The organism is Mesorhizobium sp. YC-39 (assembly GCF_025753795.1).
Classification (GTDB): Bacteria; Pseudomonadota; Alphaproteobacteria; order Rhizobiales; family Rhizobiaceae; genus Mesorhizobium.
Map to the genome: position 1 here is coordinate 1 of NZ_JAOWPS010000012.1, position 92,230 is coordinate 92,230.

81 protein-coding genes and 12 pseudogenes are annotated in these 92,230 nt (G+C 59.2%); 47 read left to right on the plus strand and 46 right to left on the minus strand.

Annotated features, from left to right (window positions below; translation table 11 throughout):
• From OHD62_RS32735 to OHD62_RS32745, 3 genes are all read right to left on the minus strand, one after another.
• The coding region (locus OHD62_RS32735) for an FAD-dependent oxidoreductase (protein ID WP_263791550.1) at positions 1–406 on the minus strand (406 nt) is incomplete at its 3' end.
• Positions 403–1,377, minus strand: a complete 975-nt coding sequence (gene nadA / locus OHD62_RS32740) for a quinolinate synthase NadA (protein ID WP_263791551.1) — start codon at positions 1,375–1,377, stop codon at positions 403–405. The genes nadA and OHD62_RS32735, both read right to left, overlap by 4 nt.
• Before the next feature lie 62 nt (positions 1,378–1,439).
• Entirely contained in the window at positions 1,440–2,402 is a 963-nt protein-coding gene (locus tag OHD62_RS32745; protein WP_263791552.1) for an NUDIX hydrolase, read from the minus strand.
• Between the two features lie 315 nt (positions 2,403–2,717).
• Between OHD62_RS32745 and doeA the strand changes: the two genes are divergently transcribed.
• The 24 genes and pseudogenes from doeA (at position 2,718) to OHD62_RS32860 (ending at position 31,222) form a co-directional block, all read left to right on the plus strand.
• Positions 2,718–3,899, plus strand: coding sequence for an ectoine hydrolase DoeA (gene doeA, locus OHD62_RS32750; RefSeq protein WP_263791554.1), 1,182 nt, complete (start codon positions 2,718–2,720; stop codon positions 3,897–3,899).
• Positions 3,900–3,969: 70 nt separating this feature from the next.
• Positions 3,970–5,133, plus strand: a complete 1,164-nt coding sequence (gene argE / locus OHD62_RS32755) for an acetylornithine deacetylase (RefSeq protein WP_263791556.1) — start codon at positions 3,970–3,972, stop codon at positions 5,131–5,133.
• Positions 5,134–5,461: 328 nt separating this feature from the next.
• Positions 5,462–6,634 carry a M20 aminoacylase family protein gene (locus OHD62_RS32760; protein ID WP_263791558.1) on the plus strand — a complete coding sequence of 391 codons (1,173 nt, stop codon included), beginning with the start codon at positions 5,462–5,464 and terminating at the stop codon, positions 6,632–6,634.
• A gap of 172 nt (positions 6,635–6,806) precedes the next feature.
• Positions 6,807–8,051 (plus strand): M24 family metallopeptidase, encoded by a 1,245-nt coding sequence (locus tag OHD62_RS32765; protein ID WP_263791559.1) that lies wholly within the window; start codon positions 6,807–6,809, stop codon positions 8,049–8,051.
• Positions 8,052–8,453: 402 nt separating this feature from the next.
• Positions 8,454–9,710: a sarcosine oxidase subunit beta family protein gene (locus OHD62_RS32770; protein ID WP_263791561.1), complete on the plus strand. Its 1,257-nt coding sequence runs from the start codon at positions 8,454–8,456 to the stop codon at positions 9,708–9,710.
• Positions 9,711–9,725: 15 nt separating this feature from the next.
• A complete protein-coding gene (locus OHD62_RS32775; RefSeq protein WP_263791564.1) occupies positions 9,726–9,992 on the plus strand; it encodes a sarcosine oxidase subunit delta in 267 nt (88 codons plus the stop codon).
• The gene (locus OHD62_RS32780) at positions 9,989–13,030 is read left to right on the plus strand and encodes a sarcosine oxidase subunit alpha family protein (RefSeq protein ID WP_263791566.1); all 3,042 of its coding nucleotides are present in this window, start codon (positions 9,989–9,991) and stop codon (positions 13,028–13,030) included. The genes OHD62_RS32775 and OHD62_RS32780 overlap by 4 nt, the downstream gene beginning before the upstream one ends.
• Positions 13,023–13,529: a sarcosine oxidase subunit gamma gene (locus OHD62_RS32785; RefSeq protein ID WP_263791568.1), complete on the plus strand. Its 507-nt coding sequence runs from the start codon at positions 13,023–13,025 to the stop codon at positions 13,527–13,529. The genes OHD62_RS32780 and OHD62_RS32785 overlap by 8 nt, the downstream gene beginning before the upstream one ends.
• A gap of 98 nt (positions 13,530–13,627) precedes the next feature.
• On the plus strand, positions 13,628–13,804 hold the full coding sequence (locus tag OHD62_RS32790; protein WP_263791570.1) for a hypothetical protein: 177 nt from the start codon (positions 13,628–13,630) through the stop codon (positions 13,802–13,804).
• A 170-nt stretch (positions 13,805–13,974) separates the two neighbouring features.
• Positions 13,975–14,823 (plus strand): ectoine/hydroxyectoine ABC transporter substrate-binding protein EhuB, encoded by an 849-nt coding sequence (gene ehuB, locus OHD62_RS32795; RefSeq protein ID WP_263791572.1) that lies wholly within the window; start codon positions 13,975–13,977, stop codon positions 14,821–14,823.
• A gap of 51 nt (positions 14,824–14,874) precedes the next feature.
• Complete coding sequence (gene ehuC, locus OHD62_RS32800; RefSeq protein WP_263791573.1) at positions 14,875–15,540, plus strand: ectoine/hydroxyectoine ABC transporter permease subunit EhuC; 666 nt, start codon at positions 14,875–14,877, stop codon at positions 15,538–15,540.
• Between the two features lie 2 nt (positions 15,541–15,542).
• Positions 15,543–16,205 carry an ectoine/hydroxyectoine ABC transporter permease subunit EhuD gene (gene ehuD / locus OHD62_RS32805; RefSeq protein ID WP_263791575.1) on the plus strand — a complete coding sequence of 221 codons (663 nt, stop codon included), beginning with the start codon at positions 15,543–15,545 and terminating at the stop codon, positions 16,203–16,205.
• A 23-nt stretch (positions 16,206–16,228) separates the two neighbouring features.
• Positions 16,229–17,020, plus strand: a complete 792-nt coding sequence (ehuA, locus tag OHD62_RS32810; RefSeq protein WP_318528732.1) for an ectoine/hydroxyectoine ABC transporter ATP-binding protein EhuA — start codon at positions 16,229–16,231, stop codon at positions 17,018–17,020.
• Between the two features lie 569 nt (positions 17,021–17,589).
• Positions 17,590–18,996 carry an amidase family protein gene (locus OHD62_RS32815; RefSeq protein WP_263791578.1) on the plus strand — a complete coding sequence of 469 codons (1,407 nt, stop codon included), beginning with the start codon at positions 17,590–17,592 and terminating at the stop codon, positions 18,994–18,996.
• Positions 18,997–19,288: 292 nt separating this feature from the next.
• On the plus strand, positions 19,289–20,545 hold the full coding sequence (locus OHD62_RS32820) for a methylaspartate ammonia-lyase (RefSeq protein ID WP_263791579.1): 1,257 nt from the start codon (positions 19,289–19,291) through the stop codon (positions 20,543–20,545).
• Between the two features lie 265 nt (positions 20,546–20,810).
• Positions 20,811–20,936, plus strand: a pseudogene (locus OHD62_RS35825) (PGF-CTERM sorting domain-containing protein); the annotation flags it as partial.
• Positions 20,937–21,289: 353 nt separating this feature from the next.
• Positions 21,290–22,543 (plus strand): methylaspartate ammonia-lyase, encoded by a 1,254-nt coding sequence (locus OHD62_RS32825; RefSeq protein WP_263791669.1) that lies wholly within the window; start codon positions 21,290–21,292, stop codon positions 22,541–22,543.
• Between the two features lie 12 nt (positions 22,544–22,555).
• A complete protein-coding gene (locus OHD62_RS32830; RefSeq protein ID WP_263791581.1) occupies positions 22,556–23,689 on the plus strand; it encodes a CaiB/BaiF CoA transferase family protein in 1,134 nt (377 codons plus the stop codon).
• Between the two features lie 121 nt (positions 23,690–23,810).
• A complete protein-coding gene (locus OHD62_RS32835) occupies positions 23,811–24,707 on the plus strand; it encodes an HpcH/HpaI aldolase/citrate lyase family protein (RefSeq protein ID WP_263791583.1) in 897 nt (298 codons plus the stop codon).
• 130 nt (positions 24,708–24,837) lie between these two features.
• On the plus strand, positions 24,838–25,764 hold the full coding sequence (locus tag OHD62_RS32840) for a LysR family transcriptional regulator (protein ID WP_263791671.1): 927 nt from the start codon (positions 24,838–24,840) through the stop codon (positions 25,762–25,764).
• A gap of 201 nt (positions 25,765–25,965) precedes the next feature.
• On the plus strand, positions 25,966–27,393 hold the full coding sequence (locus OHD62_RS32845; RefSeq protein ID WP_263791585.1) for an NAD-dependent succinate-semialdehyde dehydrogenase: 1,428 nt from the start codon (positions 25,966–25,968) through the stop codon (positions 27,391–27,393).
• Between the two features lie 6 nt (positions 27,394–27,399).
• Positions 27,400–28,944 (plus strand): fumarate hydratase, encoded by a 1,545-nt coding sequence (locus tag OHD62_RS32850; RefSeq protein WP_263791586.1) that lies wholly within the window; start codon positions 27,400–27,402, stop codon positions 28,942–28,944.
• A gap of 207 nt (positions 28,945–29,151) precedes the next feature.
• On the plus strand, positions 29,152–29,649 hold the full coding sequence (locus OHD62_RS32855) for an Lrp/AsnC family transcriptional regulator (protein WP_318528673.1): 498 nt from the start codon (positions 29,152–29,154) through the stop codon (positions 29,647–29,649).
• A gap of 166 nt (positions 29,650–29,815) precedes the next feature.
• Positions 29,816–31,222 (plus strand): aminotransferase, encoded by a 1,407-nt coding sequence (locus OHD62_RS32860; RefSeq protein WP_263791589.1) that lies wholly within the window; start codon positions 29,816–29,818, stop codon positions 31,220–31,222.
• A gap of 436 nt (positions 31,223–31,658) precedes the next feature.
• On the opposite strand, the gene OHD62_RS32865 is transcribed toward OHD62_RS32860, so the two are convergent.
• Positions 31,659–34,634 carry a Tn3 family transposase gene (locus tag OHD62_RS32865; RefSeq protein WP_263791591.1) on the minus strand — a complete coding sequence of 992 codons (2,976 nt, stop codon included), beginning with the start codon at positions 34,632–34,634 and terminating at the stop codon, positions 31,659–31,661.
• 530 nt (positions 34,635–35,164) lie between these two features.
• On the opposite strand from OHD62_RS32865, the gene OHD62_RS32870 reads away from it, so the two are divergent.
• The 3 genes and pseudogenes from OHD62_RS32870 (at position 35,165) to OHD62_RS32875 (ending at position 37,112) form a co-directional block, all read left to right on the plus strand.
• Entirely contained in the window at positions 35,165–35,590 is a 426-nt protein-coding gene (locus tag OHD62_RS32870) for a hypothetical protein (RefSeq protein WP_263791593.1), read from the plus strand.
• A gap of 101 nt (positions 35,591–35,691) precedes the next feature.
• Positions 35,692–36,114: pseudogene (locus OHD62_RS35830) on the plus strand (UvrD-helicase domain-containing protein); the annotation flags it as partial.
• A 353-nt stretch (positions 36,115–36,467) separates the two neighbouring features.
• Positions 36,468–37,112, plus strand: coding sequence for an ATP-binding domain-containing protein (locus tag OHD62_RS32875; protein ID WP_263791595.1), 645 nt, complete (start codon positions 36,468–36,470; stop codon positions 37,110–37,112).
• 62 nt (positions 37,113–37,174) lie between these two features.
• Here OHD62_RS32875 and OHD62_RS32880 read toward each other — a convergent pair whose 3' ends face one another.
• From OHD62_RS32880 to OHD62_RS32890, 3 genes are all read right to left on the minus strand, one after another.
• A complete protein-coding gene (locus tag OHD62_RS32880; RefSeq protein WP_263791597.1) occupies positions 37,175–38,827 on the minus strand; it encodes a hypothetical protein in 1,653 nt (550 codons plus the stop codon).
• A 193-nt stretch (positions 38,828–39,020) separates the two neighbouring features.
• The gene (locus OHD62_RS32885) at positions 39,021–39,884 is read right to left on the minus strand and encodes a DUF3800 domain-containing protein (protein WP_263791598.1); all 864 of its coding nucleotides are present in this window, start codon (positions 39,882–39,884) and stop codon (positions 39,021–39,023) included.
• Positions 39,885–39,930: 46 nt separating this feature from the next.
• A complete protein-coding gene (locus OHD62_RS32890) occupies positions 39,931–40,440 on the minus strand; it encodes a helix-turn-helix domain-containing protein (RefSeq protein ID WP_263791600.1) in 510 nt (169 codons plus the stop codon).
• Between the two features lie 229 nt (positions 40,441–40,669).
• On the opposite strand from OHD62_RS32890, the gene OHD62_RS32895 reads away from it, so the two are divergent.
• Complete coding sequence (locus OHD62_RS32895) at positions 40,670–40,822, plus strand: hypothetical protein (RefSeq protein WP_263791601.1); 153 nt, start codon at positions 40,670–40,672, stop codon at positions 40,820–40,822.
• 251 nt (positions 40,823–41,073) lie between these two features.
• Entirely contained in the window at positions 41,074–41,856 is a 783-nt protein-coding gene (locus tag OHD62_RS32900) for a YkgJ family cysteine cluster protein (protein WP_263791603.1), read from the plus strand.
• Between the two features lie 629 nt (positions 41,857–42,485).
• Here the strand turns inward: OHD62_RS32900 and OHD62_RS32905 are convergent.
• A pseudogene (locus OHD62_RS32905) lies at positions 42,486–42,641 on the minus strand (IS256 family transposase); the annotation flags it as partial.
• Positions 42,642–43,531: 890 nt separating this feature from the next.
• Between OHD62_RS32905 and OHD62_RS32910 the strand changes: the two are divergent.
• Positions 43,532–44,011: pseudogene (locus OHD62_RS32910) on the plus strand (IS6 family transposase); the annotation flags it as partial.
• A 112-nt stretch (positions 44,012–44,123) separates the two neighbouring features.
• The gene (locus tag OHD62_RS32915) at positions 44,124–45,044 is read left to right on the plus strand and encodes an omptin family outer membrane protease (RefSeq protein WP_263791605.1); all 921 of its coding nucleotides are present in this window, start codon (positions 44,124–44,126) and stop codon (positions 45,042–45,044) included.
• Between the two features lie 538 nt (positions 45,045–45,582).
• Here OHD62_RS32915 and OHD62_RS32920 read toward each other — a convergent pair.
• Positions 45,583–45,961: pseudogene (locus tag OHD62_RS32920) on the minus strand (IS6 family transposase); the annotation flags it as partial.
• 244 nt (positions 45,962–46,205) lie between these two features.
• On the opposite strand from OHD62_RS32920, the gene OHD62_RS32925 reads away from it, so the two are divergent.
• On the plus strand, positions 46,206–47,381 hold the full coding sequence (locus OHD62_RS32925) for a cytochrome P450 (RefSeq protein ID WP_263791608.1): 1,176 nt from the start codon (positions 46,206–46,208) through the stop codon (positions 47,379–47,381).
• A gap of 194 nt (positions 47,382–47,575) precedes the next feature.
• Here the strand turns inward: OHD62_RS32925 and OHD62_RS32930 are convergent.
• Positions 47,576–48,264 (minus strand): IS6 family transposase gene (locus OHD62_RS32930; RefSeq protein WP_263791609.1). Its coding sequence is split into 2 segments (ribosomal slippage): positions 47,576–47,961 and positions 47,961–48,264, totalling 690 coding nucleotides; the frame shifts between segments, so codons are not numbered across the junction.
• Between the two features lie 84 nt (positions 48,265–48,348).
• On the opposite strand from OHD62_RS32930, the pseudogene OHD62_RS32935 reads away from it, so the two are divergent.
• A pseudogene (locus OHD62_RS32935) lies at positions 48,349–48,464 on the plus strand (IS6 family transposase); the annotation flags it as partial.
• A gap of 132 nt (positions 48,465–48,596) precedes the next feature.
• Here OHD62_RS32935 and OHD62_RS32940 read toward each other — a convergent pair.
• Positions 48,597–49,034, minus strand: a complete 438-nt coding sequence (locus tag OHD62_RS32940) for a VirK family protein (protein WP_263791610.1) — start codon at positions 49,032–49,034, stop codon at positions 48,597–48,599.
• A gap of 47 nt (positions 49,035–49,081) precedes the next feature.
• Positions 49,082–49,693, minus strand: a complete 612-nt coding sequence (locus OHD62_RS32945) for a hypothetical protein (RefSeq protein ID WP_263791612.1) — start codon at positions 49,691–49,693, stop codon at positions 49,082–49,084.
• Between the two features lie 65 nt (positions 49,694–49,758).
• On the opposite strand from OHD62_RS32945, the gene OHD62_RS32950 reads away from it, so the two are divergent.
• Positions 49,759–49,953 (plus strand): hypothetical protein, encoded by a 195-nt coding sequence (locus OHD62_RS32950; RefSeq protein ID WP_263791614.1) that lies wholly within the window; start codon positions 49,759–49,761, stop codon positions 49,951–49,953.
• A gap of 169 nt (positions 49,954–50,122) precedes the next feature.
• Here OHD62_RS32950 and OHD62_RS32955 read toward each other — a convergent pair whose 3' ends face one another.
• The 3 genes and pseudogenes from OHD62_RS32955 to OHD62_RS32965 form a co-directional block, all read right to left on the minus strand.
• Complete coding sequence (locus OHD62_RS32955) at positions 50,123–51,265, minus strand: hypothetical protein (protein WP_263791615.1); 1,143 nt, start codon at positions 51,263–51,265, stop codon at positions 50,123–50,125.
• A gap of 2 nt (positions 51,266–51,267) precedes the next feature.
• Complete coding sequence (locus tag OHD62_RS32960; protein ID WP_263791617.1) at positions 51,268–51,894, minus strand: hypothetical protein; 627 nt, start codon at positions 51,892–51,894, stop codon at positions 51,268–51,270.
• A 694-nt stretch (positions 51,895–52,588) separates the two neighbouring features.
• Positions 52,589–52,866, minus strand: a pseudogene (locus OHD62_RS32965) (DNA -binding domain-containing protein).
• Positions 52,867–53,123: 257 nt separating this feature from the next.
• Here OHD62_RS32965 and OHD62_RS32970 point away from each other — a divergent pair.
• Both OHD62_RS32970 and OHD62_RS32975 read left to right on the plus strand, forming a co-directional pair.
• Positions 53,124–53,669 (plus strand): recombinase family protein, encoded by a 546-nt coding sequence (locus OHD62_RS32970; protein ID WP_263791619.1) that lies wholly within the window; start codon positions 53,124–53,126, stop codon positions 53,667–53,669.
• A 198-nt stretch (positions 53,670–53,867) separates the two neighbouring features.
• Positions 53,868–54,107, plus strand: a complete 240-nt coding sequence (locus tag OHD62_RS32975; RefSeq protein WP_263791622.1) for a hypothetical protein — start codon at positions 53,868–53,870, stop codon at positions 54,105–54,107.
• Between the two features lie 81 nt (positions 54,108–54,188).
• On the opposite strand, the gene OHD62_RS32980 is transcribed toward OHD62_RS32975, so the two are convergent.
• From OHD62_RS32980 to OHD62_RS33045, 14 genes are all read right to left on the minus strand, one after another.
• Positions 54,189–54,680 (minus strand): hypothetical protein, encoded by a 492-nt coding sequence (locus tag OHD62_RS32980; protein WP_263791625.1) that lies wholly within the window; start codon positions 54,678–54,680, stop codon positions 54,189–54,191.
• A gap of 40 nt (positions 54,681–54,720) precedes the next feature.
• On the minus strand, positions 54,721–54,897 hold the full coding sequence (locus OHD62_RS32985; protein WP_412177450.1) for a hypothetical protein: 177 nt from the start codon (positions 54,895–54,897) through the stop codon (positions 54,721–54,723).
• Positions 54,898–54,947: 50 nt separating this feature from the next.
• Positions 54,948–55,523, minus strand: coding sequence for a hypothetical protein (locus tag OHD62_RS32990; RefSeq protein ID WP_263791627.1), 576 nt, complete (start codon positions 55,521–55,523; stop codon positions 54,948–54,950).
• Between the two features lie 142 nt (positions 55,524–55,665).
• Complete coding sequence (locus OHD62_RS32995; protein WP_263791629.1) at positions 55,666–56,061, minus strand: hypothetical protein; 396 nt, start codon at positions 56,059–56,061, stop codon at positions 55,666–55,668.
• An 82-nt stretch (positions 56,062–56,143) separates the two neighbouring features.
• Positions 56,144–56,533: a hypothetical protein gene (locus OHD62_RS33000; protein ID WP_263791632.1), complete on the minus strand. Its 390-nt coding sequence runs from the start codon at positions 56,531–56,533 to the stop codon at positions 56,144–56,146.
• Between the two features lie 94 nt (positions 56,534–56,627).
• Entirely contained in the window at positions 56,628–57,713 is a 1,086-nt protein-coding gene (gene fni / locus OHD62_RS33005; protein ID WP_263791634.1) for a type 2 isopentenyl-diphosphate Delta-isomerase, read from the minus strand.
• 85 nt (positions 57,714–57,798) lie between these two features.
• Positions 57,799–58,701: a terpene synthase family protein gene (locus tag OHD62_RS33010; RefSeq protein WP_263791637.1), complete on the minus strand. Its 903-nt coding sequence runs from the start codon at positions 58,699–58,701 to the stop codon at positions 57,799–57,801.
• A complete protein-coding gene (locus OHD62_RS33015; protein WP_263791638.1) occupies positions 58,698–60,248 on the minus strand; it encodes a hypothetical protein in 1,551 nt (516 codons plus the stop codon). The genes OHD62_RS33010 and OHD62_RS33015 overlap by 4 nt, the downstream gene beginning before the upstream one ends.
• A 308-nt stretch (positions 60,249–60,556) precedes the next feature.
• Positions 60,557–61,555, minus strand: coding sequence for a polyprenyl synthetase family protein (locus OHD62_RS33020; RefSeq protein WP_263791675.1), 999 nt, complete (start codon positions 61,553–61,555; stop codon positions 60,557–60,559).
• A gap of 147 nt (positions 61,556–61,702) precedes the next feature.
• Positions 61,703–63,046: a cytochrome P450 gene (locus OHD62_RS33025; protein WP_263791639.1), complete on the minus strand. Its 1,344-nt coding sequence runs from the start codon at positions 63,044–63,046 to the stop codon at positions 61,703–61,705.
• A gap of 9 nt (positions 63,047–63,055) precedes the next feature.
• On the minus strand, positions 63,056–63,901 hold the full coding sequence (locus OHD62_RS33030; protein WP_263791677.1) for an SDR family oxidoreductase: 846 nt from the start codon (positions 63,899–63,901) through the stop codon (positions 63,056–63,058).
• A complete protein-coding gene (locus tag OHD62_RS33035) occupies positions 63,888–64,196 on the minus strand; it encodes a ferredoxin (protein ID WP_006204698.1) in 309 nt (102 codons plus the stop codon). Before OHD62_RS33035 ends, OHD62_RS33030 begins: the two co-directional genes overlap by 14 nt.
• 1 nt (position 64,197) lies before the next feature.
• Entirely contained in the window at positions 64,198–65,487 is a 1,290-nt protein-coding gene (locus tag OHD62_RS33040; RefSeq protein ID WP_263791640.1) for a cytochrome P450, read from the minus strand.
• Positions 65,488–65,581: 94 nt separating this feature from the next.
• A complete protein-coding gene (locus OHD62_RS33045; RefSeq protein WP_263791641.1) occupies positions 65,582–66,784 on the minus strand; it encodes a cytochrome P450 in 1,203 nt (400 codons plus the stop codon).
• Positions 66,785–67,495: 711 nt separating this feature from the next.
• On the opposite strand from OHD62_RS33045, the pseudogene OHD62_RS33050 reads away from it, so the two are divergent.
• A pseudogene (locus tag OHD62_RS33050) lies at positions 67,496–67,919 on the plus strand (IS6 family transposase); the annotation flags it as partial.
• 281 nt (positions 67,920–68,200) lie between these two features.
• Here OHD62_RS33050 and OHD62_RS33055 read toward each other — a convergent pair.
• The 3 genes from OHD62_RS33055 to OHD62_RS33065 all read right to left on the minus strand — a co-directional run bounded on the left by OHD62_RS33055 (position 68,201) and on the right by OHD62_RS33065 (position 70,763).
• Positions 68,201–68,443: a hypothetical protein gene (locus OHD62_RS33055; RefSeq protein ID WP_006204694.1), complete on the minus strand. Its 243-nt coding sequence runs from the start codon at positions 68,441–68,443 to the stop codon at positions 68,201–68,203.
• 159 nt (positions 68,444–68,602) lie between these two features.
• Complete coding sequence (locus tag OHD62_RS33060) at positions 68,603–68,806, minus strand: hypothetical protein (protein ID WP_006204693.1); 204 nt, start codon at positions 68,804–68,806, stop codon at positions 68,603–68,605.
• Between the two features lie 64 nt (positions 68,807–68,870).
• Positions 68,871–70,763: an amino acid adenylation domain-containing protein gene (locus OHD62_RS33065; protein WP_263791647.1), complete on the minus strand. Its 1,893-nt coding sequence runs from the start codon at positions 70,761–70,763 to the stop codon at positions 68,871–68,873.
• Positions 70,764–70,936: 173 nt separating this feature from the next.
• Between OHD62_RS33065 and OHD62_RS33070 the strand changes: the two genes are divergently transcribed.
• Both OHD62_RS33070 and OHD62_RS35640 read left to right on the plus strand, forming a co-directional pair.
• Positions 70,937–71,287, plus strand: coding sequence for a hypothetical protein (locus tag OHD62_RS33070; RefSeq protein ID WP_263791649.1), 351 nt, complete (start codon positions 70,937–70,939; stop codon positions 71,285–71,287).
• 89 nt (positions 71,288–71,376) lie between these two features.
• Entirely contained in the window at positions 71,377–71,667 is a 291-nt protein-coding gene (locus OHD62_RS35640) for a DUF1403 family protein (RefSeq protein WP_050900817.1), read from the plus strand.
• A 616-nt stretch (positions 71,668–72,283) separates the two neighbouring features.
• Here OHD62_RS35640 and OHD62_RS33080 read toward each other — a convergent pair.
• Entirely contained in the window at positions 72,284–72,598 is a 315-nt protein-coding gene (locus tag OHD62_RS33080; RefSeq protein WP_006204690.1) for a hypothetical protein, read from the minus strand.
• Between the two features lie 315 nt (positions 72,599–72,913).
• Entirely contained in the window at positions 72,914–73,720 is an 807-nt protein-coding gene (locus OHD62_RS33085) for a cyclase family protein (protein ID WP_006204689.1), read from the minus strand.
• 544 nt (positions 73,721–74,264) lie between these two features.
• On the opposite strand from OHD62_RS33085, the pseudogene OHD62_RS33090 reads away from it, so the two are divergent.
• The 4 genes and pseudogenes from OHD62_RS33090 to OHD62_RS33105 form a co-directional block, all read left to right on the plus strand.
• A pseudogene (locus OHD62_RS33090) lies at positions 74,265–74,402 on the plus strand (hypothetical protein); the annotation flags it as partial.
• Positions 74,341–75,065, plus strand: a pseudogene (locus OHD62_RS33095) (alpha/beta-hydrolase family protein). The pseudogenes OHD62_RS33090 and OHD62_RS33095, both read left to right, overlap by 62 nt.
• A gap of 386 nt (positions 75,066–75,451) precedes the next feature.
• Positions 75,452–77,017 carry an asparagine synthase-related protein gene (locus OHD62_RS33100; RefSeq protein WP_006204684.1) on the plus strand — a complete coding sequence of 522 codons (1,566 nt, stop codon included), beginning with the start codon at positions 75,452–75,454 and terminating at the stop codon, positions 77,015–77,017.
• Positions 77,018–77,157: 140 nt separating this feature from the next.
• A complete protein-coding gene (locus OHD62_RS33105) occupies positions 77,158–77,976 on the plus strand; it encodes a phosphotransferase enzyme family protein (protein ID WP_167361638.1) in 819 nt (272 codons plus the stop codon).
• A gap of 446 nt (positions 77,977–78,422) precedes the next feature.
• On the opposite strand, the gene OHD62_RS33110 is transcribed toward OHD62_RS33105, so the two are convergent.
• From OHD62_RS33110 to OHD62_RS33145, 11 genes and pseudogenes are all read right to left on the minus strand, one after another.
• Positions 78,423–79,733 (minus strand): HlyD family type I secretion periplasmic adaptor subunit, encoded by a 1,311-nt coding sequence (locus OHD62_RS33110; protein WP_006205563.1) that lies wholly within the window; start codon positions 79,731–79,733, stop codon positions 78,423–78,425.
• Positions 79,730–81,490 (minus strand): type I secretion system permease/ATPase, encoded by a 1,761-nt coding sequence (locus tag OHD62_RS33115; RefSeq protein ID WP_006205562.1) that lies wholly within the window; start codon positions 81,488–81,490, stop codon positions 79,730–79,732. The genes OHD62_RS33110 and OHD62_RS33115 overlap by 4 nt, the downstream gene beginning before the upstream one ends.
• 64 nt (positions 81,491–81,554) lie before the next feature.
• A complete protein-coding gene (locus OHD62_RS33120) occupies positions 81,555–82,307 on the minus strand; it encodes a carbonic anhydrase (protein WP_263791656.1) in 753 nt (250 codons plus the stop codon).
• A 105-nt stretch (positions 82,308–82,412) separates the two neighbouring features.
• Positions 82,413–82,985: a transposase gene (locus OHD62_RS35835; protein WP_139032256.1), complete on the minus strand. Its 573-nt coding sequence runs from the start codon at positions 82,983–82,985 to the stop codon at positions 82,413–82,415.
• Positions 82,937–83,122: pseudogene (locus tag OHD62_RS35840) on the minus strand (transposase); the annotation flags it as partial. The pseudogene OHD62_RS35840 and the gene OHD62_RS35835, both read right to left, overlap by 49 nt.
• A 104-nt stretch (positions 83,123–83,226) precedes the next feature.
• A complete protein-coding gene (locus tag OHD62_RS35650) occupies positions 83,227–84,060 on the minus strand; it encodes a YopJ family acetyltransferase (protein WP_006205559.1) in 834 nt (277 codons plus the stop codon).
• A gap of 479 nt (positions 84,061–84,539) precedes the next feature.
• A complete protein-coding gene (locus OHD62_RS33135; RefSeq protein ID WP_006205558.1) occupies positions 84,540–85,034 on the minus strand; it encodes a hemolysin-type calcium-binding protein in 495 nt (164 codons plus the stop codon).
• 489 nt (positions 85,035–85,523) lie between these two features.
• Positions 85,524–86,081 carry a carbamoyltransferase C-terminal domain-containing protein gene (locus OHD62_RS35845; RefSeq protein WP_412177451.1) on the minus strand — a complete coding sequence of 186 codons (558 nt, stop codon included), beginning with the start codon at positions 86,079–86,081 and terminating at the stop codon, positions 85,524–85,526.
• The gene (locus OHD62_RS35850) at positions 85,997–86,305 is read right to left on the minus strand and encodes a carbamoyltransferase C-terminal domain-containing protein (protein ID WP_412177252.1); all 309 of its coding nucleotides are present in this window, start codon (positions 86,303–86,305) and stop codon (positions 85,997–85,999) included. Before OHD62_RS35850 ends, OHD62_RS35845 begins: the two co-directional genes overlap by 85 nt.
• Positions 86,208–86,474 (minus strand): carbamoyltransferase N-terminal domain-containing protein, encoded by a 267-nt coding sequence (locus OHD62_RS35855; RefSeq protein WP_412177452.1) that lies wholly within the window; start codon positions 86,472–86,474, stop codon positions 86,208–86,210. Before OHD62_RS35855 ends, OHD62_RS35850 begins: the two co-directional genes overlap by 98 nt.
• Before the next feature lie 582 nt (positions 86,475–87,056).
• Complete coding sequence (locus tag OHD62_RS33145; RefSeq protein ID WP_156788644.1) at positions 87,057–87,230, minus strand: hypothetical protein; 174 nt, start codon at positions 87,228–87,230, stop codon at positions 87,057–87,059.
• Between the two features lie 2,139 nt (positions 87,231–89,369).
• On the opposite strand from OHD62_RS33145, the gene OHD62_RS33150 reads away from it, so the two are divergent.
• Together OHD62_RS33150 and OHD62_RS33155 are read left to right on the plus strand one after the other, a co-directional pair.
• Positions 89,370–89,726, plus strand: coding sequence for a hypothetical protein (locus OHD62_RS33150; RefSeq protein ID WP_040583823.1), 357 nt, complete (start codon positions 89,370–89,372; stop codon positions 89,724–89,726).
• Positions 89,727–91,088: 1,362 nt separating this feature from the next.
• Entirely contained in the window at positions 91,089–91,268 is a 180-nt protein-coding gene (locus OHD62_RS33155; protein ID WP_081482321.1) for a Ulp1 family isopeptidase, read from the plus strand.
• Between the two features lie 271 nt (positions 91,269–91,539).
• Here the strand turns inward: OHD62_RS33155 and OHD62_RS33160 are convergent.
• A pseudogene (locus OHD62_RS33160) lies at positions 91,540–91,629 on the minus strand (AAA family ATPase); the annotation flags it as partial.
• 245 nt (positions 91,630–91,874) lie between these two features.
• On the opposite strand from OHD62_RS33160, the gene OHD62_RS33165 reads away from it, so the two are divergent.
• Complete coding sequence (locus OHD62_RS33165) at positions 91,875–92,024, plus strand: hypothetical protein (protein WP_006206560.1); 150 nt, start codon at positions 91,875–91,877, stop codon at positions 92,022–92,024.
• Positions 91,951–92,230: hypothetical protein (locus OHD62_RS33170; protein WP_263791683.1), on the plus strand; the 280-nt coding region annotated here is incomplete at its 3' end. The genes OHD62_RS33165 and OHD62_RS33170, both read left to right, overlap by 74 nt.

Consider the following 92,230-nt stretch of genomic DNA (forward strand, 5'->3'; position numbering starts at 1 on the left):
GTCCGGTGCCGTCGCCACCGGCATGAACGATGCGCCGTCGGCAGTGCGCAGCCTCCAGTCCAAGGCGCAAAGACCTTTCCGGCGTGTAGTCGAAACGGACCCCAAAACCCTCCAGCGTTTCGATCGCGCCGGGCGCCGCGTGCAGGATTCGGCTTGCCATTTCCGCGTCACACAGCCCATCGCCAGCGGCGAGTGTATCGGCCAGGTGCAGTGCCGGATTGTCGTCATCGGCGAGGCTGGCAGCCAGGCCGCCCTGTGCCCGCATACTAGACGTGTCCGTTCCGAGTGGCGTCCTCGACAGAAGAAGCACCGGCTCAGGCGCCATATAAAGCGCAGTCATCAGCCCGGCGATGCCGCCGCCGATGATGATGGGTCTGCCAAAAAAGCTACGGACGTCCGCGTTCATACGGCCAGCATCCGCTCGACAGCTAGCCGCGCCCGGCTGGCGATCTCAGGATCGATGCTCACAACATGCCGATTTTGCTCGAGAGCCACGCGGATGTTGGTGAGCGTGATCCGCTTCATGTGTGGACACAAATTGCAGGGGCGGATGAATTCGATCTCGGGATGCTGGAGCGCGACATTGTCGCTCATCGAACATTCCGTCATCAGCACGACGCGTGGCGGTTTTTGCCTTTCGACATAGTCGGACATGGCAGCAGTTGAACCGGAAAAATCGGCCTCTGCGACCACGTCGGGCGGGCATTCGGGATGCGCGAGCACGATCACACCGGGATGGCTTTCGCGCAACTCTCGGATGTCGGCCGGTGTGAAGCGCTCATGCACCTCGCAGTGGCCTTTCCAGGCGATGATCTCAACCTCGGTCTGGGCGGCGATGTTCTGGGCCAGATATTCGTCCGGCAGCATGATGACACGCGGAACGCCAAGGGACTCCACCACGGCCTTCGCATTGCCGGAGGTGCAGCATATATCGGACTCGGCTTTCACCTCGGCCGATGTGTTGACATAGGTGACGACCGGCACGCCGGGATAGCGTTGCCGCAGCAGCCGGATATCCTCGGCGGTGATCGAGTCGGCCAGCGAACAGCCTGCGCGCAAATCGGGAATGAGCACCGTCTTTCGCGGATTGAGCAGCTTCGCCGTCTCGGCCATGAAATGCACGCCGGCAAGCACGATCACATCCGCTTCGGTCGACATCGCCTTGCGGGCAAGCGCGAGGCTGTCGCCGACGATATCCGCGACACAGTGAAAGATGTCCGGCGTCTGGTAGTTATGCGCCAGGATGACGGCGTTTCGCCGCCGCTTCAGATCAAGGATGGCATCGATATCGCCGGCAAACGCCGGCCACTCGATCGGGGGAATGACGCGCCGGACGCGGTCGTACAAAGATGCGCTCGAAGGCAGGATGGCGCTCATCGAGCCTCCGGTTATAGTCTATAAGAATATAAGGTATATATCCTTTGTGACTATAAGGGATGTCAAGCCCGCATAAGCGGCAATTTTGTCCCAGCAACCGGCCTCTCATCGAGAATGTCGTGCCGGAAGCGGTAGAGCTGTGCTGGCCGGCCTCCGGTCTCGGTGGTCGTCTCCCCGGTTTTTTCGACCAGCTCCTGCTGTTCGATGAGCCGGCGAAAGTTTGGTTTGTTGATGAGCCTGCCCGAGAGTGCTTCCACGGTTCGCTGCAGCTGCAGGAGTGTAAAGAGTGGCGGCACCAGTTCGAACACGACGGGCCGGTATTTGATTTTGGAGCGCAGCCGCGCAATAGCCGTTGCCAGGATACGGCGATGATCGGCGATCATGGATTTGCCTGGCACCGCGGTGTATGCGGCTGAATGTCCGCCGCGTACCGCTTCCTCCACCAGCATTGCCTCGTAGAGAAGTTCGTAGCGCTGCAGCGCGAACTCTTCGTTCCATGACCGGTCGTCGAAGCCGAAGGCGATAGCCGTGCGCCGCCAGCGATCGAGCCGGATGGCGGTGTCGTCAGCGCTATCCGCCCATTTCCTCAAGCGCGGTCGCAGATCTTCCAGCACCGCCGCCGGCGCGCCGGAGCGGTGATCCTCCCATGGAAAATAGTCGTACCAGCTTGCCCAGGATCGCTTGGCCGCGGCGCCGGCGTCTTCGATCTGCGTAAGCGCGAGATAGCTGATCGAAATTATGCGCTCCTCGGCCCCAATCCGGTCGCGATCGGCGAAGGTGTAAAGCTGTTCGATGTAGCCGAGCGGGTGGCCGGTCTGTTGTTCGACCCATCCCCTGAGGCCGGACTGCAGCGAACGGTGAGCTAGTTCGAACGGACCTGACGGCAGGGCATTTGCCTGCGGGATGGTGAGAACGCAGGGGACGCTGTTATTCATGGCGACGACGACGGCTATCAGGTCCGCCTTGACGTTGTTGCCCTTGCCTCCAGATCTGCGTTGCCTGGTCGGCTTTTCCTGCTGGTCCATGATCCCTGGCTGCGCTGAGTTCCCCTGCGTAAGCAGCTGAACCGATTTAGATCGGTTTTCTACGATAATTGTTAGTGCGTCAACACCACGGAATGGAACCTGCCGAATGAGCACCGCTCAACGTGGTGACAATGGAGCGTAGGGCGGTGCGCGGGGACTCGAACGCGCCTAAAAACGCTTTTGAAACCGCAGCATCTGAATGCCAGATGGCTCAAATCTACAAACAGAATTTGACGCTCACAACGCTCGCGGGGATCGTGCCGCGGCATGCTCTCGCTTTCCGAGTGAGCAAGCGAAAACCCCGAAAGGGAAGCTATGCAGACGAAAACTCTGAATTTCAGCTTGGACGAGTATGCGGAACGGCTGCGCAAAACCAGAGCGGCCATGGAGAAACGCGGCATCGACACTCTCATCATTAGCGATCCGGCCAATATGCATTGGTTGACCGGTTATGACGGCTGGTCGTTTTATGTTCATCAGGCCGTCGTCGTACCGCCGTCAGGTGATCCGATTTGGTTCGGTCGTGGCATCGACGCAGCCGGCGCAATGAGGACGTGCTACTTCGGGAACGAAAATATCGCCTCCTATCCAGATCACTATGTCCATTCGCCTGAGCGCCATCCCATGGAATTGCTTGGCAAGCTGCTGGTTGAGCGCAAACTGGGCAAGGGTGTCATAGGCATCGAAAAGGATGCCTACTGGTTCTCGGCTGCGGCTTACGAGACGCTTATGGCCGGCCTGCCCAACGCCAGGTTCACCGATGCGACCGTTCTCGTGAATTGGGAAAGGCTTGTGAAAAGCCCGGCGGAGATCGCTTTCATGCGAAAAGCCGCTCGCATCATCGAGCTGATGCACAAGCGCATCTACGAAAAGGTCGAGCCGGGTATGCGCAAGTGTGACTTGGCGGCCGAGATCTATGATGCAGCTATTCGCGGCACGTCCGAGTTCGGCGGAGATTACCCGGCGCTTGTGCCACTGCTCCCGTCGGGAGCCGACGCCGCTGCTTGCCATCTGACTTGGGACGACCGGCCGATGCGCAACAACGAGGGCACTTTTTTCGAGATCGCCGGCGTCTATCGGCGCTACCATTGTCCGATGTCGCGGACGGTCTATCTGGGCAAACCAAGCCAGACGTTCTTGAACGCCGAGAAGATGACGTTAGAGGGAATGGAGGCGGGTTTGGCCGTCGCTAAACCAGGGGCCGCCGCAGAGGACATAGCGATCGCGTTCTGTGATGTGCTTGAACGCTACGGTATCAGAAAGGAAAACCGCGTCGGCTATTCGGTCGGGTGCGCCTATCCGCCGGACTGGGGTGAGCACGCGATGAGTCTGCGTCGTGGCGACAAGACCGAGCTTCAGCCCGGGATAACATTCCATTTTATGACCGGTCTGTGGATGGAGGACTGGGGCTTTGAGATGACCGAGACCGTTCTCATTACCGAGACCGGAATGGAGTGCTTGGCCAACGTCCCGCGGCAACTGTTCGTGAAAAACTAAGCGCGGCGAGATGAGGGCGTAGCACTGGTGCTTTTGCTCTGGCGGCTGCTACGGGCACATGGAGAATGAAATGTCAGCGGCGCTGATCGAAGACGCAAAACACATACTTGAAAAACTGGTCGCCTTCCCGACCGTCTCCCACGAGTCGAACCTTGCCTTGGTGGACTATATGGCAGATTTCCTCCGCCAGCTTGGGGCAAGGGTGTTTCTCCAGCACAATGAAGACGGCCGAAAGGCCAATCTGTTCGCCACATTGGGTCCTCAAAAGGATGGGGGTATCGTTCTATCCGGGCACTCGGATGTCGTCCCGGTGGAAGGGCAGGACTGGTCCAGCGATCCTTTTATGATGCTGGAGAGCGACGGGCGGCTATACGGCCGCGGCACGTGCGATATGAAAGGCTTTCTCGCCTGCTGCCTTGCCATTGCTCCGGAGGCGGCGGAACTCACTCTCAAGCGACCGCTGCATTTTGCGTTTACCTACGATGAAGAGGTAGGTTGCTTTGGCGCCCAGGCGTTGATGAGCGAACTGGCCCGTCGCAATATCAGGCCCGCAGCCGCAGTCATTGGCGAGCCGACGTTGATGCAGGTCGTCGAGGGGCACAAGGGATGCTATGAATACACGACCAACTTTGTAGGCCTTGAGGGCCATGGGTCCCGACCAGATCTCGGTGTCAATGCCATTCAGTACGCGGCAAGGTTCATAACGCATCTCATGGAGCTCGGCGAAGAACTTAAGGGGCGGGCGATGGCAGGAAGTCGCTTTGACCCGCCCTGGGCGACAATTCAGGTCGGACGAATTTCCGGTGGCGCGGGCCGTAACATTATTGCGGGCCATTGCTCGGTAGAATGGGAGATGCGCCCGGTTCAGCCTTCTGACTCCTCGTTTGTGAAGCAGAGCCTCGAAGTTTTTATCAACCGGGAACTCTTACCCTCAATGAAGGCGGTATCACCGACTGCAGCTGTCGAAACGATTGTAGTGGGTGAAGTCGAAGGGCTCCAGGTCGTCGCACAGTCGGAGGCGCGAGACATTGCCTTCGAAACAACCGGCGCCAATGGTGCTGACGTCGTCGCCTTCGGTACCGAAGCGGGGCTTTTTCAGGAAGCCGGCATTTCCGCCATCATCTGTGGGCCAGGTTCAATCGAGCAGGCCCACAAGCCGAATGAATTTGTCGAGGTCGATCAGCTGAAGAGTTGCTTGAAGATGCTTGCACGACTGCAATCAAAACTCGTTTAACTACTCATCGCTGCCGGCAAAAAGGATTGTCGAACTAGGCGCTCATCATTGCATCGCCGCACGCTTCGCGTCATTCGCACAATCGCTGTTGGAAGCTGGGTTCAGGCTGCGCCAACCCATCGGAACTCATGGGTCAGATGAGAGCGATCCCTCCGAGCGACGATGGGAGATCACCGCCCTGTGCCCGCTGACATTAAATGATCTGATTTCTAGATCGTGCCCATCTACACATGGCATTTGACGCTTCGTTTGCGCAGGAATAGCGGGATGAACCTAGATCGTTCGGGGTCGATTAGCACCATGCGTGCCGTAGATCAGGAGGTATCCCATGCCCGTTATCAACCGTGTGGCGGATTTGCATGCTGATATCATAGCTTGGCGGCGGGACCTGCATCGGCATCCAGAGCTTCTTTATGATGTCCATCGAACCTCGGCTTTTGTCGCGGCTCGCTTGCGTGAATTTGGCTGTGATGAAGTTGTCGAAGGCATCGGGCGTACAGGCGTTGTGGGCGTCATCAAAGGGCGTTTGCAGACAGAGTCCAGTCCATACCTATCGATTGGATTGAGGGCCGATATGGATGCGCTGCCCATTCTAGAGGCTACAGGCTTGCCCTATGCGTCACAGACTCCCGGTAGAATGCACGCGTGCGGCCATGACGGCCATACGGCTATGTTACTGGGTGCTGCCAGCTACCTCGCAGAAACACGAAATTTCCGTGGCAACGCCGTATTGATTTTCCAACCCGCTGAAGAAGAGGAAGCTGGCGCTGCTGCTATGATCAGGGACGGCTTGATGGAACGCTTCGATGTATCCGAAGTGTTCGGCATGCACAATTGGCCGGGTCTTGCATTGGGATCATTCAGCATTCGGCCAGGTGCCATGATGGCGGCTTACAATGTCGTGGAGATAAACATTGAGGGGCGGGGAGGTCACGCATCTGCGCCGCACGACTGCATTGATCCGGTTCTGGTCGGCGCTCAGCTTGTAACAGCCGTCCAGCAAATTGTATCGCGGAACGTGGATCCCTTGGAAGCAGCGGGAGTCACGATATCCGAATTTCACGCCGGCTCAACGCCAGGTGTGATCCCACAATCAGCTGTTTTGCGTGGAACGATCCGCTCGCTTTCAGTCGCGGTGCACGACCTGATCAAGGCTCGATTAAGCGAAATTGTTGCTGGCACGGCGAAGATGAGCGGCGCCCATATCGAGCTTTCATTTATTGGTGGTGCCCCGCTGACGTTTAACCACTCTGATCAGACCGAGACAGCGCTTACGGTCGCAAAGGATTTGGTCGGGGAAGCCAATGTCCATTCTAATCGACCTATCATGGCGGCTGAAGACTTCGGTTACATGTTGGAAGCACGTCCAGGGGCTTATATACTTTGCGGAAATGGCGATAGCGCGGGTTTGCATCATCCCGCTTATGACTTCAATGACGAGGCTATTCCCTACGGAACTTCCTACTGGATCAAGCTTGTCGAGACCAAGCTCGCGCCATGAAGCGATCAGGCGACGTGTCGAAGCTTAGCGGCTCAGACGAAACCAAGCGTATGGCGACCGATCTCAACGCTAGATGGGCCCTATATCGACACTGCATTTGACCGATCAAACGATGCCCACGCATATTCGTCCAGAGCCAGCGCGAACGCATGGGCAACCTCGGGGCAAACAGATGGTCCTTTATCCGCCTATGAGCGTGTTTGTACGAACCAAAAACCAGTCGCCCGAGGGCGACTCTGCGAATAAATCCACTCAAATCGGGGAATACGGGATGAATCACTACGCTACTTCGGCCAGTCTTGAACATGAACGCCGACTAAACGACGTCAGGCAGGTTTGTCGAGACCGAAAAATTGACGTAGCTGTATTCACCAGCCCGGAGAATATCTGCTATATTACGGGTCTTGATTATGAAGGATATTTCGCTCTTCATGCTCTGCTTGTATCGCCAAATGGGAAATCAATTCTATTTGCTCGCTATATCGAGGCGCCTACAGTTGCTCGGCAGACGTCAGGCGTTGAATTTGCCGGATACACCGACGCTGATGACGTTGCCGCACTGATAACGGCTAAAATAGTCTCGCTCGCCGGGGAAGGCGCGCGCGTTGCGCTTCAGCGAAACAGTGCCTCTACGGTTAGGATAGATGCCCCTCTGCACTCATATCTTCCTAAAGCCGATATCATTGATGCATCGGGTATAGTCGAGAGCCTGCGAGACGTAAAATCGCCTTTCGAAATAGAGCAGATAAAGCGCGCCGCAGAAATTTCAGATCTCATGGTTTCCACCGGTCTGCGTGAAGCGGGTAAGGGGGTAGTCGAAAACATTGTTGCTGCCAAGATTTACGGTGCGATGATCGCAGCGGGAGGTCAATGTCCGGGCTTTCCACCATTCGTCAGATCCGGTGACAGGATACCAGAGCCACATACTTCTTGGACCGACCAGCCTCTGAAAGATGGTGCTCCGCTTCTTCTGGAATTGTCGGGCTGTGTAAATCGCTATCATGCACCAATGGCTCGATACGGGTACATTGGATTCGCATCCGCGGCTGCGAAGCGATTAAGCGAGGTGAGCCACCAAGCGCATCTGGCCGCGCTTGCAGCTCTCAAACCCGGATGTCGTGCTCGGGATGTCTATTCCGCTTGGAAGGCATGTCTTGACCCTGCGAAAGTTCTGCCGAGAGCCCCTCACTGTGGCTATACGGTCGGTCTATCCTTCCCACCCACCTGGACTGGCGGCCCCGGAGTTCAGAGCCTGCATGAGACGAGCTCGATGGAAATCCGTGAGTCCATGGTGTTCCATCTTTTGACGTGGGTAACCGATGGGCAGAATGACCACTTTCTTTCTGACTGCGTTGTCGTCGAAAAGGCCGGTGCCGTTTTTCTAACGAAAACGCCAAGAGAGATTTTCGAGATCTGACAAAAATCGGTCGGCTTATATTTCGACTGGGCGGCGAGGCAGAGTTCTTTCCTGCCATCGCGGGTTGAGACAAGGCAGGTTGTCAAGTATCAGCTCTCCTCGGAACTAATCTCTTCTGCCCGGTATTGATCTGGCCATCTGGTCTCGACTGCGCTTCGGCCATCTTAAAACGCGATGGCCCCTTTCGAGACTCTATGTTGGTGCGCCAAAGCCAAGCGACCCATAATCGATCGCAGTCGAGCAAATCGATCTCCCTCTTCAACAAGAAGTGGAGCCTGTGCAGAAGAAGTCCAAACGTCTTGCACCTGACCGGGGCGCAAATGTCTAGGTCACCATCGAGCGGGGCGCGGGAAAAACTCTGCATTTCTTTTCGTCTGCTGCTCATAAAATAGCGGGTTCGGCATGCACGGCTATTCGGTTTTCTCCATTCTGCGCAACGGCCTCTCGGGCCAAAAGCACTGGCCTCTCGCCTGGCGCGCGCCCAGTCCGAAGTCAAACTATGACGTTGTCATCGTGGGCGGCGGTGGACATGGGCTGGCGACCGCATTCTATCTCGCCGAGAACCATGGCATTCGCAATATAGCCGTTATTGAGAAGGGTTATATTGGCGGTGGCAACGTTGGGCGGAATACAACGATCATCCGCTCCAACTATCTGCTCGACGGGCATACCCAGTTCTTCGAATTTTCGTTGAAACTATGGGAGGATCTGTCGCGGACGCTCAACTACAACGTGATGTTCTCACAGCGCGGCCAGCTGGTCGCTGCCCACTCGCCTGATCAAGTCGACGCCTTCAGCCATCGCGCCAATGTTATGCGGCTGAACGGGATCGACGCGGAAGTGCTCGACCGAGACGAGGTGCGGCGAATGGTGCCGTATTTCGATTATTCCGAGACGGCGCGCTTTCCGATCTATGGCGCGCACTGGCAGAGCCGCGCCGGTACGGCGCGTCACGATGCAGTGGCCTGGGGATATGCGCGTGCCGCCGATGCCCATGGTGTCGACATCATCCAGAATTGCGAGGTGACGGGTTTCATCCGTCAAGGTGAGCGTATAGTTGGCGTTGAAACGACGCGGGGACAAATCGGCGCTGGGAGGGTTGGGCTTGCCGTGGCGGGCCACACCTCGATGTTAGGCCGCAAGGCCGGCCTCGAACTGCCGATCGAGAGCCATATTCTGCAGGCTTTCGTGACCGAGCCGATCAAGCCGATTGTTCATCAGGTCGTGGCTTACGGTGCAGGCCATTGTTACGTCAGTCAGTCTGACAAGGGCGGGCTTGTATTCGGTGGTGGGCTTGACGGCTATAACTCTTACGCCCAGCGCGGCAATCTTGGCACCGTGCGCGACGTGGCAGAGGCGGCGGTTGCCCTTATGCCCTGTATTTCGCGCCTACGCATTCTCCGCCACTGGGGTGGGGTGCAGGATATGACGCCCGACGCTGCCCCTATCATCTGTCCAACACCGATCGATGGACTCTACCTTAATGGTGGATGGTGTTATGGCGGCTTCAAAGCTACTCCCGCCTCGGGTTGGTGCTTCGCCCACACGCTCGCCACAGGCTCACCGCATCCGCTCATCGCCGGTTACGGCCTCGACCGCTTCCGCACCGGACGCACAATCGACGAATTCGGCGCCGGCCCATTCGCCTGGCTGCAATAATAGGACTGACCCCAAGTGCTGCAAATCAAATGCCCCTGCTGCGGTCCGCGAGATCACGACGAGTTTCTCTATGCCGGCGACGCGTCGGTTAGTCGTCCCGCTCACAATGATGCCGATTTCGAGCGCTGGTACCGCTACGTCTTCGTCCGAGAGAACCCGGCAGGCGCCCACCGGGAATATTGGCAGCACGTGATGGGCTGCCGGCAGTGGCTAATTGTCGAGCGCAATACCGTCAATCATACGATCCTTTCAGTGAACTTCAGCAGGGAGGCGCTGGCATGAAGCGGCTGAACAAGCTCGGACGGATCGATCGCTCGCAACCCGTCGCATTTACCTTCGACGGCAAGGCGATGACGGGCTTTCGTGGGGACAGCCTGGCGTCGGCCATGCTTGCCAACGGAGTGAAAATCGCAGGTCGGAGTTTCAAATATCATCGGCCGCGCGGAATATATTCGGCTGGACCCGAGGAGCCGAATGCGCTCGTGACTCTAGGAACCGGCGGGCGGCGAGAGCCCAACCTGCCGGCAACCACGGTGGAACTGGCAGACGGCCTGGTGGCAGAAAGTCAGAATCGCTGGCCATCGCTCAAGTTCGACCTGCAAAGCATCAATAGCTGGTTCTCACCGTTCTTAGCGGCCGGCTTCTATTACAAGACCTTTATGGGACCAACTCGGCGTTCCTGGATGTTTTACGAGCACTTCATCCGCAAAGCGGCAGGGCTCGGCCGCGCAGGGGAACAGCCTGATCCTGACAGGTATGAAGTCCGCCATCTCTTCGCCGACGTAGCGGTTGTCGGGGCTGGACCGGCGGGACTGGCGGCCGCGCTGGCCGCAGCGGAGGCGGGTGCCAACGTCGTCCTCGTCGAGCAGGATTTTATGGCGGGGGGGTATCTTCTATCAGAGACTCAGGACGGGGAAGCGGGGGCTTGGCTTGCTGGAATGTTGGTACGGCTCGCGGGCATGGCAAATGTTTCCCTGATGACGCGCACCAGCGCGTTCGGCACCTATGACGGCAATGTGCTGGGTCTTTTGGAACGGCACGGTTCAAGATCCGCTGACCCCAAACAAGGCGAAGCGCGCCAGACCCTTGGGCTTTTGCGTGCCAAGTCGATTGTCTATTGTACGGGTTCGATCGAACGTCCTCTCACCTTTGCGAACAATGACCGGCCCGGCGTAATGCTCGCCTCGGCAGCGCGCATCTATCTTAATAGATACGGCGTGCTTGTAGGGAAGAGGGTGCTGGTTGCGGCTGACAACGACAGCGCCTACAGCGCGGCCTTCGATCTTGCCGCAGCCGGGGCGCAAGTCACGATAGCTGATAGCCGCACGCAGCCTGCGCCCCAACTTCTCGAGCAGGCGCGCCGTGCAGGCGTCGCGGTCCGCACGAAATCGACGATCGCGAAGGCTATTGGAGGTCAAAGTGTTCGTGCGGTCCTGCTTGTCGAACCCAGCGGCAGGGTTACGCTGGAAAGCGATCTGGTAGCGGTTTCAGGCGGTTGGTCTCCGACGGTGCATTTGACCTCTCATCTCGGGAGCAAACCGGTTTATCGGCAAGACATTCGCGCCTTCGTTCCCGGTAAAGTCGGAGCGGGGCAGTTCGTGGCCGGTGCTGTAACTGGAAGCTTCATACTAGGAACCGTCATCGACGAGGGGCATCGCGCTGGGAACGAGGCGTTCATGTTCTGCGATGCAACGAGATCTTCACGGGCGCGGGTCCAGCGCGATCCTCCTAAGACCGATGCCGGACCTGGTGTTGTGGGAGATGAGAACCCGGGTTTGCGGGAAGAATCCCCTTTGTCTCCTCCGCCCGAGGATGCAAGACTCTCAATGCAGGTTAGCGACGGGGTTGGAGGGAAGATGACCCTTGCCAAAGGGAAGGCCTTTGTCGACCTGCAGATGGATGTAACCGTCAGTGACATCGCGTTGGCGCATCAAGAGGGATACCGGTCGGTCGAGCATCTAAAGCGCTATACCACACTGGGGATGGGTACCGACCAGGGCAAGACGAGCAATTTCTACGCTCTTTCCGCCATGGCCGGGTTACGCGGCATGGCGATCCCAGACGTTGGCACTACGACTTTCCGGCCTCCCTTTACGCCGGTCGCCGTCGGGGCGCTGGCTGGGCTCAGCCACGGCCAGCACTACAAACCCTTCCGTCGTACTCCAATCCACGACTGGCATGTATCCAATGATGCAGAGATGCTTGAGACAGGCCTGTGGATGCGGCCCTGGTTCTATCACGCGTCTGGCCACGACGTGAACGAGGCCTATGTCGCGGAGATGCGAAATGCGCGGGAGGCGGCCGGCCTCATGGACATCTCCACACTCGGCAAAATCGCGGTCCAGGGGCCGGATGCGGCTGAATTCCTTGATCGGGTTTATGTTAACGGCTTTGCCAAGCTGCCCGTCGGTCGCGCGCGCTATGGCGTGATGCTGCGCGATGACGGCATCGTCTTCGACGACGGCACGACCACGCGGGTAGGCGACCAGCACTTTTTCATGACGACATCAACCGCTCGGGCCGCGGACGTGATGTCTCGGCTCGAATTTCTTCTCGATACCGCCTGGCCTGACCTGCGCGTTTCGGTGAGTTCCGTGTCAGACGAGTGGGCGGCGATGTCGGTGGCCGGTCCTAAGAGCCGCGATATCCTCGCCGCCGCGTTTCCCGATTTGGACGTGTCTAACGACGCGTTGCCGCATATGGGTCTCCTTGAAGGGCGCTATAGGGACAAGCCCCTTCGCATCATTCGTCTCAGCTTTTCGGGCGAGCGGGCTTACGAAATCTATACGGGGGCGAGCGTGGGCAAGGAAGCATGGTGCCGTCTGATGGAGGCCGGCACACCCTTCGGCCTTAAGCCTTATGGCTTAGAGGCTTTGGGGGCTCTACGCGTCGAAAAGGGTCACGTCGCCGGGCCGGAGATCGACGGCAGGACGACGCTCGACGACCTCGGGCTACGCCGCATGGCAGGCAAACGCAGCGGTTTTGTCGGCGAGGTTCTTGGTCGGCGCGAAGCATTCAGCGACCCTGAGCGGCCACGGTTGGTCGGCCTGCGCTGCGTTGAGGATGGCAAGCGTTTGCGCGGTGGAGCGATACTCTTTAGGCCTAGCGAGCCTGTTCAGGGCCATGGGCTCGGCCGTATCACTTCGACCACCTACAGTCCCACACTCGACGCCTGGGTAGGGCTGGGGCTTCTTGCCTCCAGCGCAGCGCAGGAGGGCGCCGAGCTTATCGCTCATTATCCCTTGAAAGGTGAGGCGGTGCGGGCCCGCGTAGTTTCACCCACATTCCTCGACCCGAAGGGAGAGTGGTTCCATGGCTAACGGTTCTGACCAAGCCGGTCTCGGGATAGCGTCGCAGGACTGCGGAATCGTTCAGTTCGACGGCTGGCACGACGCCAGGGCCCGTTTTGAGGCCGACCTCGCGCCAAGGCTCGGCGGGCATCTGCCGAAGAAGGTCGGTGAGACCACGTACCAACACAGCAAGCTTGTTGTTCGCATTGCGCCACGCCGCTTCTGGCTGATCTCGGACGGATTGCTACCTCCTATCGATATCGATCCTGAGCTGGGCTGCATGCTCCAGCTCGGCGAAGGCCGGGTGCGTCTGGGGCTTTCCGGCTGGAAAATCAAGCATGTGCTGGAGCGATGCGTTGTGGTTGATTGGGACTCTCTGCAGGAGGGCGAGGGAGTCCTAGTTGGCTTTCATCACGTGCCAGTGTTGCTGCTGCGCACCGGGTCGTTCCAGTGCGATCTCTTCGTCCCGCGTAGTTTCGCGAGAAGCCTGGTTGACTGGATTTCCGACGTATCCAGTGGCGTTAGATGACTATCCGCCTCGAAGCGGTCGGCACCAGATCCCGCGCGACGACACCGAAGGAAATGAGGGTATCTGTCCCCTTCGATCAGCTCGATGGCCATATCTGAATGAACGGCGAATTCGTGGCAGGGTGGATTCGAGCCACGCCAGAGATCGTCGAGCAGCGGCAGGGATTTCTCTTCGCGGTATCGCCGCCGTTCATCGGGTGGTTTGCCCCGGATATCGGCCTCGATGCCATAAAGGGCGCCGATGAGGTGTCCGCCCCCGTCGCCATCTCAATTTGATATGACAGCATACAGACAATGCATTTGACCGCCGACCCACCTTATCTCATGCTCGTCGAGCGGATCGCCACGATGGTCTGGATTGACAGAATTAATCGCGAAAATCTGTCGCATTTTTACCGACTCCACCCAGCACAACAACAAATGCTTGAAAGCAAGAGGGAACGACAATGAAACTCAATCTAACAGCCCTTACCGCACTGCTCGGACTTACCCTTCTCTCAGTGACAAACACGGGAGCGTCCGCGGGTCCGGTTGCAGACCGCATTGCTAGTGGCCAGCCGATCCGAATCGGCTTCGCATCGGAAATACCGTATGCCTATCCTGACGCCAACAATCAGCCCGCCGGATTTGCAAATGTTATTGCTCTTGGTGCATTGAAGGAGATGGGATATACAAACATTGAGCCGGTTGTGACGGAGTGGGGAGGGTTGATTCCGGGACTTCAATCGGGGCGTTTCGACATCATTACCGGCGGCATGTACATTTTGAAGTCCCGATGCGAGAATGTGTTGTTTGCTGAACCTCTCGCGAAGACTGGCGAAGCCTTCATCGTGCCGCCCGGCAACCCCAAGGGGCTTTCCAACTATAAAGATCTCGTCAGCAAGAACGCCACGATGGTGGCAAACACCGGGTCCAGTGTGATTGAGCAAGCGAAAAAAGATGGGGTTCAAGATTCGCAGATCATTCAGGTCCCCGGGATTCCTGAGATCCTCGCGACCGTGGAGTCTGGCCGTGCTGACGCAGGCGTATCGGCATACCTGATCCTGCAAGACGTCGCCAAAAAGGCTGGTAGCAAGGTGGAGGTAACGGATCCCACGGCGTTCCCCGAATCTTACCAGAACTGGGTTGGCATCGCTTTCAGCAAGGACGACGCCGAATTTGTCGCCAAGTTTAACGAGGCTCAAAAGAAGTTCATCGGCACCCCAGAAATGATGAAAGCTGTCGCACCGTACGGCTACGACAAGACCCTGTTGCCGGGCGACAAAACTGCGGAATGGGTTTGCGCCAATCGATAACGATCAAATGGGCCGGGAGCCAGCTCCCCGGCCCGGTCACAGAGGACAACTATGGCTATCTGGGACTTTCTGCAGGTTTATGGGGTGCAAATTGCAAGGGGAACACTAGTTACCTGCGCTCAGTTTTTGACTGCAACCATGGTAGCGCTTGTCGTCGCCCTCTTTGTCGGTCTGGGCAAACTGTCGACGAACCCCCTAATTCGCGGCGTCTCAGTAATATACATCGAACTATTCCGCGGCACCTCGCTGCTTGTACAGGTCTTCTGGATCTTTTTCGTACTCCCTCTATTTGGAATCACTCTGTCACCTTTTACAGCCGGATTTCTCTCCGTAGGTCTGAATATTGGGGCATATGGAGCTGAGCTAGTACGGGGGGCAATACAGTCGATCCCGCGGGGGCAATGGGAAGCAGCGACGGCAATATCGTTGTCGCCTGCTCGCAGAATGAGAAGAATTATTATGCCCCAGGCGTTTTCCATTATGCTAGCCCCCTGGGGCAATTTGCTCATCGAGCTTCTAAAGTCTACTGCAGTAGTTTCTCTGATTTCCGTGAAAGATCTCATGTTTCAAGCCAAGCAGATCAATTCATTGACTTACATGCCCATACAAGCGTTCGGGATCGCTCTTATTATATACTACGTTATGTCTCGCGCAATGATCACATCTTTGGTTCGATGGCTTGAACACTCTGTTGCCCAGCGTCAGGGGCGCGTTTAAATATGGAGTGGAAGTGGGGGTTTACGTGGGAAATACTTCCGAGCCTACTTTGGGCCACGAAGAACACCATACTTGCAACGATAGCAGGTTATATTTTGGCGATGATAGGTGGTCTCGTCTTTGCACTTATGCAACGCACTGGATCGAAACTACTAGGGAGCATCATAAGGGAGTTCATAGACATCGTCAGATCTACGCCCCTTCTGCTGCAGATATTTTTTCTCTACTACGTGGCTCCCGAGTTTGGGCTAAGACTCTCCCCATGGGTAGCCGGCATTTCAACACTGGGGCTTCACTACTCAGCATACCTGTCTGAGGTATACCGGTCTAGCTTAGATGCCGTTCCGCGCGGCCAATGGGAGGCCTGCCGCGCGCTTAACCTTTCATCGCGCGACACATACATCAGAATCGTAATTCCACAGGCTTTAGCAACCGCCCTTCCAGGGATGGGAAACTATCTAGTTAGTATGCTGAAAGATACCCCCATGCTTTCTGTGATTGGCGTTGCGGAACTAATGCTTACTGCAAATGCGATTGGCTCAGAGCACTACCGATATCTCGAGCCCTTTACTTTAGTTGGCATAATTTTCTTGCTCCTGTCTTTACCGGCAGCCAGCCTAGTAAAGCTTCTTGAGAATCGTCTCAAAACGGTACTTGGATTGTGATGGCAAGCGCTCATAACTTCCCTATGCAACTGCCCGAACCAAATCGTCCGATGGTTCGATTTATGAATGTGAGCAAGTCGTATGGGGCCCTCACCGTAATCAACAATCTCAACTTCGAGGTTGCTGAAGGCGAGATGGTATCAATCATCGGTCCTTCTGGGTCCGGAAAAACTACAGTACTTAGAGCTCTCATGACGCTGGAAGCCATCAACGAAGGCGTCATTTACGTCGACGGAAAGCCTCTCACTCATATGCCCAAGGGCGATAAGCTTATCCCAGCAAATGAAAAGTACTTGAGGGGAATGCGATCCTCAATTGGCATGTGCTTTCAGCACTTCAATTTGTTCCCTCATATGACCGCACTGCAAAACTGTATGGAGGGACCGGTTCAAGTCCTGGGCTTGTCAAAGTCCGAAGCTCGAGTCAGGGCTGAAGAGTTGCTTGAGATGGTCGGTTTAATTGACAAGAAAGATCAACATCCTTCCCGGCTGTCGGGTGGTCAACAACAGCGGGTGGCCATTGCGAGAGCATTGGCCATGCGTCCTAAAGTGATGCTCTTCGATGAGGTCACCTCCGCTCTGGATCCAGAGGTTATCGGCGAGGTAACAAACGTTATTCGAAAGCTTGTTCGAGAGTATCGTTTGACGATGTTGATGGTCACGCACCAAATGGGTTTTGCCAGAGACATTTCGGACCGTGTATGTTTCTTTTACGGGGGTAAAATAGAAGAACAAGGCCCACCTCAGGAACTATTCACGCGACCTCAACGCGAACGCACAAGGCAGTTCCTTTCCGCCATTAAGGAGGCGATTTGACTCCTAAATGTAGATACGTATGAGCTTGCGAGACAACCTGTTTCATAGCCCACTTGGGCATTGAGAATGGACTCGATGGCCCAGACAGACCGTGACATTCAGCTCAACCTGCGGACTCTGAAGTATGCCGAGGTGACCTGCTCCCCGATATGCCCTCGTTTATAGGGTAGTCCTGGTCAGGTTTTGCTCCGCTCCCAAACGCTGGATCACCTGAGACCCCAGTTTTCGGCCTCGTTGGCCAGTGGCAGGCTGGATGTGCCACCGGATAATGCAGCAGAACCGGCGTCATCATATCAGCTAGCGGCAACCACCCATCTGAACACATGATAGCTGAGATCATGATTTTATGCTGGCGTATCATCTCTCACCTGTGCAGGTTTAATGTAACGACCATAGGAAACTGGGATGCAGTTGATGAGTGCTTGCAAGGCAAGCTCGATGAGATCCCGGAAGGCTTGCGAAACGGCTTTTTTGGGAGTCTCTCTATCCATCTCTGATGCAGATGGTCTTTTACAGTTTTCCCAAGACGGGCCAGACATTTACGCTGGCAGAATAGAAGGACGTCGACTATGGATTCAGAGAGTGTTTGCTACTTGCCGGCAGTTGAACTAGCGGAGCTGTTTCGTATCAAGAAATTGTCTCCAGTCGAATACATGGACGCACTTCTGGCTCGGGTCGCCGAATTGGAGCCCAAGTTGCACGTCTTTGCTTATCTTGCTGCAGATCGTGCGATGGACGAGGCGAGGAAGGCCGAAGCTGCAATCATGACCGGCGCGCGGGTCGGCCGACTGCACGGCGTGCCGGCAACCATCAAGGACTTCTCGATTACCAAGGACATGCCGACGCAGTTCGGCAGCAAGATTTTCGCCGGCCATCAGCCGCACGAGGATACGCAGGTAGTTTCGCGACTTCGTGACGAAGGTGCGATCATTCTTGGCAAGACTGCAGTGCCGGAGTTCGGCTGGACGGGGGTTTCGCGCAGTCCGCTTACGGGCATTACTAGCAACCCCTGGAAGCTGGGGTATAATGCTGGTGCGTCCTCGGCTGGCGCCGGAGCAGCAGCGGCTGCAGGCATCGGTCCTTTGCATCAGGGAAGTGACGGAGCAGGATCGATACGGATGCCTGCACACTTCAGTGGAGTTTTTGGACTCAAACCTAGCTTCGGACGGGTGCCATACTCTCCCCTAGGCACTGATGATCTCTGTTCCCACTCTGGTCCGATAACGCGCACGGTTGGAGACAGTGCACTTATGTTGGAGGTGATCGCAGGTCCCCACTTTTTGGATCATACAACGCTCGAAGCGGGACCTGCCAACTACCTAAGCCGGCTGCGCCAGGGAGTTAAGGGTAGTCGCATTGCTTATAGCCCGGATTTAGGCGTTGCGCGCGTAGATCCTGAAGTTGCCTCTTTGGTGAAGGTTGCCGCCGCTCGTTTTGAAGAGCTCGGAGCGAAAGTTGAAGAAGTCGCTACTCCTTGGGCGAAGGACGGACCAGAGTTGATTCGATTCTTTTGGTCAGCCCATCTAGCGGGTCTCGCACAGTACCTTCCGAAGTGGGAGGAACACATGGACCCCGGGTTGGTCGCCTGCATCAGAGAGTCCAAGGACATCCGCATCGCAGAGTATCAAGAGATGCGTGAGCGTAAGATGACATACGTGGCCAATATACATCGTTGGTTCCAGGACTGGGACTTCTTGATTACTCCCTCTGTTTCGGTTGCCGCCTTTCCAGCTGAAAAACTGATGCCAGACCATTGGCCCACGCATCCTTGGGACTGGATAATGTGGGCGGAGTTCTCCTACCCGTTCAACATGGCCTGGAATCCGGCCGCCAGCGTACCCTGCGGATTTACTAGTAGCGGCCTGCCGGTTGGTATGCAGGTCGTTGGTAAGCGCTTCAACGATCTTGGTGTCCTGCAAGCGTCGGCAGCATTTGAGGCACTCCAGCCATGGGCCGACAAGCGCCCGAAGCTTTGACTGACTCCACCGCAGAACATGCAGCAGGCCAGCAAGCACGTTTCTCATCGCTGGGAGATACAACCCGAAATTGCCGAGCAGGTGCCGGAGAGGATTCTCTTGGCGCGCCCCAGCCGTGCGACACGCTGCCTAAACCATGATGCGTTTTAAACAGCTCCTCCAAACGATTTTGTAGGCAGCGATAGTCCATCTGAAAACGCGATGGGAAGAGTTCTAACATTATATTGGCAAGGGACCTTTGACTGACGATAGTTTGAAATCAGCCGCGTAGCAATTTGAGGAAATCCCAAAAATGTCAGTTGAGCGAACTGGAGTCCAGATCAAAGAAGTTCTCCTCGCGCCTGGCTTGGGCGGCTCGTTTTATGATGATCAGGCTGCAATTAGAGCAGGCGCCGCACAAGATGGGTTTTTGTATGTAGGCAAACCACTCACAGAGGGGTTCTTGTCTATCCGCCATCCGGCTTCCAGTCTGAGTATTGGACTCGTTCTCGCCGACGAGGCTATCGTCTGGGGCGACATGATGAACGTCCAATATGCAGGAGTGAGCGGTCGCGCTCGCCTCTTCGATGCTGCCAAGATCGCTGATATTACGTCCCGCATCGTAATGCCACGGCTTCTTAAAGTGGATGCCTCTAGATTTATCGACTCCTGCACAAGCGTTTTCGAGGCTACCGACAATCAGCGCCTGCCTCTCGCAGTTGAATACGGTGCCAGTCAGGCGCTGCTACGCGCAGCAGCACATATAAAACGACTTACCATGGCGGAGATTGTATGCCAGGAGTTCAATTTGCCGGTGCCGAAAAAGCGGGTGCCGATCTACGCGCAGAGTGGTGACGATCGCAAACTCAACGTTGACAAGATGATCTTGAAATCCGTCGACGTCTTACCGCACGGCCTGATTAATTCTCGAGAGAAATTCGGCGTTGGTGGCGAGACTTTTGTAGAGTTTGTGAAGTGGGTTGCAGCGCGGACGAAGCAGATTGGTCAGCCGGGCTATCACCCAGTGCTACATTTCGATGTCTATGGCTGGATCGGATTAGAGTTTGGACTCGACCCGCAACGCATTGCCGATTTCATCTCAAGGCTTTCTGAGACTGTTCCGGACTTATTACTTAACATAGAATCTCCGGCGGATTTTGGGTCTACGCAAGCCCAGATCGAAAACTACGCTAAGATTGTCAGAATTCTTGACAACCGAGGAGTCAACACCCGCATCTGCGTAGATGAACAGTGCAATACACTCGAGGACATTCGCCAATTTGCAGAGGCTCGTGCTGCTCACATCGTACAAATCAAGACACCCGACGTAGGGTCGATTGCTGATACCGCGCGGGCTGTATTGATTTGCAAAAAAAATAACGTGGGCGCCTTTGTGGGCGGAAGTGCTACGGAGACTGATCTTTCCGCCCGCGCAACTGTTCATGTATCTGTTGCGACGCAGGCTGACATGATGCTTGCAAAGCCCGGACTAGGAGTTGACGAAGGAGTGTCGGTGGTTGGGAACGAGCAGAGCCGTTTGTTTGCCATGCTAGATCGGCGGCGCCATTAGTTTTCCTATCAAACTTGTGGTCGATGCAAAGCAGAGGTTTCTGATAAGCGAGGATACAGTCAAGAGGTTAGTAATCATGCGTTCTTTTTTTGAGCCTGCTTGGCAGAATCACCACCTCGTTCAGCTGCACTATTTGGCGCACAGGTGGATTTGCCTATTCAGAAGCCGAAGATAAGCAGACCAAACCGGATCGCAAGGTTGGAATTGATGTATCGTTGTACTGGTTGAATTAAGTGTGGTCTAACGAACGCCATTCACGGAGGGATTTGACGTCGTGGTAGCGGTTATTGCGTTGCTTGCGGTGGCGTCAGCCGTGCGATGGCACCCGCATGGGTGGTGTGCTGAGAGTTCTCCAAATTCGCTGAGACACGGCGGTCACGACAGGCTGTGATGACTAATGACTGAGATCTCGGAAATCGTTAGCGCTAGCCGAGCTTCCGCGACCTGTTCTCGGTGCGAGTCTCGAATCGACTGCTCCGCTCATCCAGACCGCGGTACTGCGCCTAAGGGAGCATGCGTATCTCGTCCCGAGCACATCCGGCGAAAAAACTTCCAGCACCCGGGCCACCGGCACAAACAGCGGCGCCACCGATTCCCTTCTGGCAGCCGCCGGCCATCTGAAAACACGATGGCAAGGTCCGGGACATTATATTGGCGAAGCCAACGTCAAGTGGCGCATGATTGGGCGATAAGGGAAACTACATTCGCCATAAACGTAGTCCGACAGAAATCGAGCAAAACGAAGTGCAAATCAAAGATGTCCTGCTGGCGCCTGGCAACGGCGCCTTCTTTTATGACGATCAGGCCGCTATACGTGCTGGGGCTGGCCAGGACGGCTTCATCTATGTCGGCAAGCCTTTGACGCCTGGCTTCCGCACTATCCGTGTTCCGGCAGCTTGCTTATCCGTTGGGCTTGTCCTGGAAGACGACACAGTCGCCTGGGGCGACATGATGGGCGTGCAGTATTCCGGGGCCGGCGGGCGTGACCCGTTGTTTGACGCCGCAGAGATTAAGGATCTGACGTCACGTGTTGTTGTACCTCGGCTCCTGAATGTTGATCCGTCCCGATTTTTGGCGGCCTGTTCCAGTGCCTTCGAGCTCCATGATGGGGAACGACTTCCACTGTCCATCGAATATGGCGTGAGCCAAGCCCTTTTGTGCGCTGCTGCCCATGCCGCGCGCAGCACGATGGCGGAGGTTATTTGTACAGAATTTGGCCTATCCATGCCGCATCGTCGTGTCCCGATTTATTGTCAGAGCGGTGACGCCCGTGAAATCAACGTCGATAAAATGATTTTGAAGGGGGTCGATGTGCTCCCACACGGCCTCATCAATTCGCGCAGCAAATTCGGCGTCGGAGGGGAAACTTTTCTGGATTTCGTCAGATGGGTGGCGCACCGCGTCAAGCAAATCGGCCAACCAGGCTATCATCCGGTGCTGCATTTCGACGTTTACGGTTGGATCGGCATGGAGATCGGTCTCGACGTTCAGCGCATCGCGGACTTCATCAGCAAGGTTGCTGATGAAGTTCCGGAGCTCACGGTGAATATCGAATCTCCAGCCGACTTCGGTTCTACCTCGGCGCAAGTCGACAACTATGCGCAGATCGTCGGCATTCTGGACGCGCGTGCGTCGCGTGCGCGCATCGTTGTCGATGAACGCTGCAACACACTTGAGGACGTGCGTCTATTTGCGGAAGCGAAGGCGACCCATCTCGTGCAGATCAAGACGCCGGACGTGGGCTCGATCGCCGATAGCGCCCGCGCAGTGCTTCTCTGCAAAGAGAACAACGTGGGCGCCTATGTGGGAGGCAGCTGCAGCGAGACGGATCTCTCCGCGCGGGCGACGGTTCACATTTCGGTGGCAACGCAGGCGGACATGATGCTCGCGAAACCAGGCATGGGCGTCGACGAAGGTCTTTCCATTGTCGGGAATGAGCAAAATCGGTTGCTCGCTATGCTTGATCGACGTCGGGAACAGAATTTGAAAGCCGCTTAGGAAGCGCTCCTTATGAAGAACAGTCTCAAGGACATCACGGTTGTGGCGGTAGAACAGGCCGTCGCAGCGCCCTACGCGTCGTCTCGCCTTGCAGATGCCGGCGCCCGGGTGATCAAGGTGGAAAGGCCCGACGGGGATTTTGCGCGAAACTACGACAAGTTGGTGCGGGGGCAGAGCGCTTACTTCGTCTGGCTCAACCGGGGTAAGGAGTCAATCTGTCTGGACCTGAGGTTGGAGGCCGATCGCACCGTCCTGAACACGATCATTGCCAGTGCAGACGTCTTTATCCAGAATCTGAAGCCGGGCAGCATCGAAAAACTGGGTTTTGGGTCTGCTGATCTCCGTCGACGAGATCCGCGGCTGATCACTTGCGACATTTCTGGTTTCGGAGAGACAGGCCCGTACTCCCATTTGAAGGCCTACGATCTGATCGTGCAGGCCGAAACAGGTCTATGCGCTATCACCGGCAACCAACAGGGGCCCGCGCGTGTAGGGGTTTCGGTTTGCGATATCTCGGCGGGCATGACAGCGCACAGCGCCATTCTTCAGGCGCTGTATCATCGCGAGGTCACCGGAGAAGGGACAGGCATCCAGGTGTCACTGTTCGATGCCGTCGCCGACTGGATGAACGTGCCGGTTCTGCAACACGACTACAGCGGTTATCGCACGGTCCGCGCCGGCGTGAAACATCCGTCGCTGGCGCCATATGGCGCCTATCGGTGCGCCGACGGCAAAGAGGTCATCTTTTCGGTTCAAAATGACCGCGAATGGGTGAATTTTTGCGAGAAGTTCCTGAAGCAACCTGGGCTTGCACGCACACCTGGTTTTGCTGACAACATGGAACGCCTCGGTCACCGTGCGCAACTTGATGAGATCATTGAACGGCGGTTTTCTGAACTTTCCTGCCACGAAGCAATGCGTGAGCTTGAGGCGGCCGGCCTGGCATATGGGCGACTGAACGAAGTGGTGGATGTTTCAAGGCATCCGCACGTTCGCAGGGTTGCGGTTGGCACACCTGAGGGAACTGTCGAGACGATAGCGCCAGCGGCGATCTTCAACTCGGAGGGCCCCTCGCTACGGCCAGTTCCGGCTCTTGGTGCTCATACCGAGGCTATCCGCGAGGAGGTTATGGGGCTTTTGCGCTAAGTCACCGCGGCAGCGTGAGTGCGCTACTCGTTGCCGTGAGTGCGCTCGCGATTTACGCAAAGCCGGCAGACCCCAAAACATTTCAGCGCACCGGCGACTCAGCAAGCTCGGAGTCAGTTCGATGATCGAGGACAATGTTCCGGTAGTTGAAAGCACGATGTCTGTACCGCGCTGGAGATCCCTGCTCTTCGTTCCTTCTCACGTTCCGCGCTTTGTGGAGACGGCCCATGAGCGGGGTGCCGATGGCGTCATACTCGACCTCGAGGACTCCGTTCCGCAGCAACAGAAGGGTGAGGCACGCAAGCAGCTTCCTGAGTCCGTTGCAAAGGTGGCCCGCAAGGGCGCCTCTGTTTTAGTGCGCGTGAATCGTGGTTTGCGCGCTTTGGCGGCTGATCTTGATGCAGCGGTGATGGCGGATGTTGACGCGCTTGTTCTTCCGAAGACGGATTCGGCAGAGTGGGTATTAGAGATCGCGAATGCGGTTTCAGAACTTGAACGGGAAAGAAATCTTGCACCGGGAGGCATCCGGTTCCTTGCCCAGATCGAGACCCCGGGCGCCTTGCAAAGGCTCGCGGCCATTGCGTCGGCGCATCCAAGGATGGTCGCAATGACCCTTGGTCCTGAAGACTTCAGTGCCGCAGTTGGCGGCGCCCCGGAATTCGACCTTCTCTTGACGCCGAACCTTTCTGTTCTTTTTGCCGCCCGTGCGGCCGGGTTGCTCCCGCTAGGCTTCGTAGGGAGCATCAGCGAGTTCTCCGACACTCATAAACTTCGTAAAGCCGCGGCACATGCGCGGCGGCTTGGCTTTGCCGGAGCGTTGGCGATCCATCCTACACAGGTGGCCATATTCAATGAGGCTTTCTCGCCAAGCGCCCAGGAAATCGAGTGGGCCCATAAAGTCGTCGCGGCGGAAAATGATGCCGCCACGCGTGGACTGTCCGCATTCTCGTTGAATGGCAAAATGATCGATCCGCCAGTGGTGCGGCGCGCCCACGAGATCCTCGCTCTCCAGCAATAGCCGAGCCTATAATCAGCGGCCGGACAGGCTGTTTTGGAACTTGTGCGACAGTTTTGTGGCTTGCCTGCCATCTCGTTTCGAGATAGATATAAGAGTACCGGGGAACACGCCCCGGGTGGATTTCTTCATCGTGGACATCAGGCAGTTAAGATACTTTGTCGGCGTCGTCGAAGCCGGCAGTTTCACGAAGGCAGCTGCGACCCTCAACGTTGCTCAAAGCGCTCTAAGCCTGCATGTGCGTCAACTGGAGGAAGGATTCGGCACCCAGTTGCTGGTCCGCGACAGGACCGGTGTGAGCGTCACGGCGTCGGGAGACAAGCTGCTCGAGCGCGCGCGGGTTATTCTGAAGGAAATTCAGCTCACCGAGGCCGAACTGACCAACTCAGTGGCTGCTCCTTCCGGAGAGGTGACCATCGGCATTCCCTCCGGAGCCGCTCGCGTCCTTAGTGGTCCCCTGATTGAATCGGTAAGAAACGAATTGCCGAGAATCTCGCTTAAAATGATCGAGGGCATGACCGGACCGCTCGAGGAGTGGATGGCTGCTGGCCGATTCAATCTGGCTGTCCTTTACCGAACTGCCGAGAGCGTGGGGCAAATGACGGTGCTGGCCCGCGAAGAGTTTTGCCTGGTGGTCCCGCCGGGCCAACCGCCTTTCGAAGATTCGATACGGCTGGCCGACCTGCACGCATTTCCGCTGGCGGTTCCCATGCGCAACAACAATGTCCGGCGTTCTGTGGCGGACGTCGTTGCCCAGCACGGCTGTGTTCTGGACGTCAGATTCGAAGTCGACTCCCTTTCTACGATCATCGATATGGTCATGGAGGGAAAGGCCTATTCCATCCTTACCCCGTCGGCCATCCAGAAAGAGGCCTCTCAAGGCCAGGTGCGAACGGTTAAAATCATTGATCCAGTGATCACCCGTTCCGTTGTGCTCGCCGTAAACCCTAAAGACGAGCGCTCTCCGGCGGTCTCCGCGGTCCGCAAGCTGATTCCCAAAGTCGTAAGGACTTTGATAGAGAGCAAGCACTGGTCCGCCACGGTTCCAGACCGGGTCTAGGAAATCCCAAGCTACGTTCTTTCCAGTACTATTCGTTCTTCGCGACTGCTTGAGCGGTCGCAATCTGGCTTCGAGATGGTTTTGGGCGACAATCGATATTTGACCGCATGCCACTATCGCGATGAAATCGCAGGGGAGCGAGGCACGGTTCGGATATCGGCCGTTGTCGTACCTTGCAAATACAGCAAAGCGGAGCATGCGATGTCCAACGCCACGACCTATCAGCTTTTCATCAACGGCCGTTGGCGAGACGGTAGTGGAACCCTGACGGTGACCAATCCGGCGACAGAAACGGTGTTTGGCTCTGTGGCCGCGGCGGCGGCTTCGGATCTGGACGAGGCCCTTGCTTCTGCAGAGGCAAGCCGCCAGGCTTGGTCCTCGCGACCGCCGAAGGATCGCGGCGAGATCCTTGTTGCGGCCGCCAGAATCCTGGCCACGAAGGTGGGAAACGCAGCCAAGGATTTGTCGAGAGAACAGGGCAAGACAATTGCCGAAGCAACAGGCGAGTACGCGCGTGCAGTCGAAACGCTGGAGTGGTACGGCACAAATGCCGAAGAATTGTCGGCCCCAATTCCACACGGCCCAAACCGAATGATTGTCCCCGAGCCGCTTGGTGTGGTCGCTGCCTTCACGCCGTGGAACTATCCCGCAGTGCTTATCGCCCGCAAGCTTGCCCCTGCGCTGGCGGCAGGCTGTCCTGTGATCCTCAAAGGCGCTGAAGAGACGCCGAGTGCCGCCATCCACATCGTCGAAGCGTTGCGCCAGGCAGGCATCCCGGACGGCGTGGTCAATCTTGTCTTCGGCGCGCCGGCGCAGATTTCTGAGCACCTGCTCAGTTCGCCAATTGTGAAAGTCTTGACCTTCACTGGCTCCACCGTTGTTGGAAAACATCTGGCCAGGCTCGCCGCAAATAACTTGCAGCGGTGTGTCCTTGAACTCGGTGGGCACTCCCCGGTCGTTGTCTGCGAGGATGCTGATATCGCAACGGCCGTTCCGGCAATTTCGGAATACAAGTTCGAGTGCGCCGGCCAGAGCTGCAACGCGCCCAGTAGAATCCTCGTTGCGCGGCCACTCTATGAGGAGTTCCTTTCCCAGATGAACGACGCCGCGCGCAATATAAAGATCGGCCCGCCCGACGACCCTAAGACGGAGATGGGACCGATGGCAAACGCGCGGCGAATAGAGGCCATGCAGCGTCTGGTCGAGGATGCGGTCGATCGTGGCGCGCGGGTAGAGACCGGCGGCTCCCGCCTCGACCGGCCGGGCTATTACTGGCCGCCAACCATCCTGACAGGGGTGCCAAAGGATGCCAAAGTGCTTCATGACGAGCCGTTCGGGCCAATCCTAACCGTGGCGCCCTTTGACACGATCGAGGAGGCTATCGAGGAGGCCAATGCCACCGAATATGGCTTGGCCGCTTACTTCTTCACTGGCGCCACCGATGCGAAACGAGCGCTGATCGACGGTGTTTCGGCTGGCGCTGTCAGTGTAAATTACCTGAAAGGTGTGTCCGCGGATGCGCCGTATGGAGGGGTAAAGCAGAGCGGCTATGGCTATGAAGGTGGCGAGCAGGGCTTGCGGAGCTTCCAAAGCCTGAAACTGGTCAACGGGCTCGGGTCATTTGGGTAAGAGCTGGTGAACAAAAGGACACGCACCATTGCCGGTGAAGACATAGCAGCGAGCGTCGCCGATGCGCTTCAGTACATCTCCTATTACCATCCTCCAGACTATATACGGTACCTCACGCAGGCATACGCGCGCGAGCAGAGCCCGACGGCAAAAAACGCCATCGGGCAGATCCTGCTGAATTCTCGCATGGCGGCATTTGGGCGGCGGCCGATCTGTCAGGACACTGGTCTCGTGGTGGTGTTCGCCAAGGTCGGGATGGGCGTTCGCATCAATTCCGCGGCCAGTTTCGCGGACCTGGTGAATGAAGGCGTCCGTCGGGCATATCTCGACCCAGACAATCCCCTTCGACCATCGATCGTCTCGGATCCGCTTGGCCGACGAGTGAACACGCGCGACAACACGCCGGCGGTCGTCCACGTCGACCTTGTGCGAGGCAACCAGATCGAGATCACCATCGCCGCGAAAGGCGGCGGGTCGGAAAACAAGGCCCGTTTCACCACCCTTAACCCCAGCGCGTCCGTTGCCGACTGGGTGGTCGACACCGTTTCGACCCTTGGCAGCGGGTGGTGCCCGCCCGGACTGATCTCGGTCGGTATCGGTGGGAGCGCCGAAAAGGCGATGCTGCTCGCTAAGGAGGCGATGAACGAGCCTATAGACATGACGGATCTCATCGCGAAGGGGGCATCAAACGCTGAAGAGGCGCTCCGCATTGAGCTTTATGAACGCATTAACGCTCTCGGGATCGGTGCCCAGGGCCTGGGTGGTCTGACGACAGTCGTTGACGTCAAGGTTGCGACCTATCCAACCCACGTGGCGTCCAAGCCTGTGGCATTGATCCCGCAATGCGCCGCCAACCGCCACCTGACGTTCACATTGGACGGTAGAGGACCAGCGCGACTCCAACCACCCGACCTTTCCGAATGGCCGCAGATCGGTCCCGAAGACTTGCAGACAAGCGGAGTGCGCCGGGTCAACCTGGATGCGCTGACGAGAGAAGAGACACAATCGTGGCGCTGCGGGGAAACTCTTCTTCTGTCGGGAAAGATGCTGACCGGTCGTGACGCTGCCCACAAGCGAATGGTCGACCTTATCGATGCCGGCAAGCCGCTCCCGGTCGATCTGCGGGGACGCGTGATCTACTATGTCGGACCTGTCCGCGCGGTGAGGGATGAGGTTGTCGGGCCGGCCGGCCCGACAACCTCAAGCCGCATGGACGATTTTACCGAGGCATTGCTCGCCCAAACCGGGCTTTTGGCGATGATCGGCAAGGCCGAGAGGGGGCCAGCGGCTGTAGCATCGATTGCCAGGCACAAGACACCCTATCTGGCCGCAGTGGGTGGCGCTGCCTATCTGATATCAAAATCGATCAAGTCCGCGCGGCTCGTTGCCTTTGAAGACTTGGGCATGGAAGGCATCTATGAATTCGAGGTTCAGGACATGCCGGTGATCATGGCTGTCGACGTCGAGGGAAACTCGATTCACAATTCCGGGCCGATTGAATGGCGCAAGCGCATGGCTGCCGACAGCATCGCGCGCAACATTGGCGTTTGATATTCCCGTCAAACAATTGCCCTGCCAGGCTTGTGATAGGCTCCAGAAGCGAAAAGCCATGCGCTTGGTTTGGCAGGGCTGCGAATGAGGCGACGCCCGACACCGGCGGTGAACGCAACGTTTAGTTGGCGCTAGGCACCATGGATGCAATTGGCGCGGACCCAAAAGCGGCCTAAACGTAAGGCGATGATTCAGCTCCGGCAGGCCATGAAGTCAAACCTCAACACCATACGCCTGGACGCTTGGGACCTTCGGATTCTGTCCGAACTGCAAGCAGACGGTCGGATATCGAAAAGCGAGCTTGCCAAGCGCGTTCATCTGTCGGCGTCGGCTTGCTCGGAGCGGCTCCGTATACTCGAAGCAGCAGGAGCCATTGAAGGCTATTACGCGCGGCTCAGTCCGTCCCTCACTGGGGGCGTGATTTTCGTGATGGTCGAGGTGGTGCTCGTTCGCCACCGCCTTGAAGACCAACGACACTTTGAGACGGCAATTCAGGGCATCCCTGAGATTTTGGATTGCTGGGCCATCGGGGGCCGGGTCGATTACCTCCTGCGCGTAGCGGCACCTTCCATGGCGACCTATCAGGAATTCATGGAAGGATTGCTGCAGCTAGGCCTCGGGATTGACCAATATTATAGCCTTGTCGTGACGAAATCCGTCAAATCCAATTCGCCGATACCCTTGTCCCTGCCAAAAGAGCGGTGAGTTTTCAGAGGCCGTGTTTTCCACGGAGATTGGCGCAAGTACCGTGCATTCGTCGGCCGCGGACGCGTATTGCCGTGGAACGTGAGGCGTGTCCCTAGGTATAATCATCCCTTGACGCGCGGCTGACCCAAATGTCCTCCGCCGGGCCATCAACGGGAGAGCGGCAATGAGCCTGACTAATCTGGGAACCAAACAAATCCAGGAGACGGATCGAAGCTTCGTTTTCCATCCCTCCACGCACCTGGCAAAACACAGCCGCGGCGAGACGCCAAACCGGATCATGGCCGGAGCTGAAGGCGTTTACATCTGGGATACTGAAGGCCGAAAGAGCCTCGACGGTTTCGGCGGCCTCTACTGCGTCAATATGGGATATGGATGCACGGAGATCGCCGACGCCATTGCCAAGCAAGCGCACGACTTGCCGTTCGCTCATATCTATGCCAGCCAGGGCACGGAGCCTGTCGCCCGTTTGGCGGAGGCTATTGTTGAATATTTCGGACAGAACATGCAAAGGGTCTATTTCGGCCTGTCCGGTTCCGACGCCAACGAAACCAACATCAAGCTTGTCTGGTACTACAACAACATCCTTGGGCGCCCTGAAAAGAAGAAGATCATCTCGCGACATCGCGGTTATCACGGTTCGGGGCTGGTCACCGGTAGCCTGACAGGCCTTCCGTTCTTCCACAAGTTTTTCGACCTGCCTTTGAACCTGGTGCGCCATACAACGACGCCACATTACTATCGCCAGGCACATGAGGGCGAAACCGAGGAAGCCTTCTCCAAACGCTGCGCCGATGAACTTGAAGCCCTTATTCTTGCCGAGGGCCCAGATACGGTTGCAGCCTTTATCGGAGAACCGGCACTTGGGACCGGCGGCATCGTTCCGCCCCCAAAGGGATACTGGACGGCCATTCAAGAGGTGCTGGACAAGTATGAGATCCTGCTGATCGCGGATGAAGTGGTTTGCGGCTTCGCACGAACCGGGGAGAAATTCGGCTCTCACCTTTATGGCATGCGCCCGGATTTCGTCACCATCGCCAAGGGCGTCAGTTCCGCCTACCTCCCCATCTCCGGGTCAATTATCGGCGACCGCGTCTGGAAGGTTCTGGAAGAAGGAACGGAGAAGCACGGAGCTCTGGGCCATGGCTGGACATATTCCGGTCATACGCTCTGCGCGGCGGCCGCACTCGCCAACATTAAGGTCCTTAAGGAAAGAAACATCCTGGAACATGTCCAGGATGTCGGGCCCTATTGGCTTGCCCGTATGAAAGCCGAACTGGAGGGACATCCTATTGTCGGCGAAGTTCGTGGCGTTGGAATCCTGTCTGGCGTCGAGATGATGCGCGATCCCAAAGCGCGCATACCTTTTGAGCCTGAGCTGCAAGTTGGCGTACGTGCCGCCGCTGCTCTGCTTGAGAATGGTGTCATCGGCCGTGCCATGCCGCATGGCGATATCCTCGGCTTTGCCCCGCCATTGATCATCACCCGGGACGAAATCGACATCATCGTCGACGCGACCGCGAAATCGGTCGATACGACTTACCGTGCGCTGAAGGCCGAGGGCGCGATATGACCCTCTCCGCGCAATGATGAGGAGGGGTACGAGGCAACTCTTGATGCACACCGCTGGGTCAAGTGATTGCCGATAAACCTTTGAATGCCTTGCTCTACAACAATTGCCGCTGCGTCCGGTCGTCCCATTGACCAAGCTCTGCGCGGCTCGCCCTGCCGGTTCACCTCCCGATCGGCAGGGCACCCTTTTCTGGAATGCTGGGACCTGGCATCATGAATTCTCGCCGTGTAGTGGCGTCCCTGCTAAATGCTAGACCGGGCGGGGTCCGCGACGCACAGTGATGAGCCGCTTGGGCATTGGGTCGCTGGCCCCAGACGTCTCAGCATCTATCGTCTTAGATCTTCCGGCTGGGGAGGGGCAGGTTTGCGTGCTCCCGAAAGGGGTCGGAACAAGAGCAGTGCGAAATCGTACGCTAAGGTCGAACGGAGCAGGAACGTTATGCGGCACGCCGTAGCCCAGCCGGGAGGCGAAGCGACCTGAAGCCTTCCGGGAGATGTTGCTCGCTGTCCCAGGTGTAGATGCCCGTCAGGTTGATGTGCTCCCAACTCAGCGGCGAGATATGCTTCAACAGCGTATCTGGGATGTTCCTTCCCGCCCGTTTGAGCTCTGTGACCGCGCGGTCGAGATAGACAGTGTTCCAGTGGACGATCGCGCTGACGACAAGATTGAGGCCCGATGCGCGGAATGCCTGACTTTCGAACGACCGGTCGCGGAGTTCGCCACGCTCATGAAAGAAGACTGCGCGTTTGAGTTTGTGCGCTGCCTCGCCCTTGTTGAGGCCGGCTTGGCAGCGCCGGCGCAGTGTCGAGCTCGAGTACCATTCGATCATGAAAAGCGACCGCTCGATGCGGCCGAGTTCCCGAAGAGCCTTGGCCAGTTGGCTTTCCTTCGGTGATGCCGAGAGCTTCTTCAGGATCGTCGAGGGCACAACAGCACGGGTGGTGATCGATGCCGCCAGATGAAGCAGATCATCCCAGTGATCGAGGATCAGTGTGGTGTTGATCGGCGCCCCGATGTGGTTCGACAGCGCCGGGTATGCATCGCCTTTCTCGAAGGTGTGGAACTTCCGATCTTTGAGATTGCGCAGTCGCGGTGCGAACCGCTTGCCGATCAGAGCGAATAGCCCAAAGACGTGATCGCTCGCGCCGCCGGTGTCGGTGAAGTGCTCCTGTATCTCGAGGATTGTGTCCTGGTCGAATAATCCGTCGAGCACAAAGGCGGCCTCGCTTTCGGTCGGGCTGATGGGCAAGATGCTAAAGTAGCCGTACTGATCTGACAGATGGCTGTAGAACTTCGATCCGGGCTCACTGCCGTAATGTAGATTGATATCTCCGCGCTTTGCGGCGCGGTCGCTTGCTCGGAAGAATTGACCATCAGATGACGACGTCGTGCCATTGCCCCAAAGGCGGGAATGCGGATGGCGGGTGTGTGCGTCCGTCACGCAGGCCTGGGCCCCACGGTAGGTTTCTGACCGGGCATGGAAGGTGCGCATCCAACTGATCTGGTGAGCGCTGATGCCTTTGGACGCGCTGGCCATCCGTTTCGGACCAAGGTTGGTTGCATCGGCCAGTACTCCAGCCAGCATGGCCGAGACATTCCTCGGGGTGTCCCCCGTGCGAACATGGGTGAAGCAATCCGCAAAGCCGGTCCATTCATGCACCTCCCTCAAGAGATCTGGCACCTCGACCAACGGATAGAACTCGCTGATCTCGGCATTCAGGTCCTCGGCTTCTGCGGGAACTTCGCCAGCTGCCGGCGTGACAATAAGCGTTCCACCTTCGAGACGAACACCGTCGAGCTTCCCGGCTCGTGCCCTGTGCGCCAGGCGCTTCAGGTTGAAGTCGAGCATCTGCCGCGCTTCGGCAAGCCACGCCGCGCCGTCTTGTTGGACACCAAGTCCGAGGCGATCTTCATCTTTCAGGATGGTGAACGTTGACCGCGGCATCAGGTGCTCGTCGATCGGTCGGAAAGATCGGCTGCCATCGACCCAAATGTCCGCAGATCTAAGCCGGTCTCGCAAAGCCGCGAGCGTAGCAATCTCATAGAAACGGCGATCGGGCTTCTCCTGCCCGAGGATTAGCCGTCGATCAGCTTGGCCGAGGTGGGTGACCGGGACGCGATCCGGAAGGCTCCGCCGCTTCTCAGCATAGAGCCGTTTCAGCAGCGAAATCGCCGCAAGAAGGGGATCGTGGCGGCGCGCTGAGCGGAATGTGAACGCCTGCAGGAACGCACCGGCGTACTTGTTGACGGTCGCATATTGCTCGGCCGCCAAGGTCAAAGGCGACGCCTCGTTGTCCTCGACCATCGACTCAAGCTCAGGCTTCATCCGAAGCAACCGGTGCCATCCAACTTCCTGATCGAGAACCTCCAATGCGTTGCGGCCATAATCGTTCGCGGACTGCAGGGCTGTGATCGTGTCCAGGAACATGCGTAGCGCTTTGGCCGTATCCGGCCTGCAGTCCATGTGCCGCTGCTTCTTGCGGTTATTGGCTTGCGAGAACAGCCGGCCTATCATCTTGATGAACATCGACACTGCATCGTCAGTGAGCTTCTGGCCGAGCTTGATAATCTGCGCCACGATCAGCGCGTGTCGACGGCTGGCATTGAAGTCGTTGGCCAGCCATGCCGGTGTGGCGTTGCCCTCACGGATCATCTGATCCCACCGTCCAGACGATATGCGCATCTGCAATTTCGGATCAATTTCTAGCTTGCGCAGGAAGGCGATCCGTTCGGTCAGCCCGACCAGGTTTGACGCACCTGGCGCATCCGGCGCTGATCGCAGCCAATGAAAGCGCGTTTGGCCAATGGCCGGGTCAACCTCCAACAGCTTATCCAATGATTGAAGCGTATCGACCGAAATTTCTTCGATCAGCGCTCTCTCCGCCCGCCGACGGGCAATGGCGCGGGCGGCAAGACCGATCCGTTCGATCGTGTCGATTGACGGCAGAAGAGATCCGCGTTCACGAAACATGGAGACAGTAGCACTCGCTATCGCGCCACCGTCGTCGGAGATCGCGGCCGCCTGAATTGCAGCCAACAGCGCAGCTCTACGGTCTTGCCCCGTCGCGCTCCGCGCGGCCAGATAAACCATCAAGCGAGCAATATGATCGCGACGCGTTTCTTCACGGCGTGCATAGAGCGCAAACTTTCCAGCGTCGGCGCCAATCTGCTCAGCAACGTACTTTAGCATTGCGCGAGGCGGCGTTTCATCGGTCGCCAACACCCTGCCTGGATATCGCATCAAGCAGAGCTGAACGGCAAATCCGAGCTGATTGTGTTCTCGTCTGCGAAGTCCAATTTCAAGCCTGTCAGCCGACGACAACGAATAGTGTCGGATGAGGCCGTCCTCATCGGTTGGTATATCGAAAAGTCTCTGTCGATCCTGAACCTTGAGAAGCTTCCGTTTACCCATCGCCCAACTCCATCCACGACTAATCTACCGGGAGCGTTGTCGAGTCGGAGGGGCGAAGAAATCAAAATTGGTGCCCTGCGATGGCAATCCACAGGGATCGCATGCTGCACAGCCGGACTACAGCAGAGTTCACGATCCGTTCGCCCTTAGCGTACGATTTCGCACTGCTCTTGTTCCGACCCCGATTCTAAGGCCAAGATTGGGTCACTTCCTCACGACAAGATCGCAAACCAACAGCGCCGCGACCCTGAGACATTTCTGGCAAAGATACCTGTCATCGCCGAAGGGATAACCGAGGTGGGATTTCTTCGGTTTCTTCTCAGGAATGCCTTCACCGCACGCCCCGAAGATCATGGTGTCCGAGTTTGCGACGGTGGCGGAAACGAAACCATGATGGGCTTGTTGCAAGGGCTCAGCGAAGGCGGTCTCGTACTGGGGCTTTTTGTGACAACGAAGGAAAATCTCCCGAACGCTGGCGGCGAATAAGCGAAAGGTTCGGAGCGAGACTGTTTCAATGGCGGTCTGGCTGTTTGGAAGAAAACATCATCGCCCATGTACGCGATGATCAGCTGCTGGCTCTCGCGCAAGAGCCCGACGGTACATCCGGTCGCCGAATGCGAACTCTCGCGGATCGGCTGGCGATCAAAGACAAGGACGAAGCGAGCATCCTGGCGGCATGTGGCAATCCCGAACGCTGCTTCACGAAACTACGCTCTGTCATCGCTGCAGCTGCCACTGGCAACAAAGATGGTGCTCCTGACGAACACACAGGCAAGGAGTGGTCGAAGCACAGCCAGGTCTGGTTCAAATCGCTCGCCGGTGGCTTCGAACTCGGTGCCAAGATGATCTCGTTGTCTGTCTGGCCCTGCGTCGAGCCGGAGATTCTGCCCTTCATCAACGCACTACGCGCGACAATTGGCGATCACCCTCTCGCCGTAGGAGAGCTGAGGCCGTGACGGATGACGAAGTCGCGTCGCTGCTGCGGTCTGACCTGCCTTTGGTGACGATCGAGGCACCGGCAGGATGCGGGATGACGCATCAGGGTTCGTCGTTTGCGATGGACGCGGCGTCAGCGCTGTCTAAGGGCCGTGTCCTGATCCTGACGCATACACATGCCGCGCGCTCAGTCTTCGCTGCTCGCACGCGCGCCGTCGCAAGTCGCGTCGAAATCCGAACTATCGATAGCTTTCTTACCGAAATAGCGAGTATCTATCACCGCACGCTGGACCTTCCTCCCGACGTTGCGGGGTGGGCTTGCGAAAATGATCGTTATGATGTGGTCGCCGCGCGATGCCGTCAGCTCCTTGAGAGCTCCGCAAGCGTGGCCGGCGCTGCTTCACAGCGTTATCCAATTATCATCTGCGACGAGCATCAGGACGCGAGTGCCGACCAGCACCATGCGGTCGTCGCGGTACATTCAGCGGGATCAAACCTTCGTTTGTTCGGCGACCCGATGCAGATAATATTTGCCGACAGCGAGGCAGAAATTCGCTCAACACTCGGTCGCTGGGCCGCCCTGAAAGACGCCGGCGGTTGGGGAGAGCTGTCGACACCCCATCGTTGGAGTTCTGGCACGCCCGAACTGGGAGAGTGGATCTTGGACGCTCGTCGAGTCCTTTCAAATGGAGGCTCGATTGACCTGACCGGGAACCTCCCTCGGGGGCTCAGGGTCCTATTCGCTGAGAACTCAGCAAAGGTTCCTCATAAGGCGATCGGCATGTCACGAGAGCACAGAGCACCGATCAGCTCTCTGTTGCGGCAAAGTGAGCAACTACTGGTGATGACTGTCGGTAGTGAACGCGTTGCGCATCTGAACGCGTTTTTGGTCGGTCCGTGCGCATTTGGGAAGGCCACACCCGCAACCACCTCTCGGCCCTGGTTGCTTGCATCCGGAATCACACCGGAGACATCGATGCGGTTGCCGACGGCTTTCTGTCGTTCGTCTCTGCACCCAGCGTCAGATTTTCGGCTTCGAGCCACGGCAATCGCCTCAAAGCCGAGGTGGAGCAGAGATGTGCGAGACCCGCGCGCGGGATGCCTGGTCAGTTGCAAGCAATCGCGAACCACCTCATCGCGGAACCGTCTCATCGTGGCGTAGCCCAGGCGCTTGAGCACCTCATCTACCTGATAGAACGCAAGGAAAACGGCTTCAGCGAAATCGAATTCGATCTGAAGAGCGAAGTCCGCGACGCTATCCGAATGGGCAGTTTCGATACAGCCGATGACGGATTTGCTGAAATCACTCGACGCAGAACATTCTCGCATTCGCATCCTCTACGCAAATGCTTGAGCACAATTCACAAGTCCAAGGGCCTTGAGTGCGCGAACACCTTAATCATGATGTGTGACCGATCGGCGTTCTCAGGGACGGAATACAAGCGCAGACTTCTGTATGTCGGCTTGAGCCGGGCCAAAGAAACGTTGACTCTTGTTGTTTCGCAAAACAATGCAACTCCGCTGTTCAACGCGCCAGGCTGAGCAGCGTAAAATTTCTCCGGCCGCCCATTTGGTCGATATCGTGAGGGCTTCGAGCCGTTGCCCTACTTTAGTTGCTTGAAATCGTCCGGGTGGTGGCCAAACGCCTCCTTGAAGGCATTCTTGGCCCAGATTTCCGTGGCCCCGTTTAGACTATCGCCGGTCAGCGATCGAAAATCGTAGTGAAAGGGTCCGTCCCGAAGAATCCATTGCCATGTCAGATCGTAAAGAACCGTCGATGCCATAAAGGTATCGAGCATACGCTTGATCGCCGTCCCCTCGCGACCCGCGAACGCGCGCGTAAAGATTTGCTCCGTGTCGGCGCGGTCGGTGAAGAGCGACACGTGGCGCAGGAAGAGCCCCTGCGATACCTCAGTCGTGCCGCCCAGGGCCAACGCTCTGCCGGCCCAACAGAAGAAGTGGGGATGGGCGATCTTACTCCTGCAGAAATCCATAAAATGTGAGGTCATAACCCGGATAGGTAGGTTACCAGTGGCGTACTCGAAACTCGCCCATTGGGCCATGAGGGCTTGGCCCGCCGCCGTCTCAGACAAGGCTATAACAGCTTGTAGGGCAACAAGCGGATGGTCGTAGCCGCAGCGGTCTGCGAGGACCCGCGAAACGAATGCATACTCTTCAAAGCTATAGGCCTGGATCGCTTGCTTCACTTCAGGATGCTCTCGCGCGGCCTGACAAAGCAGGGCGAAGCGTGCGCCGGCATCGACATCAGAAATGAAATCCTCGAAACGTTCGATGTCGAGGGGAAAGCCGCGGGTCGGGTTGATGGAGAGGTCGCAGATCAGCAGAAACAGCCCGACGATGGGATTGTCGATTGTCTCGGGCCATTCGGATTCACTGAGGCGCAGGAATTCTGTAAACGCATCGACGTAAATACCGCTCAGATAACCGTCGGCAGCATAGGCCGCGCAGGTCGAGGGGCCGCCTGACGCAGCGAGAAACTGAAGTTGGATGAAGCGCGCCTGGCCCTCGAAGATAGCGTGGAGACCCACGTTACCGCGGGTGATTGGCGATCCATGGTAGAAGCCCTCGTGGCGCGCGAGCATGAGGCGATCGAACTCTGCTTGCCATCGTTCCGCATCAGGCAGGCTGTCGGGCGCAAGATCGCACGACTGGACGAGCGCCATCAACGTGTTGCTGTAGGCAATGCGATAAGAATGACCCACGCTTTCAAAATGCTGGTTCTGCCTGAGCTCGGTTGACCGGTTTGGGCTATGCGCGAAGAATTTGTAGAACTCGACGTCCAGCGCATTGTTGACGGCGATGTTCGCCTCGGCGAGCGCCTTGGGTGAGGGCGCCGTGCCATGGCGAAGCGCATCATCAGCCCACCGTTTTAGCGATTTCTTTGGCCCAATCTCCGCGATCGCCTTTTGAAGGTGCTCGAGGCTGCTCGAGAATTGCGCCGGGTAGCAGAGACTGAAAATAAGGCCAGCGGTCGAGCCTACATGCTGCCACCAGTGGACGGTCTCATGGATGTAGGTCGAATACGCTTGGATGAGGTCTGCAGGCTCATGACTCCCAAAGTCGCCAGAGGCGAGGGCGTCGACCAACTCATGAACACGTGGGCTCAAGCGCAGCACGAACTGTTTGGTGCTGTAGAGACCATGTGCTTCCAGCGTCGCCGCGAACGTCGTAGGCGCCATCAGAACGCCTCTGCTCGGTTCGAGCAGATCGTGTTTGAGATCGTTGAAAACGATCATATCGCGGCCTTTGCGGTGGTGGTGCGGTTGCACATATAGTTGAGGCGTGATTTGACCTGCGGCATCCTCATCGACGTTAGGTCGCTTCGCCGCTGGCACCCTGCGCTACTGAGGCAAGGTTGACATTAGCCCCCCCGTGACATAGATGTCCTCTCGGAGGCTTTGTACGCGGAAACGTGGGCATTGCCTTTTTTTATGCCGGATTGAGGGGAACTGGCCTCAAGTCCCGAATGTGCTTGATCCCCCAGATTTTTTCACCTCCTTCGGTCTCTCGACTGAACCGGATTCGTTTCACGCGATCAGCTAGTCCCGTGAGCTCGGGCCTGGCCGGCAGCGTCATCCCATTCAATCGCAAGCCCCAACTGATGACATATGCAACGATGTCGGTCAGTTGAATTAGCGTCGTTAGATCGCTGTGTACGAAGAACGGTTCCGGAATAATGAGGCGGGAGCGCACCCTTCCATTCCGGGTCCTTATGAAATAATTCGACACCTGCCCAAGCAGGACATGGCTCTGCGCTTTATCAAGCTCGTCAAACACAAGATATCCCATCGGATCATCAGGCATTCCATTCAAAAAATAATAGAAGCGCTCGAACAGGAAGGCGTAGTCCTTCCGCATAGCATCATCGCTTGGTGGTCGGGGTGCTGACTGCGGGACCATAGTTGCGAAGACCTGCGCTCCGTGGCTACGAGCAAGGTTGAGGGCGAACTCGCAGTAGGCGATCTTCGCCTGCGCGAGCGCAGTCAACCGATCGCGCGTCACTGCTGTCCCATCAAGAAGGATTTCCCGAGCAAGGCGGCCGCGGGCGTTCTGCTCGAAGGCTGGCAATTGTGCAGCGTGTCTGAAAGTCTTTGGCTTGAGCAGCTCCTTGGCCTTCGCCTCCTGGCCGTAGGCCTGATAGAGACGCATCCCGAAGATATGATGCTGGGCATCGGACAATTGCCGGATCAATGGCCATATCTTGCGGTCCTCGATCGCAACGCCTGCCAGCACTTCATACGGCGAATTCCTGCGATCTTGGCCTGACTCGTCAATAAATAGCGCCCAGCTCATGCCAACCCCTCGCTCTCGTTCTTTCTAAACGGCGGGCTCCAGGTGATCACCGTGTGGCCCCGCCGCTCGGTTTGGCCGTCGCCTTGTAGCCACGCTTTGTCACAGCCTTGCGGGCTGCCTTCGCCGACTCTTCGATTTCGCGGAATTCAGGTTCGAGTTCCTGAAGGCGCTTCACAAGACCGCTCAGGTCGTAGGTATTGCTGAGCTTGCCGCCGTTGCTGCTACGACGTTCGATCCGTTGGACCAATCCAGCCAGCTCGAGTTCTGCAATGTAGCGTTGAACCTGGCGTTCACTCAGGCTCAACCGCTGTGCGAGGGTTTCCTTGCTTGGGAAGGGCTTCCGCTCCTTGTCCCACCAGAAATCGCATAGTTGCAGGAGAACAGCGAGCTGGGTGGGGTTAAGCCCAATGCGCTGCTGCGCGCGCAGCAAAAGAGATGGAACGAGGCAGAAGCCCAACTCGATCACCTGCTGCCCCCATTTATCGGCAGAGGCTTTGTTGGTCTTTATCGTCGGTGCCGGCGTCGCGTCGTCTACTTGCTGAGGAATCGCGGTCATGGTAGTGTCCTTTTGCTCGCTTCTGGGACACAAATGCGCAGTGTTGGCGCGGTCCGCAAGGGAGCACGACTGGACGTATCTGTCTCTAGGGACAAGACATAAATGTCGCTAGGCTACCGGTCAAGGATGGCTGGTAAATAAAGACGCATCGTCTAATCGCAGATGAAAGCGGATTGCACATAAACGAGTAGTAGTTCGACACCAGACGCCCATGACCAGTGGGAGAGGCATGATTTCCCGAAATATCAGGCCATGTTCAGTCCCCTTGGTGTCTGTAGGTAAGGGCTCGGATGCCTTTGTTGACTATGATGAGCGCCGCAACCTGCATTTCGATCCACAACTGGCGTTCATCGACCGCCTGACGGCGAACAAGGTGGCTTGAGGTGCGAAGCGAAGCTGGGTCTTGGTGCCGATCCGTGTGACAAGCCGTTGTTGCTTCAGTGATGGGTAGCGGCGCCCGGGGCAGAAGTTCGCGGCTCCCCACCCTCGATGTCACGAGCGCGCTCGCATTTCATCCTAGAAGACCGTCTTATGCCTATCGCAAATTGCTCCGCCAATTGGATGAAGCCGCGCGCAAGCAGTAAGGTGGAGAAGAGTAATCTGAGTCGCTGAATCAGCGGGGAGGCCGGTCCGGTGGGCGAAGCGAAAAGACGACGGCAAATGGCCGGTCTTGCCTCGGCAATGGATCTAGAACTTGGCGAAAAGGTTCTGAGGCAAGCGTATCAAAACACATGCCAAGCGTTCGACCTCTATCCGAATGATATGGTCGATGCACTAATTGCGTCGTACCGTGGGCGGAACGCATCTCTTGATTTGGTCGCCAAAAACAATCCCGAGGATTCTGTTGCGTGTCGAGCAGGTTGCTCCGCATGCTGCCATCAGATGGTGCTATGTAGCCCATTTGAGATATTTATCCTTGCCCAGTTGCTCCTTTCGACGCGCTCGAATGTTGATTTGGAAGGCATCGAGCATCGATTGTCCGAGATATCACGACTGCCCCTCAATCCGCATGCCAGATATGGGAGGCACGCTACCTGCCCCCTTCTCGTGAACGATCGGTGTTCGGTCTATGATAGGCGCCCGGCTGTCTGCCGTGCACTGTACTCGAATTCCAAGGCAAGCTGTGAGCAGGCACTGGCCAGCGGCGGCGGCGACGTCGGGTTTCTCGTTCACCCCCAGATGCTTTCGTCCGCGATGCAAGTCGGAATTGATAGTGCGTTGCGCCAAAAACGAGGCCTGAATGTCGAGCCGGTGGAGATGTGTGGCTCGTTGCTTATCGCATTGCAGGATTTTAACAGCTCCCTCACCGACTGGTTGAACGGAGGCGATCCATTTGCGGATTTTCAAGTGCGTCGGACCGGCTCACCCACAAACGCTCAACAAGTTGAACACGTCGCGGCTCGGCTGGGACTTTAAGTGGGAGCTGAAACCACCAATAGGTGACCTCCGGATGGGGTCTATGGCGATGACTATGGCTATGATGACCTGAACGTCAGCTTCAACATGTCGGAACCGCTTCTCGAGGATCAGGCAATGCAATTTGGCCGGAGGCAAGTGTTTGCAAGGTGCTAGTCCTATGCGGCTCGGAAAAAGCTTCTTCCTTCATCGTAACTTTCCGCTTGGCCAAGCCGGACCAAGGATTGAAGCACGTCGCGTACCTCGGCGACGGTCTCGTCCGGTGACGTGAACGCGACGGCGATTTCTTCTGCCGACAGGGGCACTGTCGCACGTGTCATGAGGTCGAGGACAACCCGCGCCTGGTCCAGTCGTGCGACCGGGAACGGGGTCTTCTTCGCCCTGACCTTGGTCGCCAAGATCGCTTGGACCCGGTCGCCGCGATGCGCCAGCGGACCGATTTTGTCGATCTGATACTCGGGGCGCAGCCATTTGATGAAGCCCCGGCGCTCGTCGGCGGCCCGGACTTCGTTCAACCGGACAAGGCCGTAAAGGATTTGCTCGACGTCAATGTCCCCGTGCCACCCGTAGGATTTCAAGACGGCGGCGTCCAGCCGATCATGAAGCTCTCGCAGGATCACAACACGGCCACGGAGCGGGTTCTTCTCGCCATAGGCAGCGCCGGTCGCGGCACCCACCTCCATCTCCATCAGCCGCTCGGCCGCGAAGCCGATCATCTCACGCAAAAGATCGGCATCCGCGCTCTTCTCCACGAGCGTGCGCAGGTTCATCATGTCGTCGGTCATCGGTGGTCCTTCCAGGAACGGGTTGGTGTCGACAACCAGACCCTACCGGAAAGCGCCGATGACCACCGCGCTACCAGCTACACCACGTCCCGGGACGTCACCTCCGTCACGTCGAACGCCTTTCTGATCAAGAGTTACAATATATGCGCATGCCATCGAACGAATGCCACGCCAATACGCGTTGGTTCGAGAAGAACGATCCAATGCGGCAGGCTAAGGCCGTCACCGGATGCTGGGGTTCAAGGTCTGAATTTTATTCTACACAGCGCAGGATCCTAAGAGACGCTCACTTGACAGTGTCTGAACTTCAGGAGCTGGAACGTCCGAAGGCGGATCATATCGATCTCCTATCCTGAACGGGCATTCGATGTTGGGTGAAGCCCTCGTAAACAATGCTGCGACGCAGCATCATTGTCCGCGCCATGGCGGGCCGCTAGCGCCACTGACCCGGCGCCGCTTAGACAACCGAATCCTACGCCAAATCAACCGCTCAGGCTACATCCGCAAGCCTCTCAGACGTTCCGTCGTGCATAAGACGGGTTAGCCAAAGTATATCATAATCTTAACAAACCAAGTTGTCTGTATCATATATACTCTGGCCACCGTTCAACGGTCTTTTGCGCTCGGCAAGCCGCAGGGTAGATCGCCGTCTTGGTGAGCAACGGTCGAGAGATGACAGAGGCCCGGCGAACGAAAGCTCGACGCTTGGCTTACTCAGCGCCAAAGGCGCCGTGTTGCAAAAAACATGCGTACGCAAGAGAGATCGTCGACCAGAAGGATAACGAAATGGCCAAGACTGGCGCAAGCGGGTCGAAATGTGTGTGGAGCAGGCCAAGGAATTCCAGGCACTCGGTACCAAGGGGGTGGTCGACGTCTCTATGCCGATCAATCTCAGCTTGCGCGATGTCGAGGAAATGCAGCTCGATCGCGGGATCGTCGTTTCCTACGAGACCATCCGCCGATGGTGCCGAAAGCACGGCCCTGATTATGCTCGCCGCATACGTCATCGTCTTTCGTTGGTGCCTTGCGGCGGGCTGCTGGGTGAAGTCGTGGTGCGCATCAACGATCAGAAATGCTGGTTGTGGAGAGCGGTTGATCAGGACGGATATGTGCTCGACCAGATTGTCCAGACGCGTCGCAACACCAAGGCCGCCAGGCGCCTGCTGACGCGACTTCTGAAGAGGCAAGGGCTGCCGCCAAGCGTAAAATCATCGACAGAATGCGTCCTACGGGGGCCAAACGCCAGCTCATGCCGAACGTGGAACACCGTTCGCATAAAGGCATGAACAACCGGGCGGAGAATTCTCACCTGCGGCTCATTGCAACATTTCGTGTCGATGTTCTCCGCCGTCCGAAACCTCTTCGTCCCATCGCAGAGGTGACAACGCCCTTGAACCAACCCGCGTCATCCACGCAAGTCTGTTTATGAGTTTAGCGACAGAACCCCCAAAATCGCCACGACACAAAGGAGTAGAGATATCCATGCGGCAACTGTTTTTGACATATGTGGCGCTTTGTGGGCTGACAGCGACCGCTACCGCTGCCGACGTTCTGGCAATCGCCGATCCGGCATTGGTATCTTTCGAGGGCGGGCTACGCTACTGGTACAGTACCGGCGAAGCATCGAAGGACCTCTACGATTCCAGCGGCACGCTACGGGTCTCGCGGCTCACCTATGACCGCCTCGATGCGCATTCGGGCGAAGTCTTCTTCAACGCGACCCACAATCCGACTGGCATTTTCGTAAAGGGCCTCCTTGGTGCGGGCGGGATCGCCGAGGGCTCTCTCGTCGACGAGGATTTCCTCCCGTATACCAACCCTTATTCGAACACGTCGAGCGATCACCGCGGCGACATCACCTATTTCATCACCGATCTAGGATACTATTTCTGGAACACGCCTCGCCGCCGCATCGGTGCCTTTGTCGGCTATAATTTCTGGAACGAGCGCTACAACGCTGCCGGTTGCGCGCAGCAGGCGACCAACCCGTGGATTTGTGCGCCAGCCATCCCGACCAATGTCGGCATCATCAGCCAGGACAACGATTGGCATTCGCTGCGGCTCGGCCTGGCCGGGCAGACGCAACTCACCGAACGACTCAGCCTTTCTGGCGACGTGGCGTTCCTGTTCACGCGGCTCGATGGCAAAGATCGGCACCTTCTGCGCCCAAAGATCAACCCTATGCCTGAAAACGGCGACGGGCATGGGGTTCAACTTGAGGCAGTGTTGAACTATAAGGTCACGGATTTGTTCAACATCGGCGTCGGCGCCCGCTACTGGAGGGTGGCAGCTGACGGCACCGCGCATTTCGACGAGACACCGGGCGGAGGTATCCCGCAGGTCGAGGACTGGCAGGCAGAGCGCTACGGCATGTTCGTGCAGGCGAACATCAAGTTCAACTGAGAAAGCAATTGGCCACGACCCGGAAGGGCGTTATCAACTTAACTCGGGTTCAGGGATTTGCGGCATAGACCGATGGCATGAAGAGCTATGGCGGAAACTGGGTGATGACGGTTTGAGGAGAGCGGCGTATCGAGGCGAGGTAACGAGCCTGCCAGAACCTCACATGGGGAGGATTAGGTCAAGTGAGTGCATCAAGGCGACATCAGGGTTCCAACTTTTGTCGGTGATCTCTTCAGTCAGGGTGGCGTTCCATGGGCACCATGTGTTGTGGGGCAAAAAGCTCCTCAGGTGTTTCTCCACTTCGGTCATTTCAGCGTTGCAGACCTCTATGTGGTTCTCGCTAAGCTCACAGTCTCAGGCTTCCACATGAAAGACCAGCCAGGATTCTAGGCCGCCTTCTTCGGCTGGATGGTTCCAGCGATCGTCATGCCTTTTGCTTTTGACTTGAGAATATCACGTGCATGCGCGACCGTTTCGACGCGGCCGCTGAAGATGCCGACTGGCGAGAGGTTGCCAAGATCGTTTTGCACATCGACCCTGCGACAGAGCCCTCGTGATTGGTCTGGCTGCCGTCGATGAAGAAGCGTTTGGCCGTCGGCAGGTCACGGTTCTCGCTGAAGAAGAACTCGACCGTGTCGCCCACGCTGTCGTCGGCGCGGTAGAGATACATCCAGCGACCGCGCACCCGGACATTCATTAACGTGCCACTTGCCGGTGACCGGACGTTTTCTCCGATTGAAGCGTTCAAGCAGCAGAGGCGAAAAATGCACGACCCAGCGGTGGACAGTGGAATGGTCGACGTGAATGCCGCGCTCGGCCATTATCTCTTCCAGATCACGTAGGCTGAGATTGTAGGCAAGATACCAGCGAACGCACAGCAGGATCACGGATCGATCGAAATGGCGGCCTTTGAACATGACAAACTCCCGGAAAAAAGAGCAAGCGTCATGCAGCAAATGATCTTTCCGAAAAGTTTGCGACAGAACCGGTCTGGGTCATTGCGATAGCCCATGTCCTCGCTTAGACAGCGCGCGGGCCCGGGGCATCGAAGACCAGAAGAAGCCGGCTGACAGCGCCGCCGCACGATCTTTCAAGCGTCTTCGTCCGCGGACGGAGCGTACGTCGGCTGATATCAAATGAACTAACAGGAGAAGTCCCGCAATGCGACTGCTGCCAGTAGATCGGGTATCCACGATCGACGAGCTTACATTCGACCCATATCCGATCTATCGCCGGATGCGCGCGCAGACCCCCGTGGTGCACGTTGCCTCCGTGAAGCGGACATTTCTCACTAAGGCCTCCGACACGAAAATGGTGAAGGACCAACCAGAGCGCTTCAGTTCGGATGATCCCAACACACCGATGAAGCCGGCCTTTCAGGCCCATACTCTGATGCGAAAAGATGGCGCGGAACATGCCCGCGAAAGAATGGCCATGGCCATGGCTTTCGCCCCCAAGACTATCGCGGAACATTGGGCGCCAATCTATCGCGACATCGTGAACGAGTATCTGGATCGCCTTCCGCGCGGCGGCACAGTGGATCTGTTTGCAGAGATCTGCGGCCCGGTGGCCGCCCGCATTCTCGCACATATCCTCGGGATTTGCGGAGCATCCGACGCAGAGATGATACGCTGGTCGCAGCGGCTGATCGACGGGGCGGGCAATTTTGGATGGCGGCCGGAGCCATTCGAGCGATCGGACGAAGCCAATGCCGAGATGAACAGGCTCTTCGACAACCTAATCGAAAAGCACCGGGCGGAGCCGAACCCCTCGGCTTTCGCGATCATGGTGAACGCGCCTGATCCGATACCCATGAGTCAGATGTATGCCAACATCAAGATCGCCATTGGCGGGGGAATTAACGAGCCCCGCGACGCTCTTGGCACGATCGTCTACGGATTGCTGACCAATCCCGAGCAGTTCGAGGAGGTCAAGAGGCAGCAATGCTGGGGGCAGGCCTTCGAGGAGGGCGTGCGGTGGATTGCTCCGATCCAGGCGAGTTCGCGCCTCGTGCGGGAGGACACGGAGATTCGCGGTTTTCTTATTCCGAAGGGCGATACCGTGATGACCATCCAAGCTTCGGCCAATCGCGATGAAGAGGTCTTCGAAGACGGAGAGCGCTTCAACGTCTTCCGCCAAAAGATTCCGCATCAATCCTTCGGCTCGGGGCCGCATCACTGTGCAGGCGCGCAAATCTCGCGTCAAACCGTAGGGGCAATCATGCTGGCCATGCTATTCGAGCGTTTTCCGAATATGACGCTGCCGGATCCTCAGGTGGTGCAATGGCGCGGCTTCGGCTTTCGAGGGCCGATCAATTTGCCGGTTAAGCTGTCATGACTAATTACGCTTTGAGCTTCTATGGTTGTCATTCTCTGGCAAAGTGACGCAACGGCATGCTGCCGGTTTTTCGGACCCGCAGTTAAGCCAACATAGCTCGTTCCTCGAACTCTACGAGGCTCAGATAGCCCAGTGTCGAGGGTTCCATTGCAAAGTTTCGTCTGGTCAGAGAATTTGCCAGAGTGGTGGCAACCTCATGCGGCAGCGAGGCTTTCGAACTGCTCGGCGAGAGACGGGTTCGGATTGAAGGCGTACCGCGCCTGTCGTTTGCGCATCATGTGGACCATCTCGATGCCGGACAGGGTGACCGCGGCGGCGTCCGTCGATTTGACACCGAGCATCGGCCGCACGCGGTGCTTGATGCGCCGATGATCTTGCTCGATGCGGTTATTGAGGTATTGGCTTTGGCGGATGCGGATCGGCTTCGACCGGTGCCGGGAGCAATCCTGCAATCGACTTGTGGCATCGCAGGAAACGATGGCTTCCCCGTTGGTCTGACTGCCGTCGATGACGATGCGATCGGGACGGCCATGGCGTGCCAACGCTTTTGTGAAGAAACGCTTGGCGGGCGGCAAATCCGGTATTCACTGAACCAGAACGCGACGGTGTCGATGGCGCGATTGGGGTACATCCATCGCGCGCGGACCTTGATGTAGGTCTCGTCCGCATGCCATTTGCCGGTCACGGGGCGCTTGCGCCGGTTAAAGCGTTCTATCAGCAGCGGCGCGAAATGAACGACCCAGCGATGGATCGTTGAATGATCGACACTAATGCCACGCTCCGCCATCATTTCTCGAAGGTCGCGTAGGCTCAGTCCGTAGTCCAGATACCAGCGAATGCAAAGCAAGATCACAGATTGGTCGAAATGGCGGCCTTTGAACATCTCAACTCTCCGGGGAACACCGGAGCCTAACGCCATGCGTCTGGTCACCAAAAACTTTGCAACACATCCTCAGAGCATGGGGCCATGTCAGAAGTTGCTCGTGATCCGCTCTATCGTCGCCACCGCTTATCATTGCGCACGCGGTATGGCTCTACTTTCGCTTTCCGCTCAGTCTGCGCATGGTTGAGGACATGCTGGCGCCCGCGGCATCATCGTCACGCATCACAGCCGTCTCGGCCAGCTATCGCTGCATCAATCCGCTGATAACTTTACAGTGCCGCCGCAGGTCTCAACGCGTTTATATTCGGACAACGTGACATCGCCGCCAGCGATCACTGTGGAGCGAAGAAACTCAACCCGTGACTGATCGCGCATTTGTAGGCCAAGCTGGTACCTTTTCTCTCATAGCTTGGCATGTTGAATACGACCATGGTGAGTTCGGCGTCACCGTCCAACCGGATTTGGTAGCGAAGAAATTGAAGAATGGGCTTACCGTCACGATCAATCGTAAAATGCTGATCCGCAAAAGCGAGGGTGCCGTCAGAAGTGATTCTATACCCATCTATGCGAATGCCTCCTCGCGTCTTCGTCGGCGGCGTATCGCCGTTCGCCGGAGTACACAAACCTAAATCGACCATAACATCCACTTGCTTGCCGGCAGTCAGCGCAAGCTCAATCTGGGGAAAGGTTGCTAGTACATGACTATCATTGGCAGCATTGGCAGTCGTAGCCAAAAGTATCCCGAACAGGGTGGGTAGCATAGATTTCATAGGTAATCCTATTTGGAGCGACGTTCAGAAGCGAGGGCATGCCGACGCTATTGGGCCAGTGCAGATTGCGTTCGGCAGTGAGGATAAAAGCGATCTCGAGGCGCATGGACCCCTGCGACGGGGTCGGCATCGGCGCGGCCTGCCTCGCGCAGCAAGTGCTGCTCAAAGCCATCGCGCCCGGCGTGTCCCACCGGCTGCCGTTGCATGGCGTAGAACGTCTCCCGCCATGCCGGATCCATTGGACTGAAATTAGATACGTCCACGCTAGCCTCACGGTTGTAGATCACCGGAGGCTCAAAACTACTCGGGCAAGCTTTCGAGAAGCTGACGAGCCCCACCGTCTGGCACCGTAAAGTTAACTGACGGCTGATGAAGATGTGCGTCCATGGGGTCAGAACAAGAGCTGCCCAAAATCGTACGCTAAGGTCGAACGAAGCGTGAACTGAGTTTGCTTGTGTCTCGTGATTTCCGGGGCGCGATGTCTGATCCCAGTGGATAACCGTAGCAGCAGGATTGCTGCTGTTTCCACATCCAGCCCGCTCGGCAACATTCATCGGCAGTAGGGTGATCCACTGATCAAGGGGTTGCTTGCAGATCGCGGCGGCGAAAAGAGGCCAGAGCGCGTTTCTCATCCGACGCCCGTTCAGCTTCTTGAACACCAAACCGTCTTTTCGGTCCGTCGCGTCTGTGGTGGACGCCGGAGGCCGCATTCCTGTCAAGGCTGTTGAAAGCCGACATCGCGGGCGTAGTGCGCGAGGCCGGGTGCGCGGAAAATGCCGCGACTGCGGTCGAACGTGCCCCGAAAGCCGAAGGCGTTTTGCAAGCCGAGAAGGAACTGGACGGCAAGGGTTGGCTCCCCGCCGTCCTGCGGATGCCGGGCAGTCAAAGCGGCACTGAGGTGGCGCTCGCCGCCGAATAAAGGCCGGAAACCTTGGCCCGGGGCAGAAATGCCCCGGGTTTTTGTGCGGAATGTCCTCAGGCCGGTGTCGAACCGGCCAAGGCCAGGCGAGGGCGCCCCAGGCTCGCCCCTCGCGCTCCCCGCCCACCCAAGAAGCGCGGCTTCGCTTGTGGGAATAGCTTGTCGCTGCCTAGCCTGGCACGAAAACGCCCGAAATCGCCTTTCGGCTGTCTTCAAGCGGGATTGATTCCTGATATCGCAGAGCAACGCTTTGTTCGCGCGCGACCTGGCGGGCAAGTTCATCCATTTCAGACGAAAGCGTAAGAAGCCCGCCGAACTTGCTCTCGCTGTCAAAAATACGGCGCGAACCATCTGGCACAGATAGCGTTCGTGCAAAGGTTTTGTCCTGCCACAATCTGTCCAAAAACCGCTGCGTTTCGGCAAGTACCGCGAGTTCGTAGAACACGCCTGTGCGTAAAGCGGCTTGGTCCGCATGGTACATGATTGCCGCTATGTCGAAGCTCGGAAGGTCGACCGTCTTGCCATCCTCTATGGCGTCATTTTTGACATTCTTGCACAGGCGGATAGCCTTCTTCAGGCCGCCATGAGCCTCATTTTGATCCCGGTCGTGCACGCGGCCGATATGCAAAAACGGCAAGTTGTCGATCGTCTCGGGAACTTTCTTGTTCAAAATCTTCACGCCACGATCGCGCTCGAGGTTTGACGACTGGTAGTCCGTGGTGTCGATCCAGTGCGACGGCACGACGTCAACCGGCCGCGCGAGCGAACCCCCAGAAATCGCAATGGCTTTGCCGCCAGAGACGTCAACGTCGGCGGCTGGATAGGCGGCGATGAGAATCTTTTCGGCCTCTTTGCGCAGACGCATCAAACGGCCAAGGGACGTGTCTTGGCTGGGCGATGTGTAAAGACCAGACCGCGCTTTGACGCCTGCCACATAATAGGTGAAAAATTCGAGTTCAAGATTTAGCAGGTCGACGTCGCTGACGCCCCTGATATGGACATTCAGGGGGACAGAGCCTTGGAGGCGGAATTCCACCGTCCAACCGGCAGCGCTCAGCTTCTCATCTAACTGCTTTCCGACACGCTCGGCTGTTTCAATGCTGATGCGCGTGTATTCCGGGCCGACCTCCTGCATCGCACCAAGTGCATACCGGGTATACGGCTGGTTCGCAGCGCGGGTTTGCCAGTTCTCATCCGCAAGGCTTTTCAGGAGCACGTCGGTTTTTGCCGTCTCGCTCAGACGACCGAGGCGGTCTGTCCCGCGTCGGCGCGTCTTCAGTTGGGCAAGGCGTTTGTTGATATCAGTGGCCATGTTTAGAGCCTCGTGAGGTTCATTTGGCCGAACGTGTAGCGGCCATATCCGTTGAAATATTCGCCCTTACCGGATCGCAGATCCTTGGCGAACGTAATCTCGGCCGAGCCACGGTGACTCTTCAGCTCGGTTTCGCCAATGTTCGGATCGTTCTTGTAGCCATAGAAAAGCCGATAGCCGTCGGCCTCGTCATGAATGAGCGCTGCGCTGGTGCTGTTAGATCCAGACTGGGCGGTCTTCAGGCGGACGCGAATTCGATCCCAACTCTGGACGATGGTTATCTTGGCTTTCCATTGGAAGCCGGGGGTGCCATCGGGATTGAGAGTCTGGCCATCGCAATCCCATTCGCCCGAAAGATTGGGTACTTTGAGGACCTTGGAGAGCAGGTTCCACCGCCAGGCAAAGCGGTCAAGAATCCAATAGAGTACGATGAAAACGGTGCCGGCGCCGAGCAACGAAAGCACCGATGGAGGCACATTAGGCGAGATGCCGAAGGTCTTGGCGAGATCGACCGCCCATAGGAAAACAAACACGACTCCCGCAGAGACGATACTGGAGATCACGCCCAGATAGTGCCCAATGCGCGCCCGATTCACGCCACCGAGCACGGTATATTCATGTTCAAGCATGGAACGCCCTCTGGTGACTGGAGGGCGACGGCCGAAGCCGCCGCCCCAGACCTTTACCTAGTCTTCGTAGGGTCGGTCAGCCGGTACTTCTGGCCCGACTCCAAGGGAGGCGGCAGAGGTTCGCCTTTGGTCACGGTACGTTCAATACCCGTACCACCACCGCGGGGGCCGGTGATCTCGTACTGCCCCGACGTGGGGGCCTTTTCACCAGGCTTGTAGAGGTTGTCATTAGACATGGGAGGATGTCCAGGTGGTTGCCAATACTACCATCTGGCACTAGATACCGACTTGCTGAGGGTTCGGACTAGCGGTCTGAAAGCGTCCTACGGCACCACACAGACCGCAAGTTCACAACCAAACAAATGGCAGGTGACGGAAACGTCACCTGCCATTTGTTTAGGCATATTTCAAATTCGATGTAAATACCGGTCCGGCGTGCCAACACTGAAAATACCGGGTATTTTCAATCTGTCAACAAGCAATCGCGCAGGGGCTTTGGTATAAATTGTCGCAGCATCCGAATGTTCCGGGCGCTGGTGCTCGAAAGACAGGTGGGAGGTGAATCGATTAAAATCAAGACGGGGTCGCGGCAAAAGTTGACGTGACGGCAGCCAGCGTCAGTGAGCGTCGGTGCGCGCTTAAAGTCACAGTGGAATCGACCGGCCCTTGATTAACGGCAAGCCCGCATAGAGCTCTAATGCGGCGCCCCACCGGCCAGCAGATATCGATAGCCGTTCGTCGTCATCCACCGGGCACGTGCGAGATGGGTCTCCCACGCCCGGAACGCGCGATCGGGTTCGGTCGCGGGGTCGATGTGCAGGACAATCTTGGCAACTTGCCGCCAGTCGGCATCTTCGGCGGCCGCGTCGAGCAGGCGGATGTAGGTCAGCAAACGCCTTCATCATACCCGGTAAGGATCGACGAAGTCGGTGCCTCGTCTGCTCCCAGTCTCAGGGGCTTCCTCATCCTCATATTATCCTCAGGGTTGGAGCTGGCGATGGTCATTGGCGCCAGCAGGGCGCTTCGGCCACACGCTGGAATCCCATCGTCAATGCAAAAATCACGAGATTTGAGTTTTGAACATAAGCCCACGCTAACTAACGCGGCATTGGCTTTTATGCACAAAATTTAGGCAAACAGTCGTGACCCAGCACCGAGGATATGGGCAGATCAGGGCAGGGATGTTGCAAATCTCGTGACTTTTGGAGCAACAGTGGAGGTCTATGTGAATGAAACACGGCTATGCGCGGGTACCCACTGAAGCGCAGGACTTGGCCGCCCAGATCGAGCGCCTGCAGGCGGCAGGCTGCGATAGGATTTTCTTTGAAAAGCGCAGCGGCAAGGATGCCAACCGCCGCCAGTTGCAGCGGCTGCTAAAGGCCCTGAAGCCCGGCGACGTTGTCCATGCCGTCGTCAGCGACCGCATCGCACGGGATCCTTTCGATATGCTGCATATCCTCAGGACAGTCACGTCAGCGGGCGCGGGGCTCCGCCTGCTGGACGAACCATTCATCGACACTACGTCGGAAATGTCGGATCTTGTCCTGTTCCTTGTCGGATGGGCCGCGAAATGGCAGCGACGCAGAATTTTGGAGAACACATCGAACGGGCGCGCCCGCGCCAAAGCCAGGGGCGTCAAGTTCGGCCGCAAGCCCAAACTCTCACAGCAGCAGAGGCGAGAGGCATTAGCGCGGCTCGCTGCAGGCGAGGCTAGGCGTGAGGTTGCCCATAGCTACAATGTCAGCAACAGCACGATATCGCGGCTGCATCCGTAGGGCGGGCGCAGCGCCCTCGCGTTTCGGTGTCCCTTCTGCCTTGGTGCATCTGCCAAATTCCCGAGTATCCTGCTTGTGCGCATGTGAGCATAAGGTGGCGCCTGGCGCCTTGATTGGCCACCACACGAAGAACCAGCGTCGGCATGGCGACCGGCAGGCTGAGGCAAGAGACCGCCATTCCATAAGGAAACGACCGTCATGGATACCCATGCCGTTATTGCGTCCCTGCCCGTTGCAGGGGCCGACCGCGCTGTACTGATCGACGCCGCCAACGCCGCGTTCGAGCGTGTTATTGAGCGAATTGAACCGAACAATGAGGAACTGACCCGAAGTCTTTGGGATGCCGGTGACTACATCGACAGTTGGCTGGCTAATGACCTAATCGACAAGCTGCCGATGCCGCGCGACGAGGTCGCGTACTACATTGATTATTCCTAATTCATCATGTCATTGCTCTGGCCGTTGATGCAGACAATGAGGCCGAACCGCAGCCCTGAAACATGCAGACCGGTAATCCGCTCAAGCCTTGCCTACTGCGGGCGCTTTTGGCAGTGGGGCCGTTTTTGAGGACGGCGCGATCAAAAGGGTAACCTTTGCCGCCACCTCTTCAAGGGTGGCGGTAAGCCGGTTGATCTGCGAGACGGTTGCCGCCAGCTCCGGGCCGTAGCGGGTGATGAGATATTCCCGGTTCTGGCTGAGGGACTGAAGATGATTGGCGGTTTTCGCGCGAAGGCGCAGCCCCGCATCGACGGTGTGCTTCGCCCGCGCCGCCAGGTCGTGGTGCATCTTGCGGATTTGATTGGGATCGTGGCCACGGTGGAGCAAAAGCGCGGTCAGATAGAGTTCGATCGCGTGGATGGCCGATAATCTGAACGGCGCTCTGGTGAGCGGTTTTCCGGGTCTGCCGAGCGGAAGGAGCAGGTGTGCCCCCTTTCGGTATTCTTCCGCCAGTGCATGGATCTGATGCGGGGAGGCGAGCTCTCCTGGGTATCTGTTTTCTGTCATCGCCATTTACGCTAAGCCCACCCGATATGATCCTTTTTGGAAAGTCTCAGAAACAGATTGAACCAGAACCGATATCTGGATCATCGCCGTTGCCAGACGCTTCCAGGGCCCAATAGGCGACCGACGTGGTAGGGTCCTTGCTGTGCTTTTCGATCGCGGCTTCTATCGCCTCGTCTTCAGTTAAGAGTGCCCAATTTCCAACAACGCCGTCGTGGCTTCGCATATCCGCCTCTATCCGGTCGCCTGTTCTCGGCCAACTGTTTCATGCTTCTCCTAAATACGGTCTTTGAGGGCGTCGATCCCGACGAGAGCTTTCCGCCGGCGCGCAATGGCCTCAATTAGCAGGGCCTCTAATTTAGCGTTATGCGCATCGACCTGTGCTTTTGAGCGTTCGACATACTCGCGCAGGGTTTGCTCTTGGCGATCGATCTCGCGTTTCAACGTCTCCACGTCGTTGCGGCCTTCCATGCCGATGACGATGCGGTTGCCTCTGACGAGACCATGGGGCAATACACTCGAATAGGGATTGGTCTTGAGCGAAAAGAGATCTGGATCGCCCGTGAATGCGAAGCTGCGGGTCGCGCGAACTCCGTCGATCGTGACTGCACCATCAAAAACGTCATGGACACGCACACGCGCCTCGCTCACGTCCTTTTGGGGATTTTCGAAGTCTACCTGCAGTGGTTCGACCCGAGCACCTGGCAGATGCTGCTGGGCGATCTCGGAATCGGTCTTCCCTAAGTCTGCTTTGGAGACGGTCTTGCGCACGTGCTCGTCAACCGCGCCAACCTGAGCCCGTAGGTAATTGTCCAAATCGTTGTTGCGGAAAAGTGCGTCACCGATAATCATGCTATCCTCGTTGTGTTTGATAAGGAAATTATTTCTTACATACTTGCAGTTGGATGGTGGATTCAATCCTCCTAAGCGTATCCACCAAAATAAGACAGATACTGCCAGCACCTTATAAGTCACTAATCAACGGATTCGCCTTTTACGGTTTGCGATAATAAGCATCCAGCGCTAATTTGATGTCAGCGAATGACCATTCCCTGCGTCGGCCATAAGCAGGGCTTGAGCGGGTAAAACACTCGTTCAGACCGGTCTCCCGCTGGAACTTCATGAACCACGCCGTGGATTTTGGCTTGCCGCGTGCCGTTGTCTGGATCCGACGGATGAGCTCGCTATGCGCCCAGTGGTCATTCGGATTGGCGAGGGAACCTGGGTCAGCCAGGTAGCCGCGGAGCTTTTGTAAGGTTGCATCGTCCGGTGTCTGGTGAAGGTCTGCTCGAAGCTCTTCGACGGCGAGGGCGGCCCCCAGTTTCGCAGCTTCCGTCAGCATGTCGCGCAATTGCGCGCTGGTCAGCACCAACGCTTGCAGGGCGTCCATGAGCCATACTTTCCTTGATGGGATTTGCGGCAGAGATCGCCGCAGGTTCATTGCCTCACAGCCAAAAAAATGACGTCAAGCCTTATATGCCGAGGAGGGCGCCGAGCTTTTCGGTGACCGGCCCCAGAGGGTCGACCAGGCCAAGATCGTAGATCATGGTGGTTTCAAGATTCCCTTTATGGTCGACGTAGTGTGATATGGCCTCGTGCGAGACCCCTTGGCCGGCCAGCATCAGCGAAATGGTGATCCGCTTGAGGTCGTAGAGCTGGAAATACTCGGGGACTCCGGGCAGAGCTTTGAACCTGTCCAACCCCTTGCGGAAGTTGTCGCGAGGCTGGGTCATGTCGGTGTGGGATGGCAACAGCCGGTCTCCCTTCAGGGGCTCAGCTCGGTCGGCGTGGCCGATCACCCCGATCGAAGCATCGACATAGGCATCGAATGCGGCTTCACTCTCGGCTGTCCAGTCGGGCATGGCGGGGGCGCTTCCCTGATCACGAAGCAGCACCCTAACAAATCCGCGACCAGCGCGAATCCCCCCGCATCCGTGACTTTCTGACTCAGTAAGACTAGGCGCCCGCCGCCACGTGCGGGCGACGCCGGCATAAGCCGGCGGGCAGATGCGCCGAGGGCAACAAGCGCGCCTGACGCAAAGCCGCCAGATCAGCCGAGCCGGTGCAGAAGCAGGCGACGGCCAACTGGCGGATGACGATCTCGAAATGCGCGACAACCGCCTCGGTGGATACCGTAGCCGCGCGCAGCACGCCGGCCGCCTGCCCGGCGATGTCCGCGCCCAGGCGGATGGCCTTGGCCACGTCGACACCGTCGCGGATCCCGCCCGACGCGATCAGCTTCACCGTTGGCAGCGCCCGACGTACCGCCTGCACGCTGGCCGGGGTCGGAATCCCCCAATCGGCGAACGCCATCGCCACTGCACGGTCGGCGGCATCGCGGGCGCGCTCGCCCTCCACCGCGGCCCAACTGGTGCCGCCGGCGCCGGCGACATCGATCACCGCCACGCCCGCCTCGACGAGGGCACAGGCCACCGAGGCGGACAGGCCCGACCCCACTTCCTTGGCCACGATCGGCACGCCCACGCTGCGCGCGGCGCGAGCGATCTGCGCCAGGACGCCGCGCCAGTCGCGGTCGCCCTCCGGCTGTACCGCTTCCTGCAGCGGATTGAGATGGACGATGAGTCCATCGGCCTCCAGCGCATCCACCGCCCGGCGCGCCAGGCCCAGGCCGTCGGCCTCGCGCAGTTGCGCGGCGCCGATATTGGCCAGCAAGGGAATGTCCGGGGCCAGGCGGCGCAGCGCGCGCGTCAGCCCCTGGGAGTTGCGGGATTGCAGGCTCACGCGCTGCGAACCGACGCACATGGCGATCCCCAAGACTTGCGCTGCCTCGCTCAGATGCCGGTTGATGGCCTCGGCCCGTGGCATGCCGCCGGTCATGGAGCTGATCAGCAGCGGCGCGCGCATGGTCTTGCCCAGCAGCGAGGCGCGCAGGTCGATCTGCGTCAGGTCCAACTCGGGCAATGCGCAGTGTTCGAAACGGATGTACTCCCAGCCGGCGGCGACCGTGGCCAGCGCCGTTCGCCGATCCAGCACGATGTCCAGATGGTCGTCCTTGCGCCGGCTCAGGGCGGTGTCGCTCATGCTCGCTCCATCCGTCGCATCGGGCGACGGTGTTGCGTCGGATCGGACCGACGGCAGCGCGCGCACGCCGCCGCCTCCCGCGCGTTCAGGCCGGCGCACGCTGGTCTCCCCCCGCAGCGTCGCTGCCGTAGCGGCTGGTCGAGGTCTGGTAGTACTGCGCGCGGATGGCCGACATGGCCTCGATCAACTGTCCCCACGGCGCGGGAAAGCGTTCTTCCGCCATCACCCGGTGCAGCATGCGCGTATGGCCGGCCAGCTCGTCGTTGAGGAACTCCACCACAGGCATAGCCGGATAGCGCTGCAGCAGCAGGATCGCCGCGTTGTCGGCCTCGCCGGCCGACCTGTCCTTGTCGCGTCCATGCAGATCGTTCTGCAGGCGCCCTATCGCGGAGAGGAGTCGCAGGACCTGGCGAAACGCCGGACGCGCGCGCAAGGTCGCCATGTCCAGCCCCCACAGCAACGACAGGCAACAGAACACGTTCGTGTAGGCGATCGAATCGATGCCGTTGTGCAGGTACTCGGCGTAGGACCAGAGTTCCGCCCCTGCCGCCTGCGCGTGTCCGGCGCGCAGCGCCGCGCAGTAGCAGCGGGTATCGTCGAGAAGCTGAGCATAGTCGCGACGATCGTATGCGAGCGCGGCCAGCGAAGCGCGCAGCACAGCGCAGCCCTCGAATCCGGGGAGCGCGCACGGCACGCCCAGCCCCAGCGCCTGCTCTACCGCGGCGAGTTGCTCCGGCGCGACCAGGCCAAGGTCGTTGCAATCGTCGAGCCAGAACAGCAGCGCCAGTTCGCGATAGAACGCCACGATCAGCGTTTCGTCCTGCGGATCGCGGCCGGTGCGGGCGCTGGTGTCACGCAGGCTCGGGTGGATGCGCTGCAGGATGTACTGGCCGCCCCTGACCGCTTCCACGGCATGCTCGTCGGCGAACCCGGTCAGGGAACGCCCCCACTCCAGCACCTGCTGCAGCGCGCGTTCGGTCCGGATCATGGCGCCGCTCCTGCTCCCTCGGCCAGGACGCGCCGCCCCCAACGAAGCGCCAGCCACAACCCGGCGAGTTCGGCCACGCGCACGACCCGGGTGGGGCAATACAGTTCCTTGCCAATCCACAGCGGCGTCTGCGGCAATGCATGCGCCGCATGGCGGGCGAGCATCCACTCCCGCGCACGCGCCACAGCCTGCGCGATGCGCCGGCGCCCTGTCGGCTCTTCGCTCTCGTCCATCACGTGCAACGCGAACAGCGCATAGGCGGTTTCCTCGAATGTGGACGCGCGACCGGCGCCCCAGCCGCCGTCGTCGCGCTGCGCCTGCAGCAGCGCCGCCAGCGCGCGCTCGTCGCGCCACTGGGGCTTGCCTTGCGCCAGCGCAGCGATCGCATGCGCGGTGGGATACAGCCAGGAAACGTGCCATTTTTCGTTGTCCCATAGACTGTGCTGGTTGCGATTGGCCTCGACGTAGGCGCTGGTGCCGGCGGTGGGCTTTCCCAACAGTCGCAACGCATGCAGGGCATGGATGTTGGTCGACACCGAGGCATTGCGCTCGCCGGGGAAGGTGACGAACAGCTCGCCGATTTCGAAATGGCGCAACGCATCGACCGCCGGGGCGCGGCCTGCAAGGCGCAGGACGCACAACGCAACGGCGGTGTCGTCCCCATCGGCCGCGAAGTGCAAAGCTGGGCCCAGACCGCGCACGCCCAGGCGGGCGTCGAGCTGCGCGACGATCACGCGTACCGCCTCGGCGAGCGCGGGATGCGCGAACAGCCCGGCCAGATGCAGGGTGTACAGCGACCAGCATGGCTCGAACACATTGATCGGCCAGACGTTGGGAACGGCACCTTCGATGCCGCTGCGCGTCGCCCGCGATGCCGCCTGCAGATACGCGTCGGCGCGCCCGACCTGCGGCGTGCACCCCTGTGTCACGGCGTGCGCACGCCACGCGGCGGTGGCCGCCGGACTGAGGCCGATGCTGCCGTCGTCATCCGGGCATGCGGTGGTCGGCGACGTCCCCCAGGCTTCCCAGGAGTGCAGCAACGGATGGCCGCTCGGCAATGTCGCCACCCCCCCGAGCTTGACCCGGCACGCTTGCCGCAACGGCAACAGCGCCGGGTGGCGCGGAAACGCCACGCCGCCCAGCAAGGATGCGGCCTCGCCGCACAACTGCGGCAGGATCAGCTCCGCGCCGATCGGCGCGTCGTCCGGGACCGCGTGCGCGTAGGGATCGGGCTGGCTCTCGAGGAACCGGGTTGCAGCCTGGACTGCGTCGGCAGCGCCGGGAAGAGGATCGGCACGCTGCAATGCCAGCAACGCCGCCCACGTGGGCGCATGGCGAAACAGCGGGAAGTCCGCGCTTCCCCATCCGCCATCGGCCTGTTGCTGCCCGATGAGCCACGCGTATGCGTCCTGCCGACCGGTGACGTCGCCGTGGAACTGCAGAACTCGCGCCGTGTCGTAGACGGACGGACCGACGCTGCCGCCGTCGCTCATCTCGCCCAGCAGGTGGCGCAATTCGGAAAGGATCTGTTCGGACAGCGCGTTCACGCGGGATGTTCCTTCCGCAGACGGTTGACGAGAAACCAGGATCGGGCAGACGCCGCGCACGTCGCCGCAGGCCCGTCGCGCCCTGGCGCATGGGCAGCGCCGGACGGCCGCCCTGCTCCGGCGCGGCGACGCACCCCGATGCCGGCGCCGGTCCGCCGCATAGGCTTGCGCGCAGCGCGCCGCGTGCGCCGCTGCCGTGCTGGGCAGCCGCTGCGATCGGAGCCGCGGACTGGGACACAGTGCAGCATGCACCGCTGCCGCCGGCCGATCGCAGCGGCACGGGGGCGACTCCGTGCGGACGGGCGCCCTCATGCGCATGGCGCGTGCTTGAACAGATACGCGTTGGCCCGCTGCAGCATCTGCGCCAACCGTTCCGCACGCGGCCCTAGCGGGGCGATGGCCTCTCCGGCGTCGCGCAACAAATCCAGCGCGAACTGGCGCGCTGCCTGCAGCCCCATGATCGACGCGCAGGTCGGCTTCTGCGCCGCCGCGTCCTTGCCGGGGGTCTTGCCCAGCGTCGCGGTATCCGCTGTCGCGTCGAGAATGTCGTCGACCACCTGCAACGCCAGGCCGAAACAGGCGGTGTAGCGATCAAGCGCACAGTACAGCGCAGCGTGCGCGGCATCCTCCGCGATGGCGCATAGCGCGCCCATGCGTACGGACGCGCGCACTAGCGCTCCGCTCTTCATCCGGTGCATCGCCACGATCCTGTCCAGCTCGACGTGCTTTCCGACCAGCGACAGATCCATGGCCTGCCCGCCTGCGGCACCCTCGGCGGACACCGCCTGCGCCATTTCGCGCACGAGGGCGATACGGTTGTCGCCCGGCGCATCCAGGCTCGCTAGGGTCAGGAAGGAGTGCGCCTGCAGCGCATCGCCGACCAGGATCGCAGTGGCTTCGCCGAACTTGACGTGCACGGTCGGAAGGCCGCGGCGAAGCACGTCGTCATCCATCGCGGGCAGGTCGTCGTGGACCAGGGTACAGGCGTGCATCATCTCGATGGCGGCGCCGACGTCATCGAGCATGTGCGCCGGCGTGTCGGCCAGTGCGCCGGCAGCCAGACAGAGCAAGGCGCGGGTGCGCTTCCCGCCATGCAAGGTGGCGTAGCGCATCGCCGACATCAGCTCGGTCTCACCGTCGTCTTCGGCGCAGAGAAGACGCGCCAGTGCCTGTTCGATCCGCTTTGCGCCGTCCTGCATCCAGATCTCCGGGAGCAGCCTGCCGGATGCGCCGCGCGCCGGCGCGCCCAATCCGCCGAGCGCGGAAACGCCAGTTCGGTCGTCGTGTAGTGTGGAACCGGTCTGCATGTTGTTCATGTCCTTGTACCTGACACGGCCCCGGCGAGCGCCGAGCCACCGCGGTGTTGCCGGCGTCACACCGAGCGCGCCGAGTGCAGCAATGCCGCACGCCTCACCGGCGCCGCTGCCTCGCCACACGGGGCATGCGATGCCAGCTCATGAGAATCCGATGCGGATTGTCATGGACGGCTGTGCGGTCGGGTAATAGCGCCGGCCTTTTTCGACGCCGCTCAGCAACCGCGGCCGCACCCCGGCCTTGTGCATGGTCAGCGCCAAGGCGATGCAGAACTGCACCAGTTCCAACCATACCAAGTGGTAGCCGATGCAGACGTGTGGGCCGGTACCGAACTGCAGCATGTCCACTGGCCGGATCGGCTCCGTGCGTTGCAGCCACCGCGCCAGGCGGAACTGATCAGGCGCCTCATGCAGCAGCGCCGAGGTCGAGAAATGCAGCAGCGGGATGCACAGATGTGTGCCCGCGGGAATGCGCCGTTGGCCGAGTTGCAATTCCTGCAGCGCGCGACGCGGCAGGAGCGTGACCGCCGGATGGAGGCGCAGCGTCTCGCGGAACAGCGCCTCGGCGACCGGACACTGCGCCAGGTCCGCGTGCCGGGTCGGCACGGCGCCCACGCGTTGCGCCTCTTCGACCAGGGCGTCCCACAGCACAGGCTGCCGCGCCAGCTCGATCACCATCCAGGCCATCGTCGAGGCGGTGGTCTCGTGACCGCCAAGCAGCAGCAAGCGGATATTGGCGACCAGGACGTCATCGGAGAGCGCATCGTCGCTGCGATCGAAGGCGGTCACCATGTCGTTGATCAACCCGGTGCGCGCGGCATGCGCGCGCGCGTCGCGGACGAACTGGCGCAACTGCGCGTCGATCCAGTCGCGGGCGGCGCGGCCGCGCCGCAAGGGCAGCCCGGGCAGGTCGACCGGGGGCGCGACGATCAACTGCAGCAGTTGCCGGTACTTGCGATGCCATCCCGGCAGGTCCTGCGCGGGGATTCCCATGAGGCTGAAGATGAGCTTGAGCATCAGGTCGCCGGTTTCGCGCAGGATGGTTACGTCGCCGCGGTCGCGCCACGCCTGCACCCGCGCCCGGATGACGGGCGCGAACAGGTCGCCGATGCCGGCCTGGGTCAGCCCCTTGGGCAGGAACGCCGCCTTGATCGCATCGCGCGCCTGCCGGTGCGCGCCGCCGTCCTGGGCGACCAACGTTCCGCCGAGCAATTCGGGCGCGATCTCTTCGATCAGCGCCGAGGACACATCCTTGTGCCGGAGCAGTGCGAACGCAGCCGGATCCACGCAGGTCATCAGCTGTCCGGCAGGGCCGAAATCCAGCCAGAAGTGGCTGCCCAGCGTCCGTTCCGCGCGCCGCAGCAGGCGCGGCAGGTCGCCGACGATGGCGGGAAGATGCCCGACCAGGGGGAAAGCGCCGGGCACGACCGGGATGTCGTACCGCAGCCGGTGGCGACGGTTCAGCGGGTTAAGCAGCATGTCCATCCAGCTCCATCAGCAGCGCGGCGCCGCGGCCGCTTCGGCGGTGTCGCCGGCAGGCCGCGCGGCGCGGCTGTTGCCACCGTCGGCGTACGTCGGCACATGCGCCAGCATGCCGCCGTCGATGCACACGACCTGGCCGGTGATGAACGCGGCATCGTCGGAGAGCAGGAACGCCACCAGCGCGGCCACGTCCTCGGGGCTGCCGACGCGCGGCAGGAGCTGGTGCCGGCGCAGATGCCGCTGCATGCACTCGTCCAGCTTGGCGAGGAGACGCTCGGTCATGATGAGACCCGGCGCAACCGCGTTGCAGCGGATCTGCGCATGACCGTACTGGGTGGCGAGCGAGGCCGACAGCATGTTCATCGCTGCCTTCGACGCGGCGTAGGACGTCTGCGCGGTGTCACCGCTGAGCCCCTGGCACGACGACATGTTGACGATCGCGCCACCGCCGCGGGCGATCATCCGTGGAATGGCCTGCCGGCAGCAGAGCAGCGTGCCGCGCAGATTGGTCGCCATGGTCTGATCCCAGACCGCCAGGTCCAAGTCGAGGATCGCGCGGTCGCGCGGGGTCAGATGCATGGCGCTCGCGTTGTTCACCAGCAGGTCGACCCCACCGAAGTGCCGCTCCGCCGTCTCGAACAGCGCGGCCACCGCCTGCGCATCGGCGATGTCCATGGCCAGGGCCAGCGCGTGGCCCGCTTCGGCCTTGATCTGCGCGGTGCAGGCGATGGCCGCCGAGCCATCAATGTCGGCCACCACCACTCTGCCGCCCTCGCGCGCGATGGCGAGGGCGCATGCCTTGCCGATGCCGGCGCCGGCGCCGGTTACCACGGCCACCTTGCCTTCAAACCGTCCCATCGTGTCCTCCTGGATTGCGTTGGTCTTTCGCGGCATGCCGCTCGGCCTCCGCCGGAGAAGGCGCAGGGTCGGCGCTGGCGCGCTCGTCATCGCCAGCGTTGCTTTCGATGACCCGAATGGCGGCGACCGGGCACTGGCTGGCCGCCAGCCGCACGGCGGCGTGCAGCGCCTGCGGGACCGTCGCCACGCACACTTCGGCCACGCCGTCCGGTTCGCGCTGGCGAAAGGTGCCCGGCAGCGTCAGCACGCACTGCCCGGTGGTTCCGCACAGATCCTGGTCGACCACGACGCGCATCTCAGCCCCCCTGCGCACGCAGCCGCACCGGCAGCGCGCGGAAGGTCCTAAGGAACGCGGAGGGCTCCCGGGTCGGCTGCTCGGCCAATGCCAGCGTGGGGAAGCGCGCCTGGATCCGCGGCAGGCTCTCGGCCAACTGCACCCGGGCCAGTTGCGCACCGAGGCAGAAGTGAATGCCGTGGCCGAAGCTCAGCATGATCTTCCCGTCGGTCGACATGCCAGGACTGGTGCCGTAGAACCGCGCGGGATCGAAGCGGTCGGGATCGGCGAAGGCGTCCGGGTCGCGATTGCCGGCCGCGAGCAGCACGCGCACGTCCGCGTTCTTCGGGATCACCACGCCGTCCAGTTCGATGTCGCGCTGGGCGATACGCGGAATGGAGCTGAACATGGCGGGCGCGTCGCAGCGCAGGACTTCTTCGACGAATGCCTTCACCCCCACGGCGTCTCCCTGCAGCCAGTGCCGCTGTTCGGGATACGCCAGCATCGCCAGGACCGCATGGTCGATGCTCGCAGCAGTGGTGGCGAAGCCGCCCAGCAGCATGCCCCACAGCATGCTGATCAACTCCGCATCCGACAGCGTGTCGGCATCATCGTCGTGTGCGCCGACCAGCATCGACACGATGTCGTGGCGGGGATCGGTGCGCTTGCGCTGTATGAGGTCGCCGAAGTAGGCCTGCACCCTGGCGCTGGCCGCGTCCGCCGCGGCGAGCTGTGGATCGCTGGCGTGCGGGCTCAGGCCTTCCAGAATGGCGCCGATGCCGGCGGCGAGCCCGAACATGTCGTCCTGGGGCATGCCGAACAGTTCGGCGAAAACCAGCATGGGCAAGGCCAGCGCGAATTCCCGATGCAGGTCCACCGCCTCCCCGCGCTCAAGCGCGGGCGCGATGCCGTCCAGGCGCGCTGCGACGATGAGCGCGATGCTCGGCCGCAGGTTGTCGATCTGGCACATGGTGAAATCGCGCGAGATCAGCCGGCGCAGACGCGTATGCGTCGGTGGTTCCTTCATCGCTAGGGTGGACGCCAGCAGATTGAGTGACAGGCTGGTGGCCGCACGCGGGAAATAGCGCGCCAGTTCGCCCGGCGCCGGTCCCCGAAACGCATCGCCCGTGGCCTTGAGCGCCCAGTAGATGTCGGCGTGGCGGCTCAACAGAAAGAGGCCCGACGCCGCACGATGCACCGGATCGTGCTCGCGCAACCACCGCATGAACGGATACGGGTCGTGGATGCACGCTGGCGATGCCAGTTCGGCGAAGGCGTCCCGGCATGCTGCCGTGGCTTCTTGCACGTCCATCTTGGTTACCTGTTGGCTGGCTGATCTGACCGGCGTGCGCTAGGCGCGCCGGCAAATTGCGGAGAAGATCGCGATTCTCGGCGGCGTCCGCGCATCACCAGAGCACCGGGAACTCTTCGAACCCGCCAGTGATGATCTCCTTGCGCAACTTCAGTTCTTCCGGCGCCACGGCCAGGCGCAGCGCGGGAAAGCGCTGGAAGATCGAACCGAACACCACCTTGAGTTCCAGCCTGGCCAGCGCCATGCCGATGCAGTAGTGCGGCCCGTAGGAGAACGCCAGGTGCGGCTTTTCATCGCGTCCGATGTCGAAGATTTCCGGGTCGTCGAAATGGCGCGGATCGAACGACGTCGCCGGCAGGCCGACTAGCACCTTGCTCTCCGCGGGAATATGCACGCCCGCGATGGTCACGTCGGTCCTCGGATAGCGCATGATGCCGTCCCAGCCCGCGCCCGGCGGGTACATGCGCAGGATTTCCTCCACCGCCTTGTCCAACAGGGATGGATCGCCGACCAGGCGTTCGCGCTGTTGCGGATGGCGGAACATGGCCAGCAGGCCGAATTCGATCTGCGCGACGGTGCTTTCGTGCCCCGCCACCAGCATGCCCGCCGCCAGGCCGATCGCCTCTTCCTCGGTCGCCTTGCCTTGGTCGACCGCCGCGAGCAGATCCGTCAGCAGGTTGTCGCCCGGGTCCTGGCGCTTGTCCCGCATCTTGCCGCGAATGTAGGCGCGCAGTTCTTCCCAGGCCAGGCGCGACGCGCTGCGCGGGCCGCTTTCATGCTGGTGCGTCATCACCTCGTCGGACAGCCCGGCGAAAAAGGCGTGATCCTCGTAGAGCACGCCCATCAGCGCGCTGATGACCATGGCCGGAAGCGGAAAGGAGAGGTGGCACCGCAGGTCGGCGGGCTGGGGCTGGGCCGCCAGCGTCTCAAACAACTGCGCGGCGATCGCCTCGACCTGCTGCGCGAGCAGCTTCACCCTGCCGTTGCTGAAGGCCGGCGCCACGATCGTGCGTAACCGGGCATGCTCGCCCCCCTCGTGCGAGACCAGCCACCCCGGCGAACCGAGAATCACCGAATCCGGGGTGAATGCCGCCGGCGGCATTCCCGCGGGCCGGAACGCCGCGTCGGACAGCACCGCCTTGGCCTCGTCGTAGCCTGTCACCCACCAGCCTTCGTGCCCGGACGGGAAGCGCACGCGGTGGATTGGACCGTTGGCGCTTAGCGCCAACATCTCGGGCGAGGGCTCGATGTGATCGACGCGCCACATGGGCAGCGTCGGCAAGGGTTGTTCGGACATGGTGGCACTTCACTCTCTAAGCGATGGAAGGGCGGAAGGTGACCGGCAGGCGCTGCGGGCAGCGAATGACGTAAGACGGCATGTAGACGACGTCCTCCGCGGCGTAGCCCGACTTGATTATCAAGATCGGCCAACGTGTAACTGCCTAGGCATACCGCGCGGCGAGATGCCGAACTTATCTACGCCTTCGAGTTCAGGATAAGGCGAGTGTGGTGGGCCTTCGCAGCCGGCCATCACGATTTCCTGCGCAAGGGTCGACAAGGGCGGTGAGCCTTTTGTCGGGGGCGGTTTCGCCGAGGCCCCGTCCCATCTATCTGATGCGGATTTGACATCTTGCTTTTCTTTCTTCGTTCCATCGATCGGGGTGTCATCCACGAATGAAGGTCGGTCGGCGGCTCCCGGCTCGCAACGAAGGAGCAGCAAAACTCGTGCCAATGTGGCCGACCCAGCAGAAGAAAAACATTGTGATTGCTTTTCAGCGGATTAGCTGAGGCCACAAGAGCTCGGCGAAATAGGCCGGTGTCGCGGACCCAACAAAGGCGACAGAACAGTGTCGGATAAGTACCGTCGTCTGACGTCAGACTGGCGACACCTTCTTTATCGGTTGTCCTGTCCTGGCATGATGGCAGGCCACCTGACCGTGTGCCCCAATAGGGGAGGCCGGTACCGTCGCCTTAACTCGGCGCGAAGGTTGGCGTCGTAGGTCGCGCCATGACGGAACGTCCTGCCGACCCCGCCAGTCATCTTTACAAGGCCATCGTTTTCGGGCTGAAATCATCAGCCATGCGGTGTGGCTCTACTTCCGCTTTCTGCTCAGCCCTCGCCATGTCGAATGCTCGCCGTTCGCGGCATCACGGTCTCCTTCCAGACCGTGGGCGAATGGGCAGGCAAGTTCGGAGCCGCATATGCCCGCCAGATCCATCGGATGTCCAAGGCGCCTTGGCCGACAAATGGCACCTTGATGAGATGGTCGTTTCCATCAAGGGCAGGAAACACTGGCTGTGGCGAGCGGTCGATGCAAACGGCCATGTTCTCGACGCTCTTGTGCAAAGCCGAAGAGACCGTAAGGTGCGCTGAGGCTGCTGCACAAGCTGCTCAAGCAACATGGCATCGCGCCACTACAGACAAGCTTCGTTGATATGGCGCGGCAAAGAACGAACTCATGCCCGACGTGGAACATCGCTCCCACAAAGGTTGAACCGATAGCAAATCTCTTCCACTATCCGCGCAACCTTCTCACCTCAGCCCAGTAACGCAAACTTCGAACGGCCTCCATGGAAACATGGAGTCGGATTATGCCGACGGCGGGGTGAAAACGGCCCTCGAGCCTCCGCACGCTTCAACCGAGTTAAGCCGACGGTACCGAATGAGCAGCAGTGCCTTGAGCCGCTTGCCGCAACCTCGATCGGAAGCTTCTCATAGCGCAATCAAGGCGCCCCGAGCAGCTTCATCATAGAGCGACGGGCGTTGACGGGTCTGGCGATGCCTCGGCTCCGGGTAGGTGCTCAGGGCACAGATTCCGGACTTTTCGTGATACCGCGTCGCGGCGATGAACTCCTCCAAGATCCTGCGCTTGTCCCGAGTCATTTCGGCCGCATAGCGATCCCTGACTGCATTGGCGCGTTCCATACACATGGCATGTGTCAACTTCGTCTTCATGATGCCTCCCTCCTGGTGAAGGCATCATGGCGACCCGCGCCTTCACGGGTAACATTTTAGGTGAGGCAACGAACCCGCGCGGTAACATTTTCCTTGAGGCAATGCGCACCGCTAACCAAGATTCGCCTGACATTGGATTGGCACGATTGCTCGGGCACGTTAGAGGCTGGCTACAACAATGGCGGTCATCTTCGGATTGCGGGGCTCCCTGCCGAAGCGTGTGTTGAAGTCCGCCATGAACTCGGGCACCCCACAGGCCAACCAAACCTCCAGGACCGGCTTGTGAAGGAACTGCACCTGCGCGACATCAGTACGATCGAGGCGGCCAATGCCCCTGACAAAGATCGACCCTTCGCGCTTCAAGGAAAAGTACCTGAGAATGGTGCAGCGGCTTGTGAAGGCCTGGCGCATGGAAAATGGCTGGACATCATCCTCGATCGCGGTTCGATGAATCGCTGGCCCCACGGCGCTCGGTAACATTCCTCGCTGAGGCAATAGGAGGGGTCAAATCCTCACTTCGCTTGACACGGTGATCGACCGGTTGAATTCGCCTTGCCCACTCCTCAAGCGACAGGTCTTGCTCGCGATACACGTCGTCGGAGAACATAAGGCCAGTTTCAGCCAACTTGATCTGTACTTCGAGAAAGTCCAGTGAATCAATATTGCACTCCCGCACTATCGAGCTGGGTAATACCCATTTTCGCGTGACGGCGTGTACCGCCTCCAGCAAATGGTCTAATGGTGACCTCGTTGCATGTTCTTTCTGGGGTACCGCACAACCCAAGGCTGCCTTCAGCGCCTCCTTTGCTGTTCTGTCAAGCGCGCGCTGGTCCAGTTTTCCATTGGCAGTTAACGGAAGCTCGACAAGAGGCACAACGAGCCTCGGAACACGATCATTCGGCAGGGTATCCGACAGCCGCTGGCGAACTTCATCCACATTGGCGCTGACAGGTGTCACCATGCAGACCAGATCCTGCCCCGTGTCATCGTTTCTATCTACCACGACCACCGCTGAATCTGAGCAAAGGCCGGTCCGATCAATCGCGCTGGCAATCTCCCCTTTTTCGAGCCGGATTCCTCGATACGTGATCTGATCATCCTTTCTACCGATAAACCTCAATCCATTTTCCTCTGATGCCACGACATAATCACCAGTGCGGTACAGCACTTGTTCACCGTTAGCGGTCATAAATGGCATAAAGCGAAGTTTCGACTGTGCTTCGTCCGCCACATAACGTTGGGACGTTTGCACACCACCCACCAAGAGTTCGCCCTCAACTTCAAAACCAACGTTGGAGTTGCTTTCGTCAAGAACATAGAAATCAACGTTACATGTTGGTTTGCCGATGAACATCGGAAGCTCTGCATCATCACGACGGCAGTAGTGATAGCTAACCGCGACGCAGCACTCCGTTGGCCCATAGGTGTTTACAAGCGTAGCGTCAGGAAGAATCGAGTAAAAACGCCGTCTAACCGAGTCCGGTAAGGCTTCACCATTACATACCACATATCTGAGGTCGGTGAACCGCTCCGCCAAAGAGGGGAGACGTTCAAGGGTTCCGACGAAGCGTCGTAGCAGTGTTGGTACCATCTGAATGACGTTCGTGCGGCTATGAGTTAGGAATTCTATTGTTTGAATGATCTGCGCTCGCAGTTGCGTACTAGGCAAGACAATTGTCCCGCCTGTCACAAACGGTACAAAGAACTCGGGGATTGAGACGTCGAATGCTGGTGGCGTAAGTTGCGAAATGCTGCTGCCCTCCGAAAAGTCGATCATTTCGATATACCAATCGAGCAAATTCAGGAGGGCTGCCTGGGAGACAGGTACCCCTTTCGGGATCCCCGTGCTTCCCGAAGTGTGCATGATATATGCTATGTTCGAGAACGCTGAGTTGATGCCACCGCGTGTCGGAAGACGCTCAACGCGCATCGAACCGCTTGGATCCGAACTAGCGATCGCTTTGGCGTCGGTGTTGCGGATTATATGGTCCAACCGTTCGCCTGAATTCGATGGATCAACGGGCACGAAGGCAACGCCCAGCATTTGGGTTGCAAGAATGACGGTGACAAGATCAACTGATCGAGGAAGTCTGACAATCACCGCGTCACCGGGACGGACGCCGACGGTCTCGAGTCGACCCATAAGACTGGCCGCGGATATGCCCAACTCCTTATAGGTTATGTCGCCATTCTCGTTCGTGTGCACAGCGGTGTTCGACGGAAATTCTTCCAGAGTCTTGGCGATAGCATCGGCTAGCTTGTCGCCGCCAAAACGTAACGGCCGGCGCGGACCTGACAGGATCGATGTGAGCGTTTGCATCGTAGGTCTCCACTGCAGTTTTCGGTCAACCGCCCTGCGGTGCTCAGAAATCACTTGGACACTTCGCCGGAACGCCGCCAATCCCATTTTCGTCTAGCGTTGCGACTTGGGAGCTTCAACAATCGTGCCAATTGCGCGGAGAGAGCCGGAGCACGTTATCCACGGAGTATACAATGGAGTACAACACGACATCATCGAAGGCTGATCGTGTAACAATCTTCAAAACCCGACAGCAGTTGTCGGCTACCCGACGTTCTCCGACAAAGGAATTCCTTCGCGATGTACAAGCAGCCACACCGTCCGCCGGTTCTTTTTCTTCGTGTTCCCCTGCGCCGATTGTGCCGCGACAGGTGCGGCGGATTGCTGCCATTTGTGGTGTACTAACCTCCGCAATGAACCATCATGCCAACGATGATTCTGCGCCCGAAATCGCCCCGGCGCCGTCACGTCACGCAGCCCGCCACCCGGCTGTCGCCGTGCCGAGCCGGCTGCGCAAGGCGGTCGAGGCGACGCAAACCGTTTAGGATGCTGCCCTTGCCACCGGCGCGGCCATCGCCATGCTGGATACGGTTGTCCGCCGCGACGAAAAAAGGGCCGGCGTGACGCGCCGGCCGTGGTGGCGGCGCGGCCCGCAGAGGAGCTTCTGACGAAGAAAAATCTCGCCGCAGTGTTGGAGGAATTCGGTTCTTTCGCCCGCGACGAAGCGGCGGTCAGCGATCTGGCGGACGCGCTGCGGCGGCTCGCCACGACCGAAGGCGCGGTCGGGATGCTGACCGGCGCCTACGCGGTCGTCGAGGGCCACGGCCTGCCACGCGCCATGGGACCCTGGCTTGCCGACGCGCTACTCGCCCAAAAACTGGGCTGGCAGTATGCCGTCCCGCTCCTGGGCACCGAGGCGTTCTAGGCATGAGCGCTCGCCCGCGTCGATCGGCAACGAGCTCTCCGGTGACGGGCATTGAGACAGAAACCGAGCGTGCGAAAGCTCTGCTTTCTGCCCAGGCGCGCGGGGCGCTGCGCGCCATCGATCTCTCGGCGGGGCTCGAACGCCGCGCGGGACCGGTTGCTCGCCGTCGCCCCAAAACTCAGGGCCAAGGGGGCGGACACCGTCAACGGTCGATTGCTGAACGACGACGCGCTCGTTTTCGACGCTGCGATAGGCGCCGGTTGCCGCACGAGATCGTCTAGGGTGACGGACGAAACGATGTCCGGCTCAACAAAGGGAACTCTCGCCAAGGCATCAATGGCGTCAACATTTCGCCAGCTACGCGGAACTGCCTCAGAGAATGTCCAAAGTGCTCGTCGGGCTACGGCGCTACCCTTTGCCGCTGCGACTCCAAAGGCTTGCACCCTCAAGGCATGATCAGGGCTCGCGGAGCCAATCTCGATCAATTGAGTGCAGACGTCGTCGTCAAGCTGATCATAACGTTCCAACGCATCAATGGCAGCTCCGTCAACCGGAAAAGATGGCTGCTCGTCATGATATGGTTCGGCATCAGACCAACTGTCGCGGCAGCTGCAAATCAGACAAAGATTACGCCGCCCGCACCTTTTCCCTTCGCCCGCACCGACCCGAGTAACGCAACGATTTCTTGCACACGTCTTTGCTGGGTCACTGCGTCAGCAGAGGCGATTTGCAGCTCTCGCAGCAGGGCGGCATCGTCATTCGACTCCAGCTCTAATGGACCGGCGCCCATTCCCGATAACAGCCATGAGGGGCTCACGCCCAGGATGCCCGCCATTGTGGCAAGGCGATTGGATTGCGGCGCGGCGCGGTCGCATTCCCAGGCCTTCCAGCATGCCGTCTCGACACCAAGTCGAGTTGCAGCCTGCGCCATTGTAAGTTTGGTAAGCTCGCGAGCGAACGAAATACGTCCCCCTAGAGTATCAGATGACGCGAAATCATTAGTGTGGGTTTGAGTGAGAATCAGCTCGGTCTCCCTATGCTTTGGTTCAATCCTTTTCGGGCGATGACCTGCTGCGTATTCCGACCGAGACGGCCATCGATTCGATTTGAAGCGCCAGTCTGAACAGGGCTCTACCCCGATCCTTAAAGGGCACGTATATACGGTGCAACCTTCAAATCTTTGACAACGATACGCTTCCGGACTCGGGCCGCGCGCCATGGTCAAACGTCACATGGTCGAATTTTCTTACGGAGTGCCCTGCGGCGCCATGGCCGGACCCTCTTTGAGAAGGGCCACCGCGCGCGTCCATCCGGCAGAGGCACCTTTGATCTTTACTGGAAAGCAGGTAATCGTAAAGCCCTTGGCCGGAAGCTGGTCGAGGTTGGTCAGTTTTTCGAGGTGGCAATAACCGATCTCGGTTCCCGCCTTGTGTCCTTCCCAGATGATGCTGGCGTCGCCGGTTTCAGCGTAACGTTTGGCGGTGAAGGGAAAGGGGGCATCCCAGCTCCATGCGTCCGTGCCGGTCACGCGCACGCCGCGTGAGGTCAGGAAAAGCGTGGCCTCGCGGCCCATGCCGCATCCCTTGCCCAGATAGGCCGGGCTGCCATAAGCGGCTGCGGCCGAAGTGTTGACCAGCACAATTTCCAGCGGGCTCAACGTGTGGTCTATGCGGGCAAGCTCGGCCTCAACGTCGGCGGCGGTCACCACATAACCGTCTGGCAGATGACGGAAGTCCAGCTTCACACCCGGCTGCATACACCAGTCCAGTGGTACTTCGTCGATGGTCATTGCCCGTTCTCCACCGTTCATGGTGGGGTGATAGTGCCATGGCGCATCGAGGTGGGTGCCGTTGTGCGTGTTGACCTTGCACTCTTCCACTGCCCAGCCATAGCCACCGGGCAGCTGATCCACGCCGAGTCCGGGAAAGAACTTCACCATGCCTTCAGCGCTTTCGCGATGCCCGATATAAGTGATCGCGGGGCGGATCGGCAGCGGGTCCGCTGGCGTTTCATTGTCGAGAGCGATGGAGAGATCGATGATACGGCGGGTCATGGAGTTCCTCCTCAATAATCATTCGAATGTCCGGCGAAGAACCTGGTTGGGCAGGGTGCCGAGACCGTCAGCGGTCAGTTTCACCACGTCACCGGATTGGCTTCGGGGACTGGTACGGGTTATTGATCGGTATAGACATTCCGCAGACCGTTGGTCCAGATGATCACCAAGACTGTTCAGTCACTATCCGGCCGGGGATTGGCGCTTGGCACCTTGTTGCCGCTTCCCTGATGCCCACTTTGATCCCTCGGACATATCTGACGCAACGGGTGCCGGCGGTTGCTTCGCCTTGGGCTTTGGGTTGGGTGTCGCGGGGCGTTGGCTCTGGCGATATCTCGAAATTCCAGAAGTCCGGCCCTCAAGGCGTTTCGTAACCCGGCGCGTGGCAAATGTGGTCGGCTTCGGCATTGCAGCCCTCGTGGTCGGGTCGCTTGCAAGCGACGATCTGCTCCGTGCCGTGTTCCGCATTCTGGATTCGTCGTGAAGCAAACTCGATGCACTACTCGAGCTTGACCGGCCTCAGCCCGTCGATAGCGACAAGACCGGTAGTACGGCCCCGTTGGTGAAATGGGATCAACTCGGCCGAGCCGGCCGCGAGTTCCTCGCAGGAACCGGTTCGCTTGTATGTTGGCCTGGGCGCCACCGCCGATCCTCAAGCCCGTGCGAAGCTTGCCCTGGATGAGCTGAAACGCGTTGGCGGCTTCAATTGCGCTTCGCTCATTATCATAATGCCGACTCGTACGGGCTGGATCGACCCCGCCTCAATGGAAGCCTTAGAATACCTTTGCCACGGTGACGTCGCCAGCGTTGCGGTCCAGTATTCCTACCTGAGCAGCCCGCTGTCGCTTCTAGTGCAACCGGAGTACGGCGCCGAAACGGCGCGCGCCCTCTACACGGAGATCTATGGCTACTGGACGAGCTTGCCCAAAGGTTCGCGTCCTGAACTCTATCTGCACGGGCTTAGCCTTGGCGCGATGAATTCGGAAAGATCGACGGGCCTGTTCGAGATCCTGGACGGCCCAATCAGCGGTGCGCTGTGGAGCGGACCGCCATTTGAAAGCCGGGCTGGCGTTCGATCAGCGACGCGCGAAATCAGGGAACGCCTCAATGGCTGCCCGTTCTTCGCAACAGCAACCTTGTCCGGCTCATGAAGCTGGACGGACCCGTGGTGGCTCGGAATACCCCATGGGGATCCATGGGGCCGTCTATCTTCAACTATGCCAGCGCTCCGATCGTCCTCTCCGACTATCGCGATGCTTACCGTACGCCGGACTGGATTGAAGGCGCCGCGCGGCTTCAATCCAGTCCATCCCTGGCCGAGCAGTTCGAAATCCCCGCCGCCTGATTGACCGCGCATCGGGCCTCTCTGCGCTCCTATTCAGCCGTTGCAACAAAACCATCTTCCGCCGTCGTGGAAACGTAACAAAAGTTTCGCACGGCCCGCCCTGCCGCCGAGGTATGTACACATGCCGCCATCCCGGCGGCTTTCCAGATGGAGATTTGCCATGAACAAACAGAACCTACCGCCATCCCGGCGGCTTACCAGATGGAAAGTCGCCATGAACGAACAGAACCTCGATCTTCCGATGAAGAAGTCCATCGCCGTCCAGGCGCTGCTACCGAAGGTCCGCCTGCCAGGCGACAGCGCGACCCTAATGTACTACCTCTAAGCGCCGCTTCAAGGCCGCCCCTTCCGGACGGTACTATTTTGGGGGAACGACAGTAACGACCGTGTTGAAGGCGGAAATCAGGCTACAGGATCTGAGAGGCAGCGTGTTGCTACGCGCGGGCCGAGTGGAATTCGGCGGGAGCTGGATCGAGGCTTTTGAGCATCCAGCGTTGGAAATGGTGCTGGTCACAACCGACGGCCGATGGTTCGCCGTTGTACGTGAGCGAGCAACCGGAGTGACCACACCGGCGCCAGCCCAGGCCGTCGGTTTCGACGCCTATGTCGAGCTCTACCAGGAATGTGTGGCCTGGCCGCTGGACTATGTGATGGTCGAAGTGGTGAAAGAAGAATGCCGGATGCGCATTCGCGCCGGCGTTCTGGGGTCTGCGCCGATCTACTTTCGAGCCCAGGACGATGCGGTACTATTGTCATGGGATTTTGCCGACTTCCTGGGTGTGCCATTCGCGCTCGATGCCGAAATCGCAGCGCATTACCTGACGCTCGGCACCTTCTACTCGGCGCGGCAAATCTGCGCCGGCGTCACCATGCTGACGGAACGCGCTTCGATCTACGTTGCTCCCAGAATGGCAAGGTACTGCTATCCGGAAGCCGTGGAAGTGGTCGGGCCCACGGAAGCGCAGAGCGCATTCGATCCTGACCACGGATTCCGCCAGCTGTTGCATGAGGTCATGGCCATGAGGCCGATCAAAGCAGGCCGGGCTGCAATTGAGCTGAGTGGCGGAATGGACTCGGCGGCAGTCGCAGCCGCAGCGCGTCACACGATGGGCAGGCAGTCCAGCAAAGGCATCCTACTGGATGGCCAGCACCGGCATGCCCAGGTCGAAAGGCGCAACGCGATCATCGCGCTGCTTGAGCTGCGGGATAGCACCGTGAACATGTCCGATTTCCTGCCCTGCCTCGATCTGCGGCCAGACGCTCGGCCGAAGGAGCACCCGTTGAGCGAGTTCTACCTGGAAGCCTTCGAGGCGATTTGGGCCGATGCGCGAAGCGAAGGCGCGCAGTACGTGCTGACGGGGATAGGCGGCGATGAACTGTTCCCGCTGTTCGCCGGCGAAATGGCCCACACCCGCGTGGCGAGCGAGACGATGATCGCCGAAGTCGGTTCCTACGCCGAAAGCATTCTTACACCACGCGCCCTAACGGCAGCACGCTCGATGCGGTTGTTCGATGCGCCCACGAGCCTGGTTTCCATGCCGACGCTACTGGCGCATGTGTGCAGAGCTCCGTACCTGCTGCGGCGTGGGTTGTGGCCAATCAATCCGCTGAGTGATCCGCGGCTGATGGAATACTGCCACACGCTCCCACTGGCGGCCCGGTTCCAGCGAACGACAATGCGCAACTACCTGAATTTGAGCCTAAATGCTGGCATATTCCCCTGCAACTACGCAAAGGAGACTTTCGCTCGTGTTCTTCCGGAATTGATCGCCCAAGAGGCTGACCGTATTGCGTCGCAGCTGAAAGACTGCGCGCTCGCGGATTTCGGCCTGGTCGATCAACGGGCGGTACTGGACCTGTTGGCGGAGGTCACGGCAACCCGCGCGGAAGCGCCCTGCGCGCCGCTGGCTTTCTTCCTGTGGCTGGAACGATTTGTGCGGCAGGCGACGTGACGGTGGCGACGGACGATAGGGCAACAGTGGAACCGGTCGTTGCCGCCTCTTTGGAGGCGGATTACCGCCTTTCGGCCGAGGTCCGCACGGTTGCCCGTGGCGTCAATTGGACGCTTGCTGTAGGGCCGGAGGGAGCGCCAGTGGCCTATGTTCGCCTGTACCGGCCCGAAGGTCGGCTGGAAGCCGAGATAGCGGCCGAGCTTGCGGTGCTCGATGCGGTAGTGGCCACTGACCGATTGGACGTGGCGAGGGCGGTGGCTAATCAGAAGGGGCGCTTGCTAACGCAGTTGCAGGTACCAGGGTTCGGCACCCGGCCAATGGCCGTGTTTCAGGTGGCGGCGGGCCGGCCAATGCGCGAGCGACCCGACGATCTGCGGGCCGCGGGCGCGGCGCTGGCCGACCTGCATGGTCAGACGCAGCTGGCCGCGCGCGCGCTCCAACGCGAGCTGGTGTCCGAGGCGGAGGTTGATCGGACTATCGCCCAGATTGAGGACGGCTTCGCCGCTGAGCGCGCCAGGCTGGTGGCTGCGGTGGCCGATTTGCGGGGTCAAGGGGTGAGCCGGGCGGGTGGGCCTGCAGGGTTCTGCCACGGCGATTTCCGGATGGCCAACCTGCACAGGGCTGGCGATCAGATTGTGATGTTCGATTTCGACGATTGCGGCCTTGGTCCACAGCAGCTCGATCTGGCCACCATCGGCTGGTGGCTGGAACTGGCTGCGGGCGACAGCGCCGCCGAGTTGTGGCGAGCGTTCCTCGCTGGCTATGGCCAGGCGGAAGGCGACGCCGAGCTGGGCAATTCCCTGCGGTGGCTTGTGGTAGTCCAGCACCTGCGGTCACTGCGTTTCTTACAGGACTACTGCCAGTTAGATGCCGAAACCTGGGCTGATGCCTTGGACAGCGCCGCCGGTATGGTCGAGCGGGCTGCCAGCGGTTCCTTACGCTTCTTGGCGGGCGCGTGATAACCATCTTCGACGCTAGGCTGTCGGACGTGCCGTGGTGGAAGCACTGATCCGGTACCAGGGGTCGGCTTCCCTGGAGTGGCTGCAGGCGGTCGTGGATGCCCGCTAGCCATCTGTCGTTTCGAAAACGGGAACGAAACATGCAAGACCACCGATCGCCGGGAGCGTTGCAACGTTTCGCCTCCAGCACTCAGCTACCGGCAACTGCTTTTCAGTTCCGTCCCGCCGCCGTGCTGCACATACAGTTCGCTACCATCGCCTCGAGGCTTTCGATTCCTGGAAAATTGCGGCCTGCGTCGCCTGAAAACTAAGACGCCTCAAGGCTTCTCACGCAGAGGGAACTTACCGTGACAACACCCTCAAGCGTCGTAAGCTGACGGTGAAAAAACCGCTGTTCGCGCTTAAGCCTGAAGCGCCTCTTAGGTCGGGACCTGCTTTTCCACTATCTACTCCTCGCGGAAAGCCCTCTGTACTTGATCGGAAAGAGGCTTAACCAGATACGACAGCATGGTGCGATCAGCGGTTGGAAAGAAGACCTCCGAGGGCATGCCTGGAGCCAGCGTCAAGCCATTCAGCTTGGCGAGTTCCTCCTGTGGCAGCATGACACGCGCCGTGTAGAAACCCAGACCCGATCGCTCGTCGATGGTCAGATCGGCGGATATTCTGGTAAGCACGCCGGTGAGCTGCGGTGTAGTTTGCTGATTAAAGGCGGAAAGCCGTAGGACTGCCTTCTGGCCCGACGTGACCTGATCGATGTCCTGGGGTGCGATGCGTGCCTCAACGGTGAGCTTGTCAGCGACAGGCACGATGAGCATGATTGGGTCTCCTGCGGAGAGGACGCCGCCGACCGTGTGGACGGCAAGCTGATGCACAATACCGTCCTGAGGGCTTCGGATATCCACGCGTTTTAGTTCGTCTTCGGCTGCGACCTTGCGCTCGACAAACTCGGAAATCCGTCCTTGGACCTCGCGGAGTTCAGCCGCTACTTGGCTGTGGAGGTCTTGGTCGATCTGGACGATCTGAAGCTCGATTTCCGCACAGCGTCCCTTCGCCTGTGCAATCGAAGCGGTCAGTTGGCCATGCTCACCTTCCAGCTTGATGGCATCGCGCTGAAGCGCGGTCATCCGCTGGATCGAGACGTATTTCTTCTCCCAGAGCTTACGAATGCCTTCGAGTTCCGTGCCGATCAGTTCGATTTCCTGCTGATCTGCGCCCTTTTGCTCGGTCAGGCCAGAAATCTCTTCGGCAAGCTGGGCGATGCGCTCCGTAAGCTGTGCCTTCTGGCCGATCCGCGCCCGCCGTCGGAATTCGAACAGCAATCGCTCTGCGGCCATGATGCGGGCGATGGCCGGATCGTTTTCCCTTGATGCGAGCTGTTGTGGAAAGGTGATAGTCTCGCGCCCGTCCCGTTCTGCTTCGAGCCGGGCAAGGCGTGCCTCGAACTCATCAAGGCCCTTTGCGACGATTGCGAGATTGGTGCGGGCAAGCGTTGCGTCGAGGCGGACCAATACGTCGCCCGATTTTACGGCATCGCCTTCCCGGACGCGGATTTCGCCGACGACACCGCCGGTGGGGTGCTGCACCTTTTTTACGTTTGAATCAACTACAAGCGTTCCCGTTGCGATGACGGCGCCAGAAATTTCTGTGACGGCGGCAAGGCTTCCAACTCCGCCCACGAGCAGAATGCAGGTCGCGACACCCGCGAGCAGATAGCGCCGGATGGCATGTCCGGCCGTGGCATTCCGGTCCGCGATCATGCCCCAGCCTCTTCGGGTACCGAAACGACCTTCAGCGGCCCCCGCGTTTGGACCGGACGGGTAACCTTGTTCAGTACGTCGTTTTTCGGACCAAAAGCCTGAACGCGGCCATTCGCCATCACCAGAATCTGATCAAGGCTGACCAGGGCGCTCGGCCGATGCGCCACCACGATGGCGATGCCACCTCGGTTGCGAATGCCTTGGATCGCCTCAGTCAATGCGGACTCGCCTTCGGCATCGAGATTTGAGTTCGGCTCGTCGAGAACAACGAGGAACGGGTCACCGTAGAGCGCGCGAGCCAATGCGACGCGTTGCCGTTGCCCGGCTGACAGCGCGGACCCCGCTTCGCCGATGCGGGTGTCGTATCCCTCAGGCAGATGAACGACTAGATCGTGGACGCCGGCCGCCCTTGCCGCTGCCAGTATCTTTTCAGAGCTTGCTTGCGGATCGAAACGGGCAATGTTCTCGGCAATCGTCCCATCGAAGAGTTGGACGTCCTGCGGCAAATAGCCAACGTGGTTCCCGAGATCTTCCGGCCCCCACTGATCGAGCGTTGCGCCATCGAGCCTGACGGTGCCACGAACTGGCATCCAAATGCCGGCGATGGCTCGCGCAAGAGAGGATTTGCCGGAAGCGCTTGGCCCGATGATCCCAAGGCCAGCGCCTTTGATCAAAGCAAGGCTCGCATCCTGCACGACCACACGGCGCTCGCCGGGCGGGGAGACGCTCACACCCACGACAGACAGGGAAGCTGCGGGTGCGGGCAGGACTACAGTGGTCTGCATCTCCGGAAGCAACCCCAGAAGTCTCGCCAGGCGGCTCCAGCTCTGACGCGCCGACACAAAGCCCTTCCAATGCGCGATCGCCAGTTCGATCGGCGCAAGCGCTCTACTCATCATGATCGAACTGGCGATCATGATGCCGCCGGTCGCCTCCTGTTGGATGACGAGCCTGGCGCCGATGGCCAGCATGCCGGATTGCAGCACCATACGCAGAATCTTTGAAATCGTGCCCAGCGTTCCGGCCACGTCACTCGCCTTGGACTGTGCGTTCAGATATGCGGTATTGGCGACAGACCAGCGCTGGGCAATGCGCGATCTGAAGCCCATCGCCTGGAGTACCTCGACATTTTTCCGCGAGGCTTCAGCGAGAGCATTACGTACTGCCGCATAGGTGCTGGCCGTTTTTGTCGGCTCCCTTGTCCACATCTCCGCCAGCATGGTCAGCGCGAAAAGGGCAACTGCACCGCCGAGCGCCGTCACCCCAATCCAGAAATGAAACAGAAAACAGAGTCCGATATAGAGCGGCATCCAGGGAAGGTCGAAAAAAGCGGTCGGTCCGGCACTCGACAGAAACGATCTCACCTGGTCGAGGTCGCGCAGGGATTGAAGGCCGTCGCCATCAAGTTTGGTCCGAAGCGGCAAACGCATCAGGGCCAAGTAGACTTGATTGCTAAGCCGGGCGTCGAGCGCCAAGCCGATGCGCACCAGCAGGCGCGACCGGATTAGCTCAAGAGCACCTTGGAACGCGTACAGCATGCCGGCCAACAACGCCAGCCCGACCAGCGTCGGCATACTGCGCCCCGGGATCACGCGGTCGTAGACCTGTAACATGAAAAACGAGCCGGTCAGCGCCAGGATATTGACGACACCGCTCATCAAGCCAATGCCGGCGAAGGCCAGCTGGAACGACGCTAAAACCGTTGCGAGGGTAAATCGCGGCGGATCGCCTGGGAGGGAACGCGCAGGTGAAGTCACGTCGCAGTCCTTTCAGAATTCACACCACACCCTGCGTGGCGTAGCCGCACCGCTATGGGCCGCTTTAGTTGTGGCCCAGGATGAATCGCCGATTGGGTGAACGGATCGGCCGCGCATTCAACGGGTAGAGCGTCGTAAAGCGCTTGATGTCCGCCGCGTCCACCTCGACCGGTTCCATGGCCACCATCCACTCGACGCTCTCGGTGCAGGGCGGTGTCGTCAATGATCCCTCATAGATCCAGTAGCTGAGCGAAACCGGCAGAAGCCCGTTGGGATCGACCTCGTCGACTGCTATCTCCTTGCCTGGCCGCACGGGAAAGGCCGCAGCAAGGCGGGCAAAATTGGCATTATTCGCGCCTGGCGTCAGAAAGACGCTGAGCACACCCAGAGTATCGCTCTGTGTGTCTTTATGTACGAAATGCGCTTCCATCGGGAAGCTCTTGCCCGCCACGTGATGCTCGCTCGGCGCATGGAAATGGAACTGTACCAGTTCGTAGACGCGATCCCTGCAGGCCAACGTGCTGCCTTCCGGCATATTGATTTGAATGGTATGGCCGTTGTTCACCATTCCGCCGCTGCCCTTGTGCCAACCGATGACGATGCGCGGAATATCCGCCTTGACCGCGCCGGCGATATCGATCGGTGACTGCTGCGTGCCCGCCGAGCAGACAAAATTCTCCTTATCCAGATCGGCCCAGTGCTCCGGTCCGACCGAGCCCGCATATCCCCAATGGGTGCTCGCCGGGCGTGCGGCCTGGGCGTAGATCGGGCATGCGCTCAGCGCAAGGAACCCTTTGATCAGATCCCGACGATGCATATTTGTTTCGCTCCTTGATGCAAACTGATGTTTTCCAATTGGGGCTATCCCAGGAGATTGCGAGGTTGCTCCATGCCTTGAGGGTCTTGGAGCAAGCGGGAAAGCCTAGTTCAGCGTTTCGAAGAATTGAATCATATCAAGCGGCTTCGGCGACTTTGTAGGACCAAGTGTGAATGACAGGATGGCGATTGACGTCCTCAATGCCTGCCATGATGCGCTGCTAGAGCCGGTGCTTCGATGCCACCCAGATGTGACGAAGGGCGGATCGGGCGAACTTTGAGACGAAGCCCTCGATGAGAGTGAGCCCGGAGCTGTGCTTGGGTGGAAACATGAAGCGATCAGGCGGTTGGGCGGCAAGCCGGCGATCATCCGGAACAAGGGGGCAACTCCTTGCGTATCGTGCGTCTGCCCGGGCGTCAGAACGAAGCCAAGCGGGCGGCCTTTGGCATCGCATCGGGCATGAAGTTTTGTGGTGAAGCCGCCACGCGATCGGCCAAGCGTCTCGGTTTCTTGAGTCCCCTTTTTATGCCAACTGCACAATGATGTGCCCGGACGATGGTGCTGTCGATCATATCGGCGCTGACGTCTCGCTCGACCATCTCGGCCAGCGTTTCGAGCATGGCATCGAAAAGCCCGGTCTCGACCCATCGTCGGCAGCGGCGAAACACGCTGTTCCATTTGCCATATTCATCCGGCAGGTGTCGCCATTGCGATCCCGTCCGCGCCATCCACATCATACCCTCGAAATAGAGCCGGTTGTCTTGGACCGGTCGGCACCTGCGTCCCCGCCCAGACGATAGAAGCGGCCCAACCAGCGATTACTCTTCGACCGACACTCCGATCCGTTCGCCCAAGGCTACCTCCACATCGGCGCCTTGAAGCAAAACCCGGATTCGTCAGCAACCTTTGTCCACGGAACCTAGTCGGATAACATCCTGTCCAATGCCGTGCGGATCTTGGTCGCCCTCGACGTCTCGATAGATGTGCTGTATTCCCGTGAGCCCCGCTGGACAGCAAAGGCTTCGAGCCGTCCGGCCAACGACTCCGTTTTGGGGTCGCGCCTGCTGGTGCTCACATCTTCGTCTCTGATACCAGGTTGGTTGCTTGCAACCTCATCGATCACTCTGCTGGAGTGGGAGTGCTTATAAAACAGCGCCGGGAGCAACTTTTCTCCGTGAAACAGGTTTATCTCGGCATATTGCAACATGGCGTCGGGTGAGGGAAAGTAGTCGCTGGAAACATCCCCCTCGTTGGCAATCGTTCCATGCCGATGAAGATTTTCATGCCAGTTATCGAAGGTTGACGATTTTTGGTATGACGCTAGCGCAAATTGCATGCCGAACATCAGGCAATCGCTGGAAGATTTCTGCGCGCCAACCCCGATAAAGGCCCACTTCTGCTCCGTTCCCAGCTGCTGTAGCGTTTCCCGTCGCAATCTGGAGTATGGGGTGACGAAGGTATAGAGGTCGGCCGGCTCCATCACGATAACCGTCGGTCCTGCTGCGGCGCGGGTTCGAACATCAGCAGCAAAGTGGTGCATTTCGCCGTCTGCCAACCGCACGACAGCGCGCCATGCACCATCCGATGATCGGTCCGCCAATGCGCCGAGAAACTCGGCGGGCGAGCCCATATACCTAAGATTAAGGTCCGGGTAGCGCCTATTATAGTTATCCGCTAGGCAATCGATATTGTCGACATCAAGGGACAACAATTCCTCGTCGGGCTGGAGGTTGGCAGACAGATAGCGAGCCACTTGCCGACCGTATTCCACTAGACTGGACGAAATTCCCGCTTGGCTGGCACGCTCAAGTGTTTGCCCAAGCAGCTGGAGCTTCTCGTTAACGCGGGCCGGACGAATACGGCAAGATGCGGTTCCGTCATCGGCGTCGTGAGATGGTCTGGACGAGTGCTCCTGTTCAATACTGGATCGAGGCGGACTCGATCGCACGGAATCTACGTGAGCAGCAAACTCGGCTTCCTGGGCTCGTCCATCATCCCGAGAGGTCTCGCGCCGTATGCTCAGTCGTGAAATGCAGCCGCCCATATCTACTCATCTACTCTTCTGTCGAAAGGATCACCCGACCGGGCGCCACGAGTTCATCCGCAAGGACTGCCTTGAAGCCGTGATCGCACTGGCCATGGGCGACGGCGACTCCCCGCAGGCAAAAAGGATGTGCCATAGCGATCGCCGTGCCCGGCCGTGTTTCTCGGCCGAAAGGTTGGCCGAGAAAGTCAGATGTATAGATCGGCGGTATGTATGATGGAGAAATATTTTTCCGGGTGATGCTGAACGTCGCTAGCACTTACATTGGTGAGCGTAATCGAATTACCCTTTCCGAGGTCAACGACCGCGGAGGCCGGGCCATCCTCCTGGACGCGATTGGCAAGATCTTGAATCGTGTGAATACCAACGTCGTTGATCCCTTCCGCGACGTACAGTTTGTCCTGCCCTACCGTGAAGTCGCCCACGGAATCCTTGCCGCCCCCGCTGTTGAAGATGAAGGTGTCGCTGCCATCATTGCCGTACAGAGCATCGTTGCCCTCATCACCGAACAGAACATCATCGCCTGCGTTACCAAAAAGCGTGTCGTCTCCCTGATTGCCTTCCAGACTATCGGCGCCCGCGGCACCGGAAATCCAGTCGTTTCCACCCAGGCCGCGGATGTAGTCCCTCTCGGGCGTCCCAATCAAATGATCGTCGGTTTCTGTGCCGCGGATTATTGCCATGTCTTTCTCCTTAGCTGTGTCTGCTAGGCGAGCGGTCATCGCGCGCTTGCCGCCGCAACGTACACGTCAAAGCTGTCCGTCACCTGACTTGCACCCCCGGCGCTGTCACGTCGTTTGAATTGTATGTCAAACGGCCCTTTCAGTGCGGAGCTGTCAATCCGATCTCGCACTGCCATCGCGGGGTCATGGTCCTTTCCGAGGTCGAGTGCCTCATGATAATGCTCGCGGCGGGGGCCTCAACGTTTCCACGAGATGCAGATGAACTGCTGTCAGCCGTTTGACCGAAGTCGCCGCAACCACCGTCCCGGCGGGGACGTCACGGGTTCCGGAAGCCGCCAAGAGCGGCGACCGGATGGAGGTTGACCGAGCTCGGAAACGGGCCGCGTCATACGATTAGGCCGGTACCGCCCTAATGCATTCACTTAACCTAACCCTCGCCATGTGAGGCTCTGGCAAGCTTCAACCACCCGCCTCGATACCCCGCTCTTCTCAAACCGCAATCACCCATTTTCCGCGACAGCTCGGAGGGATGTTTTTCCCCCGCTTCACGGTCTTTCTCCGTCCACTCGACGACGTGGGGGCGGCCTCCTTAAGAAGATAAGAGGCATCGTTGATCGCGATCTGTCGAGGCCTGATGCCCGGGCATAGGCCAGCAAGTCGCTTGCATGCATGATTGATGAAGCCACCACCGTTGAAGTTCAGCGATGTGTTGCAAAGTCCACCGGCTCCGCTTTTCGCCTTGAACGAATTTAGCAACTGAAACAGGTGTTTTTGCTCCTGCGAAACGGTCTGGACCCGCGCTGTGCCGTCAACGTGCGTGACGGCTCTCAATCGGCTATCGAGAACCCTGTGGAAAAGAAGCATATAGGGCGAGGGGCGTGCCAAGTCGAAATGGAGCCCAACGTCCCCTTCCAGGCACACCGGCGCGATCGGGCGGAAACCCTCCCGGTTCTGGATGCGGTTTAAACGCTCATGGGTTGCCTTTGCGAGTCGAAAGGCGCCGCGAGTATTGACCGGTTGCCGAGCGCCCGTGGCCTGATTTCGCAATTCACCTGCACCCAGCCGATCACCTTGTCGCTGAGCAACGCCGAGGCTACCTGGCCGTAGTCGAGTGGATGGACCTCGAGCCCGGTCAATTTCATCAAGTGTGAAAGGCTGGCCTGAAGAGACGGTCTATTTGATCTTCGCATTGCCGGTGAAATGCCGCATCGCGTCGACCGCGGTCCCAATCGCCGAGCCTGTATCGTTTGTACATAGCGGAATGAAAACATCGGAAAAAAGATACGTTTCGAGCCAACGCCGATTCCACTCGCAGTTTAATCCACACCCGCCGGAAATCAGCAGCGGGAAGCCCTTTGCCAGCTTCCTGTTTTGCGAAAGTGTGGAACGGATGGAAGATGGCGTCCGAAACCCGCCTAGCGAGGTTGGTAAGCTTCTGATGGGTTACGCCAATGTTGTAGTAGGGCGAATTCCGAAAATCCTCCTTGCGCAGCGGGGGCACATCGCTTGGAAGCAGGAAATCGATCAGCTTCTGCTCGTCGCTGTCGGGCGATCCGGTCTGCCCACAGGCGCAAGCGCCATTACCTTGCCTGCGTCTTCGAAGCGCGTTGGCTCTTTGGGCAAGGTGAAATTCGGATCGACGAGCGCATAAAGCAAAGCATATTTGTCACCAGGATTCGCCATCACTTTTCCCAAAGGCACGACCTGCAGGACCCATCGATTTCATAGAAATCGCCGCACCATCCGACCCGGATCAGAGCGTACGTGACAGGGATTCCTGGCCGGGAACGGCGACATGCCGCAGGCGTCCCGGACAATTTTCTGAGGCTCGTCAGCCTGTCAACAGCTACGTCGCCTAGCATGGGAGCCTCGAAGCGAGGCGGCGATGCTGCGTAAGGGTCGCTGGCGGTAGCCTTGGTCGCGGTGAATACGATTCATCGTTGTGCTGGTTTCAGATTCCGATACCCGGATTATCGGCCGAAGGCTTCGCCGCTTACTCAGCGCTTTGACGTGCGCCAGATTTCAGTTTGCCGTGCGGATTTGTGAGGTGTCATGGAACGAACGAACAACAACTTCAACCTGTTCGATTTTGATGTGGAGGCATTCGCGCGAGCGTACTATCAACGGCCGCCGGGCCAGCAATCGGAACATGCGCGCCAGCGAACGAGCTTTGAGGAGCAGCTTGGCGAGTTGCAACTCAGTTCCTCTGATGAGAGCTCCGGTGAGGATGGCTCGCCTGATGCACTCTCCGGAAAGCGCGGTGGAGGGGCCTGGCGTGACATGGGCGCTTCCATGCGGACGCCGCCTCGGTTTACGCCGAGTGACAGCTATTTCAGCGGCAGCCGCCACAGCGTCGACATCCGCCAAGCTCACCTTGGAGGGACGAGCCAAGTGCCGCCGCAGTCCAGTCTTCGTCCTGATCCGTTCAGCAGCGCACGTTACACCTCGTCACCTGTGGCGCAGCCCGAAGTCCAGACGAAGAAAGGCAAGAACCGCGGACTGTGGTCGCGCATCAAGTCAGGTGTGGGGAAAGCGTTCAGCGGGAGCCACCGCGACAAGGCGTTTGGCGCTCCAGTGCAGCAAGAGGTCGTTTCAACGAGCGTTCGAGTGTATCACGCCAAGCAACCGTCCCGCATACGCGGTGTCTTTGACGCAGACGAGGCGCTCTTGGAAGAGTTTCGAAGCCGAGCCACAGGCCGGATGAGCGACGGCACCATTCGAAATGCTCAAGCCGACGTGCGCAATTTCAGCGCCTGGCTTAGCAGGAACGGGAGGGCGCCAATCGCGGGCAGGCTTGGCAACCCTCAGCTCGAACCTGGGTTGGAGCGCGATTTGGAAGCCTACGCGACGGATTGCAAGAGCGGTACCAGGCGCACCAAGGCAGCATTAAACAAACTTCGGGATGTTCAGGCCGGAAACGTCTTGTCGACCAGCAGCCACCGCCTGGCTCCCTATTCCGCAGACGCGACTCTCATCGACATGTGGGCTGCAGCGGAAAAGGCGACAGGCAGGGTTGAGCCGGACACCGTCGACAGACAGGCTCGTCGTCTTTCCAGACTGAGTGATTGGCTGCAGGGGCATGGCAGGGGCGCCATGGCTGGCAGACTCTTCACCCATGGGCTCGCCCAAGATGTTGAGGAGTATAAGCAACAAGCGGAGGACACCAAAATCAAGCCCGATTTGCTCAGGCTCCAGCGATACCAACAGGTGCTCGATGCAAACCAAATGCTGGGGTTAACTCCCGCTCGGCAGCCCGCGTCATCGCAAGAGCTTCCCCCAATGCCAGCCTCCCCGAGCGAGGGCGCTTGGACTTTGTTGAGGGAGCACATGCAAGAACCTGCATCATGGTCGCCTGCACCACACCGCGGCCCTCAGCCTAGCTCTTCGCAAGAGCGTCCCGCAACACCATCCATAGGCACGCCAAGCGAGGGCGCTTGGAATTGGTTCAGGGGGCATATGCAAGAACCTGCATCATGGTCGCCTGCACCACACCGCGGCCCGCAGCCTAGCTCTTCGCAAGAGCGTCCCGCAACACCATCCACAGGCGCACCAAGCGAGGGAGCCTGGAATTGGTTCAGGGAGTATATGCAAGAACCAGCGACACCATCGTCTGCCGCAGGTGCGTCGTCAGACTTCTATGGCGACTTTGAGCCCCTCGTTAATCTGAGTCCACCCACACCGTATGGACTGCATGACTATGTGCCTGGCCATACCAGACAGCCCTCGTTCGTCGGGCCACCAACGCCCCCGCAGGAGGTGCCGGATATTGGGCCTGTTGTGGGCGAGGGCTGGCGCCACGGCTCTCAATCCGCCTCGGCTATCCTGATAGACGTCTTGGAGAACGTCAACCTCCTGCCAAACCAGTTCGGCCCAAGGCGGGTCGACATCAACGGTGAGCGGTACTCGGTCACGCTGGGGCCCGCAGGGCGCAGCGACGTTCGTCTCATCCATCATCCTCGCGCCAGGCAGGGAGATGAAGCCGCGTCATCCTCTCGGCAGATAAATGAAGCTGGGCCATCCAGTCAGGGTGTAGCGGATCTTGGGTATCTTATCCGCGGGGGATGGCAGCACCGCGAACGCTTGCTTCCGAACTACCTTGCTCGAGCACTAGAGGGTGAGCACCTCATGCCGGAACCCGGGCGCCCAACGTATTTCAACATCCGCGGCGTGCCCTACAGGGGCGAGTTCGTAGAAACGGACGGCGGTCCACGCGTTCGTATTTATCCTGAAGTGGGCTGAAGAACGGCGCCCTCCGTATTGGCCAACACGTTGGCTCGGTGCAGACCGAAAGAGCCGGAAACCCCAGCGCCGGCGAAGCGGACCCGCAACTTCGCGATGCTTTCGCTTGCGATTGGCGGTCTCAAGGGTGGCGCCGATCTCGTCGGCAGCGCTGCGGCCACCGTCAACGAGCACATCCCCAAGGCGCACCAGCGCTACGCCAACACGAAACCGGCGAACCTGATCCGTCAGGCAGCCGGGATTGGCGCCAACACCGCCATCCTGGTCGAGCGGATGATGCGGGCGACAAGTGACGGATCACTACCTCTTCATTGTTCTGGACTTGTACCATTTACTCGTTGCCGCTCGCCCGAGTACGCTTGCGTCGTCCAGTTCTACAGTCGGGTTTGTCGCGTCCGCGACACGGTTTTGTTCGGCGGGCGCGCCGCCGCACTCTCAGAAGCCGTTGAATAAATGCAGATTTTATTTCTCTAACGTTGGCGCAACTCTTGCTACTCCCTTTGCGCGACGGCCTGAGTTGCCAACCGTCGTCACTGACTTATCTTCTCATTCGAAAGGGAGACAACAATGAAAACCGTTATGTCAACCTATGGAGTAACCGAGTTAACTCCTGAAGAAGCATCCGAACTTTCCGGAGGGTGGCTTCTTTGGCTGGCTTTGGGTTTGGGGTTAATTGTGCCTCGTCTATAATGCCTCGCTTAAAATGACCTGCGGCTGAACTTTCATCCATCAGCAATTAGAGTATTTGTTTTCGTTACCCCGATACCATTCTCTAGACCGCCGGAAGGTAGAGTTTCCCGGCTTTCTCACGATGGCGGGCTGGCGGCGCCATCGGGATTAAGCAACGAGATCGGGGCCTTGTGCCCGATCGCCCCATGCGGGCGCACCTCGTTAGACAACACGACGACAGAACGCCCACGGGATCGCGGAGCACGAGCTTTTCTACCCGTGGCATCCTTGGGCCGGGAGCCTGGCCCATATTCATGAGGTGGTCGAGAAGGCTGGTAGAGAGGGTTTCCGTTGCAGCCTCTCTGGTCGGGGATCCGATCGGTGGCTGGAGATTCCAGCCTGGATGTTTGATCGGGCGGCTAGTGCCGCCTGGCAGGTTGGCGCCGCTCCCATGTCGATATTGCTGCGCTACGCGCCTTGGCGACCCTGCTGCAGGATGTAGCACCCGCTTCGGGCACCCCATCGCAAATGCGAGATTCGAGCGCAGCATTGGGCGCTCACGACGCGAATCGGGGAGATGTCCATGCCGCGCCAGCTCACCAGGTACCAGTTCGATCTGTTCTCCAATCCGCACGCTGTCGAGACGCAGCAAGACGCCGCAATGGCAGACGCTGCCCGCCGAGACGCGCCGGACGCTGATGAAGCTGATGAAGCTGATGAAGCTGATGAAGCTGATGATCCGCCTGATCCTCGACCACGCCAACGGCGACCTCGCTCGGGAACGACAGGAGGCGCGCCATGATGTCTGAGAAGATCAGGCCGCATCATCTGGAGCGCAAGGCGATCCTGTATGTTCGGCTATCCTCGGCCCATCAGGTCCTCCACAATCGTGAGAGCAGCGCCCTGCAATATTGTCTCGCATCGAGACGGTCGACGAAGACCTCGGTCGCTCGGCGGCCGGCGGCTTCACACGTGCCGGATTCGACCGAATGAGCCCACCTCCACGGCGCGGGAGCCGGACGGGCGCATTCTTCCCACCCCTCACGCTCGAGTTGCCCAGACGGATGAACCGGCCTCTGGCTCGGGCAGCGCACCGCAGGATCGGCTAGCGCTCGGCCCCTGGGCGCCCGCCTGCGGCCAGTGCGCATGGCCCAACAGCACAACGGTTATGATTGCGGCGTCTTCATGCTGGAGGCCACGCGGGAGCTGACTCGACGGTTGGCGCAAAAACCGCGGCTGCGGCACGGGTCCCTGCACCTCGACAATCTGGTCGCCGATCGCCAGGCACTCCAGGAGCGGCTTAGGGCTGATCCCCGTTTGGGCTGAGGGGGCGATCTCATGGTGGCGCACCGTGAGGAGCCGTCGCGATATATGCACGTGCATGAACACTTCGCCGGCCGGCTACAAGCGCCATCGCTTCCCTCATGCTTCGGCACCACGCCGGGAATTCTTCTCAGGCGGCGAGCGCTGTCGTCCTTTCTCACCACCGCAAGAATTTATCTTTCAAGCCTTTCAATGCGGTCCGGTTAGTGTGCCCCTGGATCGTGCAGGTTTTTGACCTGAACCGGTTGTGTGCGTCAAGCCAGGGTAGTTGATTGGTGGTCACGGCTTTCTGTTTTCGCAAGCTCTCGCCGTTGAGTTCGATGCGATAGGCATTGTGAACAAGCTGGTCCAATACGGCGTCGGCGGAACGGCAGCCCGGTGACGGCGGCACCAAACACTGGCCTCTGGAACAGCGATACATGGCGCAGGCCGACGGCATCCATTTCGAAGATCCGGGCAGCGGGAAACCGCCGCTTAAGCAGCGCTGCGAAATCCGGGGCGGATCCGATCAGCGTCAGAACCTTCTCCCGCCCCACGCGCGACAGCAGCGCCCGTATGAACGGGCCGGTTTCCGGACCGAGCTCCAGCGCGGGACCTGTCCCGGGGCCGATGTCGAGCGTCATCGAGGCCGCCATGCTGGGGCTGGACGGCGTGACGGAGCCAATCCTGAATGGCGCCACGGTCCATGCCACGAGAAAAACAGGGCATACCAACCTCAATCCCCGACAGCACGCCAAACAGTTTGACGTGGCCACTTGATTTCGTTTCATCGCCGGACAACTCATCGCAGAAATCGCCTCCTCAGGAGGAGGCTATTCTGGGCCGGTTCTCGCGACGGCGAGAGCGCCCCAGCCACTCCATCAGCCCGAGCGCGTCATCAAATTCGCGCGAGCCGCTCCTGGAGTGCCTGGCGATCGGCGACCAGATTGTCGAGGTGCAGGGACTCGCGCCGCAGCCGCGGTTCT

Bases quoted from the DNA above. Each gene is read 5' to 3' on its own strand.
- nadA (WP_263791551.1), bottom strand. From the start codon at position 1,377: ATGAGCGCCATCCTGCCTTCGAGCGCATCTTTGTACGACCGCGTCCGG.
- OHD62_RS32745 (WP_263791552.1), bottom strand. From the start codon at position 2,402: ATGGACCAGCAGGAAAAGCCGACCAGGCAACGCAGATCTGGAGGCAAG.
- doeA (WP_263791554.1), top strand. From the start codon at position 2,718: ATGCAGACGAAAACTCTGAATTTCAGCTTGGACGAGTATGCGGAACGG.
- argE (WP_263791556.1), top strand. From the start codon at position 3,970: ATGTCAGCGGCGCTGATCGAAGACGCAAAACACATACTTGAAAAACTG.
- OHD62_RS32760 (WP_263791558.1), top strand. From the start codon at position 5,462: ATGCCCGTTATCAACCGTGTGGCGGATTTGCATGCTGATATCATAGCT.
- OHD62_RS32765 (WP_263791559.1), top strand. From the start codon at position 6,807: ATGGTCCTTTATCCGCCTATGAGCGTGTTTGTACGAACCAAAAACCAG.
- OHD62_RS32770 (WP_263791561.1), top strand. From the start codon at position 8,454: ATGCACGGCTATTCGGTTTTCTCCATTCTGCGCAACGGCCTCTCGGGC.
- OHD62_RS32780 (WP_263791566.1), top strand. From the start codon at position 9,989: ATGAAGCGGCTGAACAAGCTCGGACGGATCGATCGCTCGCAACCCGTC.
- OHD62_RS32785 (WP_263791568.1), top strand. From the start codon at position 13,023: ATGGCTAACGGTTCTGACCAAGCCGGTCTCGGGATAGCGTCGCAGGAC.
- OHD62_RS32790 (WP_263791570.1), top strand. From the start codon at position 13,628: ATGAACGGCGAATTCGTGGCAGGGTGGATTCGAGCCACGCCAGAGATC.
- ehuB (WP_263791572.1), top strand. From the start codon at position 13,975: ATGAAACTCAATCTAACAGCCCTTACCGCACTGCTCGGACTTACCCTT.
- ehuC (WP_263791573.1), top strand. From the start codon at position 14,875: ATGGCTATCTGGGACTTTCTGCAGGTTTATGGGGTGCAAATTGCAAGG.
- ehuD (WP_263791575.1), top strand. From the start codon at position 15,543: ATGGAGTGGAAGTGGGGGTTTACGTGGGAAATACTTCCGAGCCTACTT.
- ehuA (WP_318528732.1), top strand. From the start codon at position 16,229: ATGCAACTGCCCGAACCAAATCGTCCGATGGTTCGATTTATGAATGTG.
- OHD62_RS32815 (WP_263791578.1), top strand. From the start codon at position 17,590: ATGGATTCAGAGAGTGTTTGCTACTTGCCGGCAGTTGAACTAGCGGAG.
- OHD62_RS32820 (WP_263791579.1), top strand. From the start codon at position 19,289: ATGTCAGTTGAGCGAACTGGAGTCCAGATCAAAGAAGTTCTCCTCGCG.
- OHD62_RS32830 (WP_263791581.1), top strand. From the start codon at position 22,556: ATGAAGAACAGTCTCAAGGACATCACGGTTGTGGCGGTAGAACAGGCC.
- OHD62_RS32835 (WP_263791583.1), top strand. From the start codon at position 23,811: ATGATCGAGGACAATGTTCCGGTAGTTGAAAGCACGATGTCTGTACCG.
- OHD62_RS32845 (WP_263791585.1), top strand. From the start codon at position 25,966: ATGTCCAACGCCACGACCTATCAGCTTTTCATCAACGGCCGTTGGCGA.
- OHD62_RS32855 (WP_318528673.1), top strand. From the start codon at position 29,152: ATGAAGTCAAACCTCAACACCATACGCCTGGACGCTTGGGACCTTCGG.
- OHD62_RS32860 (WP_263791589.1), top strand. From the start codon at position 29,816: ATGAGCCTGACTAATCTGGGAACCAAACAAATCCAGGAGACGGATCGA.
- OHD62_RS32865 (WP_263791591.1), bottom strand. From the start codon at position 34,634: ATGGGTAAACGGAAGCTTCTCAAGGTTCAGGATCGACAGAGACTTTTC.
- OHD62_RS32880 (WP_263791597.1), bottom strand. From the start codon at position 38,827: ATGATCGTTTTCAACGATCTCAAACACGATCTGCTCGAACCGAGCAGA.
- OHD62_RS32885 (WP_263791598.1), bottom strand. From the start codon at position 39,884: ATGAGCTGGGCGCTATTTATTGACGAGTCAGGCCAAGATCGCAGGAAT.
- OHD62_RS32890 (WP_263791600.1), bottom strand. From the start codon at position 40,440: ATGACCGCGATTCCTCAGCAAGTAGACGACGCGACGCCGGCACCGACG.
- OHD62_RS32895 (WP_263791601.1), top strand. From the start codon at position 40,670: ATGATTTCCCGAAATATCAGGCCATGTTCAGTCCCCTTGGTGTCTGTA.
- OHD62_RS32915 (WP_263791605.1), top strand. From the start codon at position 44,124: ATGCGGCAACTGTTTTTGACATATGTGGCGCTTTGTGGGCTGACAGCG.
- OHD62_RS32925 (WP_263791608.1), top strand. From the start codon at position 46,206: ATGCGACTGCTGCCAGTAGATCGGGTATCCACGATCGACGAGCTTACA.
- OHD62_RS32940 (WP_263791610.1), bottom strand. From the start codon at position 49,034: ATGAAATCTATGCTACCCACCCTGTTCGGGATACTTTTGGCTACGACT.
- OHD62_RS32955 (WP_263791615.1), bottom strand. From the start codon at position 51,265: ATGGCCACTGATATCAACAAACGCCTTGCCCAACTGAAGACGCGCCGA.
- OHD62_RS32960 (WP_263791617.1), bottom strand. From the start codon at position 51,894: ATGCTTGAACATGAATATACCGTGCTCGGTGGCGTGAATCGGGCGCGC.
- OHD62_RS32970 (WP_263791619.1), top strand. From the start codon at position 53,124: ATGAAACACGGCTATGCGCGGGTACCCACTGAAGCGCAGGACTTGGCC.
- OHD62_RS32975 (WP_263791622.1), top strand. From the start codon at position 53,868: ATGGATACCCATGCCGTTATTGCGTCCCTGCCCGTTGCAGGGGCCGAC.
- OHD62_RS32980 (WP_263791625.1), bottom strand. From the start codon at position 54,680: ATGGCGATGACAGAAAACAGATACCCAGGAGAGCTCGCCTCCCCGCAT.
- OHD62_RS32985 (WP_412177450.1), bottom strand. From the start codon at position 54,897: ATGCGAAGCCACGACGGCGTTGTTGGAAATTGGGCACTCTTAACTGAA.
- OHD62_RS32990 (WP_263791627.1), bottom strand. From the start codon at position 55,523: ATGATTATCGGTGACGCACTTTTCCGCAACAACGATTTGGACAATTAC.
- OHD62_RS32995 (WP_263791629.1), bottom strand. From the start codon at position 56,061: ATGGACGCCCTGCAAGCGTTGGTGCTGACCAGCGCGCAATTGCGCGAC.
- OHD62_RS33000 (WP_263791632.1), bottom strand. From the start codon at position 56,533: ATGCCCGACTGGACAGCCGAGAGTGAAGCCGCATTCGATGCCTATGTC.
- fni (WP_263791634.1), bottom strand. From the start codon at position 57,713: ATGAGCGACACCGCCCTGAGCCGGCGCAAGGACGACCATCTGGACATC.
- OHD62_RS33010 (WP_263791637.1), bottom strand. From the start codon at position 58,701: ATGATCCGGACCGAACGCGCGCTGCAGCAGGTGCTGGAGTGGGGGCGT.
- OHD62_RS33020 (WP_263791675.1), bottom strand. From the start codon at position 61,555: ATGCAGACCGGTTCCACACTACACGACGACCGAACTGGCGTTTCCGCG.
- OHD62_RS33025 (WP_263791639.1), bottom strand. From the start codon at position 63,046: ATGGACATGCTGCTTAACCCGCTGAACCGTCGCCACCGGCTGCGGTAC.
- OHD62_RS33030 (WP_263791677.1), bottom strand. From the start codon at position 63,901: ATGGGACGGTTTGAAGGCAAGGTGGCCGTGGTAACCGGCGCCGGCGCC.
- OHD62_RS33035 (WP_006204698.1), bottom strand. From the start codon at position 64,196: ATGCGCGTCGTGGTCGACCAGGATCTGTGCGGAACCACCGGGCAGTGC.
- OHD62_RS33040 (WP_263791640.1), bottom strand. From the start codon at position 65,487: ATGGACGTGCAAGAAGCCACGGCAGCATGCCGGGACGCCTTCGCCGAA.
- OHD62_RS33045 (WP_263791641.1), bottom strand. From the start codon at position 66,784: ATGTCCGAACAACCCTTGCCGACGCTGCCCATGTGGCGCGTCGATCAC.
- OHD62_RS33055 (WP_006204694.1), bottom strand. From the start codon at position 68,443: ATGAAGACGAAGTTGACACATGCCATGTGTATGGAACGCGCCAATGCA.
- OHD62_RS33065 (WP_263791647.1), bottom strand. From the start codon at position 70,763: ATGCAAACGCTCACATCGATCCTGTCAGGTCCGCGCCGGCCGTTACGT.
- OHD62_RS33070 (WP_263791649.1), top strand. From the start codon at position 70,937: ATGGAGTACAACACGACATCATCGAAGGCTGATCGTGTAACAATCTTC.
- OHD62_RS33080 (WP_006204690.1), bottom strand. From the start codon at position 72,598: ATGGCGCAGGCTGCAACTCGACTTGGTGTCGAGACGGCATGCTGGAAG.
- OHD62_RS33085 (WP_006204689.1), bottom strand. From the start codon at position 73,720: ATGACCCGCCGTATCATCGATCTCTCCATCGCTCTCGACAATGAAACG.
- OHD62_RS33110 (WP_006205563.1), bottom strand. From the start codon at position 79,733: ATGATCGCGGACCGGAATGCCACGGCCGGACATGCCATCCGGCGCTAT.
- OHD62_RS33120 (WP_263791656.1), bottom strand. From the start codon at position 82,307: ATGCATCGTCGGGATCTGATCAAAGGGTTCCTTGCGCTGAGCGCATGC.
- OHD62_RS35835 (WP_139032256.1), bottom strand. From the start codon at position 82,985: ATGGAACAGCGTGTTTCGCCGCTGCCGACGATGGGTCGAGACCGGGCT.
- OHD62_RS33135 (WP_006205558.1), bottom strand. From the start codon at position 85,034: ATGGCAATAATCCGCGGCACAGAAACCGACGATCATTTGATTGGGACG.
- OHD62_RS35850 (WP_412177252.1), bottom strand. From the start codon at position 86,305: ATGTTTTCATTCCGCTATGTACAAACGATACAGGCTCGGCGATTGGGA.
- OHD62_RS33150 (WP_040583823.1), top strand. From the start codon at position 89,370: ATGCTTTCGCTTGCGATTGGCGGTCTCAAGGGTGGCGCCGATCTCGTC.
- OHD62_RS33155 (WP_081482321.1), top strand. From the start codon at position 91,089: ATGGCCCAACAGCACAACGGTTATGATTGCGGCGTCTTCATGCTGGAG.
- OHD62_RS33165 (WP_006206560.1), top strand. From the start codon at position 91,875: ATGTCGAGCGTCATCGAGGCCGCCATGCTGGGGCTGGACGGCGTGACG.